Below are 87,835 nucleotides of genomic sequence, written 5' to 3' on the forward strand. Positions count from 1 at the left end.
AAAAGCGCCCCTTTATTCTCCTTTAATAAGAGAACAAAAAGACGCTGGCATCATATGCTTACGTTTAAGCGTTCCCTTATCATCCAAAGCTTACGCTTTGCAGGAATTGGCACCTTTTTAAATACAGCTTGTATTTAACGGTTGCCGGGCTTCGTCGGGCCAGTCCCTCCACCTCTCTTGATAAGAGTCTTAAATATTTAATTGGTTAATGGTGATAATAGCACGTTAAAAATATGCTGTCAATAAGTTTTCACAATATTTTGTCCATGTTATACTAATTAATCACGAGAGTATACAACAGTTTGAAAGGATGATTGATATATATGACAACTGCACCAGATTTTACGCTTCCCTATATTGATAAAGACGACCATCTTACATTAAGTGATTTGCGCGGGCGAATGGTGTTACTTACGTTTTGGGCCTCTTGGTGTCCTGATTGTAGTCAGGATATGCCGATGAAAGAGCGATTATTCAAAACCGTGGACCAAAACAAATTAGCGATGATTACCATTAATGTCACTGGTAGAGAAAGGCATCACGATGATGCCGTTCGTTACAAAAATAACTTTATCAAACAACCAACTCTTGTAGATAATGGTCGTGAAACATATCTCAACTACACTTGTTTAGGTGTACCAACGACGGTCTTAATTGATCAACAGGGTCATATCGTTAAACAATGGGGCCAGAACTTAAGCTTTCCTAGTCTAATGGAGGCAATTAGTGCCTATCTTTAAGAAAAACATGCCTGTTCATTAGAAGTATTGACTAATGTTCAGGCGTGTTTTATGATCAGATTACTTCGTTAAATCAATATCATTGATGTGTGACAAGTTTAAAGCAACATGGTCCTCAGTAACGCCCCGCAGAAAATCTTTATACGCGTCACTTGCCATAAGTGCTTTAACATCCTCCATATTATCTGGCTTAATGACAATCAACCAACCCTTATCATAAGGTGACACATTAATCAGTTCAGGTTTATCTTCTAATACATCATTAACCTCAACGATTTCTCCGTTGATTGGTGCATACAGTTCTGATACTGTTTTAACGGATTCAACATTACCGAACGTATCATTCGCTTTCACTGTTTCACCAGTTTCACTGATTTCAGCGAACACAACGTCACCTAGTTCATCTTGCGCATAATCAGTCACCCCGATACGAACTAAGTTATCTTCAATATTTAACCACACATGTTCATCTGTGTAATAATAATCTTTTGGTAAAGTCATTTATCATTCCCTCTTTCATTTAAGCGAATTTGTTGCTGCTTATGTTGCTTTATTTCCATGTTTGTTCGAATTGTTCTTCCTTAAAACCGACCGTCACATGTTGGTCATCATAAGTAAGTGGACGTTTCATTAACATCCCATCGCTTACGAGTACATCGACTTTCTCTTCATGCGTCATATCAGGTAATTTATCTTTTAAATTCAATTCACGATACTTCTGGCCACTCGTATTAAAGAATTTTTTAATATCTAGTCCGCTTCGTTCGATTAGCCCCATCATCACTGCTTTTGATGGTGTGTCTTCTACAATATGGTGCTCATCATAAGCGACACCATTAGCCTCTAACCATTGCTTTGCTTTTTTACATGTACCGCACTTTGGATAACAATAAAACGTCATTGTCAAATGAATCCCCACCCTTTCTCTTTTCTCCTTCTTTAGTATAAAGTCTCTTGCTTCGTTTTTCCACCTTTTCGCTTGTTCTAATGCACTTTCATTGACATCAAAGCATTTATTATGATTAACTTAAACCTAAACCGTAACAATTCTTATTTACATTCATGCTTGTTTCGGTTACACTTAGTAATGGTTACGTTTCGAACAATCACAAAGTGCTTTTATATAATAGATAGAGGAGCTTAAATACAATGACAGACACCATCGTTGAATTAAAAAATATACGCTATGCCTATGAAGACAAGATTGCTTTAAAAGATGTGAACCTCTCGATTCCTCGCGGGGCTTTTTTAGGTCTTGTCGGACCAAATGGTGGCGGTAAAACAACATTAATTAAATTACTACTCGGTGTGTTAACACCGCAACATGGCTCGATCGAGTTATTCGGAACACCTGCTAATAAGTTTAAAGATTGGCAGAAGATTGGCTTTGTGTCACAAAAAGCTAATGCCTTTAATCGAGGGTTTCCTGCCACGGTAAAAGAAGTCGTCGCTACGGGATTAACGGCACAAATCGGTTACTTGAAGTTCTTCACAAAAAAACATCGCGAGAAAGTAAAAGAAGCCATTGAACTTGTTGGTATGTCAGAATACATCAATCAAAACATTGGTGACTTATCAGGTGGTCAACAACAGCGCATTTTTATTGCCCGTGCTTTAGTCAGTGAACCGGAATTTCTCATTTTAGATGAACCGACTGTTGGGATTGATACGGAAAACGTTCAAAAGTTTTACGAACTTTTAGGGAAATTAAATCACGAGAAAAAAATCACCCTTCTCCTTGTCTCCCATGATATTGGCACGATGACAAGTCATGCAAATGGCGTTGCTTGTCTCAATAAAGAAATCCATTTTCATGGTGATACAGAAGCGTTTCATAATTTATCTGAACAACGGATTTCATCATTTTATGGTCATGACTTAAATATCGTGACCCACAATCATTAAGGACGGTGAGTGAGTTTGCTTAGTCAATTTTTTGAGTTTGAGTTTTTGCGCACGACACTTTATACAGGTTTAATCATCGGCTTAATTGCGCCACTCCTTGGTACGTTTGTCGTTGTGAGACGCCTTAGCTTAATTGCTGACGGTTTGAGTCATGTGACTTTAGCCGGTATTGCTTTTGGTTTGTTTATGGATAAAAAATACGGATTAGCTGTCATTACCCCTTTTACGTCCGGGACAATTTTTTCTATCTTTGGAGCTATCTTAATTGAGCGTCTAAGAACAGTCTATAAAGCTTATCAAGATTTAGCTATTCCTATTATTCTCTCTGGTGGGGTTGGTCTTAGTGTTATCTTTATTGCACTTGCTGACGGATTGAACAATGACTTATACTCTTACTTATTCGGATCTGTTTCAGCTGTGTCTAAACAAGATTTTAATACGATTCGGATTATTGCGGTTATTGTTTTAACGTTAATGGTTGTGTTTTATAAAGAATTGTTTATGTTATCATTTGATGAAGAACATGCGAAAGTATCAGGTATTCATTCAAAGAGTATTCACTTATTATTTATCTTACTGACGGCACTTGTTATTTCAGCGTCTATCCGCATTGTCGGTGTGTTGCTTGTTTCAGCGCTCATGACACTGCCTGTCGCAAGTAGTATTCGCATTGCCAAAGGATTTAAACAAACCATTTTTTATTCGATTATCTTCGGTGAAGCAAGTGTCATTCTAGGGATTGTTTCTGGTTATTATTTAGAAATCCCCCCCGGTGGGACAATCGTGATGGTCTTAATTGCTTTTCTCATCGTGACAACATTTCTCCAAAAAGTATGGTTAAAATCTCAACGAAAGAAGGCGATTGTATGAATTTAAATGAAGCCCTTAATAAGTTAAAAGAGGCTGGTTATAAATACACAAATAAACGGGCAATGATTTTAGAGTTTTTCGCAAATGAAGGGCGTTATCGTACAGCTAAAGAATTACTCTCTTATATGGAACCGCATTATGATGGGATTAGCTTTGATACAATCTACCGAAATCTCCACCTCTTTAACGAGTTAGGTATTTTAGAATCCACTGAACTAGACGGAGAAAAACATTATCAAATCCGGTGTGCTAATCACCACCACCATCATTTCATCTGTCGCAAATGCGGGGCAACAAAACGCATTCAAATCTGCCCAATGGATATGATTGATGATGACTTAAGTGGGTACATGATTGAAGGACATAAATTTGAAGTATACGGACTTTGTCCAGCTTGTCAAGCCGCATAAAATAGATAAATCCCCCAGTCACATAAACGGTGACTAGGGGATTTTTAGATGTTATTTAACAATGAGTACCGGGCAATCGGCGCGTTTAGCCACTTTATGACTGACACTTCCTAGCACCATTTCTTGCAGACTATTTAATCCGCGACTTCCAATAATGACGAGATCATGCCGTTCATCATTCGCGTACTTAACAATCGTTGGGCCTGGATCACCATGTAAGATTTTGATACTGTAATCTACTTCCGCTTCTGTTAATTTACGCTCAGAGATTTCTAATTTTTCACGTCGACTACGATCTAAATCACTCGCATTCCAGTGATAAGTTGCATCAGCTTTCGCCGCTGTTCCATCAACAACATACAAGATGGTAACTTCAGCATCTGCTTGACATTTTGCTAATTCAACCGCTTTTTCACAGGCGCGAATTGAATATTCAGATCCATCAGAAGCTAACAGGATTTTCTTAAACATGAATGACCACTCCCTTAAAGATAAAATAAACTATAGTATAATCTATCCTTTAACCGCTGTGGGTAAACCTCATTTCACCAAAAGTTTTCATCATTGTAACTATTCATACGGCTATTTTTTAATATCGCTCTGCCCTACTAGTCATTTAGGTTAATCGGAGAATGCTTTTCAACAGAGACGCGTGCTGCGTCCGTCATAAGCTGAGTATTATAAGCATTTTGATACGTAGACAAAATGTGTTCATTACTACCTGACTTAATGGATTGAATAAAGGCTTCATCCTCCTGGTAATAGGGATCTTGTGTATCTACCATGACTTTTTCGGTTTTTCCCGTTTTTATCGTTAACGACTCAGGAGTCCACTCGATCACTGCTGAATCGGTATACATCGTAAACCCTATTTCATCTAAACCCTCTGGTAAGATGCACGTATTGGTAATATTAGCGATGACTCCAGATTTAAATCGTATACTGAGTGTACCGACATCCGCTACAGTCACGTCTTCTTTTCGCTTATTCATCACGCGTTGTGCCTCATAAGCATGAACTTCTTCACTCTCACCTAAAAGGTACCTCAAAAGATCGACAATATGCGTCGCTTGTTCATTTAATTGTCCACCCGATAATGCTTGATTACGCCACCAACTCACCTCAGGCATCGACCCCATCCATCTGCCTGTCACTAGACCTACGGTATGGTCTTTTAATAGACGTTTAAGATATTGAATCGATTCTAAGTAACGGAAATGATAACCGACAGCAGTCACTAACGGTGCTTTTTCGAGTGCTTCAACAACTTTTTCTGGCGCCGCTGTTGTTACACCTAGTGGCTTTTCAACAAAGAAAGGTATGCGATGCTTTACTAAGGTAAGTTCCATCTCACCATGCGCCATCGGCGGCACACAAAGATAAACACCATCTAATTTTTCTGCGTCTAGCATCGCATGAAAATCGCTATACCCTCTCATGCCGTCATACTGTTCAGCAAATCGCTTCGCTTTTTCCTCGCTCGTACCGCAAACAGCTACAAGTCTTACCTGGTCCATCTTCATTAGAATATCAGCATGTTTTTGACTAAATCCACCTGTCCCTACCATCCCAATCTTTATTGTCATCGTACTCATCCTTTATCATTTGACTTAGTTAATTAATTTACTTTATTTTAACGTTGTTCTTAATAAGTCGCAACTTTTTCCATAAAACAACCTGAATATAAGTGTTAATACACATAACAAGCACTTCTTACTAATTAATCAAATCCATGAGAAGCAACATGTCATACAAAATGATGTAAACATGTTACAATTAATATTGATAGTAAATACCATAACTCATACATGAGAAGATAAGGGGTGCAAAGGATGAAATTAGACGTAACAGATCAAGCCATTCAATGGTTCAAAGAGGAAGTATTAGTGGAAGAAGGTAGTGCCGTTCGTTTTTATGTGAAAATTTATGGTACAAGCCCGATTCGTGAAGGCTACGCACTAGCCTTTGACGTACACAATGAAGCAATTGATGGACCTGTTGGTGAGAAATTTGAGCAGAGTGGACTCACTTTTTACGTTAAAGAAGATGACCTCTGGTTCTTTGAAGGTCATGATTTAATCGTTGATTATGATGAGAAGATGGATGAAGTCGCTTATCGCTATCCAGAAAATAAGTGACTGTATCTTGTCTCAATCGGACGCATTCAATATGATAAACAAAAGGTCACAGATGCGACTAGCCCAACTGTGACCTTTTAGTATGCTTTAAAAAATTTTTTCTAACGCTTGTTTAATACGATCTTGATCAAATGGCTTAACGATAAAATCTTTCGCACCCGCTTGAATTGCTTCAAGTACCATTTGTTGTTGTCCCATTGCTGAGCACATGACAATCGTGGCACCTGGGTCATTGGCTTTAATATTCTTAACAGCCTCTACCCCATTCATCTCAGGCATGGTAATATCCATTGTCACTAAATCCGGTTTCAACTCACTATACAAATCAATCGCCACTTGACCATTCTCTGCCTCGCCAACGACCTCATGTCCTAATGATTGAAAGATATTTTTTAGCTGCATACGCATAAACGCAGCATCATCAGTTACTAAAATACGTGCCATAATTCATACTCTCCTCTAACTCTTTTATTTCTCATCATTACGTGTTTTACTGTTCTTCTACAACTTCTTTTACTTCATTTAATTCTTGATGATTTAAAATGTATGCTAAGTCTACTAAGAGTAATAAGCGGTCATCCAGCTTTGCGACACCATTTAAAAACTTCGCATTGACACCTCTAATAGATGTAGGAGCTGGCTCTACAATTTCTTCATCGATATCAATAACATCTGAGGCTTCATCGACGATAAAGCCAACCGATACATCATCAACAAGTGCGACAAGCATTCGTGAATGATCGGTTTTGTCTGTTTTATCCATATCCATACGACGCTTTAAGTCGATGACCGGAATAACCTCGCCTCTTAGTTTCGTAATACCTTCAATAAAGTCTGATACTTGAGGTAACTTTGTCATATCAAGTAATTTTTCAATGGACACAATTTGTTGAATACTTGCGCCATATTCTTGATCATTTAATCGGAAAACGATATATTTTTCTGTGCTCATCTATCTCTTCTCCTTCAATACGTATTTAGACACACACTCATACAAGTTCAAGGATACATTAAATAAATCCCTTTATGCAACTATTAGTTCAGATTAATTGTTTAAGAGTAAATAAATAGATAAGGTCTGGTTCTCTGGATAGGTTACTTCTACTAGTAGTGCCCGTTTAAAACCTGATAACGTCGCATCCCCTTTTAAAATCGTCGGATGAGTAATGTCCGTTGTAAGTCCCTGTTCTGATAAATAGGTGGATAGACTACCTGCGATCATATTGCCTAATTCCCCCGCAAATGAATCTAGCATCTCCCCTTCAACAGGCATACCAAACATTTTCTCACCAATACTACTAAAAAAAGTATCTGTTGATTGTAAAACTAGTTCACCTTTAACGTTACCAGTGTAGCCAATCATAACACCAAATTGGACTTTAAGTGGTGGTTCCATAATTTTCGGTGCACCAACAACCGGGTCAATGGGGATAATCTTCTTAACCGATACAATCGATCCGTTATACACGTCTTTTATAATTTCATTCATACTTTTTTCTCCTGCTGTCACAATACTTCCTCCCCAAAATCTCTAATCCTATACAAACTTCTACTGTTATTTTCGGCCCAATGACCTAAAGAATGAAGTGATTCTCTTAAAAAGTTCTGGTTTTTCTTAAACCATGACTTTTGACTTATGAATTTTCATTACATCCTAATTACCAACAACCTAACAAGATTGATATAAAAAGCACAACTTGGAACAGAGGCTGCTCTCTTGTTGTGCTTTTCGTCTGTCGTTTAACATGCTTTTATCTCTATACTATAAAATCAAAGCACCAATTAATCCAAAGATAATCAGTGGAATGTTGTAGTGTATAAACGTTGGTACACATGTATCCCAAATGTGATCGTGCTTACCATCTGCGTTAAGACCCGATGTTGGCCCTAACGTTGTATCACTGACAGGCGATCCAGCATCTCCTAAGGCACCGGCTGTTCCGATTAAGACGGCAATCGCCATCGGTGACAGACCCATCTGTAAACCAAACGGCACATAAAGTACAGCTAAAATAGGAATGGTCGCAAATGATGAACCGATACCGATGGTGATCACGAGGCCCACAAGGAGTAAAATAAGTATAAGGAAGACTTTAGATAAACTAAAGAACTGTTCGGTTTGCGTGATGAGCGCATCCACCGCCCCTACTTCTTTTAAAAGGTGACTAAAGCCACCGGCAACAATCATCACAAAACCAATCGTCGCCATCATTTTGATCCCCTCCGTCATGACACCATCAAGTTCACGGTATGGAACAACACCGAAGACAAACATCGCTAGAATTCCGACAAGCGCACCAATAATAAGTTCGCCAGAAAAAATTTGAATCACAAGCGCTAATAGAATGCTAATCAAAGTGAATGTATGCTTGATGGTAAAGCGACTGCCCTGTTCCTTTGGAGAATAAAAAGCTGGTTCATAGCCTTTGACATCCAATTCACGTGGTTTTCTATACGTAATAAAGATTGACACAATAAGGCCAACAATCATCCCTAAACCAGGCACAAGCATTGCCAGTGATACGTCACCAAGCTCTATTGTCTGACCGCTAAGCTTCATATTTTCTTGAATAATCTGTTGGAAAATCAGACCGTATCCGACCGGAATCATAATATATGGCGCTTCTAATCCAAACGTCAATGCACTGGCAACTGCTCGGCGGTCAATTTTCATTCGATCAAATAAAGATAATAAGGGTGGAATAAGTAATGGAATAAAGGCAATATGAATCGGTACCACATTTTGTGATAAGGATGAGATAAAGGCAATGGATAGTAATAAAACCCCACGTTTGTTTGATAAATGACGCGTAAGGATATTAACTAAACTCATTGTAATCCCACTATAGTTAATAGCGACGGCGAATGCTCCTAATAAAATATAACTTAAAGCTGTTTTTGCTTGATCTCCGCCCATACCTTCGATAAATAAGTTCAACGTGTCTACAAATGATAAACCAGACACTAACCCCGCTATAATACCTGAGAGTATTAAGGCAAGTAATACATGAATACGGAACAAGCTAAAAACGACTAAACTTAATACAGCAATTAAAACAACCCATTCTAACATAGTTTCTTCCCCTCACTTCTTCTTTTTCTTTAATACTTTACCATAGTAAAGTATTAAAGTGTTTGATGCAAGAGAAATTTAATATTTTTCGATGAATCAAGTGAAAAATGATATGGATGTTTTAACATACGCGACTTAGATTTACGTACGTTATAAGTATTACACGGTATTTATTGTACAGGAATTGACTGACGAACCTTTTCTTCTTTTTCTTTACTTTTTAAACTAAGGTCATAATCTATGTTCGTCAGTTCCTGTTCACTATCGATAATTAGAGCTTATATGTTAAGATTTCTTCTAGATTTTCAGTACAGTTAGCAATCAAACAATTATAATTACCTATCCTAATATTTAAACCTTTCACAGATCAAAAGTGAACAGCTGAGGTACGACATCTAAAAAGTACTTTAACATTGTGTTGATGAGTTAGTTTTTAGAAAAATAGACAAATACAAACAAGCTGTTCGCCATAGCCAGAGCTATAACAAACAGCTTGTAAAAAAGTGTTCATATAAAAGATGTTTTACTTTGTTCTGTTACTCGACACTTTGTTTAATTTCTTCAATCATCTGTGTCACAGAGGTAATACCACCACTAGATAGATACCAGTAGTCTGGTGTTAAGTAAGTAATATTGTCTTCTGTTGCGGCTGTTGTACCATTCACTAAATCGTTATCTAGCGTTGTTTCAGCCGTATAGTCACCACCAGTCACGGCATTACGGTCTAGTACATAAAGAAGATCTGGATTCTTTTCTGCGATGTATTCAAAACTAATGTTTTGTCCGTGAGTCGCCGATTCGATTGTCTCATCAACCGGTGTGATACCTAATACATCGTGAATCAAACCGAAACGCGAACCTGAACCATAAGCGTTGACAGAGCCATCACTTGTTAAGATAATTAAACCTGATTTATCCTCAGGTGCCATGTCTTTCACATTTGCTGCTTCAGCTTTAATGTTTTCTACCGCTTCAGCGGCTTCTGTTTGTTTAGAGAAAATATCACCCATTAATGTGACGTTTTTTTCAAATGAGCCGAGGAAATCAGCATTATCGATACCAACATAAATCGTTGGTGCAAGTTCAGATAGATCATCGTACGCTTCTTGAGTACGACCTGAGATGATAATGAGATCAGGATTTAAATTAGCCAGTGCTTCAAAGTCTGGTTCAAACAGTGTACCAGCATTGACATAATCATCTGAAGCAAATTGTTCTAAGTATCCAGGAACATTTCCTAAAGGCAAGGCATGAACGTCAACGCCTAAGTTATTTAATGTATCAAGTGTACCAAAATCAAATACAGCAATTGTTTCTGGATTAACGGGTACCGTCGTCTCACCTAATTCATGTTCAACGGTTATTTCAGTAGGTGCGTCAGTATCCTCATTTGTTTCTTCCGTTTGTTGTTCATCGTTCTCTGAATCAGCAGTAGTCGATTCATCTGTTGAATCTTCTTGACAAGCAACAAGTACAAGACTTGCGATTAAAGCAAACATTACTAACATGAGTTTCTTCATAATAATATCTATCCCTTCTTTTTTTGTTGTTTTTAGTTGATTTTTCCTTACCACTTATTTCTGGGCCCAGCAATAAGAAGAAAATCAGAGTCAAAACCATTAAGAAAAATATAAACAAATGCGACATTGATCAATATCTTGAATCTTGATATCCATGTCATACACTTCTTTTAATACACCATTACGAATAATTTCATCTGTCGGTCCTTTTTTAATGACTTTTCCGTCACGCAAGGCAACGATATAGTCAGAATAAACCGAAGCAAAGTTCACATCGTGTAACACAATCACAATTGTTTTCCCTAATTCATCAGCCAAACGTCTCAGTACTTTCATTATTTGGACTGAATGCTTCATATCTAAGTTATTGAGTGGTTCATCAAGTAAAATATACTCAGTATCTTGGGCAATGACCATCGCAATATACGCCCGTTGTTTTTGACCACCACTGAGTTGATCTAAAAACTTGTTTTCCATCGTTTCAAGTTCCATATAGTGAATGGCACTATCAATCATCTTCTCATCGATATCAGTCAGTCGTCCTTGTGAATAAGGGAAACGACCGAAACTGACGAGTTGCCTGACGGTGAGTCTGACATTAATATCATTCGCTTGTTTTAAAATGGAGAGTTTTTTCGCGAGTGCCTTATTATTTGTCGCCGATACTTCTTCCCCGTCAATGAGAACTTCACCCTCATCTTTGGCAATCAGACGACTCACAATCGATAGTAAGGTACTCTTACCAGCACCATTGGGACCGATAAACGAGGTGATTTTCCCTTTAGGAATTGTCATAGACACATGGTCTACAACAGCCGTATCGCCATATAGTTTTGTTACATCTTTAATTTTCACCATGTTCTATTCTCCTTTAAGATAAGATATAAGAAATATACGCCACCGACTAAGTTAATGACGACACTTAGTGTTGTTGAAAAATTAAATACGCGGTCAATAATGAACTGGCCACCAACAAGCGCAATGATGCTGACAAAAACAGTGGCTAGAATCAACACGCTATGTTTATATGTCTTAAACATTTCATAGGTAACATTGACGACAAGAATCCCGAGAAACATAATCGGTCCGACTAAAGCCGTCGCAACGGCCATAAGAATAGCCACAATCACCATGAGTTGTTGTACCACACGGTTATAATCAACACCTAGATTTACCGCATGACTTTTACCGAGTGATAACACATCTAAGTATTTCGTAAACCTTAATAAATAGAGTAAGGTGACGACAATGATACCAATGGACATATATAGAAGATCGGTTTGGACGTTATTGAAACTCGCAAACATCCGGTTTTGAACAATCAAAAACTCATTGGGATCAATCAAGACTTGCATAAAGGTAGATAAACTTTGAAAGAAGGTCCCAAAAATGAGTCCAATTAATAATAGGAAATAAATATTATTCCCGCGTTTAAATAACAATTTAAATAATATAAGGGCAAACACAATCATAAGGCCAATGGAAAGAAAGAAATTAACGGTTTGATTGGTTGCTGATAGGCTCGTTGAGCCGTAAAAGAAAATAATAAAAGTTTGAATTAACTGGTATAGGGCATCTAACCCAATTAAACTTGGGGTTAAAATCCGATTATTGGTAATTGTTTGAAAAATAATGGTTGCAATCGCAATAACGGCCCCAGTAACGGCAATAGCGATAATACGGGTAAATCGACGTTCTAAAATGTATTGCCAATTACCTGTTAAGCCGACAAATAGAAATAAACTAATCGCTACGACACTACCAATGGCTAAAAGCATGAGTTTTGTTTTATGACTCATATGCTGACCTCCTCATGACGAGATAGAGGAAGATAAAACTTCCAACGACGCCAACAATGACACCAATCGCCACTTCATAAGGGAAAATAATTACCCGACCGATAATATCACTGGCGAGAAGAAAAACAGCACCTAAGAGCGCCGTGAACGGTAAGCTATTCTTTAAATGATCCCCGCGGTACATTGAGACGATATTCGGAATAATTAAACCGAGAAATGGAATCGTGCCGGCCGTTAAAATAACAACGGAAGTAATCAGAGCCACAATAATCAATCCAGTATTAACGACAAGATTATAATTAAGCCCTAAGTTTTTAGCAAAGTCTTCTCCCATTCCGGCAATCGTGAAACGATGGGCAAAAATATAACTGACAATCACAAGTGGCACACTAATATAAAGTAATTCATAACGCCCTTCTAAAATAAGCGCGAAATTCCCTTGGAGCCAGCTGGACATGTTTTGAATAAGATCATTTTGATAAGCGATAAATGTCGTGATAGACCCAACAATATTACCAAACATGAGTCCAACAAGTGGAATGAAAATCGGATCTTTAAACTTGACTTTATCTAAGATTTTCATAAAAATCAGTGTACCAGAAATCGAAAAAAGAAAGGCAACAAGCATACGCTCTAATGGCGTCGCTTGATGAAAGAACATCATGGCAACTAGTATACCTAATCGCGCAGAATCCATTGTTCCAGCCGTTGTCGGTGAAACGAACTTATTCCGACTCAGTTGTTGCATAATGAGACCAGAGACACTTAATCCGACACCTGCAAGTATAATACTTATAAGCCTTGGAATCCGGCTGACTAAAATAATTTGTTGTTGTTGACTCGTTAATTGAAAGATATCTGTAAATGATAACGGTACAACACCGATAAAGATCGATAGGATAGACAAAATGATTAATACGGGGATAAGTACTTTAAATTTCACAGTCATAAAACCCTTTTCTCTGTATTCGATAATGAGAGTCATTATCAATTAGTTGTTTTCATTTTATCATTTATTGATCAAGTGTCAATAGTTAAACTAAAAATATCTGAAAGTTTAAAAAAACGATAGGGAAGATCCTCCTCTCAGAGCATCTTCCCTATCGCATATACTTTGCCTTCATTAATAGTTATATATTATGAAGACGGATCGATTGTCTATCTATAATTCAATGAGTACATCTTTATTAAAAAAATAAAGATGACGTTTGTGTACCTTTATTAATAGTATTGCCTCTATGGCTTCCGTATATAAGTCTAATTGAACGCGATAACGTTCCGCTAACGTTTGTCTTACTTTGTTAGTCACGTTTCCGGTAATGGTATCCGTTTTATAGTCAAAGATTTCCCATCCATCAGTGGTTTTGTATAACACGTCAATCACACCTTGAATAAAGACATCTTCCTGAGTGCCTTGCCAAGATGGATCGACTTTACTGATATCAACCATATAACTAAACGGCGTTTCTCTTTCTAACACTTCTGCCTCCTTCATGCGACTCACAACGGGTTGGTCTAGAAAGCGAAGTATATCTCCCACATCAATGGCGTCAACTTGTTCGTGTGTCAAAATTTCTTTTGCTTCTAGTTCAGCTAAATACTCAACTAAACTTATTTGATCCCACTGTCGTTCAAAGTTTATATGCTGCATAACGGTGTGCATCGCCGTACCCGTCTCTGCTTTAGTAAGTGTTTTTTCTTTCTGCATAAAGAGGGGACGCTCTTTTTTAAACGGACGTAATTGTCTAACGAATTGATCACTCGCGTAAGGATCTTTTTCTGTTTGACGGCGTTTAATTTCTGTCACACTTTGTTTTGCTTGTTGAGTCGTTGCCATGTGATGAGGGTAGTGATAAGTCAATCTTTCACTAACTAAGTCATCTAACTCTTTAGTCGTTGTATCAACTGGTGTCTGTGACGTTAAGTGTTCAAAAAGATCAATGGCCTGCCTATTCTTTTGGCGTTCTTCTATTCGATAATCGCCACTATTTTTTTGACGCACAATAAATTGTGATGTGTCACCTTTTAAAGAATATTGAACAGGCGTATCCCCTCTTAATACCTCACCACTTTCATGACGCACTAAACTCATCGCAACCCAGTCTAAGTAAGACTGACTTTCTAGCCTTAAGGCAGCCGGTAACACATCTTGGTCATGGGTAATGACCTCTTGATACTTTTTCACTTTCTTACTAAAGTCACGGACGGCCCCAATCATCACAAGCTTTTCTTTTGCCCGGGTTAAGGCCACATATAAAACGCGCATTTCCTCAGCCCATTGTTCTTTTTTCATTTGTTCCCGGATCGCCCGGTACATCAATGTTGGGTACATTAACCGTTTATTAGGATCAATGTATTTACTGCTAAAACCAAAATCTTTATGCAGTAAGTATTTCGCATTTAAGTCTTGTTTATTAAATTGTTTATCCATCGCGCCTAAGATGACCATGGGAAATTCTAACCCTTTACTCTTATGAATGGTCATTAACCGAACAACGTCTTCTTTTTCACCAAGAGCACGGGCAGCTCCTAAGTCTTCCCCACGTTCTTCCATACGTTCAATCATTCGGAGGAAACGGTATAATCCACGGAAAGATGTCTCTTCATAACCCCTTGCCCGGTCATAGAGCGCCCGCAGGTTCGCTTGGCGTTGTCGTCCACCTGGCATACCACTAACAAAATCATAATAACCCGTATCACGGAAGATATACCAAATCAAAGCCGACAGGTCAAGCGTACGATTTTGTATTCGCCAATCAGTGAATTGCTCTAAAAAGCGCTGTAATTTGGCTGTTAAGTCATTGCTGTGCTCGAGCGTATAATGCTTGGTCGCCTCATAAAAGCTTACCTTTTGGTTCGTCAAGCGAATTTGAGTGAGTTCTTCTTCGTTAAGGCCAACGATTGGTGATTTTAATACACTGGCAAACGGAATATCTTGTTTTGCGTTATCGATGATTTTCAACACATTCAGCATGACTTGAATTTCAATGGCTTCTAAGTAACCTGTATCAAGTTCGGCATAAACAGGGATCCCTTGGTTTTTAAGTTCTTCCATAATAACCGGTGCATCGGTTAATGAACGCAGTAAAATAACAATATCTCGGTAATGACAAGGACGTGACTCTAGTGTATCTTTATCAAATACAAGTGTTGCTTCTTTTTTTCCATGACCAATCCATTGTTTGATTTTGTCAGCATAGGCACGCGCTTCGAGTTCCGCTTTTTGCAGGTCATCTTGATCGTCATCTGTCCCTGTTTGCGCGGCACGGTCGATAATGATGAGTTCTGCTTCTGGATCCGATTTTACTTGCAAGTCATAGTTGACATTGCCATAAATCAGTTGTGAATCATCATCATAATCCATTTCTCCAACGGTTTCATCTAATAGCTGACGAAAAATGAAGTTAGTCGCATCAAGGACTTGTTTACGACTACGGAAGTTTTTAGCTAAATCAATCCGGTGTCCAGAAGTTTCTGTTGCTTTAAATGTTTTAAACTTGTTTAAAAACAAACTTGGTTCCGCGTGGCGGAAACGATAGATCGACTGTTTCACGTCCCCTACCATAAATAAGTTACCAGGATTCTCTTTCGTAATCGCTCGTAAAATAGTCTCTTGGACCATATTCGTATCTTGGTATTCATCAATGAGCACTTCCGTGAACTTTTGTTCAAGCTGACGAGCAACGTCTGTTTTTTCTACACCCGCAGGTATTTTTTCAATTAAGATAGCTAAGGCGAAATGTTCTAAGTCGTTAAAATCAACGAGGCCTCGTTCTTTCTTTTTCTCTTGATAGCCGGATTGAAAGGCTTTAACAAGTTCCACTATTGTTTTCGCTGTTTGTGTCATTGATTGAATATCTTGTTCTTGATCGGCTAATGTTCGAGTGAAATAGTCATTCTTTAAATCAGTCAGTAATTTTTTCAAGCGATCACGGTGCTCTTTAAATTGTGCTTTTAAGTCTGGGTCACACTCAACCTTTTTCCTTGAGAGAGCTTTAAACTTCACCTCTAGTATCTCTTCCGCTAAAGCTTCCCAGCCTCTATTATTTGCTTCAATTAATTTATTGACGAAGGCTATGTCACTGTCATAAGCTTCCCCGTAATGATAAGGGCCATCTGGTAAGAGCGTAATGGCGTGACACTTCTCTGCTTCTTTTTTTGCTTGTTCAAGCGTATCCGTCACTTTATCTACGATAATTCCAAACCATGGACTGTTTGTTATACCCTCATTGAGCTCATAATTTGAAGCAATTTCATCAAGCCATTCTGTTGGCCATGGATTTTTCATCGCAAAGTCATTCAGCTTTAAAATGATAGATTCAACGTCTTGGTCGTGACGGTCACTACTGAAACGGTCGACAACATCAAAGAAGGCCACTTGCTCATCATTTTCTTCACTATACCAATACTCAAATAAATCTTCTAACACTTCTTGGCGTAATAAATCGGCTTCTAAATCATTCGCAATTCGAAAACCTGGATCTATATCTAATTTATAACTGTAACGTTTAACTAAATCTAAACAAAACGAGTGCAACGTTGAAATCGATGCTTGCTGTAAGAGCGTTGCTTGCTTTTTCAAGTGATCTGAAGTTGGATTTTCTTCAAGTGCCACGTCAAGTGCCAGTTGCACCCGAGTCCGCATTTCCTGAGCTGCGGCATTCGTGAATGTTGCGACCATCAATTCATCAATATTAACAGGCGATTCTGTATCTATGACTTTTTGAATAATGCGCTCAACTAAAACGGCTGTTTTACCAGAACCCGCCGCAGCCGCAATTAAAATATCTTGTCCCTTTGTGTAGATGGCTTCTCTTTGTTGATCTGTCCATTGTGGCATTAGCGGTTCCCCCGTTCTCTTAAACTTTGAAATAGTGTGTCTTCATCAACATCAGGTAATGTCCGGTAATGATGTTCATCCAATGATGGATCAAACTGACAGACTGATTTAAACGGACAATACGTACAAGCCGTTTGATTTTGTTTTTGGTACGGATTTAATGACACATCACCCGAAGAAATGCTCAAGCCAGCATCGGTAATTTTTTCTCTCACATATTTTTGAAGCTGATCAAAATCTTCAAGACTGCGTGTTTTTGACCGACTGCCTAGTGTGCCATCTTTTTTAATCTCAAATGGCGCAACAGGACTACTACCAGATTCAATTGCTGTATCCATTAATGGCACAATATTTAAATCATCGACGAGTAACCCTTGCATTTTATACAGTTTAAATAATTCTTGTTCTAACTTATCTGATGGAACAATATCGGGTTGACTAAGCAGCTGATCATGAACATGGAAATATAATACCCCGGCTGGTGTTGCTTTTAACCCAAGCCAGTGCTCTGAATTTTGTAAGAGAACATCTAAATAAGCAAGCATCTGTAGGGATAACCCGTAATAGACGTCGACTAAATCTAAACTCTTCTTACTTGATTTATAATCAATAATGCGTAAATAAAGCTGATCATTGACTTTCGCTTGATCGACTCGGTCGATTCTTCCTCTCAAGATAAGTTCATACCCATTCGAAAGTGTCGTTCGCACGGGTGCTAACGGACTATCAGGTAAACCAAAGCCAACTTCTAAACCGATTGGACTAAAGCGGGTACGACGTGCTTGTTCACTCAAAATAAATGTCGCTCGACCAATGACGGTTTCTAATTTTCGTTTCATGTATTGATATCGGTTCGAACTGTGCAGAATTTGATGCTGCAACACCGGTGATAATCGTTCCATCACCCGTTTGGCGTAATCACTTGCTTCCTGTTCATTTAAATCCTCAAATTGTCTTTCTTCAACCTGGACCCATTCCGTAATTTGTTTTAGCGCTTCATGGAACAGCTGTCCAATATCGGGGGCATCTAATTTATATGTTTTTCTTTCCTCAAGATTAAGACTATATTGAGCGAAGTGTTTGTAGGAACATTGATAATATTGTTCCATCCGGGAAACACTTGTTTTAATTTTCTTTTGATAAATCTGATCTACCGTTGATTGTTTCAAGTCTGTCGGAAGGTTTTTATAATATAAACTATTTTTCATCGCGTTCAGCACATCGTATTTCTCAGTTTTCACAAACCAATTAAATACACTCCACCACACGTCATCGATTGGATAAGAACGATTATATTTAGCGAGTTGAGCAGTCAGGGCTTGACGTGCTTTTGTTTCTGTCGAAACAAATCTGAGTGGGTCAATCATTTCTTGTGGGTCTTGTAAAATCATTTGTTCTGGTGTTTCAGGGAAGATTTGATACATCCGCTTAATTAAGCTTGCCGGCATCTTCGCTTTTCCTTCGGTATCACTTAACGTATAACTAAGCCATAGCTTCTCTTTAGCTGACGTGACGGCTAAATAAATATAAAACCAATCATCAATTAATTGCTGTGTTTCACTATCGGCTAATTTAAACCCATGCTCTTCGAGCATGTGTCTTTCCTCTTCTGTTAAAACAGTATCCTGATTTGGTCGTTTAGGCCACGCACCTTCATTGACACCAATTAAAAAGCTAACAGCAACATCCGGCATCCGAGAATGATCAATGGAACCAACAATCACATGGTCTAGTGTCGGTGGGACATGTTGAAACGTCAGACTATCAAGTCCTGTTTCGATGATTTCTTTCAACATATCTGTCTTCATTGTTTCATTACCAATGATGTCAACAACTTCATCAAATAAACGCATGACTTCTTGCCAGACTTGCTCTTGGTCACGTGCTTTTTTAACTTTACCTTGTTGTTCCAGTGTTTCTTGCCACTGCTCAAGCGTGACATCAACGCCGATGGTTTCAAGAAATTCATACAGCGCCACTACCTTCTCTCTAACGGGTGATTTTTGTCTCAACTTTTCATCAATTGGGTGTAGATAGCGAACGATATGGTCACGATAGCGATTAATACTTTCTTCTATCTCAATTTCTTCATCCGTTTTGACTCTCTTATCAAAGCCTCTAAACCGTTGATAATAAAAAGCTTCTTCACTTAACCAGCGTTTACGTCCTTTGATGCCATATTCTAGAATATAATTTTCTAACGTATCAATCGCATCGTCATCAAACTGAACGGTCTCATCTCCTACCGGGAAAAAGCCTGTTTTAAGCAGTCTAAAAACACTGTCGTAACGCCATTCTGTTTGTACAACATCAAACAGTGAGCGAATCAGTTCCATGAGCGGGTGATTGATCATGGGTTCTTTCTCGTCAATAAATACAGGAATCCCGTAATCATCAAAAATAGTGCGAATTAAATCGTGATATAACCCTTCATCTCTTACCATTAAAGCGATATCCCGATAGCGATAGCTGTCTTCTCGAATGAGCGCTAAGATTTCTTGGGCAACCCCTTCTATTTCCGCACGTGGATGCACGCCATAAGCAACTTTTAAATCAGACGGTCCCTGAAACGGCGGAATTGGACGTGTATCAAAAGCGCTATCTAAGTGCTTAATAAATGACGCAACCTCTTTTGTATCTCGCAGATGGGTAACTGTTACTTGTTGTCCTGCCTCTTTAGCAAGTGCCATGACTTCGTCAAAGGTCTCCTTCGTTTGCGTAAAGATATCGAATGGTTCTATTTGATCCGTTTTCGTCTCTGGTAACGTCAACGTGAGCGTGATATTCTTAGTGTGCTGCATTAATTTAGACAAAACAGCTTGTTCGAGCGGGGTAAAGCGATGAAAGCCATCAATATAAATCGTCGCATCTTTTAAATACATTGATTCCAACACTTTTTCCTCTAACAAACGCAGACGGTCTTCTCCATCAATAAAACGCTTAGCAAGAGCTTCAGTTAAATGACTATATATGTAATGAAGATCAGTTAATTTATCGTGCAACCCCCCCTGAGATTGTGCTTGGTTATGAGCTTGATATAAATCTTCAGGCGTAATTTTATACCGCTTAAATTCTGTGATTAACACTTCTAGTTGTTCGATAAAACCTTTCTTTTCAACTGACTGTTGAAACATATGCCAATCTGTTTTTCGTTCTTCGATGATTTTTCGAAGCATCATTTGAATACCCGTTGAGGTAATCATTGGTTTCGTTGCACCACCAGTCTCCTCCATCACCCTAAAAGCAAGGCGTGAGAAACTAAGGACCTGTGCTCTAATACTACCCTTAATCTCTTCTTCTAATAAGGCATATTCTTGTTGGAACGTCATCTGTTCTGGTACGATAAATATAATCGGTTTACCGTAAGGTTCCTGTTTTAACATTGTTTTAATTTCTTCTCTTACAACATCACTCTTTGACATTGTATTTGAACCTAATATAAATCGAACGGTCATATCATCACCTCATCATTTATTACGAGCGTTTGTTCTTATTTTAACACAAGTCATCCAGATATCGACATATCAACAGAAGGAAATTAACATATTTAACTATTCGTTTTTCTAATTTACTAATTAGTTTTTTAAAATTCTCTTAAAAAATGACGACTAAAAAACTTCACCACATATGTTTGGGTGAAGTTTTATTGAATCCATTTCACTGTTGGGTAATAACTTGCCATAACTCTGCCTGTCAGTTGCCCTTTATGAATAAGGCCGAAATTTCGACTATCTAAGCTACGCGAACGGTGATCCCCTAGTAAAAAGTAATGGTCTTTTGGAATCACTTGGCTATCCTGAATCAGCGTAAGTTCAAAATCAACCATCATACTAAACTCTTCTTCCGTTAAATAAGTTTCTCCTAAGGGTTTATTATTAATATACAATGTATGATTACGGTAATGAATCGTCTCCCCTGGTAACCCAATCACACGTTTAACAAAATAGGACCCATCACGTCGCTTAAAGACGACCACGTCAAAACGTTCAACAGGTTGATATTTATATCCCCATGTATCAATCATAATAAAATCTTGGTCGTGAAGCGTAGGTTCCATTGAGTGTCCATCCACAACAAAAACAGTAAAAACAAACGTCTTCAGAAAGATCAAGAGAATGAGAAGAAACATTAGTACTTTCACCATATGAAAATCTTGACTTTTATACAGCTGTTTCATGATGCCTCACCTCTCATTCATACTCATCCGGGTGAATTTCTCCCTTCTTAAATAAGAACTTCTCAATGTATTTACCTAGAATCCAAAATAACGAAATCCCTACCCCAACTAGAACTGTTTTTACTGGGTTTTCCGCGAAAGATGTCAAACTATCACCGACATAAGCAAGTGAGAAGATCATGACCATCTTTCCTAGAACAACCGCTAGAAAGAACTGAACAAAGCTCACACGTGAAATCGCAGAGACAAGATTAATAATCGCTGACGGTGAGAATGGGAAACATAACATAATAAACAGCGGTCCAAACCCGTGCCGCTCAACCCAACTTGTCACACGTTTCACCTGCCTATTCGTATAAATCCATTTTATAAGGGTCACATGTCGAAAATGGCGAATGATTAAAAAGACAAAGATTGAGCCTGCGACCCCGCCTATCCATGAATATACGAAACCTCTTAACAACCCATATGCTGCTGCATTGGCCATAACGAATACAAAGATCGGAAGAAACGGGAACAAAGCTTCTAAAAATGGTAATAAAATTCCTGGTAGCGGTCCAAATCCTTCATAAATAAACAATAAACGTTCAAGTAGTTCTTCATATTCGCTTGCTCTGAGGAGCTCTGTAACTTGATCCCATGTGATGGTATCTGGTAATGGTTGTGACAAAGTGAACTCCCCCTTTTGATTTATTGGACGATATTTCACACCCTATGGTTACTTATTCCCGAATTCCGATAAAATATAACGCTTTTCTTTTAACTGACAACATGATAAAATAAGAACAAACGTTCTTATTTTATGGAGGGATGAGTCATGGACCATTTAACGCAAAAACCAGACCATATATTATCACGCTATGTTTTTTTATCTTTTACTATTGATACGTTAGAGCTTGAACAGAAAACACTTCGTCAAACAGCTGGTATTAAATTATCAGAGACTCTTGTGGAATTTATAGATTGCATGCTAGTTAGTGCTAAAAAACAAAGACGTGCGCTAAAAGAAACAATGTATAAAGAACGATTATTTATTCAACCTTTAGGTTCAAATGATGTGTTCACATCGTTTTTATTCATATTAGATAAGAAGGAAGAACGGCGCGACTTTTTTAATCCAGCTATCAGAAAAAAGGTGGAAGCTATACTTATAGAATTAAAACGCGAAACACAAACTAACTATCATCATCTTTACCAAAAACCCACGCTTTCTTTCAACCAAATGTTTTTTTCTCATATCTCTTAAAATGAGCACAAAGCTTGGTTTAGCTCTGTGCTCATGATCTCTTGAGTAATTTTTTTGCAAGTGGAGCGACCGTAAGACTTTGAATAATGAGCGAGAACAACACAACCATGAAGCTAATCCCTACAATATTATCAATCACTGTACCAGTGTTAGCTTTCGCATGAAGCGTAAGAATTAAGAAGACAGACATAGAACCCTTAAGTCCTGACCAGGTGATAAGCAAGTTATATTGAAGATTATGTGTGTCTAATAGACTGGTCATCACATATATGACAATAAATCGAACAATAATAGTCAATATAAAAACAACACTAGCGAAGGCGACAAAAGACCCACGTAAATATTCCGTCACTTCAATCCCTATGACCAAAAATAGTATAGCTAGTAAAGATAATTCAACAATCTCCCAAAAACCATCAAGTTGACTACGGAAGTGATCTTCTTTTTCGGTTTGGCCAAATGCATATGAAATCATCATACCGCTTGAAACAACAGCCAAAACACCGGAAAACCCAAAATGTTCTGCCACAATGAATGACCCATAAGCGAGCACAATGCTAAGCATTAACTGATAGTGAGGATGATGTGAATAATGAATAATATTAACCACTATCCATCCAAAAATCACCCCGATTAGAATACCACCAGCAAATACAAAGAAAAAGTCCGCAAAAAATGAAGCAAAGCTTACACTATTTGGTTGTTGATAAAGTGTTAAGAGTGACGTAAACACAACAACAGATGTTCCATCATTTAACATCGACTCACCTTCAACCGTATGAGCTAAATCTTCGTCCCCGGTTGCTTGTTTAATAATCGAGACTACGGATACCGGATCTGTCGGTGTCAAGATCGATGCCAATAGTAACGAAGCTGTCAACGGTAGAGAAAAAAACAGTAAACCTATCCCATAAATTGCTCCGCCCAATAGTAACATCATCAGTAACAGACCAACAGTTGCTAAGCCGAGAATTAATTTTCGATTTTTAAGAAATCCTTCTATCGGAAATTGATAGGCGGAAATGAATAGCAACGGCGGAATAAATATGTTGTAAATAATAGCTTCTGTTACTTCTATATTAGAAAAGTAAGTGACTAACGATAAACCCATGCCCATAAGTACTAGAATCGCCGGCACGGGAAAGTTATCTTGTTTTTTATCGATACTGAAAACAAGATAGCCGATAAATAACAGTATAATAATGTGACTAACAGTCATATTTATTCCTCCCTCCTATCCAATTATTCCCCAATATACAAAAGAGAAAACAAAAAGCCACAAATCTTGTGATCACAAGCTTTATGGCTTTCCTGATGGATATAAAAAATTTCATAGAACACAACTTCTATTGCTGCTATCAGGTTTAATCTCATTCATACATAAGGCGTATCTTTGTATACCCCAAATACTTTAAGAATATTTTCTAATACTTGCTTTTGTTGACCTTTTTTCAGATGTTCAGATAAGATATATCGGTATTGAGCTGTTCTGAAAACTTGATTATTCATGACCCCTTTAGAGGTTGGAACATAAAGTTCAAAGCCATTTCGGAATTGCAATTTAGAGCCACCAAAATCAGCTCCGAAGATTTTTCTTATGTGTGAATGTGAAAACCAAGAACAAGATGAGCTAGATGGGGATTCATTAGGAAAGAAAAACATGTTGTGGATCGAACTAACGGCAATAGGTGCTTTACTATTAAAATCACATAATATTTTAGCGCCGTCCATTCTTGATATCATTTTTTCACCATAATTTTCACAAGCTTCATTCACAAGGTGATGTGGAGATTCTTCAATGAGGAGAGTCGAGGATTCTTTTTCGTCGTAAACGAGTGTCTGCCATTCACCGTCTACTTCAGTGGGAATTAACGCCATTGTAGTATCTGACAGTTGATACGTTGTTCTTTTCTCAAAATCCAATTAAAACACCCTTTCATAATATATTTAGTAAAAATTACTATTAATTAGAATTATACATAATACACAGTGAAAAGCAACAAAATTCTGAAAAAAACAACAATATATCCAGTACAAATGTAAGCGTTTTTTTGATATAATGAATATAAAGTAAGAAATGGAAGGTGGCGAAAGCTTTGTGGCGTCTCTTTAAAAAGAAAAGAAAAAAAACATACCCTGTTAAAGATGTATCCCTACATGAATTAAAACAAGCCATTAGACAATATATGAATGAGCTCCCAGATCACGTTCCGCTTAGTATGCTAATAAATGAGGATTTGACTATTAACTATCATGAACTGGCTCCTTACCTAAATGCCATTCCAATACAAACATATTACATGTCTAAAGAGACCTATGACATATTTGATGAAACCCAAAGGCATCTCGCTGAGGATTTGGATTACACTCAACGTGCTGTTGATCAATATATCGATTTAACCAGTGAATTGCCAGTCATCCATGGTGATCCGTATTTAAAAGTAAGCTACCACAAATTAATGAAGCGTGGTTTAATCACTTACCGGCCTCCACACGAATTTTTTATTGATCCTAAAGATCACTTAATCAATCTTAAAAAACCAAAGTAGGTAGCCTATTAGTTCTTTTGGCTACCTACTTAATTTTAATAGATTAATTCAATTAAATCTTCCTTAGAAATTTTACCTAGATAATGTGGCACATCAATTTCATCAAGTGCTTTTTCAATAGCTTCCTTTTGATAACGTGTATCGATTAATGCTTCCTCTATTACTGTAACATCGCCAACGCCGAAAAAGTCACCATAGATTTTACAACTCTTAATTTGTCCTTTAGAAACATCCATTCGAACATCAACTAACCCCGCTGGGAACTTATGTGATTTACGAATATCAAACTTAGGCGACTTTCCAAAGTTCCAATCCCAATTCTGATAACGAGCTTTAGATATTTCATGAATTTTTTCCCAATCTTCATCCGTTAACTTATACTTTGGTACATCCTTAAGATCATCAACATCAAACAAATGTTGCAATAGGTGCGTTTTAAATTCTTCCATTGTCATGTCACGATCAAGGAACTCTGCAATATTCGCCACACGGCTGCGGATCGACTTAATTCCTTTAGATTTAATTTTCTCTTCACTTACATTAAGTGCTGCGACAACATTTTCAATCTCTGAGTTAAACATAAGTGTTCCATGACTAAACATGCGACCTTTTGTCGTAAACTGAGCATTACCTGAAATTTTACGCCCACCTACGACTAAATCATTTCGTCCACTTAGTTCAGCCGGTACATCTAAATCATGTAGAGCTTTAACAACGGGCTCCGTAAACTTCTGAAAGTTATGAAAGCTTTCACCGTCATCTTTAGTAATAAAACTAAAGTTTAAATTACCTTCATCATGATAGACAGCCCCGCCACCAGATAAGCGACGTACAACTTTAATGTTATTTTCGTCGACATACTTTGTATTGATTTCTTCTATAGAGTTTTGATTTCGACCTATAATAATAGATGGCTTATTAATATAGAAGAGCAAGTATGTATCCTTCTCCCCAAAGTTATTTAATACATACTCTTCAATCGCCAAGTTGATGTACGGATCCGTGATACCTTCATTATCTATAAATTTCACATTATTTCCCCCTAAATACTATATTTCATTTTAATTCATCACCTATATTAAAAGAAATGATTGTAAATATCAACCAAGATGAAAGGTTAATCCTGACTTAGCCAGCTGAGTATTTCCCCGGAAATACTTTTCTGCTTCTGATACTAACTCGCTTCTATCACCAAAGTGTGGATGGTGCGATAAGACAAGTTGTTTAACATGCGCTTTTTCGGCAATCATTGCACATTCCTTACTGTTCATATGACCTGCTTTTGACCCGTCTTGTCCCTCATAAAAATTACAATCTGTAATTAGTAAATCTGCATCATCACTAAACGAAATCAAACCTTCTTTATAGCTAGAGTCAGCTGTAAAGACAAAGGTGCTCTCTCTATCAGATATACGCATCGCAAAGCAAGTAACCGGATGATCTGTTTCGAAGAAACTAATCGTAAAAGGTCCTAGCTCAAGTGGAACGATAGGATCATAGGTATGCCCTTTTGTAAAATTATGAGTCAGGCGGAAAAACTGGTCTTGGTCAAATGCGTGACCATAAATTGGCAATGATTTTTCTTGCTGTCTAATACCATTTTGTACAAGCATATGATATTGTAATACCCCGATATCTGCGATGTGATCATTATGATAATGCGTTAGTATAACGGCATCTAAATCATATGGATCAACATATTTAGGTAACTGACTCAGCGCCCCACTGCCACAATCAAGTAATAATTTAAAACCATCTTTTTCAATAAGGTAACTAGATGTCGCTTCATTTTCTTCTGGATAAGCTCCCCAAAAACCTACGACTGTTACTTTCATAAATCATTCCCCTTTCTTATACAATTGAATTTACTGAATCATTAATCAAATAACGACAACATCGCTGGATTTGATAATGTTCCCGCTTGATTCGTCAAAGGATTAATTGGTTCGACATAGTAACGGGTCATTTGTAAAATAGATGGCTGTCTAATCGTATAAGAGCCTTCACCAGCTGTTTTACCAATGAGTTTTTTACCATCTTCAGTGACTTCATAAACATGATAAATAATGCGTTCGTCTGAAGGTGTTGACCACGTTAGTTCTGCTCTAAATAAATTAAATCCACCTAAGCTAAAGGAAGCGTTTAAATCAGTGATTTCTGGCAATGTGATAGGCGCCGGCAAATCCTCTACCCCACTTGGACGATCAAAGGCATGCTTTATATTATCCATTTGGTTAATATCTGACAGCAGCGCTTTTGTTAGATGAACGGCCTGAGAACTGCCTTTTGTTAAATAATGCTCCTCATCACTCTGATCAAAACCTATCCAAGTAGAGATTGTAAATTCGGGTGTTAATCCAACAAACCAGGCATCTTTGGTCGCGCCTTCTACAGAGTCATGCTGCGTTGATCCTGTTTTTCCTGCTAAAGCTCCTGAGTAGTCATAGCGACTAGCCGTGCCATCCGTCACAACTCTTTCAAGCATATTTAACGTATACCACGCTGACTGTTTTTCAAACACCCGCGCCTCTTCTCCTTCTGCTGAAGTCATCTCTACACCGTTACGATCAGAGATAGACATCACGGCCGAGCTATCACGATAAATCCCTTCATTCAAATACGTATTATACGCTGTTGCCATCTGAATCGGTGTATATCCACTTGATAAACCACCTAAGGCAATAGCTAATCCATCATCTTTCGTGGATAAGTTAAGCTGATCCAAATAACTTTTTCCTGTATCAATACCTATATCGTTTAATAACGACACGGCCGTCGTATTTTTAGATTCGGCTAAAGCATCTACTAATGGTATATCCCCAACATATTCATTATTGGCATTTCTCACGATATACCCATTAAAATCTTTTTGTTCATCAGTTAACAATGTATAGGGATGATATCCATTTTCTAAAGCAGGTGTATACACGGCTAGCGGTTTAATGGTTGAACCAGGTTGATGCTTAGTGAGTGCTTGGTGGTGACTTTGACCTATCGTATAATGACGGCCACCAATAACTGCTTTTAAACCAGCCGTTTCTTTATCCACAATGACAACACTTGCCTCTACCTCATCATTTGATGCTTCGTAATAATTAGACTGATTCACATGCTCGTAAGCTTTCTTTTGCATCAATGGGTCCATGTGGACGGTGACACGATAACCACCACGCTGTAATTCATCCCGAGTAATATTATACGTTGATTCAATTTCTTGAATAACCACCTCAAGGTAATCATCAATATAAGCAGGTGCCGCTTCAGGTTGAGGCGTCACACCTAGTCCTTGACCTTGAAGTTGGAGTAACTCCTCTGTTTCTAAATAGCCGACTCGATGCATTTGGTTTAACACCACATTACGTCTTGCTACAGCATTCTCTTCACTTATATATGGCGAATAAATATTAGGACCCTTAATCATACCTGCAAGTAGTGCACCTTCTGTAACGGTTAGGTCACTCACAGATTTACTAAAGAAATATTGACTAGCTGTTTCAATTCCGTACACACCATGGGCAAAATACAGTTGGTTCAAATACAATTCTAAAATGTCGTTCTTACTGTAATTCCGCTCCAAATACATCGAAGCCATCACTTCTTTTGTTTTACGCATCCATGATTGATCATTCGTTAAGAATAAATTTTTACTCAACTGTTGCGTAATGGTACTGGCCCCTTCGACTTTATCTAGTGCAACAATATCTTTATAAACCGCCCGTAAGACGGACCTAAAATCAACACCCGCATGGGAATAAAAACGCTCATCTTCTGTCGCAATGAAAGCCGTTAATACATGGTCTGGTACATCTGATAACGGTGTTAATAAACGATTTTCAGTATATAATCTACCCGCATATGTTCCGTCTTCTGTGACAACGGTCGTCGTTGCGGGCAACACCATCTCTTTCTCATCGACAATCAATCCCCCACCATAAATGATGAAGAAAAAGCCGATGCTACTTAATAAGATCACTGACGCGATACTAAGTGTAAGATATTTAAGCCAGCGGTGCTTTGATAAAGACTGCCACCCTTTATTAAAACCGTTCCTTATATAATTTTTCATTTGAATCATGAATCGTTTAACTTCTTGACTGTTTCTCATGGTGTCGCTCCTTATCGCTTTCTTTGACGCTACTATCGATTATATTATACCAATGTCAAAGACGAAAGCAGAACGGCCTAATCATTAGGCTTGAATAATTCGAATAGAACCTGATGTTAAACGGATATCAAGCTTTAATTTATGTGTAGACTGATTATAATCATCTGTCTCATAAACCATTTCTTTATTAATGCCTTCTGTTTTTTGTTGGAACAACAAAATTTCTCCTGCCTTTACTTCTGCATACAAATTAACGGCTAATGTATCAGGTAATATAATCACGATCTCTCCTGCTAAACCATTCAAGGTAAAAGGTGTTTCACCTTCGTCAAGAATCGCATCAGTAAAATCAAATGACTGTTGCCCAAATAAATTAGACCGATGCGTCGGCTTCACATGCCACTGTCCAGTTTGCTGATTCTCCCCAATAGAATACTTCACTTGATTTGGTCTTTGTCTTTGTTGCTTAGCTTTTCGTTTCCACATTTTTTCTTTTACTTTAGCCGTCACACCAAGTAAAGATAAGCCAATAAAGATGAGAATCAGTGGCCATAAATCAAACACATCATCAAATTCAAAGTCAATGATGTTTTGTTGACCCAGTAAAACAAGCGCACCGTAAACCGCGAGGAAAACGCCGGTAAATAGACCACTAAATCCTTGCAAACCTTTGATAAATAAGTAGAGACCTACCAGCAATAAAAATCCCGCTAAAAGATACGGAAACACATCATCAAGATTGAACGTATACACATCAAGATTCTCTAATAACAATACGCCACCAAATAAAATAATCATAAGTGCCATGACTGTTTTTAATACGTTTGACATTTCCTTCACCCATTTCTTTTTATAATACCTGCTTTCTTCATTATAAATGAAACCGATACGAATGAAAAACAATACCTGAAGTGGATCATACATCATAATAATGAGTTATGTTATAATGGCAAAAACATATATGAGGATGAGTAAAATGACAATAAATAATTATGTGTCGGACACAGACTATAACGAAATGATTAACATCAGACGTTACTTACATCAACATCCAGAATTATCATTTCATGAAGCAAAAACAGCCGATTATATTTGTCACTACTATGACCAGTTAGGCATCGACTATAAACGACATATCGGAGGCCATGGGATCGTTGCGACAATTAAAGGAACAAAGCCGGGTAAAACGATTGCCTTAAGAGCTGATTTTGATGCTTTACCGATTCAAGATCAAAAAGACACCCCCTACAAATCAACTGTCCCCGGTGTGATGCATGCCTGCGGTCATGATGGTCATACTGCGACACTGCTTGTCACGGCAAAAATCTTGCATCAACAAAAACAGGGTTTATCGGGTAACGTTGTGTTGATTCATCAACCCGCTGAAGAGGTTGCACCGGGAGGTGCGGCGCCAATGATTAAAGACGGCGCACTTGAAGGGGTGGATTATGTTTTTGGGACACACCTTTGGGCAAGCTTACCGGTTGGGACAATTCACACAACAACGGGGGACTTTATGGCAGGTGCTGACCGCTTTACAATTGAGGTCAATGGCGTAGGTGGTCACGGGGCGATGCCACATGACACCAAAGATGCTGTCGTAATTGCGAGTGCCCTCGTCAGTGAATGCCAAACGATTGTCAGTCGCCGGATTGATCCGTTAGATACAGCGGTTTTAAGTATTGGTAAATTTGAAGCTGGGGACGCGTTTAATATCATTGCTGGAAAAGCGACGCTAGAAGGCACTGTCCGAACATTTTCTCCGGAAGTTCAAACACAAATCATTCAAGAAATGACAGCGATTATTGAATCATTTGAATCACGTTATGGTATTACGATTGATTTTGATTATATGAAAGGTTACCCGCCGGTTGTTAATCATGAAGCTGAAGCTAAGCGTGTCATTGATATTGCTAAAGAAATACCAGGTGTAACAGATGCTTCTTTCACTCGTCCATCGATGACAGGTGAAGACTTTAGTTATTACTTATTAGAAAAACCAGGCGCTTTTTTCTTCACGGGCGCAAGAACAGACGGTCCATTTTATCCCCATCACCATCCAAAGTTTGATTTTAATGAACAAGCGATGAGAATTGCTAGTAACACTTTCCTTGCTATTATCGCATCGTTTAATTAGCAGACAAAAAACCAACAATAATGATGACACATAAAAAAGTCAGCATTATTGTTGGTTAAGTTTTTTAAAATTTCAAATGATTGATGATCACATACTTAGCATTAGCTATCTCATTCTATCAATCACCGTTTATATTATTAGATTACCTTGATAGCCGCCAATATACATAATCTCCAGAAGTCCTATAATAAGATTTAGATTTATTCTTATACTCGGATGGATTTGCTCCGCTCCATACGCCTTCTTTTTTATGGGACATTTTATTACCCCACTCATGCCAAGTCGCATTTTGAGGTATATGATAACCTAGATTTGCTACCCATACATCACCTGGTCTTAACCTAGTATCAAACAACTCATTATCATTGACATAAAAAGAATGCTTATCATTTTGCCAATCAATTGAAGAATTGTATATATCAACAGGATCTTGGGTGTTAAAAGTTAAACTTGCCGAAACTGGCCAACCAAGACTTATACTTGTGCTACCATCAAATGATGTATTTTCAGGTTCATAATTTTTTGTAATCACTCCACCATTTTGTGCATAAAGCACATTACGAGAGTGAAATTCTTGAAATGAATCTAAATGTACTGCATCCAATCGAAAAGTTGCATAACTTTTATAGTCAGGGTTACTAGGTGTATCATCTTTATAAACTTCATAAACATGATAGGTAGAGGCACGTTTATAATTACCCGAACTCACTTCAACCCAATTATAAACTGTTACGTCCCAAGTATACACTTGTTTAAAAGATGAGGGAAGATTTACATTCATTCCAGCCGCATTAATAACAGTTGGTGAGAGAAAATTGGATGAAGTTTTTTGTTGTCTTTCTCGATTAATTTTAATGTCGTAATATCTTGCGTGCTTTTTTAATCCTTCTAAATCATATTGTTGTTTTTCTTTATTTAGCTGTTTCTCTGTGTTTATTGACAAGATGAATGAGGGGATTATTTTTTCATTCTCAAATTTATAACCCATCATATCAAGATTAGATGTTTCGTTAACGTTCTCTTTATCTCCTGAACTAAACCTGACATCTAAATCAATTTCAGCTCCTAAAGCATCACTGACTTCTTTTATATTTAGTCCATCACCATAAATATAAAAAGGTTTTTTATACTTTTTCGCTTCTTTAAATAAATGTTTAGCATTAGCTTTTATTAGATCCTTTTTAGATATCCATACTGAGTCAATATCTTCAGGAATACTATTAGTTTCTAAACTTAACTCTTGTATTGATTGATCTCCTGCTCTTATTCCCTTCGATAATGCTGTACCAACGGATGAATCACCTATGGATGAGTCTATTAAACCGATTCGAAATGATTCAGGTTTTAATGGTGGAAGTGTTAGGCTAGAAGATGCAAAAGTATAATTAACTGAGTTGGAAATAACAACCAATGTAATGATGATAATTATTATTTTACTAATCATTTCTAATTTTTTTGACATCATTTTTTCTCCTTGTTAAAAATATTTAATAGTAAACCTATTCGATCTTCTAATCTGGAAAGACTGAAGCCCCTTTAATCACCCTAAATATATCCACATATGTATATAGATGTATTTTGTCGATGGTTGTATATTTTTGTATTGACATACCAAGTTGTCACATCCACATATAATACTGCCTCACTATAATGTTATTTTCATAACTTATTTCCTCATCTAATTACAGATCTTCTTTATACAAGCGATATATTTACAATGGAAAACAACTAGCTGCACTGGACTACCACACACACTGCTTTAGGGATAGCACATTTACCTTACAAATACAAATATGAGACTCAATTTTTGCGATAGAATAAAACATAACAATAACCCTTTTCGCTATACTATCCCCTGTTTTAAATACGCCTTTTAAAAAAGCTGCTTAAGAACCCTTAACAGCACTCACTTTGCTTTTCGCATAAATCCATACAAATCCATAGGAGAAAACACTGGCGAGCACTAGAAATAATAGTCCATCAAGTACCGTTAACCGGAACATTAAAGTTGATGTAAACATAAGTACAACAATACTCAGTAACGCTGTAAGCAGTTGAAGAAAAGTCCGCATCTTCTCTTGTTTGTTGACAGGATACAACATAAGCCACAACTTCGTATCGTGATGCGAAAAAAGTGGTAGAAGTTGAATCCCAATCAGGTAGATAAATAATACCCCCACCCCAAAACTTAATATAGGTTGGTCAATTGCAGCTAAAGCAATCCCACCGATTACGACTAGACGGCTAGACAAACCTAAGTAATCCTCACTTCGGCTAAAGGTAAGTCGGTAAAGATACGTATAGGTCTCACTCTGTTTAAGCATCACACGTGAGGTTAACATCCGCGATAACAATCGACGTTTTTTCACTCGCGTACTCAATTCTCTTACATCCGTAAATAGACTGGCTAAACGATAAAAGCGCTCGAGTCGATGTTGATCATTCGTAATTAATTGATCAAGTGCCAAACTATGATTAAATCCACGATGTAACAGATAACTGAGAATTAAAAACAAACCAATCACACCGATAATAAACATCATTGTCCAGTTTTTAAAGTAACTGTACCAGACAAAGGTTTGAACAATAAACAACCCCATTTTTGTATAAAATAGAAATGTTTGATCACGTAACCGTAAACTAGCCCAACGCATAAGAAAATGCCATAATTTAAAAATAAGAAACAGAAAAATAATGAACAGATAGTTTCCTGATGTGAATCGAGCATGATATAAAGGACTAAGCGCAGCAAGAATCATAATCATCAGGTAGCTTTGAAAAAAGAAACTATAGACAAGTCCTCGATAAAAGAATCCTTTCAATGATTCAATCGCAGGCAGTAAAAAGACTAAGTCTGCTTGTTTAGTAAATGTTTGAATCGGGTTATATAAAATCACGAGTGAAAATAATATACTCATCACTAAACTAACTGGAAAAGCTTCTGGTAAGTCTAATAAAAACTGTTGGTAAATAACCGCAAAAGCAACGACTAAAAAGATAAGGGCAATCGCAATATGGCCATTTAATATATACTGTGCATACCGCATCACATGCTTTATGTGTGCAGTAAAGCGCTCTTTAAACAATTGCTGGCTATCCATTGACAACATCTTCTTTCGTCAACATGATGTAAATATCATCAAGCGTTTGATTCGGCATGTTTAATTGATTTTGTAATTCATTTAATGTCCCTTCCGCTTTAACCTCTCCGTTATGAAGAATAATAAACCGGTCACAGTAACGTTCCGCTGTGGCAAGGATATGCGTCGACATTAAAATACCAGCACCGCGCTCCTTTTCTTTGACCATCAGCTCTAGAAAAGCTTGAATAGCAAGTGGATCTAAGCCAACAAATGGTTCATCAACAATATAAAGATCCGGTTCCACTAAGAAGGCACAAAGAATCATCACTTTTTGTTTCATTCCTTTAGAAAAGTGAATCGGAAACCAATCGATTTCACGTTCCAAGCGAAAGGCTTTTAATAGAGGGGATACTCGCTCATTAAATGTTTGCTCATCCAGCCCATAAGCCATAGCCGTTAATTTCAAATGTTCCCTCAGGGTTAATTCATCATATAGTAAAGGCATTTCAGGTATATAGGTAAAGGCTTTACGATACTTTTCTTCATCTTCTTGTAGCGTGACATTTCCTAGCGCTACCTTACCTTTTCTTGGTTCCATCAAACCAATAATGTGTTTAATCGTTGTACTCTTACCCGCACCGTTTAACCCAATGAGCCCTACTAGCTCACCTTTATTTACTTTAAATGACACATCGTTCAACACATTTTTTTTGGTATAACCACCTATCAAGTGGTCAATATGTAATAAATCAGACACGCATTTTTCCTCCCTTTCATCTGCTTCCTCTTTCTTCTTTGCTTTTCCTTAATTAATCATGATACACTAAAATAAAAAAGGAGTGACAGTCTATGACACATGATCCAAACTGTATTTTTTGTAAAATTATTGACGGTGAGATCCCGTCAGCAAAAGTTTACGAAGATGAAGACGTCTTTGCCTTTCTTGATATTAGTCAAGTAACAAAAGGCCACACACTCATTGTACCAAAGACACACGTAAAAAACATTTATGAAACAAAAGAAGACGTGGCAAGCACATTATTCGCGCGTGTACCGAAAGTAGCACGTGCAATTGAGAAAGCCTTTAACCCCATCGGGATGAACGTTTTAAGTAACACGGGCGAATTTGCCGGGCAATCAGTCTTCCACTTACATATCCACTTGATTCCGCGTTATGATGAATCCGATGGATTTGATGCGAAGTGGATCACACATAATGATGATTACACAAATGACGAGCGTTCAGCCATCGCTCAGACAATTAGTGAGAATATTTAGACTTTACATTCTACTAGCATATGTTATAATGGGTAAAACTATTCGCATTTGGTCATGAGGACACAAATGGAATACGACAGTTTAGCTTAGAAGAGGAGAGATTAGGATGAAGACAAAAGATTTAGTATTACTCGCATTATTTATGGGGATTGGGGCTGTGCTTCATATTATTGCACCACCCATATTATTTGGAATGAAGCCAGACATTATGTTACCCATGATGTTCTTAGGTATTCTGATTTTCCCTAAAGCGAATTATGTCCTTGTGCTTAGTATTGCAACTGGAGTTATTTCAGCCTTAACAACGACTGTCCCAGGTGGTCAGATTTCAAATTTAGTTGAAAAACCTATTACGGCATTTGTATTCTTTGGCTTATTCATGTTAGTACCTAAACAACTAGACAAAAAAATTATCGCCCCCATATTAGCCGCACTTGGCACAATTGTAAGTGGTTCAGTTTTTCTAGCGATGGCCCTTTTCGTCATTGGTCAAATGCCCGGGTCATTTATCGCACTATTTGTAGCGGTCGTCTTACCTGCTACATTGTTTAATGTCGTTTTTACGATTATTCTGTACCCGATTGTTAAATCAATCTTACAACGGTCACAAATGTCATTTGCTTAGAGTAGTTAAACATGCACACATTAATCCCTTTAGCATTTAATGTTAAGGGGATTTATTTTAGCTTTTTTCAAAGTTTTTTGTGTTTTTTAGGTTTGACTTAGACAAATTACGAGAAGATAATAAGAAGATAAGAAAAAAGGAGTGGGATGAATGAAAGCTAAATCATTAGCGTTAGGTCTAGTGGTCGGGAGTGCTGTAGGTGCTGGTGTCACACTACTTAACGCACCGCGTTCAGGAAAAGATACACGTGAGCATTTTAAATCACAAGCAAACGAAGTAAAAGAAGCTATTGAAAAAGCGAAAGTAAACGGCAAGTTGTTATCTGACCAGATTATTGCGACATCAAAAGAAGGTGCCGAACTGATTAAAGATTTATCAAAAGACATGAAAGGCTCGATTGAGCAGTGGCAACAAACGATTAAGCCACATCAAGACAATATCGAACATTACCTTAAAGAAATTGAAGCACGCCTACAAGAACTCGAACAAGAAACACAACTCTCTTAATATTATACAACCTAACTTGACGATAGTGATTATAATAATTGCTATCGTCTTTTTAATACGCACACAAACAAGGTACGCCCACATAAAGATGTAAGCGTACCTTGTTACTAACTATGATAATATATCACTTGATTTTTATTATTCTGCAGAAGTTTCTAACCATGCATCAACTTTATCACGGTTATTTTCAATCCAGTTTGCTGCAGCATCTTCAGGATCAGTACCTTCTGACATTTCTAACATGACTGTCTCCATATCAGCTGGCTCCCAGAAGAAGTTATCAAGTACTTCATATGCTGCTGGGCTATCTGCTTCAAAACCTTCGCGTACGAATGTTTCAATCGTTTCAGCACCACCAAATGAACCTTCAGGATCTTCTAAATATTTGAGGTCATATGAAGCGAACTTCCAGTGTGGCGTCCAACCAGTGACAACAACCGCTTCTTCATTATCATATTTTTGACCTAAAACAGTTGTCATTGCACCACTTGATGACGTTGCAACTGTCCAATCAGCTAAACTATAATCTTCTAAAGATTGTTCAGCTGCTTGTACAACACCAGCACCTGGTTCAATACCAGTAATTTCGCCACCAAATTCATCTGTGTAATCTGCTAAATCAGCAATTGAATTAACATCTTCCATATAAGTTGGAACGACAAGACCGATTTTAGCGCCTTCTAAGTTTGGCCCTAATCCTACCATATTATCTTTATGTTGTTCATAAAGATCACCATGAGTTGCTGGTAACCATGCCGCTACCATACCGTCAGCATCACCATTAGCTACAGCTTCCCACATAATCGCATTATCAATACCGCGAATATTGACGTCATAACCCTTTTCTTCTAATACCTGAGCAATAACGTTTGTAGAGGCAATTTCTGAATCCCATTCTACATAGACTAATTCAATTTCCTTGTTACCTAAATTACCTTCACCTTCATTTGCTGTATCATCACCAGCACTATCCTCTTCACCACATGCAGCAAGTACAAGTGTTAAAGCTAAAACTAACATTAAACCAACATGTTTCCATGACTTTTTAAACATTCAATCGTCCTCCTTTTAATTTTTATCTATAACAACTTTCCAGTCACACTGAAAAAGTTATTAACTCTATTCAAGTGAATGAGATCCTTGCGGATGTCAACTCACTTATTCATAACTCTATACAAAACTTAAATTGTTTACTTATTTCTTCTTGTAAATACTTTGAGTGTAACGGTCCATGATAATCGCTAAAATAACGATGGAAATACCGGCTACAAAACCAGCACCAGCCTGTGCACGTTGTAGGGCTGATACTACCGGGTTACCCAAACCAGGTGCTCCAATCATTGATGCAATAACAACCATAGACAAGGCTAACATAACCGTTTGGTTAATACCAGCCATGATCGTTCCCTTTGCCATAGGAAGTTCTAATTTAAACAACTTTTGAGCACCGGTTGAACCAAATGCTTCAGCTGCCTCTTTAAGTTCTGTCGACACTTGGCGAATACCTAAGTTCGTAAAACGAACAGTTGGTGGTGTCGCAAAGATGAGTGAGGCAAAGATCCCCGGTACCATACCGATACTGAAGAAAGCAACGGCAGGAATCAAATAGACAAATGCTGGCATTGTTTGCATGAAGTCAAGAATTGGTAAGATAATAGCTTCTGCGACTTTACTTTTAGACATTAAAATACCAACAGGTACACCAACAATGACAGAGAGTAAACTAGCCATTAAGACAAGTGTGAATGTTGACATAAGCTCTGTCCATAAGCCTTGGTTTTCAATGAAGATTAAACCGACAAGAGAGAAAGCAGCTAAACCGAACTTTTTCCCTGTGATAAAGAACGCACCAACAACGACGAGCACCATAATAATAATCGGTGGAATAGCTCCAAGTAAATCAGCAATCCATTCTATAAAGTCACCGAACTCATTCTTAAGTGGATCAAAAATAAATGCAAATGTTTCTACAATCCACTCAGTTAAATCATCAACCCAATCAGCTACTGGAATTTCTGGAATAAAATCAAACATTAGACTTCACCTCTCCTTCACCTGCAAGTGCCGCAAGGAATGACCCTCTAATAATGATCCCTTTTAACTTCTCACCATCAACAACTGCGATTGGTACAGGTGTGTCATAAATAATTTCAATAATTTCTTGCATGGGCTTATCAAGTGGTACTTTTGGTACATCCGTACGTAAAATTTCATTAAGATCTTTAATTTCTTTCTTACGCGCATCAGATGCGTCGTCAGCCGTCACATAACCTTTAAGGTTACGATGACCGTCAACAACATAAATACTTGATAACCCTTCCTCACGCATACGCTCTAAGGCCACACGCGGACCATGCTTATCAATATTCACTGTTTCAGGACGGTGCATAATATGTGCTGCGGTTAAGACTTTTGAACGATCAACATCTTCTACGAAACGCTCTACATACTCATTCGCTGGGTTTGTCAGAATATCTTCTGGTGTACCAATTTGTACAATAGAACCGTCTTTCATAAGAGCAATGCGGTCACCAATACGTAACGCTTCATCTAAATCGTGTGTGATAAAGATAATCGTTTTATGCATGGAGTCTTGTAATTCTAACAATTCATCTTGCATATCTTTTCTAATTAATGGATCAAGTGCTGAGAAAGCTTCATCCATTAAGAGTATTTCTGGATCATTGGCTAATGCTCGTGCTAAACCAACACGTTGTTGCATCCCACCTGATAATTGATTAGGATATTGATCAACATAACTACCTAAACCAACCATTTCAAGTGCACTTTTCGCTTTTTCTGCCCGCTCTTCTTTTGGAATTCCTTGTACTTCTAGACCGTATTCCGCATTTTCTAAGATTGTACGGAATGGGAATAAACCAAAGTTTTGGAATACCATACTTAATTTTTCACGACGGACACGACGAAGATTCTCTTTATCCATTTGTGCTAGATCTTCTCCATCAACCATTACGCTACCTTCAGTAGGTTCAATCAAACGATTAATCAAACGGATCAATGTGGATTTACCACTTCCTGAAAGTCCCATAATAACAAATACTTCTCCTTGATTAACTTCAAATGACGCACGATTCACACCGACAGTATCACCTGTTGCTTGGAGAATTTCTTCTTTTTTCTTACCTTCATCCAGTAACTTTAAAGAGTCTTTAACATTCTTACCAAAAACTTTCGATAGACCTTTAACCTCAATAACTGGCATAACCTCACCCCTCTTTTATAATTACAAAGCTCATGAGTCAATACTCATACATTCACTTTTCAATTCCCGTTAACACAGCTTTTAAACGGATTAGATGTTTTTTGCCGTAATACAGTACTCTAATAGCTTACCTTAGAATGAGTCAATAGTTCAACCGGCAAAAACCGTAGTATTCGAATATATTTTACATACAGTTTAAACTGTACAAACAAATTAAAACTTTTACTTAGAAATACTCCATAATACTCCGTAATACTATCCAATTTATCATTTCCATTATCTTTGAAATTTATGTAAGCTTATATTAGGTTTAATTTATTCTTACAATAGAAAGGAGCTCACATATGCAGCCTGAATCTTATTTAACTGATGATGTCATTAATGAGTTTTCAAAAACACTCGAGCTTTTTGATCTCTCTCCGAGCGATTCTAGACTGTTTACGATCCTTTTTCTAAACCATCAACCGATGACACTTGATGAAATGAGCCAAACAACAGGTAAAAGCAAAACATCTGTTAATACTGGGATAAGAAATTTATCTGATTTAAATTTAGTTAATCAAGTATGGAAAAAAGGTGTAAGAAAAGATTTATATACGACAACCGATGATTTATTTCAGCGGTTTATGCATTATTATCTTGATAAATGGTTAAGTCACACATCGATGCAAAAACAAAGTTTATCTTCTATAGAGAAAAAAATTTCAGACAGACCTCAAGGTGAGTTAATTGAAACAAAAGTCAAACAGATGCTCATTTTTCACAAACATCTTGAGAAAGCTTTTATCCAGTTAAAAACAACCTGTCAAGAAATCAATGATGACGATCGTATATCTTGAAAATTAAGAAGTTGTCTAACCTTACTGTGTTAGATAGCTTCTTTTCTAGCTAAAACAAGTGATCCTTCACATGTCAAACAGCTCGCAAGAGCATTTGATAGCAGAAAGTTTAATAGTAGAAGTCTTTGGTCACGTTTACACAATCGTGAAAAAAATATGTAAAAATAGAGGAATTTACGATTCCACCTCTTTTTTAAGACAAAAATATGATATATTAACTAAGGTAAACAAAAACAAGACAGAACGTCTTATAATTTAAAGTAGGAGTGTGTTTAATGAAAAAGTTAGTTATGGTTGCCACAATTACGGCAAGTCTCATCGGACTTAGCGCTTGTTCTGGAGATGACGCTGAGGTAGTCGTTGAAACAAACGAAGGTAATATTACAAAGGATGCTTTTTACGAAGAATTAAAAGCAACTGCCGGTGAGAGCGTTCTTCAAAATATGGTACTAAAGACAATTTTAGAATCAAAATATGAGATTGATGAGTCTGCCATTGAAGATCAAATGAATATGTACCGTGAACAATATGGTGACATGTTTGAAATGTTACTTCAACAACAAGGTATTGCCTCTGAAGCTGCTTTTGAAGAACAATTACGGATGCAAATGCTTCAACAAAAAGCACTTGCTGATGGTGTAGAAGTAACAGATGAGGAAATTGAAACACAATACAACCGTATGATTAATGAAGTACAAGCTTCTCATATCTTAGTTGAAGATGAAGAATTAGCTAATGAATTATACGAACGTGCCACAAGTGGTGAAGACTTTGCTGCCTTAGCTGAAGAATATTCAACCGATTCTGGTTCTGCTGCTGAAGGCGGTTCTGTTGGTTACTTCTCACGTGGTCAAATGGTACCTGCATTTGAGGACAAAGCTTACGAATTAGAAATTGGTGATATCAGTGAACCTGTTCAATCTGAATATGGTTATCACATCATCTACGTAACGGATAAGCGTCCAGTTGAAAGTGATGTGGAAGCATTAGAAGATGTACGCGAACAATTAGAGTCAGAAATTGCGACAACAAAAGTTGATTCTACTCAAGCGCAAGAAAAAATCATGCAATTACTTAAAGATGCAGATATCGATGTAAAAATCGAAGAGTTTGAAGATACTTTTGTCTTTGAAGATCCTGCAGCTGACTTAGAAGAAGATTTAGATATTGAAGAAGATGCTGATGCTGACACCGAAGAGACAGACGATACAACGGATGAATCAGCCGAATAATTACTCTTTTTTACTACAGACACTTACAGAGATCTCTCTCTGTAAGTGTTTTTCTTTTATATTGAGTCATCGTGGTTAGGTTCTAATTATCTATCTTTCTTACAGAATTAAAATTTGACTGATGATATCAAATGTCATACTCTATGGCATACCCAAAACAATTCTGATAAGATGAACATAACGATATATAAAAGGAAGTGACTCTATGACACGTACGATTGACTATTTCTATTCAAAAATTGCTTATTCAATTGATCTTAATGACGAAGTAGGTAATATCATTCAATCTTTAACCTTCCCTGAAATAAAAGATGCTGAAGCAACCTTCATTCTTGATCATTTTGAAGCTGGCGCAAAAGTTCATGAACGCTTATTACTTAACGATTACGACGTGAGACTAACAAAAACAAATAAAGAGTATCTTACTCTCACCTTTAGTAATCAAAATGGGATGTACCGGGCAAAAATGTGGGATAATCAAGGGGCTATCAAACAAACGCTTCCATTACTAGAAAAACATCGTGTCTTTGATGTCACAGCAGTCGTTGATGAATACAATCAAAATAAATCTTTGACTATTAACCACCTTGCCCCAGTGGAGCAAGCTATCGAACCATTTACCTTGCTCCCTTTTCCTAAACTTGATTTAAAAGAGATTGCAGAAGAACTCGTTTTCTATTTAACAACGTTAAATGAGCGATACAAGACACTTGCCCTTGAAACATTACGTTATTTTTGGGATGATTTTTTACTCGCCCCTGCCGCTAAAGGGTTTCACCATAACTACATTGGCGGGCTGATTAAACATACGACGGGTTTAATGCGGTTTACTTACTATATCCAACACCACGAAAAAGGACCTGTCGAAGCCTTACTTTATCTCATTGCGGTTGTTGAAAAAGTATATAAGCACGAAGTTTATGCGGAGGCAAAAAAAGAAAAAACAGAACGAAAACGTCCTGTTTGGCAAGATACACTTGATCATTTATATAAAATGTTGAATCAATTAGTGAGTCTTGATCAAGCGTCAATAAACTTTAACACTTTATATACGTCTATTCTTTATCATGACTTAGGTAAATTATTAGAATATGATTATGCAGGAAAAAGTTATCAAGCGTTTGATTTTCTTTATCCCCACGCAGATAAAAAAGAACTAGATTCCCGCGCACAAGGCGGAATAGAAATGGATCCTATAGGTGTCTTAGTCGGTCACATTCCTTATGGTGTCATGCTACTACAACAGATGCTTGGTCAATTAAAAACACCTTTACCCTTATCACATATTCATCAAATCAATCACTGCATCTTATGTCACCACGGCCTACCTGAGTGGGGGTCTGCTGTCAGAGCGCCTCAAACAGCGGAAGGGTACTTAATCCACCTTGTCGATTACTTTGATAGTCGATATGAAAATGAAGAAATGGCCTACTACCGAGAGTAGCAAGCATTTAATTCTACTTTTTAATCACTCGTTAATATTTCATAAAAAGAAGAACAGTCACTCCGACTGTTCTTCTTTTGGAATATAATCAAATATTTCTCCTGATTCGACGACCTGAATAAAACGCATCAGCCACTTATAATAATTTTTCGCATAGCTTAGTCGCTCAATATCATGTTCAATTCTTTCAATAAATACGTCATCCGTTGTTTGTTCTTTAATTTTAAGTAACGCTTCAACTGCTTCATCAGCTTCTTCAATATTTGTCTCTGTGTAATGGCGCCAACGATTACCAAACAGTGTTGTAAAAGATTTATACCAGTTTTCCTCGGACTTGTACAAATCTTTTCTAACGCCTTTTTTAAACGCCGGTTCTACCATTTTCATCTCTGTTAACGCTCTTACACCTGTTGACATACTGGTTTTGCTCATTTCAAGTGCTTCACGCATATCATCTAATGTCATCGGTGCATCATTGAAATAAATCTTCCCATATAACCGTCCAATTGAGGGTGTAATACCATAAAGACTCATGTTTTTCGCAATCATTTGAATAAATTTATCAATGGTTTCTTCATACGCTTCATGTATTCTTTGCTCATCTTTTCCTTCCATTATACTTCTCTCCCATCACGCGCTATCAATGTACCATCTTATCATGACTTCTACTTCTTGAAAAGATACTATTCGACTTCTAAGTCAATGACTTGGTAATCGGTTAGTCGCTCTTTAGGTGCTGTCGTGAAATAAAAACTTTGACGCTGTTCTTGACTTAAATAATCAAGCAACCGTTTTTTACGTCCTTCATCAAAATGAACGAAACTATCATCAATAATAAATGGCAAATCAATGGATTGATTTAAAACCATCGCGACTCCTAACCGAATCGCAATCACTAGCTGATCTAGTGTGCCTTGTGATAATTCCATGGCAACCAACTGACCTTGTCCATGCGTCACAAATAGTTGCTTGGACACATCGTCATAATCAATCGAGTGATAGCGATTGTTGGTTACCGCCCTAAAGACCTCGCTTGCTTTATCTAAAATACCAGGCAGCATCGATGCTTGAAACAATCGCTTTGTTTTAAGCAGTTGTTCATAACTTATTTTATACATTAGCCACTCATTTGCTTGTTGATTAAACGCCTCTCGTTTCATTTGGAATTGATAGTGTAAATCCCGGTAACTTGTCGAGGACTCCATTTGTTGCTTTTCCGCTTTCAACGTGGCCAGTTGTTTCATTATCGACATGTGTGCATCATCAAGTCGTTGCTTCTTATCCTCATGTTCATCGAGGTACTCTTTCAGTAACCGTTCATTTATCAGTGGTTCAGAAAAAATAGACTTTAACGCACGAGGCGAAAAACGTAGCTCTAACTTTTGTTTCATCTCACTTTTTTGTTGTATCATTTCTTTATAGTGTATGACTTTTTCATGTTGAGCAATAAAAGCTTCAAAATCCTTCACATGATAGGCATCATATGCCTCAGCTAACGCATCAACAACTGGCATTAATGTCGCTTCTATTTGTTGAGCCTCATCTTCTAACCCTCGTAATTCTTCGGTTAATTCAGTATGACGCTCGCGGGCATGTTTATGTTCATCATATTGATGACGTACTAGCTTCAGCATGCCTTCCATTGAGGTTTGTTCGGTAATGTCACACTGATCAATTATTGATTGTTTAAACTGTTTAAGCTTTTCTTCACGCAATGTTAGTGATGTTATTAATGTAGCTTTTTCCTCTAAAAGACACTTTAACTGATAGACACTTGCCAACACTGCACTATACCTAGGTTCAACTACGTGACTAAGAAACGGATATCGGCCTTTAAATCTATCTATATTTCGAGAAACATGTGTTTTTCGTTCTTTTTGTTTCTTTATTTCTTTTTCTTTTACCTCCACATCTCTCGTAAAAATTAGCCAATCACGTGTTAACTCATCTCTTTTTCTTTTAGCCGTTTCATCCCTAGTTAAAACCTGATAATAGTGCTGTAACTGATTTTCTTCTTGTTGTGTTGGTACTTCTCTAGCTGACACCTTAGGTCGTTGCTTCACATATATCAGACTAACTAAACTAATCATATATACCATCATTAAACCGATAATAATGAATGGTTGAAAGCTATTCATCACATAAAGAGCAATGAAGGTCATAATTAAGACACCCGAGGCAAGACTAAATACCGGTAGTAACTGCTTAGGTGTAATAGCCCTGTCATGCTTACGCTTTAATGATTCGATAGCATCTTCTATATCCTGACGCTCATAATCATTTAATAGCGCCTCTTCTAATTGATGCCGTTCGTACGAAAGACTATCTCCCTCACTTAGCAGTAATTCCAGTTCCGCTTGTTTAGATGTTAGATCGTCATCTAGTTCTTTATACAGCGTTGTCATTGTGTCCAATTCAGCAACATTTTCTTTAGGTAAAGCTAACTGTTGGACCATCTCATCATCCAGTTGTAAGCCTATGTTTCTCTTTTCGTCCTGTATAGCTGTCATGACACGGTCAAGCTCTGTCTTTGTTTGTAAAAATATGTGATGCTGTTCACGCCAGTATGATTCATGATCGTTAATGGTTGATAAAAATTGATAAAATGAGGCTTCTCCCAAGCGTGTTTGACTGTCTTTTATTTTTTCCTTTTTACGTTCAATCAGTTGTTGTTGATAGGACACTTGTTGTAATAGATCACGTTTCTTTTCATGCCAGGCTATGACGTCAGCTTTATTTATTTCTCGCTTTACGTGTGGCTTACTATGCTCTAAGAGGTAACGATTTGCTACTTGGTAATTTTCAATGATGTGATACAGTTGTTGATATGTCTGATAAAAAAAGAGCTGTTGTTTAACTTCATCGATATCATCATGTAATTGGTCGATTGACTTTTCTATTTCTTTGATGTCTTGTTCAAGCACGTGATAACCTGATTCTTTTTCTTTTAGTTCTTTTAGCTGTTTCTCCATCGATTCTAATGTTTTGAGTTGTTGGTTTAACTCAGGATTCGTGCCAGCCTTTTTAAACAGGCGCTCAAGTGCTTTCTTTAATTTTTTTTCGGTCCGTTCAATCGCATCAGTCCCTGACATACTAAGAGATAACAATAAGTCACCTAATTGTTCCGGCGAATCTGTCTGTTCTTTTTGAATGGACAACACATCAAAATGAAAAATACGGTCAAAGAATTCTCGGTTGACTCGTTGAACGTATTGACTAAACACATCCATTGGGATGTCATTCTCTTGTTCATCTTTAACGAGTAATTGATGGTTTAACTTATCCGTTCGATATAAGGTAAAGACTTTATCGTCACATTGAATGGTTAATTCGCCACCAAAGAAATGATTCGGTTGATAATTAAATCGTTCTAACTCTTGTTTTGTGAGGCCCACGAGCATATACGTCAGAAAGTACCGCACGTGTGTTTTACCTGATTCATTTTGACCACTAATCACAATTAAGCTCTCACGATTTATCTCATATGTTTTATTGACTAATTTTCCGAACTGATAGATAGTAAATGTGTTAATCCTCATGTACGTTACCCCCAATCAGTTGGTAATACAGATAATGAAAAGCCTCATCCGAAGCAGAAGCTAATTCATCCTTTGTTAGTGCATCTAGGAATCGTCTAGCTCGTTGATGTTGGAACAACTCATCGACATATGACACATCGCTTGCTTCCTTAAACTGATGCGTTAACGTTTGAAAGAAAGGATCGTGCTTATGTAATGTGACAGGCGGCTGTTTAACCACAAGGTCTATGAAATAACTTTGATCATCATTTTCCTCATTTAGTAACTGAAGTACGTCATTAAAACCTTGTGCGTGATACAATGATATCAATGTATCCGTGGGATGATAAATCTCAATAGCTAACATCGACTCTGCATCCTGCTTTTCTAAACACTCCCGTAACGTATGAATAAGGTCATCAACCGTATAAATAGAGGCACCATCTATTTCGAGTGTCTCAAAACATACACTTTGAAGTGAGTGGAAGGTAAAAACTGTGCCAGTCTCTGTTAGTTCAACTAAGAAGCATCCTTTCTCACCTGTTTCTTTTTTTGAACCCCCTTGAATATTACCTGAATAAACAACGGGTGGGTTATCGCTGAGTACTTGTCGTTTATGAATATGACCAAGTGCAAAGTAGTCAAAACCAAGTGATTTTAACCAGTCTAGTTGAAATGGCGCATATGTTTCATGTTCAGTTGATGCCCCAACACTACCATGCAGCATACCTACTTGATAATCACATGTATGATCGATTGAAAAACCACGAGAAAGATCATCTGTCACATGACGTGTTTCATAGCTGAATCCTTGTAGTTGAACCGTGGTTCCTGATGAATTTCTATATGTAAATGATGAGATCTGTTGCTGATTAAATACGTGCACATGTTCTAAATAATCAAACGTCATCTCGCCTGTTTGATGATAGTCATGGTTACCAAAAGAAAGATAAACATGGATGCTGTGCTGATTTAATTTTTCTAGTGCTTGCTTAAATTTCACTTCAGCAAAAATAGTCGTACTTGCTTGATCGAATATATCTCCAACAATGACCACAAAATGAACCTTTTTTGTAATCGCTAACTCAACTAATCGGTTCAGTGCTAAAAAAGCGCTATGTTTCATTTTTTCTACTTGTTTATGTCCGAGTTTAGATAAACCAACAAACGGTCGATCCAAATGTAAATCAGCACTATGGATAAAGCGAATCGTTTCTTTCATCCTTTTCACCAACTTTCTTATTACTTCTTTTATTTTAACAGAGAACGCACGTTTCTCCCATTCATTCCTGCCATTAATTTAGTATGCATACTGTTAATTTTTCGAACACCATTGATTGACTTAACGTACACTTCGTTTATGCATATAAATCCTCCATTATTTATTTGAAGCGTTAAAAACACTATGGTTTAAATATATCGCTTTACTACTTTTATCGATCATATTTAAAACTTTAAATATTACATTATTAAATTAATCTCTCCCCCTTAAGCAATGACCACAATGGCGTCCCTCATGTTGGCATAATCGTTGACCCATATTCCAATGCTCAACTTTGCTTTCAGACGTCATTTATTATTTGGGTTGTCCCTAAATGATGAGCACATATTTCATGACATGAAAAAATAAGTGCGTTCTCTTTATTGAGTTACAGAGAACGCACTTATTTATATTTTTTACTATTTGCTCTTCTTACTTAAATGCATGACTTGTTTTAAATCTTTCAACTTAAATCCACCGCCGTACATTAATACACCACCACGGTATACTTTTGCGCCGACATAACCAAGAATGAAAATTGTTACTAGTAAAATACCAATGCTTAACATAACTTCATAAAAAGGAATGCCGAGAAGCCCTACCCGTAAAAACATCACCAGTGGACTAAAGAATGGGATATAAGACATCACCGTAACTAACGTTGATTCCGGTGATTCTAATCCAAACATCGATACCATAAAGGCAATAACGATTAAAATAATCACTGGGAACATTAACTGACCAACGTCTTCCATTCGACTAACCAGTGAGCCAAGCATTGCTGACAATGTCGCATATAATAAGTACCCGAGTAAGAAAAAGACAAGCGCATAAACATAAACGGACACATCAATATCACTAAAACCGAAAACTTCAAAGAAATCACCCTCAAAGTCACTTGCACGTGTTTGAATCACAAAGAATCCTGTCGCAATAAGTATCGAGATTTGCGTTAAACCAAGTAAAGCAATCCCAATAATCTTCGCAAACATTTGTGAAACTGGACTGGAACTTGAGATTAATATCTCCATAACTCGTGATGTTTTTTCATTCGCGATATCAGTCGCAATCATTTGACCATACGTAATAACCGCAAAGTATAACAAGAATAGCATTACATAGACAAGCCCGCGTGCGCCGCTTATTTCTTCTTCAGTTTTTGATGTCGTACCATCTGCTTTTTCAATAGCTTCTAATTGGAATGACACGGGTGAATAGATAGACTTCAAGACTTCACCATCAATACCCGATTCCTCAGTCATCACCATTACTTTTAGTTGCTGCAGAAGTTCATTTACTTCATATTCAATACTATTATTTAAGACATCTTCTAAGCGAAGTGTCGCGGTGAATGGTTGAGACTCATCATTTGATAAGGTTAATACACCATCAATTTCACCTTCTAATACCGATTCATTTAATGACGCGACACTTTCTGTAGTCACGTCATATTGCAGTGTTTGACTTTCCATATTAGATAAGTAATCGCCATAAAGATTTGTCTCATCAACAACTGCCACCGTCGTGACTGATGGTTCTTCATCAGAATTAAATAGTTCAATAATACGGTCAATATTACCAATCGCAAGAATAAATACTAAAAATAATGCCGTAGTTATTTTGAAAGATTTTGATTTAAATCGTGTCATATATGTTTGTGATAAAACGACCCAAAATTTATTCATAAGACTCACCAACTTTCTCAATAAAGATGTCATTTAAAGATGGTTCGAGTAAATCAAACCGCTTGATAAAACCATCACGCACGATGAGTTCTTTTAGAATGGCTTGTGAAACGACTTCATCATTAATCTGTAAGCGACATCCTTCTGCCGTTTCAGCATATTTTACAACACCAGGAACCTCTTTTAAGAAATTCAAATCCATATCTGCGTGAATTAAGACGTTTTTCTTGCCGAATTGGCGCTTAATATCTTTTAGTGCCCCTTGAACAACAGGCTTACCTTTAACCATAATACAGAGCGATTCACAGAGTTCTTCTACCGTCGACATTTGATGAGATGAAAAGACAATGGTTGTCCCTTTATCTTTCAGCTCAATAACTGCTTCTTTTAATAATTCTACATTGACTGGATCAAGTCCTGAGAACGGTTCATCTAAAATAAGTAATTTAGGCTGATTAATGACCGCTGAGATAAATTGAATCTTTTGTTGATTCCCTTTTGATAATTCTTCTACTTTTTTCTCTTTATAATCAGGAATTTTAAATCTATCTAACCAGTAATCTAATTCTTTAATGATTGACTTTTTTTCCATCCCTCTCAACCGTCCCAGATAAATCATTTGTTCTTTTACTTGCATCTTCGGATACAGCCCACGTTCTTCTGGTAAGTACCCAATTGAATCAGTGATACTGTAATCAATTTGACGGCCATCCCAACTGATATTACCCTTTGTTTCATCAATCAATCCTAAAATCATTCTAAAAGTGGTGGTTTTACCTGCACCATTTGCGCCAAGAAAGCCAAAAATTTGATTTTCATTGATTGTAATGGATAAATCATCCACGGCTGTAAACGTACCGAATTGTTTCGTCACATTATTAATATGTAATGCCATTGTATTTCCTCCTCTACTACCCATTTATTATAAAAAGCAACAGTACCTCTAGTGGTATTGTTGCTTTTAGTCTTGGGGTTAGTTGTCTTGTCGTAAAAAATCGCCGAGTGCTTGGATAGCTTCATCACTGTCGCCACCTGTTGCTTTTAGTTCAATAGTATCACCTTTAGCAATCGCTAAACTTAACAGACCCATAATGCTTTTCGCATTCACACGTCGTTCACCTTTCGTTAAGTAAATTTCCGATGAAAACCGATTCGCTGTTTGAACAAAGCTGGATGCTGGACTCGCTTGAAGACCAGGATTGACATTTACAATACACTTCATAACCACTCGCTCCTTTAGACAAAGAATCAATTATTTTTACAACAGTTTCATTATACGCTATTTATTGTAACTTATGTTAGTGAGTTTCGGACTGTTTTTGAATCGGATACTCTCCACGTAATTGATCAGCAAATTGATCAATCTTCTTTAAACGGTGATTGACACCTGATTTACTGATGGGTGATCCACTAACAAGTTCTCCTAATTCTTTTAACGAGACTTCTTGGTGGTCAACTCTTAGTCTTGCAATTTCTTTTAACTTATCAGGTAGGGCTTCTAGACCGACGGTTCTTTCAATAAAGCGTATATTTTCGACTTGTCTAAAGGCTGCTCCAATCGTTTTGTTTAGGTTAGCCGTCTCACAGTTCACTAAGCGGTTAACTGAATTACGCATATCCCGAATAATACGAACATCTTCAAACTTAAATAGCGCATGATGTGCACCAATATAATTTAAAAACTCGGTGATTTTTTCAGCTTCTTTAATATAGGTAATATATCCGTTACGACGTTCAAGTGTACGCGCATGTAAATCGAAGCCGTTCATCAATTTTTGCAAAGCATCATTATGTTCTTCATAACTATTGGCAATTTCTAAGTGATACGAAGATGTTTCTGGATTATTAATTGACCCTCCCGCAAGAAAGGCGCCACGTAAGTAGGCCCGTTTACAACACGTTTTCTTTAAGTACTGTTTAGAAATTGTTCGAACGAAGGTAAATGGTTCTTTTAAAATCGCTAAATCTAATAAAATATCTTTTGCGCCTTCTTCTATTCTTACAATGTAGACATTGTTTTTTTTCAATTTCATTTTTTTACGTACAAGCAATTTGATAGGATGTGGATACAATGATTTTATGAGTGTGTAAATACGTCTAGCAATCGCAGCATTTTCCGTCTGAACATCAAGGACATACGTCATTCGAGCAATAGATACGGCACCATTCATTCGAATCAAGGCGGCAAGTTCAGCTTCTTTACAACAATCATTGTTATCAATTTGCGTCAGCTCTTTTTTGATTTCTGAAGCAAAAGACATAAGACATTCACCTTTCTAATGGATCACAAATACCAATAAGGCCGCATAATATTTTTGCGACTTTATCTTTATCATGTCGCAAGACATGATCGTGATCAGTAATAATATTTCCTTCAATTATTTCTAAACCAAGCGTTTCTAATCGTTCTTTATCATAGACGACTGGCTTTGCCTGTTCTTCTAAATAACGATCTAGTATATCTTGACTAAACCCTTCACTATGAACCAAGATTGTATCTATCACACCTTCACCTACATGTTCTAGTATGACCCTGGCGTGGTCATATGCGGTAAAGCCATCAGTTTCCCCACTTTGAGTCATCACGTTACAAACATAGACAACCTCTGCATCTGTGCGTCTTAAAGCATCTGCTACTTGCGGAACGATTAAATTCGGTAACGTACTCGTGTATAAACTCCCTGGTGAAATAACGATAAGGTCTGAAGCGATAATCGCTTCCATTGCTTCCGGGAGCGGTTCAGCTGTTTCTGGTTCTAAAAAGACCCGGTGAATCGGCTTATTAGCCTTTGGAATATTTGACTCACCAACAACAATCTCACCGTCTTTCATTTCTGCGCTAAGAAATAAGTTTTGATTGGCAACAGGATAGATTTGACCTTTCACGTTAAAGACCTTTTCAATTTCTTTAATTCCTAAGTAAAAATCTCCTGTGACAGCTGTCATTGCCGCTAAGATTAAATTACCCATAGAGTGTCCTTTTAAGCCTTCTTCACCTAAATCAAATCGATGCTGGAGTAGAGCTCCCATCATCGGTTCAACTTCAGATAAAGCGGCAATAACATTTCGAATATCTCCTGGTGCTGGCATGGACATTTCTGTTCGTAACCGTCCAGATGATCCCCCATCATCTGCGACAGTTACAATGGCTGATAAATCAATCGGGTATTTCTTCAATCCACGTAAAATAACTGGCATACCTGTGCCACCACCTAGGACCGTTACTTTCTTTAGATGTTCTTCCATCTTTAATGCCCTTTCCGCTTATCAATATCACGGTGGGAAACATGCGTCGTATATTGATCTGAGAAGTATTTAGCGACATGTTCTGCTAGAGCCACTGAACGGTGTTGGCCGCCAGTACAGCCGATGGCAATGACGAGCTGAGACTTACCTTCTTTTTTATACTGGGGAAGCATAAAACTAAGCAAGTCTAACCACTTATCGACAAACTTTTGTGTTTCTGCCCATTTAAATACATAATCCCGCACGTCAGAATTTAATCCAGTTTGAGGCTGCAAGTGTTCCACATAATGTGGATTTGGTAAAAAGCGCACATCAAAAACTAAATCAGCATCAATTGGCATTCCATATTTAAACCCAAATGACATTGTATGAACAGAGAAGATTTTTTGCTCAAGCTCTCCATACTTTTGCACGATTTTTTCGCGCAATTCCTTCGGTTTCAAATTCGTTGTTTCAATAAAGTGTTGAGCACGCCCACGTAGTTCACTTAACAATTGGCGTTCCTTTTTAATCCCCTCTAACGGTAAACCCTTTGGTGAAAGCGGGTGAGAGCGTCTCGTTTCTTTGTAGCGAGACACAAGTGTTTGATCTTGGGCATCTAAAAATAATATATGCTCATCAATCCAGGTTAAGTCTGAGAGCGTATCTAAACTTTCAAATAAAGTATCAAAAAATTCGCGCCCTCGTAAATCAATCACAAGTGCAACTTTATTGATGTTATTCGACGCATCTTTCATTAATTCTAAGAACTTTGGTAATAAAGCAGGTGGCAAGTTATCGACACAGTAGTAACCTAAATCTTCAAAACTTTGAACCGCTACAGTTTTACCAGCGCCACTCATACCTGTAATAATAACAAGTGATGTTTCCTTTGGATTCGTCATCTCTTTTGCCTCCTCTAATTGTCTTGGGTTTTAAAGCTGATTAATTGATCCTTTTCATCTAGCTCAAATTGCGCATAAAGGATGCGATCTTGTTTCAGCGTATAATCATGAATAATCCGATCGCTCGGGGCTGTAGGAATTATTGATACGTCATTAAGATCAATCCATTCTAACTCACCTTCTGGACACTCTTCTACAAGCGTCCCCTCATAGCCTTTCACGACAAAAGTAAACATCATCCAGTCATCTTTTGGTGGTTTAGCCGATGGTTTATTTATGTTAGCAATACTCATAATTTTCGGGTTCGTTATTTTTAAACCTGTCTCTTCATACACTTCTCTTATCACTGCTTCTTGAACAGTTTCATGCGGTTCCATTTTTCCACCTGGCATCGCATACCAACCATAACGTGGTTTTTTTAGTAACAGAACTTTATCCTGATCTATAATTAAACAATTAGTGACACGCTGCATATTGTTCACTCACTTCCTTTTAACACTCTTTCTTCATTATAGCAAAACTTACAGTCGCAATCGATTGTTTCCACTTAAAAAATTCAATTCTCTCTTACGTTAACTTTTAACTGTAGCATATTAAATATCTTAACCCAAAAAAACGACAGGCCATCTTGGTACATTCAAGAAAAAAATCCACAAAAAAAAGACGCAGAATATAAGCAAAAGCTCATATACTGCGCCAATCATTTTCGTATATTAAAAGGGGGGTTAATTACTTAATTATAGTATACCCCACTTGTTTTGCAGTTTGATTACAGTGAGATTAAGAACAGGTAAATTATTTAATCAAATAAGCACTATAAGTGTACGATATTACTTTAGCTCACTTAAGTTATCAGCTAATATACGACTTTACAACATTTTTTTCATATCAAACAACAGCAATCCCTTACTGATCTGACTCAGGAAGTATAACATTTAAAATAATAGATGTCACTGCAGCAGGAACAACACCTGACGTAAGTACAATTTGCATGTTAAGAGGCAATTGTTGTGTTGCTTCAGGTACAAGATTTAAACCCACTCCTAAACCTAGAGAAATCGCAATAATTAACATATTTCTACTATTTAATTTTATTGTTTGCATCAGGGATATTCCCGACACTGCTACCATGGAGAACATAGCTATTGCCGCACCGCCTAAAACAGGTTCTGGCATAACCGATATAATAGCAGAAAACTTTGGTACAAAAGATAATATCAATAAGATAAATGCACCTAACTTAACAATATATCGACTGAAAACCCCCGTTAAACTAACGACACCAACATTTTGAGTATAGGATGTATTTGGAAACGAATTAAATAGTGAGGCTAAGCTACTCGACAGACCATCAGCCATAATTGCCCCAGACATCTCTTCATTCGTTGGTTCTCGTCCTTCTGCCCCTCTAGTCAGTGCTGAGACATCACCTAAAGTTTCAATAGAGGTTGCAAGATACATAAAGATCATCGAGAAAATAGCTACAGGTTCAAATTTCCACTGAAACTGATAAGGTTTAGGAAAAGAAAGCCAACTCGTCTGTGTAATCGCTGAGAAATCTACCATACCTAAAAAGTATGACATAACATACCCAACAACAATCCCCAATAATATTGATGATGATTTTAAAAATACATGTGAACTTTGATGAAAAATAATAATACTTATCAGCACGACTAAGGCAACGAACAAATTCCTTAAACTACCTGTATTTATACTACCTGCTGCTTGGGTTATACCAACAGGTATAAGCGTTATACCTATAGTTAGTACAACGATAGCATTAACTAGCGGTGGAAAAAACCGTTGTAATTTGTCTAAATATTTACCTATAAAAAACTCAACAAGACCACCGATAAAAGCAGCACCAAATACAGCACCAATCCCAAAATCTGTTGCAATAGCCAGACTTGTTGATATAAAAGCGTTACTCGTGCCCATAACGAGAGGCAAGCGAGAACCAATGCCTCTATTTCTACTAATTTGAATGAGCGTTGTCACACCTGACATTAGTAAAGCTGATTGAATTAATAACGTTGTTTGAGCAGCAGATAAATTTAATATTGATGATATTAATAATGGCAGTGTTGCATTTGCTGCAAACATAGCCAGTATATGCTGAAAAGCTAAAGGAACAGCTTTTTTCAAAGTTGGTTGATCATTTATTCCGTATATAATATCTAAATCTGATTCATTACTCATTTTAACACCACCTGATCAGTACAGTCTAAAATATAATCATATTTCAGACTATACAAATATGACCGCCACAATCATGACAACAATTAGCATGCCGATAATAAACTTAGCTTGATCTTTTATTATTGTCATTATATCTTTATTAAAACCATCCGCTAAGGCAGCAACGTTAATTTGTACTGGACTGACTTGTGTTCCTAATCCGGTTGCAATCGCTACAAATCCCATTGCCTCAGCTGGTAAACCAAGAACTGCTAGTGTCGGTAAAGTTAAAGTAAGTACACCTGCAGCGAATGCACCGGATGGTATGGCGATTAAAAATGCCAATATCATAGCAACTGGTAAGACTAAAAATTGAGGTACTTGACTAGCTAAATCAGCAATTTGTTCGAAAACACCTAATTCAGCAACAATATTAATAAAACCTAAGAAAATACCTACAGAAAATAACGTCGTTAAAATAAATCTAGAACCATCAATTAAAGCTTCACTCGTTGAATCAGAATTTAACGGTGTTAATAACACTGTTAGTATAGCTGTAAAAATGACAGTAGTGATTGGTGTAAATAATGTTATACCCAAAACACCATTTAAACTTGAACCAGCTACAACCATCAACAATAGAGCAATTGATGGAAGAGCGTATTTAATTAATGTTAAACTTTTAACATCAGCATATTGGTCTTCTTTTTCAGTTGAACCTACTAATCTCCCACGTTTATAAACCCCGTAAATAGCAAGACCTATCGCTAGCAAGTAAAACCCTATAACATATGGAAGCATAATCGATGCGTGTGCTGTGACTTCTATCCCAGCACTTTCAGCTGTTAGAGCTGTTTCAGTTGATGCTGGTGATGTTGTAAAACCTATAGCAGATATTATTGCCATAGCTGCAATCACTTCTGGTACTGCTCCTACAGCCGCTGCCATTAAAGGTGCTGTTACCATAGTATTCCCAGCACCCATACCGGCCATATATGTAGCTAAACCTTGAATTAATACAATAATACCGGCTAAAATACCGAATTTTCCTTTTAATGATCTTTTAGCTAATTCTATTAACGATTGAATACTGCCAGCTTTTGATACCATGACAGCTGCAGATGCATAAAGAATAGGTACAGTAATTCCTAGCATATTAGAAATACCACTAAGTACAATACCAGATGCTTCAGGAATTGTTATGCCGCCAATTAATAAAGCGACCACTCCTCCGGCAAGACCAGCAATTAACATGTGTTTTCTCATAAATAGAAGGACTAAAATAATAATAACTGGGATTAAATTAACTAGTAAACTCAAATTGAACACCTCTATTTCATTTTTTAGATAAATCACTGCCTAATCATTGATTGACTATAACTCCAATTTGAAATATTGTTTGCCTCAGAACTACCCACTATTAGATATGACAAAGAAGAATGATTGCTTTAAACACACACGAAAACTTGCAGGAAATAAAGTAAGAGGGTATTGTCTTATACCCTCTTATTTATTATTCTTACTGATACAAATATTACTTTTCAATAATGACAGATATAGGGCCACCACCTGCAGGTCCTTGGTGCTCTGCCCCACCAGACACATAAACCATCGGATCTCCTACTATAGAAGCAATGACACCATTTACAACAGCTCTCGCCTGTCTTGTATGATTGATATCAGAGTCCGTTAACATGGTATTACGTCTACCTCTTACTTCACCATCAGGAGAAGCTTCTGCCTTTGCTAGAACGTTAACAATTTTACTTTTTTGTTGCTCTGTTGGTAGCCCGTCTATATCAAGGCCACTATTTTTAATCGCCTCTAATACACTATTAAGGTCAATAGCATCCTTCATCACACTGTGACCAATAGCAAATTTACTAACCGACTTTTTAGAATTACCCATTAAAATAACTTCACAATTAAGTAATTCGACCCCGGCTGATGTCGAGGCAACTGATGAGTATAGCGACCAATCATTTAAAATTGACTGTTCATCTATTTGTTCTTTATCTACCTCACCAAGAGCTGTTGCTACACCTAATGCAGATGCGCCTCTTGAGTAACCCATTGATTTGTATGTATCATCAACAACAACAGATTTTCCTCTTCTTTTCGCATCACTGATTCGATCGGATGTAAGTAGTGGACATTTAATTTGAACAAAGTGAACATCCTCGTTGTTCTCTATCCCAGATTCTTCTATTAAATTTTTAACAACCCGTTCAACTTCTTCAACCATTGTTAATGTGCCAATCTCTTCTGGTAAGAAATCACGCGTGAATCCTACATTTGCCACAAGCCCTTTTTCTTCAGACTCTTCTTTGTTCTCAACCTCTTTTCGAGTGAATATCATAGCATGTGGTGTCATAACACCTTCAGTACCACCTGACATGACAAACGCCACTTTACTTGCAACAGTCTGCTCATCTACATGCATTTTTTTTGCTAAATAGTTTTTAAAGACAAAAGTAGAAAAACCTCTTGTGAAGTCATTTACGCAACCATTACCTTCTGTTTTAGCCAAAACCGCTATGACGTCTTCTGGGTTTATTGCTCCACTGGTGATTAATTTATCTAGCTCGGTCATATCATCCGGTGCAGACATTTCAATTTTGTGAACGTTTACATCAATCATATTAATTTCCTCCTTAAAATAGATACAGTTCAAATTATCACGGATGGTAACGCTTTCTTTTCGTGACGTTTCCTTTTAATTTGATATACTAAACTTAACACTCACTCTAACACTATTCATTGTGTAAAAGTGCTAAAAAGAATTTTATATTTTTAGCAAGTTTAGCTGTTTTTATTTTGATGATACAAGCCATCTAGCCTAATCAAAAACAAGGTTTTTTACTATTTTTATTTTTTATGAGGAAAAATGACGGAATCTTTCTACTGAGGAAAGTCGAATAGAATGCGCGCCTCTCTTTGAAGCGTTTTTTACATGAGTAGACAAGGTCAATGGCTGTCATCATCTTTACTTGATCGGGCTATTTCGTGCAAAAAAATAAAAAAGCTCAGCTAACGAATACTCTATTAGATGGCGACTGACACTTATTTAATGATTTAGCAGATCGCAGCATATATCCTCTCGTTATGAACCTAGTATTTTTCAACGAGCACTGCCGGTGCTTAGTTGAGCGTCATCAGTTTATCAAACCTTCATTCTATAAATTATCCTTGCTGTCTTAACATGTAAATAGCCTTTGCTACAATGTTAAATGCAGCAAAGGCTATTATGGTATCAACCTATCCGGTTGATTAACGTATATAAAGTGTTTGACTTGATTAGTAGTGTCATCTCGTTAGAACGCACTGAATGAACGTGCTCAAGTACAGATGACATTTACTATATTTGTTTTGCTAATTCCTCTTCTAATTCTTCAATATAGTGTTGAGCATTTTGTCCTGCAATACTACCGTCACCTGTCGCTGTGACGATTTGACGAAGTGTTTTCTCACGAATATCACCGACCGCAAAAATACCCGGAATGTCTGTTTCCATTTGATCATTAGTTGGAATATACCCTTCTTCATTGGTAATACCAAGTGATTCAAATGGTCCACTAAGTGGCTCAAGACCAATATAAATAAATACACCATCAGCTGTTTTTTCCGTTACTTGATCAGTATGAACGTTTTTCAATGTCCCTGAACCTACTTTACCATCTTTTCCATTGATATCCGTCACAATCGTGTCCCAAATGAAATCCACTTTTTCATTTTTAAAGGCACGTTCTTGTAAGATTTTTTGTGCGCGTAATTCATCACGGCGGTGAACAATAGTAACTTTCTTAGCGTAGCGCGTGAGGTAAACCCCTTCTTCAACAGCCGAGTCACCACCACCGATAACGATGAGTTCTTTATCTTTAAAGAATGCCCCGTCACATACTGCACAGTAAGATACACCACGTCCTGCTAATTCTTCCTCACCTGGAATACCTAATTTTTTATATTTAGCACCCGTTGCGATAATGATTGTTTTTGTTTTATACTCTTTGTCGCCCGCTTTTACTTTTTTATAACGGTGACCATCAATAATGCTTGTAATGTCACCATAAGCATATTCTGCCCCAAATTTTTTCGCATGTTCAAACATTTTGTTTGATAGATCTGGACCTAAAATACTTTCATAACCTGGATAGTTTTCAACATCTTCGGTATTGGCCATTTGTCCCCCTGGAATACCGCGTTCAATCATTAAAGTATCTAAATCGGCGCGAGAAGCATACACAGCAGCTGTCATACCAGCTGGTCCTGCACCAATAATAATTACATCATAAATACGTTCTTCAGTCATTTTCACGTCAATCCTTTCTGTTTTAAGATTTAAATCGTAATGATTATGAGTGTACCTTTATATACCCATTATGGTATATTTATTTTCTTTCGTCCACTGATCTGCTCATCCGTTCTTCTAACCAGGGCGCCGACTTACTTCGCAGCTGTTTGTGACGTTGTTTTGCTTCTTCAAATAAAGCTTCAGCCTCAACAACGTTACCACTTCGATAAAGCGCTAATGCATAGTAGGTATAGTAGTCGACATGGTGTTTAACCGTCCGTTGTTGCAAGCGACTAAAGCGATGGATTGCTTCATCATTATACCCCGCTAAGGTATAACCAATGGCTACTTTAAGTGCTTGTTCCTGTTGCATCGGATACACCCCTTCAAAACAAGCAACCATGTCTTTTACTTTATCTAATTGACCTAGATCGTGATAGAAAAACATTAAATTAAAACGAGATTGAAGTTGGTTTGGTTCAGCGATAAGAGCGGCCTCTTCTTCAGTTAAAACCGTTTCCTTTTCACCATTAAAAAAACGGGCGAAACGTGATTGAAAATGAAACAAATCATATTCTGGGAATAACTCAAGAGCTTCTTCTAAGATAGCTGTCGCTTTTAGATAATCTTTCTGTTGTAAATAATAAAAGGCGGTTTCTTGATACATCAACAAATCGTCTTCATCTTCGTCTTCAAAGAAATCCATTTCTTCTTCTAACGTTAAATCTAAGATGGTAATCAATTGCTCAGCTTCTGAATAAAATTCCCCATCAGGATCTTTTTCCATATAAAGCGTGGCATATTTTTGTGCCTCATTTAATAGACCTAAATGGGCATAGTTATTCGCAATTAAATAATAGCTATCGACATAGTCATCACCATGTGTCTTAATGACATCACTCAGAATTTGATTTGCCGCATGATACGCACCGATTTCGGTATAGATGATTGACATTTGTGACGGATAAAGCGCTTCTAATGGGTCAATATCTTTGGCTTTTTTTAAATATTTTAAGGCTAAATCAAACTTCCTTTTATAAAAAGCTTCAACGCCTTTTGTAAAGAAAAAATCTCCATCATGAATGAATGGAATAATATTTTTAGGTAAGGTTGGGTTTGACATCTCATTTTCCACAGTCATTTAATACCCCTTCTAAACAGATTGTGTTCTTTCACCGTAAGTATAGCATAGACACAGCGATTCTCACACTATTTATCATCAATCAAATTGGTGACGTTCCACCATAAATTGCTTAACTTCCCGCTCATAGTAAGACCGTTCCTCTTTTGTCCAGGCCAGACGATATTCAAGAAATCGGAGGATTTGAAAAGTAATGGCGCCGTGTATCGTATAATCAAACACACCTAAACGTAAACGCCGCTGAAGAAAGTCCGATGCTTTATATACCCCTTCACATTCGACAGTATAGAGAAGCTCCATAAACAATCGACTAGGAATAGGATAATGAATCATTAAGCGATCGACGTCGCGACTTAACTGTTCTAATTGGCTTTGTTCCACTTGATATTTATTCATCAGTTGAATCATACTAATATCTTCATTTAAACTATACACCGTCTCTTTTGCCACATCTGTTGATACAACGCGTGTTCTCGTATCGGATCGTTCGTACAAAATAGCCGACTCTGCTTTAAATTGTTTAGTCACCTCATCGCCAACTTTTTCAGCATACTGTCGATAATTTGAGACTGGACTGCCAATCGCGGTGATTACGTCCTGACTTGACTTATAAAAATTAAACGGTGTTTTTTCGGCATTAGTATCGACTTCTTTCGTTGTTCTAAACGTGAAGATATGATTTGTATCCAACGTAACCTCAGGAAACACACGCTCGATTTCTTGTTTCACTTCCAAAAAAACAGCTTTAGTTGAGAGCATCTCACCGTTCGGACGAACCGTACTCACAAGCACACCCTGCTCCCTTGGAATCAGTGAAACAGTATAAGGATACAAGCCTTGTTTAATGATGACTGGAAAATCAAGTGTGAACACCGATGAAGGTACCAGCCATTGGTATTTTCGTCTAGGTGTTAACGCAAAGGAAGGACTGGCTTTATTTTGAAGGCGTTCGTGCAAATCTAAGCTAGCTAAACCAGTCGCGTTGACAACTTTTTTAGCATAAATGACATGCGTTTCTCCTGTGATTTGATCTTCTACAAACACACCACGTAAGGCGTTGTCTGATAGATACATATCCGTCACCATCTGATAATTGATTGCGTCTGCATTTAAGGCCACACTGGCTTTAATTAAATCAATCGTTAACCGTGCTGTATCGACAAATGGGAGGGTTGTATGTGTGATTGTCCCGACAGTTTCAAATTGCTTTTTTTGCGCCATTGATAACTGAACCGACGCAACCGGTTTATCTAACGCACGTTTATTTAATAGTGGCCATAACCGCTTTTTAAGTTCTGATGTCACTGGTACGTCCTTAGCCACCAGTTCAATGGCCGGTATGAATTGAAACGCCTTTCCAATGTTTTGATTCAACTGGTGTAATTCTTGTTTTTTTTGTTTAGACAACGTTTGAAACGTATTTTTATCATAAACGAGTAAATCAAAACTTTCTGATGCTCCTGAGGCGTAATCATTTTTCTCTATTAATAACGTCTTTAATCCACGCATCTGTAAATCAAATAAGATGCTGGCACCTGTTAAACCACCACCTATGACAATCACATCATACGTTGTTTCAAGAAGCTGTCGCATGGTCTCTTCTCGATTTGTATTCGTTAACTTCACCGCAATCCCTTCTTTACTCTCCATCTATTTTTGTTTCAGTAATCATAACTGGATTACCTTTCGCAAAGGCATAAGCTGGTATATCTTTAGAAACAACGGTTCCTGCGGCAACAATGGCACCGTCGCCAATGGTCACACCAGGTAAGATTGTACAGTTCGCACCGATCATCACCTCGTCACCAATGGTGACATGACCTAATCGGTACTCTTTAATTAAATATTCATGTGTAAGAACCGTTGTATTGTATCCAATAATACTATTATTTCCTACTGTAATACGCTCAGGAAACATAAGATCGACCATCACCATTAAGGCAAAAGACGTTTGTTTCCCTACACGCATACCTAGGAACGTCCGGTAAAACCAATTTTTCACTGGCAAAATCGGCGTGTATCTTGCAAGTTGAATGACCACAAAGTTCTTCATCACTTTAAAAAATGGGACCGTTTGATAGAGTTGCCATAAACTATTGGGTCCTTCTACTTTGAACCGTTCTGTTTGTCGCATAGTTCCACCTCAAGAATGGTTAACAGATCTTTCAACTCTTCTAACATATAGTCAGGCTTAAAACGTTCTAAAAAGCCTTTTCCTTTTATTGTCCATGCCACACCTGCTGTTTTGGTCCCGGCATTTTGTCCTGCCTCAATATCATGTGAATTATCACCAACCATTAGTGCATGCATCGGTGTTTCACCAAGTGCGTCTAGCGCTTTTAATACAGGCTCTGGGTGCGGTTTAGCATGTTCAACTTCATTTAAACCGATAACGACATCAAAATAAGGCGCAAGACCTGTCATTTCTAAACCGAGCCTAGCTGTATCTGTCATTTTCGTTGTCACAATCGCTAATTTATAGCCTAACTCATGTAGACGTTTGATTGTATCTACTACCGTAGGATACGCTTTAACATAAGTTTCGTGTTCAGCAATGTTATGTTCACGATACGTGTCCATCATGGCCTCTGCTTGTGTCGCGTCTACACTTGTCAAGCTTTCAATTAATGGCGGCCCGATAAACGGTAAGATTTCTTCTTTCGTATAGTCTTTCCCTGTATGTTTTTTTAATGTGTGTGTAAATGACGCGATAATTAATTCATTTGTATCAATTAATGTTCCGTCTAAGTCAAATAATAATGTGTTAATCATAATACCCTCCGCTAAATGTTTTGTTTATTTGTTTCAAATCGTGTCCAGATAATACTTACAATACGAGTTAGAGTGACCGCTGTCAATAAGCGAATGAAAAAGAGTGGGAGTATGGGAATGCCAAGCGGAATAAATATCAAGGTATCCTCCACCACCGCATGACAACTGACAAGAAATATAAAACTCAAATACATGTCTTTTTTCTCTACGTGATCATCTTTAATCGCCTCGACCATGACACCTGCCCCAAAAGCGAGACCAATCGTGAGTCCAGCAACTAACGTCATCGCCGCGTTACTTTTAATCCCGAGTAACCGTGTAAACGGAGAAAGCCATTCTGTCAAAACATCGAGCCAACCTAAATCACGGAACAGCTGCATCGCGATCATAAGTGGTACAACAATCATCGCTAATCCCCATACACTATCAAAGGCGGTCGTGAATGCATGGATCATAACATTAACGACACCTGACACTGTTTCTTCCTGTACCTCTTCAAACGAATACTGTGCGAGTGTTTGTTCAAAAGGCACAAAATGGTGAATCGTGAGAGCTGAGATGAGCGCTAAACTTAACCGGATAAGAATCACAATGTACCAACGCACGCCAACCTTAACCGCAACGGTCGATTCGACAAACAAGTTGTGTGCAAAACTCAACATCACAGCTAAAATGAACACTTGTTTGACAGTAAATTCAAAAGAAATAATGGCCGCAATGCCGGCATATAAATTTAGTGAAAATCCTAACACAAGTGGCACGCTTGCTTCACCGGGTAGGCCGATTCCACTCATCAGTGGCTCAATCACGTCAATAAAGAAGGGCAAGACCGGTGTATATTGTAGTAAAGTAATGATCAATGTAATAGGAAAAATCACCTTACTTAATGTCCACGTCACACGCAGCCCTTTATTTAAACCTCTTGTTAAAATTGTCTTCATCGTTTCCCCCAAAGCTCTTATAATCTTTTTTTACCATTTTACCTTAAAAGAAACCTGTTGAAAAATCAACAGGTTAAAAGGTTATTTGCGCTTCTTGCCATTGTATTGAACGGTGACCCAATGCTTCTTCCGATTAAGGTACATCAGTACGAGACTGACAATAATTAACACAATCGAAATAAGTTGCGCTGTTCTTAAGTTACCAACAACATATAAACTATCCGTCCGCATGCCTTCAATAAAGAAGCGGCCGACTGAGTAACCCATCACATACGTTAAGAAAATATCCCCGCGTAACGGATTGACGCGACGCAGATATATAAGCAGCGCGAAAATGATTAAGTTCCAAACAGACTCATATAAAAATGTCGGGTGGTACAGCACACCATCAATCGTCATTTGATTTTCAATAAACGACGGTAAGTATTGTAAAAATGTATCGTAAGCCCAATCAGACACTGGGCCACCATGTGCTTCTTGATTCATGAAGTTTCCCCAACGGCCAATGGCTTGACCGATAATAATACTCGGAGCGGCAATATCCGCAAGTTTATAGAACGGGATACCACGCTTTTTACAGAAGTAATAAGCAAAAATCACTGAACCAATGAGGGCTCCGTGAATGGCGATCCCGCCTTCCCAAACCGCAAACGGTGCCCACCATTCACGGTCTGAGTAGCGATCCCATTCAAAAATAACATAATACAACCGGGCAGATACAATCGCGATTGGCAACGCCCAAACAATTAAGTCGGTGAATGTTTCATCTTTCAAACCAAGTCGAACACTTTCTTTCGTCGCAAGGACGAGTCCGAGGACAACCCCGGTGACAATAATAATCGCATACCAATAAATCGTAATCGGCCCAATATCTAAAAAGATAGGGCTTAACGCTTGATTTAAACTAAACACATGTGTTCCTCCTAACAGCTAATGACACCTAATTAAAACTCTTTATTTTGTTCTAAGTTATGTTTTTCCGATTCAATTGTTTCAGCCAGTCGTGCTGTGAATTCTTCCGCGGCGTTTAAACCTAATCGTTTCAAGCGGAAATTCATCGCCGCTACTTCTATAATAACGGCGACGTTACGACCAGGACGCACAGGAATCGTCGCTTTTGGAATTTCTACATCAATAATTTTGAGTGTTTCTTCTTCCATTCCAATCCGGTCATATTGTTTCTTCTCATCCCAATTTTCTAAATTAATCACATAATCAATTTCTTTATGTGAACGCACCGCACTTGCACCGAAGAGCGTCATCACGTTAATAATACCTAACCCTCTAATTTCCAGGAGATGTTCAATGAGTTTAGGACTTGTCCCGATTAAACGATCATAGTCTTCTTGTCTAATTTCAACAGAGTCATCTGCGACTAAGCGGTGACCGCGCTTCACAAGTTCTAGTGCCGTTTCACTCTTACCGACACCACTCTGCCCCATAATCATAACACCAACCCCGTGAATATCAACAAGGACACCATGAATGGCCGTAAACGGCGCAAAGCGGGCTTCTAAAAAGTTTGTTAACCGACTGACGACACGCGTCGTTTTATACGGTGAGCGTAACAATGGGACACCTTTTTCATTACACGCTTCGATAATTTCTTTCGGTATATCCATTCCTCTTGTAATCACAATACAAGGGGTGACTTTCGAACAGAGCTTTAATGACCGGTCTTTTCTTTCTTCAGATGTTAATTCATTAAAATAAGATAACTCCGTTTTCCCTAGAATCTGTAATCGCGCTTTCGGATAATATCTAAAATAACCAGTAAGTTCAATACCTGGTCGTGAAATATCACTCATTATAAATTCACGATCAAGTCCGTCTTTTCCAGCGACTAGTTCGAGTTTAAACTCGTCTAATAAATCTTTTGTTTGTACTTTAGCCATGGTGAATCCACCTTCTCTCTAAATGTTCACTTTCGAATACTTCTCATACGTATGCTCTATGCGTTGCCATTCTTTATTGTAGCACGAAATAGCCCGGCAAGCATTAACTATGCGCTGACTTCATCGATACTTCCACCATACCTCTCACACTGTTAGTCAGATATACTTTTTCCGACTCTTTTAAATCTCTTAAAGTTAAGACTTTTTCAGTCACTTCCCCTTTATCAAGGAGCGTTTCACGATAAATCCCGGGTAGACACCCTGAGGACACCGGTGGGGTGTATAAGACACCATTTATTTGAAGAATCACGTTCCCAATCGTAAACTCGGTTAACTCGTTGTCTTCGTTATATAATAACGTTGAAAAGTTGGTCGGCCCGCTTACTTCACACGCTTGATAATGCTTACGGTTTGTTGTTTTATAACGACTGAATAGATGATTTTTAGCGATGGGTTGTTTCGCTAAATAACAGATGACCGGTGTTGTCAATTCTTTTATTTTAAGCACATCAACGGATAAATGACCGGTCTTATCAACGAGCCATCTTACCTTATATTGTCCCGTTGGATAGTTGATTTGAAGTTGATGTTTCGCCTGTTTGATTTGTTGTAAATCAAGCGGATAACCGAACACCTCTGACGCTCGTGTTAAGCGATTCATATGTTGACTAAACCGCTGCAGGACACCGTCCTTTAAACAAAAGGACTCTAAGAGGGAAAAATCGTGCGTGTCAATATCCAATACTTTCGCCTTCGTGTGAACTTCATCGTATTCAGCGGTGTCAATAGAATCCCACGTAATCCCACCCCCAACGCCATACGTTGCTTCATGAGTGAGCTCATTAATCGTAACGGTTCGAATCGGTACATTAAAAATCGCTTCTTTATTAGGTGTAAGATAACCAATGGTGCCGCAATAAACACCGCGAGGAGATTCTTCAAGTGCATTAATATAAGACATCGTCTTAATTTTAGGGGCCCCCGTAATCGATCCACAAGGAAACAAGGCACGAAACCAGTCAATCAGCCCACTCGTTTCATCTAATGTTGCTTCAATGGTTGACGTCATTTGATGCACGGTCGGATACGTTTCAACCGATAATAACTGAGAGACATTCACAGAACCTTTCGTGGCAAGTCTACCTAAGTCATTCCTTAATAGGTCAACAATCATCATATTTTCTGCGCGTTCTTTCTCAGATGACGTTAAATGTTGTTTGTTTTGCCTATCTTCTTCTAGTGTATCGCCCCGTTTACTCGTACCTTTCATCGGCTTTGTTGTAATACGCGACTCATTGACATGAAAAAACAATTCAGGTGAGAGCGAGAGAATATGCTGATGGTTGTGTTTTAGATAGGCACTATAATTCGCCTGTTGCTTATCCTTTAATGTTAAATAATAGCCATAAGGATCACCAAAAAATCGGCTAAATAATCGAACGGTATAATTAACTTGATATGTATCGCCTTGTCTAATCGCTTCTTTTATTTGATGTATTTTTTCTTGATAGTTTATTTCGTCCTCATCGATGTGCCATGGATGAACATAGTAAGGTAACGCTTTGTCTTGTCTTTTAACAGACGGGGCGTCAAAACTTGCAAATAATAGTAGTGGTTGATCGTTTTTTTTTACATCAAAATGATCATCAAAGGCAGGTGCTGCTTCATAGGCAAGATACCCTGCCACATACAAGCCGTTGTGGTGTGCTTGTTCTACTTCTTTTAATAACGGTATGACCTCGTCAATGGCGGACGTTTGCCACATCTGTTTGGGGTTAGCAAAAACAAGCGGTTGTTCATGATGATCTGGTTGATTAAAATCAAATTGAAAATAAAGAGACATACGGTTCCCTGCTTCCTATCTAAATCTAAACTTATCTAACATACGTCTTATCATATCAAAACTTTATCCGACATGCGATTAAAGATACTTAAAAACAACTAAGAGAAAAATAAGCCAGACACCAAAGGCATCTGACTTAAAAGTTTACAAGTATTAATCATTTAAACCTTTTTGTAAGACCATATTAATAAATGAAATCACAATTGAAGCAAGTATAGCCAAACCAAAGCTTTCAATCACAAAACCACTTCCAATAATCGCTTGTGCAAGCATTAATGTGATGGCATTAATAATAAACATAAACAACCCAAGGGTAAGAATGGTAATTGGTAACGTTAGAATCACTAAAATCGGTTTAACAATCGCATTGAGCAGTGTTAAAATAACGGCGGCAATAATCGCAACCCAAAATGATTCAATATAAAACCCATCAAATAAATATCCAGCGGTAATAATCGCCAGTGCTTGTAGTATTAATGAAAGTATCCAACGCATCAGTTATACACGTCACTTTTTGGGATAATAATCGCTGCGGCGATATATAAAAAGATAGGCATACCTGCGGTGAATAATAGAATCACGACAAAAGCTAGTCTCACCCAAGTAGAATCGACGTTAAAGTACTCAGCTAAACCACCTAATACACCCGCCAACATCACGTCTCGGTTAGATCGATATAATTTTTTACTCATCTGTCATTCCTCCATTCAAAACAATTCATATTAATAATGAGTCGTTTATTTATTCCTTTTTTTAAGCCGTTTTAAACCTATCGTTTAACTATTGTTTTTTGCTTTAGCCAATAGCGGAGCTAGATATTTCCCTGTGTACGACTCCTCGTGTTCACAGATGACTTCTGGGGTGCCCGTTGCCACGATTGTCCCCCCGCGGTCGCCCCCTTCAGGGCCTAAATCAATTAAATAATCACATGTTTTAATGACATCTAAGTTGTGTTCAATAATTAAAACCGTATCGCCATTTTCAACCAAACGATTTAATACTTCTAATAACCGGGAAATATCATCGACATGTAATCCTGTCGTCGGTTCATCTAAAATATAGAGTGTTTTACCGTTAGAACGTTTGTGTAACTCACTAGCTAGTTTCACCCGTTGTGCTTCCCCACCTGACAGGGTCGTTGCTGGCTGACCTAGTCTCACATAACCAAGTCCAACGTCATAAATTGTTTGGAGCTTACGTTTAATTTTCGGAATGTTTTTAAAGAAATCAAGTGCTTCTTCAATTGTCATCTCTAACACATCCGCAATATTTTTCCCTTTATATTTTACTTCTAATGTTTCCCGGTTATACCTTCTACCATCACAGACTTCACAAGGAACATAAACATCTGGTAAGAAGTGCATTTCAATTTTAATAATCCCGTCGCCACGACAAGCTTCGCAACGTCCACCTTTGACGTTAAAGCTAAAACGGCCTTTTTTATAACCCCTTACTTTGGCTTCGTTCGTTTGAGCGAATACATCACGAATATCATCAAAGACACCCGTGTAAGTCGCCGGATTTGAACGTGGTGTTCGGCCAATCGGTGATTGATCGATATCAATCACTTTTTCTAAATGTTCGTGCCCTTCTAACTTATCATGTTTTCCCGGACGTTGTTTCGATCGGTTTAACAATTGAGCCAGTTTTTTATGCACAATCTGATTGATTAACGAACTTTTACCGGAACCAGATACCCCGGTCACACCCGTCATGACCCCAATGGGAATATCGACATCCACATGTTTTAAGTTATTTTCAGACGCCCCTTTAACGCGTAACCAACGTTCATCTGGCTTGCGTCTCTCATTTGGGACATGGATTTGTTTTTTACCCGATAGATACTGCCCGGTTAATGATTTCTTATTAGCCATCACTTGCTTGGGTGTTCCTTGGGCAACAATTTCTCCCCCGTGTTCACCCGCACCTGGTCCTATATCAATCAGGTGATCGGCTGCGAGCATCGTATCTTCATCATGCTCAACGACAATAAGGGTATTCCCTAAATCTCGCATGTTTTTTAATGTCCCAATTAATCGATCATTATCCCGTTGGTGTAAACCAATCGATGGTTCATCAAGCACATATAAGACACCAGTCAGTGCCGACCCAATTTGTGTCGCAAGACGAATACGCTGTGCTTCACCGCCTGAGAGTGTCCCTGCTTTTCTAGAGAGCGTTAAATAATCAAGTCCAACATTGATGAGAAAAGTTAAACGTTCATCCAACTCTTTTAGAATCAGCTTAGCGATTTGCTTTTCTTGTTCGGTTAACGTTAACGTCTCAAAGAAATCACGAGCTTCAGTGACAGGCAAGTTAGAAATTTCACCAATATGACGGTGGTTAATTAACACCGCTCGTGCTTCTTCATTTAACCGATACCCGTCACACGTCGGACAGTCAGACTCTGCCATATATTTTTCCATTTGCTCACGAATATAGTCAGAAGACGTTTCTTTAAAGCGTCGTTCAATGTTATTTAATACACCTTCAAATTCAATTTTCGTATCACGGCTCATGCCATAATCATTCTCGTATTTGAAGCGAATTTTCGTTTTGCCACTGCCATGTAAAATCTTATTCATATGCTTTTTCGGTAAATCTTTCACCGGTATATCCATATCAATATCATAGTGATCGCAGACGCTTTTCAGTAATTGCGGGTAATACTGCGAACTCGTCGGTTGCCAAGCCAGAATGGCCCCTTCATTTAACGTGAGGGTCTTATCTGGAATCACTAAATCAACATCGACTTCTTTTTTATGTCCTAAGCCATCACACGTTGGACAAGCACCGTAAGGAGCGTTGAATGAGAACAGTCGTGGTTCAAGTTCTGAAATGGAAAAACCACACATCGGACACGCATGACGCTCACTAAACTGTAATTCTTCCTGTCCAATGACATCAACAATTAATTGCCCATCACCGAGCTTAAGTGCTGCTTCAACTGAATCACTTAAGCGGCTCTTAATCCCCTCTTTTACGACAATACGGTCAACAACAACTTCAATGGTATGCTTTTTTGTCTTTTCTAATTGAATATCATCAGTAATCTCTACCATCTCGCCGTCAATGCGAAGACGAACGTATCCTTCTTTTTGTAAGTTTTCTAATACTTTTACATGTTCACCTTTACGACCTGAAATTACCGGTGCTAAGAGTTGTAATTTCGAGCGTTCTTCTAGTGCTAAGATTTGGTCAACAATCTCTTCAACAGATTGTGACGCAATCTCAACGCCATGAATCGGACACGTCGGGTGACCAATCCTTGCCCATAATAACCGCATGTAATCATAAATTTCTGTCACGGTTGCGACCGTGGAACGCGGGTTGTTACTCGTCGTTTTCTGATCAATTGAAATGGCTGGAGACAGACCTTCAATCGTATCGACATCCGGTTTGTCCATCTGACCTAAAAACTGTCTCGCATAAGCTGATAGCGATTCAACATAACGGCGTTGCCCTTCGGCATAAATCGTATCAAAGGCAAGTGAAGACTTCCCTGAACCTGATAAACCCGTTAAGACGACGAGTTTATCTTTTGGAATATCAATATCGATATTTTTCAAGTTGTGCACGCGGGCACCCTTAATTGATATGTGTTTTTTCACCAATACACTCATCCTTCCGCTTTCAGTTCAAAGACTAAATCACGCAATTCTGCGGCTTTTTCAAAGTTTAAGTCTTTGGCTGCTTGCTTCATTTCTACTTCCATTTGTTCGATAAAGATGGCCCGTTCTTTCTTTGTCATCTCATCAATATTTGTTTTCGGTAACGTCTCTTCATCCATCGCTTCAACCGTTGCGCGGATGACATCACGTACTTCTTTATTAATAGTTTTCGGTACAATACCATGTGTTTCATTGTAAGCCATCTGTTTTTCACGACGACGTTCCGTTTCATCAATGGCTCGGCGCATGGAGTCTGTCACACGATCGGCATACATAATTACTTGACCATGTTCATTACGCGCCGCTCGGCCCATTGTTTGGATAAGGGCCCGATCTGAACGTAAGAAACCTTCTTTGTCAGCATCTAAAATTGCGACAAGCGACACTTCAGGGATATCGATTCCTTCCCGTAATAAGTTGATGCCAATTAAGACGTCATATTTACCGACCCGCAAATCACGAATAATTTCAATCCGCTCTAGCGTTTTAATTTCCGAGTGTAAGTAAGCGACCTTCATCCCAATCTCTTTCAAATAATCCGTTAAATCCTCAGACATTTTTTTCGTTAACGTTGTAATCAATACCCGTTCATTTTGTTTCGCACGGAGATTAATCTCATGGATCAAGTCATCAATCTGACCTTCAATCGGTCTGATATCGACGGATGGATCAAGCAGACCTGTAGGTCTAATAATTTGTTCCACCATTTCTGGTGTATGTTCTAATTCATATGGACCAGGTGTTGCCGAGACGAAAATGAGTTGATTTGCCTTTTCTTCAAACTCTGTAAATGTCAAAGGACGGTTATCAAGAGCTGACGGCAGTCTAAAACCATGATCAACAAGGACTTGTTTACGCGCTTTATCACCATTAAACATTCCCCGGATCTGAGGCAAGGTGACATGTGACTCATCGATGACAATCAAAAAGTCATCTGGGAAGTAATCGATGAGCGTATACGGCGTTGATCCGGCTTCACGCAACGTTAAGTGGCGTGAATAATTTTCAATCCCAGAACAAAAGCCCATCTCCGCCATCATCTCTAAATCATAGCGGGTTCTCTGTTCAATGCGTTGAGCTTCGATTAGTTTATCGTGTTCTTTAAAGTACTTTACTTGTTCTTTCATTTCGGCTTCGATATTTTTCATCGCAATTTTCAATTTATCTTCACCAGTCACAAAGTGAGAAGCCGGGAAAATAGCGATATGTTCACGATCGCCTAAAATCTCACCTGTTAAAGCATCGACTTCCCTAATCCGGTCAATGTCGTCACCGAAAAATTCAATTCTGACACAATGTTCTTCTCTAGACGCTGGAATAATCTCTACCGAGTCGCCTCTCACTCTAAACGTGCCGCGCTGGAAATCAATATCATTACGCGCATATTGGATATCCACCAGTTCTCGCAATAATTGGTCACGGTCTTTATCCATACCGACACGCAGACTCAGGACTTGCGAGCGATATTCTTCTGGTGAACCTAAGCCATAAATACATGACACACTCGCAACGATTAACACATCCTCTCGTTCAAATAAGGATGACGTTGCTGAGTGGCGTAATTTATCTATTTCATCATTAATCGATGCATCTTTTTCGATAAAAGTATCTGTTGATGGGACGTACGCCTCTGGTTGATAGTAATCATAGTAGCTGACAAAATACTCTACTGCATTATTCGGGAAAAATTCTTTGAATTCACTATATAGTTGACCCGCAAGTGTTTTATTATGCGCAATAACGAGTGTTGGTTTTTTTACTTCTGTGACAACATTCGAGACCGTAAAAGTCTTACCAGTCCCTGTTGCCCCGAGTAACGTTTGCATGCGTTTATTTTCATTGACGCCTTTAACAAGTGCATCAATCGCCTTCGGTTGATCACCTGCGGGCTGATATTGTGAGATAAGCTCAAAAGATTGAGACATCTTCTTTCCTCCGTTCTTTTCACTTATATAGTTTACCTTCCGACGCTTTGTGTAAACCTATTATACACAAATATTAGTCGAAAAGCGAACAAACATTCTTTAATATCATCAACTCTGTCATGGTTTGTGGTGCTTTTCTTATTGAAGCATGATTTAGACCAGAAACCAAACCAAAAGGCTTAGGAGTGTTGCTCCTAAGCCTTTAACTTACCCTTGATTGTATTGATTGACTTCAAATAAATCGATTAATTCAATGTCTTTGTGTTTATCGGTAAACCAGCGCAAGGCAAAGTCATTTTTAAATAAGACTAAAAATGCTCCTTCCCGGTCTTTTACGAGTAAATTCCGGTCATCAAACAGTGACGTATCGACTTGGTTATCTGTTAACCAGCGCGGAATACGTTCGCCAATTGATTCGAACATGACATCGACATTGTACTCATATTTCATTCGATGTTCAAATACTTGATACTGCAACTCACCTACAGCTCCAATAATATAATTTTCCATCGGATAGGTCTTAAAGAGCTGGATAGCCCCTTCTTGAACGAGCTGTTCTAAACCTTTTTTAAACTGCTTTGATTTCATGACGTTCTTCGCGGTTACACGCTTAAATAATTCTGGTGGGAATTGTGGTAATTCATCATATTCAAATGTTTGTTTTCCTTCAAGAAGTGTGTCCCCAATCCGGTAAACGCCTGGATCATAAATGCCAATGATATCACCTGGATAAGCTTCGTCAACGGTATCTCGACTTGAGGCGACGAATTGTTGAGTCTGATTTAATTTGAATGATTTCCCCGTTCGTGGTAAGGTGACTGACATACCGCGCTCAAACTTCCCTGAACAAACACGTAAGAATGCTACTCGGTCACGGTGAGCGGGATTCATATTGGCTTGAATTTTAAAGATAAAGCCTGAGAACTGTTCTTGTTCTGGTTCAATTAAACCTTCTGTCGTTTTACGGGCTTGCGGTGTTGGAGCTAAATCAATAAAGGTATCAAAAAACGTCTCAACACCAAATGGAGCTAACGCACTACCAAAGAAGACCGGCGTTTGGTCACCTTTTAATACTTTATCTAAATTAAACTGATCCCCCGCTTCATCTAACAGCAACATTTCTTCCTCTGTTTCTTTAAATGTTGGATCTTCGGTGATGTCTTTGTAATCACCACTGTGTAATGCATCAAACGGAATGAAACTTTCACGTTCATTCCCGTTAAACTTAACAAATTGATCGTTATAACGGTCTAAAATACCGAGGAATCGTTTCCCCATACCGACCGGCCAGTTCATCGGATAGGTTTCGATTTCTAATACTTCCTCAATTTGGTCTAATAAATCAAAGGGTTCACGTCCTTCACGGTCTAATTTATTGATAAATGTAAAAATAGGAATTCCGCGCATTTTACAAACTTTAAATAATTTAATCGTTTGTGCTTCGATTCCTTTTGTCGCATCAATAATCATGACTACGCTATCCACCGCCGTTAATGTCCGGTACGTATCTTCACTGAAGTCTTCGTGCCCTGGGGTATCAAGGATATTAACTTTATAGTCTTTATAAGGAAAATTCATTACACTAGAGGTGACTGAAATCCCACGTTGCTTTTCGATTTCCATCCAGTCACTTGTCGCAAATTTTCCTGATTTTTTTCCTTTTACGGTCCCAGCTTCTCTAATTAAATTACCAAACATGAGTAGTTTTTCAGTCATGGTCGTTTTACCCGCATCTGGGTGGGAAATAATCGCAAACGTTTTACGCATATCTTTTTCTTCTTTAATACTCATTTCATTTCCTTCTCTCTTAACAGTCTATTCGTTTTTAAAGGGGGTAATATACACACCTAAGAAAATTTATAGCTGAGAAAAATTTTATCATCATTTCATCTTTACCGTCATTACTCTTCATTAAGTCTATTGCCTTTACATGTTTTTACCCCTCACACGTTCGATTTCTTGTCACTCTGTTAATGAAAGTAGCACAAAACACGAAAAAAAGTCAATGACTATTGTCGTAAGTTCTGCTCTTTACGCTTAATCTTTGTTATAATAATAAGATAGCATTTTTTAAAAGGGGTTTTTCTATGCCACGGATGATTTTTGAACCAAAAGAAATTATGACATTAACAGGCCAACGGTTCTACCGTCGTGGTCTGGATTACTATAAAAAAGGACGTGTGAATCATTTAAGTTACAATCAAGCGATTAACATGTGGAAAGCTGATGTCAGAGGCAGCGAAACCTTCCATGTCAATATCTTCGTCTATGATGACGATGATTTAGAAACGCGTTGTACGTGTCCTGCGTTTCATACGCACGGGACGTGTAAGCACATTGCTGCGGTGTTACTGGCCATCAGTAAGCATCAACAACCGCATTTAGAAGCAAACGTACCCGAGGCTAAAAAAAGTGATCCTTTCTCCTTACGGTTATTGGATGCTTTTAAAGAACCGGTTATTCCTAAAGAAAAACACACGTTACGCGTTCACTATCTCTTAAATGAAGTGAGTCCATCTTTTACTGATGATAAGCGGTTTGTCATTGGGTTGTATGTCGGTGATGCCAAACCATTTATTGTGAAGGATTTGCGCGATTTTATCGAAGCGGTATATTACAAACAATCCTATCAAATTACCGATAAATTTTCATATTCACCAAAACAACATCAATTTCAAGAAACAGACCAAAGAATTTTACATTTACTAAAATATGCCCTTACGAACGAGCGCGCCTATAAAGACTTATACGCTGAACAACAACAGCGTTTGATGATTGTTCCGCCTTATTTATTTGAAGAATTATTCACGTTATTAATGACACAACCATTAACCTTTAAATCAGATACACAAAAAGAGTACAGCGAATTATCACTCTTACCGCTAGACCATCGCATTGAGTTCACCATTGATACTGAGACAGAGAGCCAGGTGATTTCCTTTGATGATTTTTTAAGTTATCGCTATTCACCTTATTATCAAGTCTTTATCAAGCAATCCAGTATTTACACGTTATCCGACCAACAAAAGACTATTGTAGATAAAATTATGAAAGAAATGCCCAGACACTTATCACAACAACTCAGTCTTTCACCAAGCGATTTCCAAAGCTTTTTAACGTTTGTATTGCCAATGCTTGAAGCCATCGGCACGGTTACTATGACGGATAATGTCAAATCAAAATTATATGAAGCACCGCTTCTTGTCCATATTTATTTAGAGTTCATCGGTGAATCACTCGGTGTGACTGTCGACTATCAATATGGTGATTTCCGCTTTTCTTTTAATCAGTCATTAAAAGACACTGATCAAATTATTGTGCGTGATATTAAGGGAGAAGAGATAGTGATTGAACAATTACGACAGTTCGGCTTCCAATATATCAATCAGCGTTTTCAACTCTTTCATGTGGATAAAATCTATGACTTTCTTTTAGACGTTGTGCCTGAGTTAAAAGAAAAATATCACGTCTATTTATCAGATCAACTAAAAGCCATGGTCAATGATGAAGCGATTCAATTTGACCCCTCGATTCGATTTGATGACCGTTTAAACGTCTTATCCATTGATTTTGATATCAATGGAATAAATGAGCAAGACGTTCATGAATTAATGAAAGCATTGATTGAAAAAAAACGCTATTTTCGTCCGAAACAAGGACCACTTGTTGATTTAGAGAGTGAGGCGTTCGAACAATTTAAAGCTTTTGCTGCTTCGTTAAAATTGAAAAAAAGTGATGTTAAAAAGGATGGCCTTCATTTAAGTCCAGTACACGCGACTGTCGTTGATGATTATTTCCGTGATACGACCGCTTATGAAGCAACCTTTGACACTTTAATTATGGATTTACAAGTGGCTCAGAACACAACGTATCCTTTACCTCATATCGAAGCCAAGCTGCGGGACTATCAACATGTCGGTTACCAGTGGTTTAAAACGTTGAGTGCGTATCATTTAGGCGGTATCTTAGCTGATGAAATGGGGTTAGGTAAAACATTACAAACGATCACCTATATATTGAGTGACTATGAAGAAAAACACGAAACAAAAAGTTTAATCGTTGCCCCTTCTTCACTCATCTATAACTGGAAGAAAGAATTCGAACGCTTTGCTCCAACTTTAACGGTTCAAGTGGTCAGTGGGAATCAACAAGAACGAAAGAAACAAATTGAACAACCAAGTGATGTATGGATTACTTCTTATCCATTACTACGTCAGGATAGTGATTTATATCAAACGATGACGTTCACTCACTTTATTTTAGACGAAGCACAAGCGATTAAAAACCACTTAACCCAAACAGCAAAAGCTGCCAGAGCCATCACGGCGACGCACAGATTCGCCCTTAGCGGAACGCCCATTGAAAATCGGTTAGAAGAGTTATGGTCTATTTTCCAAACGCTCTCTCCTGGTTTCTTAGGGACAAAGAAATATTTTCTATCCCTAGACACAGCCGCAATCAAACAGATGGTCCGACCATTTATTTTACGTCGTTTAAAAACCGATGTCCTTACTGACTTACCAGAAAAGTTCGAATACGAGAAATACACCGATTTAACACGTGATCAAAAACAAGTGTACCTATCTTATGTCAATAAAATAAAAGATACATTAAATAAGACGCCCTTTAATGAAAATAAACTTGATATTTTATCTGGCTTAACCCGATTAAGACAAATTTGTTGTCATCCTAGTCTATTTTTAGAAAATTATACGGGTGACTCAGGGAAGCTTGATTTATTGAAAATATTATTAACACAGCTAAAAGAAGAAAATCGCCGCGTCCTATTATTTTCACAGTTTCCAAGTATGTTGAAAATAATCGCTAATGAACTTGAAGACCTTGGAATAACTCACTTTTATCTTGATGGACAAACCCCGTCAATGGAACGGTTAGAAAAAGTCGATCAGTTCAATGACGGGGCAAAAGATCTGTTTCTTATTTCTTTAAAAGCGGGTGGGACTGGACTTAACCTCACCGGCGCGGATACGGTCATCTTATTTGACTTATGGTGGAATCCTGCCGTTGAACAGCAAGCAGCCGGACGGGCACACCGGATTGGACAAACAAAGAAAGTAGAAGTGATCCGCTTAATCACTGAGGGAACGATTGAAGAAAAAATCTTTAACCTCCAGCAAAAAAAGCGGGCATTAGTCAATGAAGTGATTGAACCAGGGGAAACATTACTTTCCTCGTTATCAAAAGACGATATCCTCTCACTGTTATCTGTTGAATCTGAGTTATAAATTTTCTTTGATGTCTATAATCATCCACCAACCTTCAGCTCACACAAAAAACAGCCGCTAGTGGCTGTTTTTTGTGTGACAGTATATGCGTGAACCTCTCCCTCAAATTCAAAGATTATAGGAGGGGTTAGTAACAGTTTGTGTTCAAACTTATCAACCTTCGACAAATACTAAACCGAGTTGGTGATGATCTCCTTCATAATAGGCACGTTGTGTAAAGCGAATCTCACCATCAAGGTTATAAATTTCTATCTTACAAAAAGCTAAATTAGATTGAAGAGCTTCATAAAACTCATCACCGTTAGACACTCGATGACCATTCACTTTAGTAATGACTTCTCCAATTTCAATGCCCATGTCACTCGCAGGTGAGAAAGGATGGACGCCTAGTACTTTTAATCCTTGTGCAGAGGGACTATATAAAGACGTATGATTGGCTTCATGTTGCCTTGTCATAAAAAGCAAAATTTCCCGGCCAATCAGGCCAACAATGATACTTAAAAGAATAAATGGCGCATAAAGAAATCCCAATAAACTAAATCCGATAACGATTAAGCCTAATAGCGTTAAACGTTTAAGTAACCACTGACTAAACACCTTTGGTCGTTGCGTACGAATGACATGCTCAAGTCCTAATAGTAATGGAAAGAAAATTAAACCGTAACTTTCTCCTTGATAATCAAAGACCGGCCAATACTGGAAGAAGATATCAAGGTCACCAATTGGCCAAATAAACAGTAAGGGAAGCAGCGCCAGTTTTTTAATCCGGTGTTGCCCCACTTGCTTTCCACGCGATCCAATAAAACGCTCCGGGAACGTTTGATCATCACGCGTACGCGTTAAAAGAAAGGCTTCCGCTAGAATAAATATGCCCATTAAAATCGTGAAAATAATCCAATGATCAAGGGTTAACGTCACTTTGAGTAAATCAGGTAAGTAACTTTCATAATAGGGATAAAACAATAAAGTTAAACTACTTGCGCCAAAGATATAAACACTATTAAGCCAGCTAAATTTGCCAGTGAACGAAAAGAGCAGTGAAAAGATGATGAGTAAACCGATCATCAATGGCGGTAAAAAGATACCTAAGCCAATAAAAAGCAAGGAAAGTAAGACGCTCAAAATTAATCCAATGCGCTTTAAGCCGTACCACTCATCTAGCGTTGGAAATACTTTATAACCAAATGTTAACCGTTCCTTTTCCACTCTTTTAGTTGAGGATATGTATATTAGAATAAAAAACCAATAAAATAATGGGTTAATAAAAAACCAGCCAATCCCCTTTAATACTTCAATGATGATAACTTCCACGTGGCTCACTCACTCCTTTTACAGTTAAAAATATCTATACGGCATGCTATTCAACAACAGACCATTTATAAATTCTCCACTTCTACTATATCATATTTTAAAGCACGGATATGATTCCCAATTAAAATATTACTAACAAATGAGCCCCTATCGATGAGACAGGGGCTCTTAATTAAGCTTTATTCATTTGTTTGTGCTTGTTGTCTTGTGATATCAATCGCTTCTTCTTTTTGTCGATCGTCCTTTCCATCACGAATGCGCTGTATAATTTCACCTTGAAGCCGCTCAGCTGTTTCTTGATTGAGGTCTCCTGTCACTGATAACCCTTGATCATCTTGAAAAGCTTTTAACGTGGAAGCAGTCTCGCTAGAGAAATAACCGTCCGTCCGGTCAATATCATAGCCCAGACCTTTTAGCATTTCTTGCATAAATCTTACGTTAGTCGAGACGGCGTCCACTTTTACAGTCTCATCAAGAACGATAGGTGATGAGTAATAATAATCGGGTTGCTTAACTGCCACTGTCGGCTCTACACCAACTTCATGAATCGACGTCCCTTCGGCAGATAACCATTTTAAAATTGTTAGCTTAAGTGAACTGCCATCGCCCATATCCAATGTCGTTTGAACCGTGCCTTTACCAAAGCTCGTCTGACCGACAATATTCGCATGAATGGCTTCTTTTAATGACACCGCCAAAATTTCAGAAGCAGAAGCACTCCCTTCATCAATTAACACTGTCACGGGATAGGGTTTTTCTGCCTCAGTATTTGAAAAGAAGCGTTCTCTTTCCCCGTTACCATCTTCTACTTGCATATACGGTCGATCACTTGGGATAAATTCCCGCAAGATTTCTTGAACAACATCTAATAAACCACCTGGATTCCCGCGGACATCAATGATTAATCCATCAATACCCTTCGATTCAAACGTCGTTAATTCTTCTTTAAATCGTGTAGCGGTTGTCTCTGAAAAGTTCGTTATTTCAATATAACCAAGCTGTTCGTCATTCTGTTCAATCACGTCACTATAGACCGTTTCTAAAGGAATTGTATCTCGAGTAATAGTGAACGGAATGAGTTGATCAGAGTTTTGACGTCTCACTTCAATCTTAACTTCTGTTCCTTTTTCTCCACGTATTTTTGAGACCGCTTCAAGTAAATCCAAACCTTCTGTCGACTCACCTTCAATAGTCACAACTTGATCGTTTGGACGTAAACCTGCCTTTTCAGCGGGAGAATCCTTTAAAGGTGACACAATCGTCACAACGCCATTGATCATGCTGACTTCTGCCCCAATGCCTTCAAAAGAGGCTTCGATTTGTTCATTGAAAGCTTCCATCGTTTCAACATCTAAGTACTCACTGTAAGGATCACCCAAACTCTCAAGCATACCGCTAATGGCACCTTCTATGAGTTGTTGTTCGGTAATATCTTCAATATAATTCGACTGAATTTGATTAAAAGCTTGTACAACTTTCGGTAGCTGAACGGAATCTGATAACTCATTTAACATCTCTTCATAACGTTCTTCTGTGATTCCTGACGGTGTTGTCTTACTTTCATCGACCAATACCCATTCAGTTACCGCATAGCTTATGCCACCACCTAAAACTAAAGCAGCAATTAATAACATCATAAGAACACTTTTTTTCATACGCAACCCTGACCACTCCACATCTTTAACATTTGTTTAACTAAGCGTTTACTTTACTAAGTCTAACATATTTTTTGCTAGTACGATATTAAAAGGGCACCACGCCTGTCGCGTGATGCCTCAAATCATAATCCATCAATATTTGATGAGGTTATTTTAACTTAATACAAGTAATTGGCTGGGTTAACGGCATTCGCATGCGCCCAACCCCCTAGATGAACTTCAAAGTGTAAGTGTTGACCGGTTCCGATACCCGTATTCCCCATAAGCGCAATCTGTTGGCCTCTTGAGACTGATTGTCCAGGGCTTACACGCGTTGTACCTGAACGCAAGTGAGCATATAGCGTGGATACTTGTTCTTTATCACCATCACCATCTATGTCGATATAGTGCGTTAATAGAATCGCATCACCATATCCATTCATGCGTCCGTCATATTCGGTATACGTATCCACAACCACACCATCAGCTGCGGCATAAATTTGTTGTGTACCTGGTGCGGCAATATCCATTCCTCGGTGTGGTTTTACGACACCGGTAACCGGGTGCACACGGTTTGGATTAAAGGGTGATGTCACACGGCGAGTAGAAGCTGGCCAAAAGAGTGTCCCACCGCCAGATGATCCTGAATCAGGTGAACCCGCACTTGCTGAATTACCATCCTCTTGACTTAACTGTTCTTCTTTTTTAGCTTGTTCTTCAGCATTTTTAATAGCTTGTTGAATGGCTGCTGCTTCCTTACGTTTAATTTCTTGTTGGTCAGCTAATGTGACTTTATATTCTTCTAACTCAGCATGTTCCTCTTCTAACTGTACCATTAAGTCAGATTGATTGGCACGCTGAATGTTTAATTGTTCTTGGATTTGTGCAAGTTCTTGTCTTTGAGAAACAAGTGTCGCTTTTTTCGACTCTAACTCTTCTTTAGCCGCTGTTAATTCTGTTCGTTTTGTTTCTAAGTCGGCCTTTTTCGTTTCAACTTCTACCCGTTTTGTTTCTAAATCTAATTTATCTTGTTTTTGTATTTCCATAATATTTTTATCTGAATCTAAAATCTTCGATACTGCTGTTAATCGGGAGATAAAATCACTAAAACTTTGCGCACTAAAGACGAGCTCTAGGTATGTTGCATTTCCACCGGTGCGTTGCATCGAACGAAGACGCGAACTAATTAATTCCTGTCGCTCATCAATACGCTTCATTAAATCTTCAATTTCTTCGTTTAATTGAACGATTTCTGCTTCTGTTTCAGTAATATCATTTTCAGTTGTTGTTATGTTCGTTTGAATCGTTGAAATCTCATTTTCAGTGACAGTGATTTCATTTTCTTTGGTCTCTAGTTGATCGGCTGTGACGGCTAAATCTTCATCTAATTCCGCAATTTTCGCTTTTACTTGTTGTTGACGCGCTTCATTTTCTTTTATCTTTTCTTCAGCGTCACTCGCATTGCTATTTATGTTTTGACGTTCTTCTTCTAACGCCTCAAGTTCCTGCTTTAATTCATTAATCGATTGAGCTACCACAGGCTGTGAGAGAGGAACAACCATATTCACCATCAAAACAGAAATAAATATGTATGCCAATATCTTTTTCATTTTGCCAACTCCTTCTTTCTAATTTTTATAGAATGATGGCGCTATAACAGCGCCATCTGCATTTCTCGTTACACTTTTAAGAATTTCCGTACACTCATCACACTACCCCATATACCGATGACGACACCAATGAGGATGATGACACCCGATACTTGCCAAACAAATGGTGAGAAAGGGAGAAGCGTGATAAAATCAAATTGTTGAACGACGCTCATGTTTTGATCTAAATAGTAATAGCCACCAATCAAAAGACTGATCGGTATAACACTACCTAATACTCCGAGTAGCATACCTTCTACGAAGAATGGCCAACGAATAAACCATTTCGTCGCACCAACAAGCTGCATGATTTCAATTTCTTTACGTCTTGCAAAGATGGTAATCTTAATCGTATTAGAAATAAGGAAAATCGCGGTAAAGAGCAAGGCTACAATTAATACTAGACCAATGTTTCTTGCATAGGCATTAAAGTCAAAGAGGTTTTGCACAAAATCCTCACCATAATTGACATCTTCAACATGGTCAAAGCTTTCAATTTCTTGTGCCATTGCGACGGTTTGGGTTGGATCGTCAAGTTTTATAATATAAGCATCGTTTAACGGATTCTCTTGGTCTTGTAGACCGAAGATATCTCCCTCATCCCCTAAACCTGACATTAATCGTTCAAGTTCTTCTTCTCGAGTTGAAAACGTGACGCTCTTTACATTATCGAGCCGTTCAAGTTCGTCTCCAACAGAGGCTGTTTCTGCCTCATTCGCCGTTAAATCGACAAGCACTTTAATTTCTACATCTTCTTCGAGATTTTCTGCAATATGGTTAATATTTAACAATAAGACTAAAAAAGCACCAACTAAAATTAGCGTTGTCGTAACGGCCCCAACTGAAGCTAACGTCATCCAACTGTTACGCCAAGTATTTTTAAGTCCTTCTCTAATATGTCGTTTAAAAGTTCTAGCTCTCATAGCCGTAATCACCTCGATGCTGGTCACGCACAATCATACCGCCTTCAATAGCGATAACACGTCGTTTAATTGTATTCACAATTTCTTTACTGTGGGTTGCCATAATAATGGTCGTTCCTGCTGCATTAATTTCTTCTAATATTTTCATAATTTCCCACGATGTATCTGGATCTAAGTTACCCGTAGGCTCATCAGCAATGAGTAATTTCGGATAATTGGCAATAGCTCTTGCGATCGCGACCCGTTGTTGTTCGCCACCAGAGAGTTCATCCGGAATAAACCTTGCCTTATTTTTAAGTCCCACTTGGTCAAGAACTTCCATCACACGTTTACGAATATTTTTTGGTGTTTCTTCTACAACTTCTAACGCAAAAGCAACATTTTCATAAACAGTCATGGTCGGTAAGAGTTTGAAATCTTGAAAGACGACGCCAATATCCCGTCGTAAGTAAGGGATTTCTTTACGCTTCATATTGACAACATCATGTCCGGCGACTTGCACATCACCCGATGTTGCTTTCTCATCTCCGAAGATGATTTTAATGAATGTTGATTTCCCGGCACCACTTTGCCCAACTAAATAAACAAATTCGCCGAGGTCGATATCTATCGTTATGCCATTTAAGGCTTGTACACCATTTGGATATGTTTTTCGAATGTCTTTCATTTTTATCATAATTATCCAATCACCTTTACTATGTTTGATTAAGCAAACAATTCACCTGTTTTTGTGACATATTTGCTCATGCTTTACTATTATAACATTTCATCCGCCATTTTTTTACCTTTATAATGTTACAGTTTGATTTCATTTCCTTCAATAAATTTCCGAATCCTAGAAGTAAGGGGGGGAAGAGACTATTTTAGTTAAAACACCTAATATAATAAGTGTTTTAGTTTCTTTTATTAAAAAAACCTCTTTTAACCTAATAACGGTTGAAAGAGGTTTTGATATTATTTGATTAATGCTTCGTGAAGCCTTCACCAATCACTTCACTAGCATTCATGACGACAATGAAAGCTTTAGGATCAATCAATTTAATAATTTGTGACGTACGACTAAATTCATTTTGATTCACCACACACATAATCATGCGGCGTTCTTCTTTTGTATAACCGCCTTCTGCTTGCCAGACAGTGACACCTCGGTCAACTTGATTAAGTAAAGCTTCTCTCACTGGTTCCACATGATCAGTAATAATCATTAAGTTCTTCGAACTATTCAGTCCAACTTGGACTAAATCAATCGTTCGACTCGTAACAAAAAGTCCGATTAATGCGTATAACCCTTGTTCAACCGAAAAGACAAATGTAGCTGTTAAAACGATTACCCCATCAAAAAGAGCTATACAAATACCAAAAGGAAGGGGCACATATTTATGTAAGATCTGTGCCGCTAAATCAATACCACCAGTCGATCCTTTCCCGCGAAAGACAATGCCGATTCCGACACCACAAGCCATGCCACCAAAAATCGCGCCGAGTAATGGATCCGGTGTCGCTGCTGGCCAGGCGCTACTCACACCAACAAAAAACGGAACAGCGACCGTACCAACAAATGTTTTCATCCCAAAGTTTTTACCTAAAATAAAAATCCCTAAGACAAACAGCGGGATATTAATCGCCCACTGGACAATTTCTGGACTATAGCCAAAGACACTATTCAAAATCGTACTAATACCGGCAACGCCACCAGAGGCGACTTGATTCGGTAGTAAAAATAAATTAAAGCCAATCGCAATCATAAAAGAACCGAGTAAGACTAAACTATACTCAAATGTCAATACTAAAGGTCTTGGCATCGGTTCACGTCTATATCTTTGTATCATTACATCCACCCCTTAGCAATTTATCACAACCTAAAGGAGTATATCAGATAATCTCATAGGAAACAACTGGCTTTTTCCCGTTAACACACCATCTCATTATTAGAGTAAAGGATTAAAATCATACTAAAAAAGGAGACATCCAGCATTTAACGAGGCCACTGAAAAAGTCCAAAAAAGATCGGATACCTCATTTAATCATAGGCATCCGGTCTTTTTTTCGATAAAATAGAAGTATCAATAATAGGT

General features: G+C 37.9%; 76 protein-coding genes and 1 riboswitch. Of the genes, 15 read left to right on the forward strand and 61 right to left on the reverse strand.

Annotated features, from left to right (window positions below):
- Positions 1–73 precede the first annotated feature (73 nt).
- Positions 74–187, reverse strand: a riboswitch (SAM riboswitch).
- Between the two features lie 136 nt (positions 188–323).
- A complete protein-coding gene (locus BM390_RS05620; protein WP_062321890.1) occupies positions 324–740 on the forward strand; it encodes a TlpA family protein disulfide reductase in 417 nt (138 codons plus the stop codon).
- A 60-nt stretch (positions 741–800) separates the two neighbouring features.
- Here BM390_RS05620 and gcvH read toward each other — a convergent pair whose 3' ends face one another.
- Positions 801–1,241: a glycine cleavage system protein GcvH gene (gcvH, locus tag BM390_RS05625; RefSeq protein WP_062321888.1), complete on the reverse strand. Its 441-nt coding sequence runs from the start codon at positions 1,239–1,241 to the stop codon at positions 801–803.
- Between the two features lie 49 nt (positions 1,242–1,290).
- Positions 1,291–1,647, reverse strand: coding sequence for an arsenate reductase family protein (locus tag BM390_RS05630; RefSeq protein ID WP_062321951.1), 357 nt, complete (start codon positions 1,645–1,647; stop codon positions 1,291–1,293).
- A gap of 242 nt (positions 1,648–1,889) precedes the next feature.
- On the opposite strand from BM390_RS05630, the gene BM390_RS05635 reads away from it, so the two are divergent.
- Genes BM390_RS05635 through BM390_RS05645 form a run of 3 tightly spaced genes read left to right on the forward strand, consistent with a single transcriptional unit; the run spans position 1,890 to position 3,925 of the window.
- Positions 1,890–2,645 (forward strand): metal ABC transporter ATP-binding protein, encoded by a 756-nt coding sequence (locus tag BM390_RS05635; protein ID WP_062321886.1) that lies wholly within the window; start codon positions 1,890–1,892, stop codon positions 2,643–2,645.
- Positions 2,646–2,660: 15 nt separating this feature from the next.
- A complete protein-coding gene (locus BM390_RS05640; RefSeq protein ID WP_062321884.1) occupies positions 2,661–3,515 on the forward strand; it encodes a metal ABC transporter permease in 855 nt (284 codons plus the stop codon).
- Positions 3,512–3,925 carry a Fur family transcriptional regulator gene (locus BM390_RS05645; protein ID WP_089853279.1) on the forward strand — a complete coding sequence of 138 codons (414 nt, stop codon included), beginning with the start codon at positions 3,512–3,514 and terminating at the stop codon, positions 3,923–3,925. The genes BM390_RS05640 and BM390_RS05645 overlap by 4 nt, the downstream gene beginning before the upstream one ends.
- Before the next feature lie 51 nt (positions 3,926–3,976).
- On the opposite strand, the gene BM390_RS05650 is transcribed toward BM390_RS05645, so the two are convergent.
- Both BM390_RS05650 and BM390_RS05655 read right to left on the reverse strand, forming a co-directional pair.
- Entirely contained in the window at positions 3,977–4,396 is a 420-nt protein-coding gene (locus tag BM390_RS05650) for a universal stress protein (RefSeq protein ID WP_062321882.1), read from the reverse strand.
- A 137-nt stretch (positions 4,397–4,533) separates the two neighbouring features.
- On the reverse strand, positions 4,534–5,511 hold the full coding sequence (locus BM390_RS05655; protein ID WP_062321880.1) for a Gfo/Idh/MocA family protein: 978 nt from the start codon (positions 5,509–5,511) through the stop codon (positions 4,534–4,536).
- Positions 5,512–5,757: 246 nt separating this feature from the next.
- On the opposite strand from BM390_RS05655, the gene BM390_RS05660 reads away from it, so the two are divergent.
- A complete protein-coding gene (locus BM390_RS05660; protein WP_062321878.1) occupies positions 5,758–6,063 on the forward strand; it encodes a HesB/YadR/YfhF family protein in 306 nt (101 codons plus the stop codon).
- Positions 6,064–6,150: 87 nt separating this feature from the next.
- Here the strand turns inward: BM390_RS05660 and BM390_RS05665 are convergent, their stop codons facing one another.
- The 12 genes from BM390_RS05665 to BM390_RS05720 all read right to left on the reverse strand — a co-directional run bounded on the left by BM390_RS05665 (position 6,151) and on the right by BM390_RS05720 (position 22,142).
- Entirely contained in the window at positions 6,151–6,507 is a 357-nt protein-coding gene (locus tag BM390_RS05665) for a response regulator (RefSeq protein ID WP_062321876.1), read from the reverse strand.
- 46 nt (positions 6,508–6,553) lie between these two features.
- Entirely contained in the window at positions 6,554–7,015 is a 462-nt protein-coding gene (locus BM390_RS05670; RefSeq protein WP_062321874.1) for a chemotaxis protein CheW, read from the reverse strand.
- 93 nt (positions 7,016–7,108) lie between these two features.
- Complete coding sequence (locus BM390_RS05675; protein ID WP_089853281.1) at positions 7,109–7,573, reverse strand: chemotaxis protein CheX; 465 nt, start codon at positions 7,571–7,573, stop codon at positions 7,109–7,111.
- Between the two features lie 252 nt (positions 7,574–7,825).
- Positions 7,826–9,136: a Na+/H+ antiporter family protein gene (locus BM390_RS05680; protein WP_062321872.1), complete on the reverse strand. Its 1,311-nt coding sequence runs from the start codon at positions 9,134–9,136 to the stop codon at positions 7,826–7,828.
- 536 nt (positions 9,137–9,672) lie between these two features.
- Positions 9,673–10,656 carry a siderophore ABC transporter substrate-binding protein gene (locus BM390_RS05685; RefSeq protein ID WP_062321870.1) on the reverse strand — a complete coding sequence of 328 codons (984 nt, stop codon included), beginning with the start codon at positions 10,654–10,656 and terminating at the stop codon, positions 9,673–9,675.
- A gap of 99 nt (positions 10,657–10,755) precedes the next feature.
- The gene (locus tag BM390_RS05690; RefSeq protein WP_062321867.1) at positions 10,756–11,514 is read right to left on the reverse strand and encodes an iron ABC transporter ATP-binding protein; all 759 of its coding nucleotides are present in this window, start codon (positions 11,512–11,514) and stop codon (positions 10,756–10,758) included.
- Positions 11,508–12,455: an iron chelate uptake ABC transporter family permease subunit gene (locus BM390_RS05695; protein WP_062321865.1), complete on the reverse strand. Its 948-nt coding sequence runs from the start codon at positions 12,453–12,455 to the stop codon at positions 11,508–11,510. Before BM390_RS05695 ends, BM390_RS05690 begins: the two co-directional genes overlap by 7 nt.
- On the reverse strand, positions 12,445–13,398 hold the full coding sequence (locus tag BM390_RS05700) for an ABC transporter permease (protein WP_089853353.1): 954 nt from the start codon (positions 13,396–13,398) through the stop codon (positions 12,445–12,447). The genes BM390_RS05695 and BM390_RS05700 overlap by 11 nt, the downstream gene beginning before the upstream one ends.
- Positions 13,399–13,617: 219 nt before the next feature.
- On the reverse strand, positions 13,618–17,295 hold the full coding sequence (gene addA / locus BM390_RS05705) for a helicase-exonuclease AddAB subunit AddA (RefSeq protein ID WP_089853285.1): 3,678 nt from the start codon (positions 17,293–17,295) through the stop codon (positions 13,618–13,620).
- Positions 17,295–20,750, reverse strand: a complete 3,456-nt coding sequence (gene addB, locus BM390_RS05710) for a helicase-exonuclease AddAB subunit AddB (protein WP_062321863.1) — start codon at positions 20,748–20,750, stop codon at positions 17,295–17,297. The genes addA and addB overlap by 1 nt, the downstream gene beginning before the upstream one ends.
- 188 nt (positions 20,751–20,938) lie before the next feature.
- The gene (gene lepB, locus BM390_RS05715; protein ID WP_062321861.1) at positions 20,939–21,472 is read right to left on the reverse strand and encodes a signal peptidase I; all 534 of its coding nucleotides are present in this window, start codon (positions 21,470–21,472) and stop codon (positions 20,939–20,941) included.
- Between the two features lie 13 nt (positions 21,473–21,485).
- Positions 21,486–22,142 (reverse strand): TVP38/TMEM64 family protein, encoded by a 657-nt coding sequence (locus BM390_RS05720; protein WP_082394503.1) that lies wholly within the window; start codon positions 22,140–22,142, stop codon positions 21,486–21,488.
- Between the two features lie 147 nt (positions 22,143–22,289).
- Between BM390_RS05720 and BM390_RS05725 the strand changes: the two genes are divergently transcribed.
- Entirely contained in the window at positions 22,290–22,718 is a 429-nt protein-coding gene (locus BM390_RS05725; RefSeq protein ID WP_089853288.1) for a YhjD family protein, read from the forward strand.
- A gap of 31 nt (positions 22,719–22,749) precedes the next feature.
- Here the strand turns inward: BM390_RS05725 and BM390_RS05730 are convergent, their stop codons facing one another.
- On the reverse strand, positions 22,750–23,937 hold the full coding sequence (locus tag BM390_RS05730; RefSeq protein WP_089853291.1) for a cation:proton antiporter: 1,188 nt from the start codon (positions 23,935–23,937) through the stop codon (positions 22,750–22,752).
- Between the two features lie 155 nt (positions 23,938–24,092).
- Positions 24,093–24,641: a competence protein ComK gene (locus BM390_RS05735; RefSeq protein WP_062321857.1), complete on the reverse strand. Its 549-nt coding sequence runs from the start codon at positions 24,639–24,641 to the stop codon at positions 24,093–24,095.
- Positions 24,642–24,814: 173 nt separating this feature from the next.
- Between BM390_RS05735 and BM390_RS05740 the strand changes: the two genes are divergently transcribed.
- A complete protein-coding gene (locus BM390_RS05740; protein ID WP_062321855.1) occupies positions 24,815–25,267 on the forward strand; it encodes a DUF3939 domain-containing protein in 453 nt (150 codons plus the stop codon).
- A gap of 35 nt (positions 25,268–25,302) precedes the next feature.
- On the opposite strand, the gene lplA is transcribed toward BM390_RS05740, so the two are convergent.
- The 4 genes from lplA to liaF all read right to left on the reverse strand — a co-directional run bounded on the left by lplA (position 25,303) and on the right by liaF (position 30,203).
- Positions 25,303–26,298, reverse strand: coding sequence for a lipoate--protein ligase (gene lplA / locus BM390_RS05745; protein WP_062321853.1), 996 nt, complete (start codon positions 26,296–26,298; stop codon positions 25,303–25,305).
- Between the two features lie 69 nt (positions 26,299–26,367).
- On the reverse strand, positions 26,368–27,102 hold the full coding sequence (locus BM390_RS05750; RefSeq protein WP_062321851.1) for an MBL fold metallo-hydrolase: 735 nt from the start codon (positions 27,100–27,102) through the stop codon (positions 26,368–26,370).
- A gap of 41 nt (positions 27,103–27,143) precedes the next feature.
- Positions 27,144–29,372 (reverse strand): transglycosylase domain-containing protein, encoded by a 2,229-nt coding sequence (locus tag BM390_RS05755; protein ID WP_089853295.1) that lies wholly within the window; start codon positions 29,370–29,372, stop codon positions 27,144–27,146.
- A gap of 84 nt (positions 29,373–29,456) precedes the next feature.
- A complete protein-coding gene (liaF, locus tag BM390_RS05760) occupies positions 29,457–30,203 on the reverse strand; it encodes a cell wall-active antibiotics response protein LiaF (RefSeq protein WP_062321845.1) in 747 nt (248 codons plus the stop codon).
- Between the two features lie 145 nt (positions 30,204–30,348).
- Here liaF and BM390_RS05765 point away from each other — a divergent pair, with 145 nt between their 5' ends.
- Positions 30,349–31,509, forward strand: coding sequence for a M20 metallopeptidase family protein (locus tag BM390_RS05765; RefSeq protein ID WP_281289033.1), 1,161 nt, complete (start codon positions 30,349–30,351; stop codon positions 31,507–31,509).
- A gap of 142 nt (positions 31,510–31,651) precedes the next feature.
- On the opposite strand, the gene BM390_RS05770 is transcribed toward BM390_RS05765, so the two are convergent.
- The 3 genes from BM390_RS05770 to BM390_RS05780 all read right to left on the reverse strand — a co-directional run bounded on the left by BM390_RS05770 (position 31,652) and on the right by BM390_RS05780 (position 35,349).
- Positions 31,652–32,971 (reverse strand): hypothetical protein, encoded by a 1,320-nt coding sequence (locus BM390_RS05770; protein WP_062322312.1) that lies wholly within the window; start codon positions 32,969–32,971, stop codon positions 31,652–31,654.
- Positions 32,972–33,395: 424 nt separating this feature from the next.
- The gene (locus BM390_RS05775) at positions 33,396–34,610 is read right to left on the reverse strand and encodes an ABC transporter permease (RefSeq protein WP_177220638.1); all 1,215 of its coding nucleotides are present in this window, start codon (positions 34,608–34,610) and stop codon (positions 33,396–33,398) included.
- Positions 34,603–35,349 (reverse strand): ABC transporter ATP-binding protein, encoded by a 747-nt coding sequence (locus BM390_RS05780; RefSeq protein WP_089853304.1) that lies wholly within the window; start codon positions 35,347–35,349, stop codon positions 34,603–34,605. The genes BM390_RS05775 and BM390_RS05780 overlap by 8 nt, the downstream gene beginning before the upstream one ends.
- 92 nt (positions 35,350–35,441) lie before the next feature.
- Between BM390_RS05780 and BM390_RS05785 the strand changes: the two genes are divergently transcribed.
- The 3 genes from BM390_RS05785 to BM390_RS05795 all read left to right on the forward strand — a co-directional run bounded on the left by BM390_RS05785 (position 35,442) and on the right by BM390_RS05795 (position 37,002).
- Entirely contained in the window at positions 35,442–35,870 is a 429-nt protein-coding gene (locus BM390_RS05785; protein WP_062322316.1) for an HIT family protein, read from the forward strand.
- A 106-nt stretch (positions 35,871–35,976) separates the two neighbouring features.
- Positions 35,977–36,495: a tryptophan transporter gene (locus BM390_RS05790; protein ID WP_089853308.1), complete on the forward strand. Its 519-nt coding sequence runs from the start codon at positions 35,977–35,979 to the stop codon at positions 36,493–36,495.
- A gap of 150 nt (positions 36,496–36,645) precedes the next feature.
- Entirely contained in the window at positions 36,646–37,002 is a 357-nt protein-coding gene (locus tag BM390_RS05795; RefSeq protein ID WP_089853311.1) for a YtxH domain-containing protein, read from the forward strand.
- A gap of 138 nt (positions 37,003–37,140) precedes the next feature.
- Here BM390_RS05795 and BM390_RS05800 read toward each other — a convergent pair whose 3' ends face one another.
- From BM390_RS05800 to BM390_RS05810, 3 genes are all read right to left on the reverse strand, one after another.
- Entirely contained in the window at positions 37,141–38,055 is a 915-nt protein-coding gene (locus BM390_RS05800) for a glycine betaine ABC transporter substrate-binding protein (protein ID WP_062322318.1), read from the reverse strand.
- A gap of 141 nt (positions 38,056–38,196) precedes the next feature.
- Positions 38,197–39,036 carry an ABC transporter permease gene (locus tag BM390_RS05805; RefSeq protein WP_089853315.1) on the reverse strand — a complete coding sequence of 280 codons (840 nt, stop codon included), beginning with the start codon at positions 39,034–39,036 and terminating at the stop codon, positions 38,197–38,199.
- On the reverse strand, positions 39,029–40,225 hold the full coding sequence (locus BM390_RS05810) for a quaternary amine ABC transporter ATP-binding protein (protein ID WP_062322320.1): 1,197 nt from the start codon (positions 40,223–40,225) through the stop codon (positions 39,029–39,031). The genes BM390_RS05805 and BM390_RS05810 overlap by 8 nt, the downstream gene beginning before the upstream one ends.
- 344 nt (positions 40,226–40,569) lie before the next feature.
- Between BM390_RS05810 and BM390_RS05815 the strand changes: the two genes are divergently transcribed.
- The 3 genes from BM390_RS05815 to BM390_RS05825 all read left to right on the forward strand — a co-directional run bounded on the left by BM390_RS05815 (position 40,570) and on the right by BM390_RS05825 (position 43,740).
- Positions 40,570–41,064 (forward strand): GbsR/MarR family transcriptional regulator, encoded by a 495-nt coding sequence (locus BM390_RS05815; RefSeq protein ID WP_062322322.1) that lies wholly within the window; start codon positions 40,570–40,572, stop codon positions 41,062–41,064.
- 275 nt (positions 41,065–41,339) lie between these two features.
- Complete coding sequence (locus tag BM390_RS05820) at positions 41,340–42,296, forward strand: peptidylprolyl isomerase (protein ID WP_062322325.1); 957 nt, start codon at positions 41,340–41,342, stop codon at positions 42,294–42,296.
- A 205-nt stretch (positions 42,297–42,501) separates the two neighbouring features.
- Positions 42,502–43,740 carry a hypothetical protein gene (locus tag BM390_RS05825; protein ID WP_062322327.1) on the forward strand — a complete coding sequence of 413 codons (1,239 nt, stop codon included), beginning with the start codon at positions 42,502–42,504 and terminating at the stop codon, positions 43,738–43,740.
- Between the two features lie 57 nt (positions 43,741–43,797).
- Here the strand turns inward: BM390_RS05825 and BM390_RS05830 are convergent, their stop codons facing one another.
- The 27 genes from BM390_RS05830 to BM390_RS05960 form a co-directional block, all read right to left on the reverse strand.
- Positions 43,798–44,355, reverse strand: a complete 558-nt coding sequence (locus BM390_RS05830; protein WP_062322329.1) for a GbsR/MarR family transcriptional regulator — start codon at positions 44,353–44,355, stop codon at positions 43,798–43,800.
- Positions 44,356–44,423: 68 nt separating this feature from the next.
- Positions 44,424–47,279, reverse strand: a complete 2,856-nt coding sequence (locus tag BM390_RS05835) for an AAA family ATPase (RefSeq protein WP_089853320.1) — start codon at positions 47,277–47,279, stop codon at positions 44,424–44,426.
- Complete coding sequence (locus BM390_RS05840) at positions 47,269–48,480, reverse strand: metallophosphoesterase family protein (RefSeq protein WP_062322335.1); 1,212 nt, start codon at positions 48,478–48,480, stop codon at positions 47,269–47,271. The genes BM390_RS05835 and BM390_RS05840 overlap by 11 nt, the downstream gene beginning before the upstream one ends.
- Positions 48,481–48,938: 458 nt before the next feature.
- Positions 48,939–50,204, reverse strand: coding sequence for an ABC transporter permease (locus BM390_RS05845; protein ID WP_062322337.1), 1,266 nt, complete (start codon positions 50,202–50,204; stop codon positions 48,939–48,941).
- Complete coding sequence (locus BM390_RS05850) at positions 50,197–51,099, reverse strand: ABC transporter ATP-binding protein (protein ID WP_089853324.1); 903 nt, start codon at positions 51,097–51,099, stop codon at positions 50,197–50,199. The genes BM390_RS05845 and BM390_RS05850 overlap by 8 nt, the downstream gene beginning before the upstream one ends.
- 78 nt (positions 51,100–51,177) lie before the next feature.
- Positions 51,178–51,432: an HPr family phosphocarrier protein gene (locus tag BM390_RS05855; RefSeq protein WP_177220639.1), complete on the reverse strand. Its 255-nt coding sequence runs from the start codon at positions 51,430–51,432 to the stop codon at positions 51,178–51,180.
- A 70-nt stretch (positions 51,433–51,502) separates the two neighbouring features.
- A complete protein-coding gene (whiA, locus tag BM390_RS05860; protein WP_062322341.1) occupies positions 51,503–52,465 on the reverse strand; it encodes a DNA-binding protein WhiA in 963 nt (320 codons plus the stop codon).
- Between the two features lie 7 nt (positions 52,466–52,472).
- Complete coding sequence (mgfK, locus tag BM390_RS05865) at positions 52,473–53,450, reverse strand: gluconeogenesis morphogenetic factor MgfK (RefSeq protein ID WP_062322344.1); 978 nt, start codon at positions 53,448–53,450, stop codon at positions 52,473–52,475.
- 2 nt (positions 53,451–53,452) lie between these two features.
- Positions 53,453–54,334: an RNase adapter RapZ gene (gene rapZ, locus BM390_RS05870; protein ID WP_062322346.1), complete on the reverse strand. Its 882-nt coding sequence runs from the start codon at positions 54,332–54,334 to the stop codon at positions 53,453–53,455.
- 14 nt (positions 54,335–54,348) lie between these two features.
- Positions 54,349–54,807: an NUDIX hydrolase gene (locus tag BM390_RS05875; RefSeq protein ID WP_062322348.1), complete on the reverse strand. Its 459-nt coding sequence runs from the start codon at positions 54,805–54,807 to the stop codon at positions 54,349–54,351.
- A 433-nt stretch (positions 54,808–55,240) separates the two neighbouring features.
- Positions 55,241–56,536, reverse strand: a complete 1,296-nt coding sequence (locus BM390_RS05880; RefSeq protein WP_062322351.1) for a uracil-xanthine permease family protein — start codon at positions 56,534–56,536, stop codon at positions 55,241–55,243.
- Positions 56,537–56,584: 48 nt separating this feature from the next.
- Positions 56,585–57,835, reverse strand: a complete 1,251-nt coding sequence (locus BM390_RS05885; RefSeq protein ID WP_062322353.1) for a hypothetical protein — start codon at positions 57,833–57,835, stop codon at positions 56,585–56,587.
- Between the two features lie 214 nt (positions 57,836–58,049).
- The gene (gene atzD, locus BM390_RS05890; protein ID WP_062322355.1) at positions 58,050–59,156 is read right to left on the reverse strand and encodes a cyanuric acid amidohydrolase; all 1,107 of its coding nucleotides are present in this window, start codon (positions 59,154–59,156) and stop codon (positions 58,050–58,052) included.
- Positions 59,157–59,873: 717 nt separating this feature from the next.
- Positions 59,874–60,824, reverse strand: a complete 951-nt coding sequence (gene trxB, locus BM390_RS05895) for a thioredoxin-disulfide reductase (protein ID WP_062322357.1) — start codon at positions 60,822–60,824, stop codon at positions 59,874–59,876.
- 79 nt (positions 60,825–60,903) lie between these two features.
- Entirely contained in the window at positions 60,904–61,947 is a 1,044-nt protein-coding gene (locus BM390_RS05900) for a tetratricopeptide repeat protein (RefSeq protein WP_062322358.1), read from the reverse strand.
- 78 nt (positions 61,948–62,025) lie between these two features.
- Positions 62,026–63,573 carry an FAD-dependent oxidoreductase gene (locus BM390_RS05905; protein ID WP_177220640.1) on the reverse strand — a complete coding sequence of 516 codons (1,548 nt, stop codon included), beginning with the start codon at positions 63,571–63,573 and terminating at the stop codon, positions 62,026–62,028.
- Positions 63,574–63,586: 13 nt separating this feature from the next.
- On the reverse strand, positions 63,587–64,081 hold the full coding sequence (locus BM390_RS05910; protein ID WP_089853328.1) for an acyltransferase: 495 nt from the start codon (positions 64,079–64,081) through the stop codon (positions 63,587–63,589).
- Positions 64,054–64,722 carry a pyrophosphatase PpaX gene (ppaX, locus tag BM390_RS05915; protein WP_062322362.1) on the reverse strand — a complete coding sequence of 223 codons (669 nt, stop codon included), beginning with the start codon at positions 64,720–64,722 and terminating at the stop codon, positions 64,054–64,056. The genes BM390_RS05910 and ppaX overlap by 28 nt, the downstream gene beginning before the upstream one ends.
- Positions 64,723–64,730: 8 nt before the next feature.
- Complete coding sequence (locus tag BM390_RS05920; RefSeq protein ID WP_062322364.1) at positions 64,731–65,660, reverse strand: nucleoside recognition domain-containing protein; 930 nt, start codon at positions 65,658–65,660, stop codon at positions 64,731–64,733.
- Between the two features lie 81 nt (positions 65,661–65,741).
- Entirely contained in the window at positions 65,742–66,572 is an 831-nt protein-coding gene (gene lgt / locus BM390_RS05925) for a prolipoprotein diacylglyceryl transferase (RefSeq protein WP_089853331.1), read from the reverse strand.
- Between the two features lie 32 nt (positions 66,573–66,604).
- On the reverse strand, positions 66,605–67,555 hold the full coding sequence (gene hprK, locus BM390_RS05930; protein WP_062322367.1) for an HPr(Ser) kinase/phosphatase: 951 nt from the start codon (positions 67,553–67,555) through the stop codon (positions 66,605–66,607).
- A 103-nt stretch (positions 67,556–67,658) separates the two neighbouring features.
- Positions 67,659–69,398, reverse strand: a complete 1,740-nt coding sequence (gene pabB, locus BM390_RS05935; protein WP_089853333.1) for an aminodeoxychorismate synthase component I — start codon at positions 69,396–69,398, stop codon at positions 67,659–67,661.
- A 153-nt stretch (positions 69,399–69,551) separates the two neighbouring features.
- On the reverse strand, positions 69,552–69,893 hold the full coding sequence (locus tag BM390_RS05940) for a phage holin family protein (RefSeq protein ID WP_062322373.1): 342 nt from the start codon (positions 69,891–69,893) through the stop codon (positions 69,552–69,554).
- Complete coding sequence (locus tag BM390_RS05945) at positions 69,893–70,090, reverse strand: PspC domain-containing protein (protein ID WP_062322374.1); 198 nt, start codon at positions 70,088–70,090, stop codon at positions 69,893–69,895. The genes BM390_RS05940 and BM390_RS05945 overlap by 1 nt, the downstream gene beginning before the upstream one ends.
- 84 nt (positions 70,091–70,174) lie before the next feature.
- On the reverse strand, positions 70,175–73,021 hold the full coding sequence (gene uvrA / locus BM390_RS05950) for an excinuclease ABC subunit UvrA (protein WP_089853336.1): 2,847 nt from the start codon (positions 73,019–73,021) through the stop codon (positions 70,175–70,177).
- Positions 73,018–74,994 carry an excinuclease ABC subunit UvrB gene (uvrB, locus tag BM390_RS05955; RefSeq protein ID WP_062322377.1) on the reverse strand — a complete coding sequence of 659 codons (1,977 nt, stop codon included), beginning with the start codon at positions 74,992–74,994 and terminating at the stop codon, positions 73,018–73,020. Before uvrB ends, uvrA begins: the two co-directional genes overlap by 4 nt.
- Positions 74,995–75,201: 207 nt before the next feature.
- Positions 75,202–76,785, reverse strand: a complete 1,584-nt coding sequence (locus tag BM390_RS05960) for a peptide chain release factor 3 (protein WP_062322379.1) — start codon at positions 76,783–76,785, stop codon at positions 75,202–75,204.
- Between the two features lie 296 nt (positions 76,786–77,081).
- Between BM390_RS05960 and BM390_RS05965 the strand changes: the two genes are divergently transcribed.
- The gene (locus BM390_RS05965; RefSeq protein ID WP_089853339.1) at positions 77,082–80,240 is read left to right on the forward strand and encodes a DEAD/DEAH box helicase; all 3,159 of its coding nucleotides are present in this window, start codon (positions 77,082–77,084) and stop codon (positions 80,238–80,240) included.
- A gap of 153 nt (positions 80,241–80,393) precedes the next feature.
- On the opposite strand, the gene BM390_RS05970 is transcribed toward BM390_RS05965, so the two are convergent.
- The 6 genes from BM390_RS05970 to BM390_RS05995 all read right to left on the reverse strand — a co-directional run bounded on the left by BM390_RS05970 (position 80,394) and on the right by BM390_RS05995 (position 87,589).
- Complete coding sequence (locus BM390_RS05970; protein WP_089853341.1) at positions 80,394–81,551, reverse strand: PDZ domain-containing protein; 1,158 nt, start codon at positions 81,549–81,551, stop codon at positions 80,394–80,396.
- 179 nt (positions 81,552–81,730) lie between these two features.
- A complete protein-coding gene (locus BM390_RS05975) occupies positions 81,731–83,206 on the reverse strand; it encodes a S41 family peptidase (RefSeq protein ID WP_246806747.1) in 1,476 nt (491 codons plus the stop codon).
- Positions 83,207–83,367: 161 nt separating this feature from the next.
- Entirely contained in the window at positions 83,368–84,798 is a 1,431-nt protein-coding gene (locus BM390_RS05980; RefSeq protein ID WP_062322387.1) for a murein hydrolase activator EnvC family protein, read from the reverse strand.
- A 68-nt stretch (positions 84,799–84,866) separates the two neighbouring features.
- On the reverse strand, positions 84,867–85,760 hold the full coding sequence (ftsX, locus tag BM390_RS05985) for a permease-like cell division protein FtsX (RefSeq protein ID WP_062322389.1): 894 nt from the start codon (positions 85,758–85,760) through the stop codon (positions 84,867–84,869).
- Positions 85,750–86,436, reverse strand: coding sequence for a cell division ATP-binding protein FtsE (gene ftsE, locus BM390_RS05990; RefSeq protein ID WP_062322391.1), 687 nt, complete (start codon positions 86,434–86,436; stop codon positions 85,750–85,752). The genes ftsX and ftsE overlap by 11 nt, the downstream gene beginning before the upstream one ends.
- Before the next feature lie 286 nt (positions 86,437–86,722).
- On the reverse strand, positions 86,723–87,589 hold the full coding sequence (locus tag BM390_RS05995; protein WP_089853347.1) for a YitT family protein: 867 nt from the start codon (positions 87,587–87,589) through the stop codon (positions 86,723–86,725).
- Positions 87,590–87,835 lie beyond the last annotated feature (246 nt).

This window comes from Halolactibacillus miurensis, from assembly GCF_900116255.1.
In the GTDB taxonomy this organism is placed as follows: Bacteria; Bacillota; Bacilli; order Bacillales; family Amphibacillaceae; genus Halolactibacillus; species Halolactibacillus miurensis.

What these genes read in the sequence shown, in the direction of transcription:
- BM390_RS05875 (WP_062322348.1), bottom strand. Translation starts at nt 54,807, where the DNA reads ATGCAGCGTGTCACTAATTGTTTAATTATAGATCAGGATAAAGTTCTG.
- BM390_RS05755 (WP_089853295.1), bottom strand. Translation starts at nt 29,372, where the DNA reads ATGAGAAACAGTCAAGAAGTTAAACGATTCATGATTCAAATGAAAAAT.
- ftsX (WP_062322389.1), bottom strand. Translation starts at nt 85,760, where the DNA reads ATGAGAGCTAGAACTTTTAAACGACATATTAGAGAAGGACTTAAAAAT.
- BM390_RS05850 (WP_089853324.1), bottom strand. Translation starts at nt 51,099, where the DNA reads ATGGCATTACATATTAATAATGTGACGAAACAATTCGGTACGTTTACA.
- BM390_RS05980 (WP_062322387.1), bottom strand. Translation starts at nt 84,798, where the DNA reads ATGAAAAAGATATTGGCATACATATTTATTTCTGTTTTGATGGTGAAT.
- uvrA (WP_089853336.1), bottom strand. Translation starts at nt 73,021, where the DNA reads ATGAGTGTATTGGTGAAAAAACACATATCAATTAAGGGTGCCCGCGTG.
- BM390_RS05685 (WP_062321870.1), bottom strand. Translation starts at nt 10,656, where the DNA reads ATGAAGAAACTCATGTTAGTAATGTTTGCTTTAATCGCAAGTCTTGTA.
- BM390_RS05910 (WP_089853328.1), bottom strand. Translation starts at nt 64,081, where the DNA reads ATGCGACAAACAGAACGGTTCAAAGTAGAAGGACCCAATAGTTTATGG.
- atzD (WP_062322355.1), bottom strand. Translation starts at nt 59,156, where the DNA reads ATGATTGATGTAAACGTTCACAAAATTGAAATGTCTGCACCGGATGAT.
- BM390_RS05730 (WP_089853291.1), bottom strand. Translation starts at nt 23,937, where the DNA reads ATGACTGTTAGTCACATTATTATACTGTTATTTATCGGCTATCTTGTT.
- gcvH (WP_062321888.1), bottom strand. Translation starts at nt 1,241, where the DNA reads ATGACTTTACCAAAAGATTATTATTACACAGATGAACATGTGTGGTTA.
- BM390_RS05900 (WP_062322358.1), bottom strand. Translation starts at nt 61,947, where the DNA reads ATGACTGTGGAAAATGAGATGTCAAACCCAACCTTACCTAAAAATATT.
- BM390_RS05960 (WP_062322379.1), bottom strand. Translation starts at nt 76,785, where the DNA reads ATGAGTATTAAAGAAGAAAAAGATATGCGTAAAACGTTTGCGATTATT.
- BM390_RS05660 (WP_062321878.1), top strand. Translation starts at nt 5,758, where the DNA reads ATGAAATTAGACGTAACAGATCAAGCCATTCAATGGTTCAAAGAGGAA.
- BM390_RS05680 (WP_062321872.1), bottom strand. Translation starts at nt 9,136, where the DNA reads ATGTTAGAATGGGTTGTTTTAATTGCTGTATTAAGTTTAGTCGTTTTT.
- addA (WP_089853285.1), bottom strand. Translation starts at nt 17,295, where the DNA reads ATGCCACAATGGACAGATCAACAAAGAGAAGCCATCTACACAAAGGGA.
- trxB (WP_062322357.1), bottom strand. Translation starts at nt 60,824, where the DNA reads ATGACTGAAGAACGTATTTATGATGTAATTATTATTGGTGCAGGACCA.
- BM390_RS05800 (WP_062322318.1), bottom strand. Translation starts at nt 38,055, where the DNA reads ATGTTTAAAAAGTCATGGAAACATGTTGGTTTAATGTTAGTTTTAGCT.
- lepB (WP_062321861.1), bottom strand. Translation starts at nt 21,472, where the DNA reads ATGAAACAGCTGTATAAAAGTCAAGATTTTCATATGGTGAAAGTACTA.
- hprK (WP_062322367.1), bottom strand. Translation starts at nt 67,555, where the DNA reads ATGGCTAAAGTACAAACAAAAGATTTATTAGACGAGTTTAAACTCGAA.
- BM390_RS05645 (WP_089853279.1), top strand. Translation starts at nt 3,512, where the DNA reads ATGAATTTAAATGAAGCCCTTAATAAGTTAAAAGAGGCTGGTTATAAA.
- BM390_RS05810 (WP_062322320.1), bottom strand. Translation starts at nt 40,225, where the DNA reads ATGCCAGTTATTGAGGTTAAAGGTCTATCGAAAGTTTTTGGTAAGAAT.
- BM390_RS05790 (WP_089853308.1), top strand. Translation starts at nt 35,977, where the DNA reads ATGAAGACAAAAGATTTAGTATTACTCGCATTATTTATGGGGATTGGG.
- BM390_RS05965 (WP_089853339.1), top strand. Translation starts at nt 77,082, where the DNA reads ATGCCACGGATGATTTTTGAACCAAAAGAAATTATGACATTAACAGGC.
- BM390_RS05795 (WP_089853311.1), top strand. Translation starts at nt 36,646, where the DNA reads ATGAAAGCTAAATCATTAGCGTTAGGTCTAGTGGTCGGGAGTGCTGTA.
- pabB (WP_089853333.1), bottom strand. Translation starts at nt 69,398, where the DNA reads ATGTCTCTTTATTTTCAATTTGATTTTAATCAACCAGATCATCATGAA.
- BM390_RS05765 (WP_281289033.1), top strand. Translation starts at nt 30,349, where the DNA reads ATGACAATAAATAATTATGTGTCGGACACAGACTATAACGAAATGATT.
- BM390_RS05920 (WP_062322364.1), bottom strand. Translation starts at nt 65,660, where the DNA reads ATGAAGACAATTTTAACAAGAGGTTTAAATAAAGGGCTGCGTGTGACG.
- BM390_RS05750 (WP_062321851.1), bottom strand. Translation starts at nt 27,102, where the DNA reads ATGAAAGTAACAGTCGTAGGTTTTTGGGGAGCTTATCCAGAAGAAAAT.
- BM390_RS05690 (WP_062321867.1), bottom strand. Translation starts at nt 11,514, where the DNA reads ATGGTGAAAATTAAAGATGTAACAAAACTATATGGCGATACGGCTGTT.
- BM390_RS05830 (WP_062322329.1), bottom strand. Translation starts at nt 44,355, where the DNA reads ATGGAAGGAAAAGATGAGCAAAGAATACATGAAGCGTATGAAGAAACC.
- mgfK (WP_062322344.1), bottom strand. Translation starts at nt 53,450, where the DNA reads ATGGAAGAACATCTAAAGAAAGTAACGGTCCTAGGTGGTGGCACAGGT.
- liaF (WP_062321845.1), bottom strand. Translation starts at nt 30,203, where the DNA reads ATGTCAAACGTATTAAAAACAGTCATGGCACTTATGATTATTTTATTT.
- BM390_RS05785 (WP_062322316.1), top strand. Translation starts at nt 35,442, where the DNA reads ATGACACATGATCCAAACTGTATTTTTTGTAAAATTATTGACGGTGAG.
- uvrB (WP_062322377.1), bottom strand. Translation starts at nt 74,994, where the DNA reads ATGTCTCAATCTTTTGAGCTTATCTCACAATATCAGCCCGCAGGTGAT.
- BM390_RS05665 (WP_062321876.1), bottom strand. Translation starts at nt 6,507, where the DNA reads ATGGCACGTATTTTAGTAACTGATGATGCTGCGTTTATGCGTATGCAG.
- BM390_RS05695 (WP_062321865.1), bottom strand. Translation starts at nt 12,455, where the DNA reads ATGAGTCATAAAACAAAACTCATGCTTTTAGCCATTGGTAGTGTCGTA.
- BM390_RS05825 (WP_062322327.1), top strand. Translation starts at nt 42,502, where the DNA reads ATGACACGTACGATTGACTATTTCTATTCAAAAATTGCTTATTCAATT.
- BM390_RS05835 (WP_089853320.1), bottom strand. Translation starts at nt 47,279, where the DNA reads ATGAGGATTAACACATTTACTATCTATCAGTTCGGAAAATTAGTCAAT.
- BM390_RS05815 (WP_062322322.1), top strand. Translation starts at nt 40,570, where the DNA reads ATGCAGCCTGAATCTTATTTAACTGATGATGTCATTAATGAGTTTTCA.
- BM390_RS05620 (WP_062321890.1), top strand. Translation starts at nt 324, where the DNA reads ATGACAACTGCACCAGATTTTACGCTTCCCTATATTGATAAAGACGAC.
- BM390_RS05670 (WP_062321874.1), bottom strand. Translation starts at nt 7,015, where the DNA reads ATGAGCACAGAAAAATATATCGTTTTCCGATTAAATGATCAAGAATAT.
- BM390_RS05940 (WP_062322373.1), bottom strand. Translation starts at nt 69,893, where the DNA reads ATGCGTTGGATACTTTCATTAATACTACAAGCACTGGCGATTATTACC.
- BM390_RS05655 (WP_062321880.1), bottom strand. Translation starts at nt 5,511, where the DNA reads ATGACAATAAAGATTGGGATGGTAGGGACAGGTGGATTTAGTCAAAAA.
- BM390_RS05845 (WP_062322337.1), bottom strand. Translation starts at nt 50,204, where the DNA reads ATGAATAAATTTTGGGTCGTTTTATCACAAACATATATGACACGATTT.
- BM390_RS05805 (WP_089853315.1), bottom strand. Translation starts at nt 39,036, where the DNA reads ATGTTTGATTTTATTCCAGAAATTCCAGTAGCTGATTGGGTTGATGAT.
- BM390_RS05820 (WP_062322325.1), top strand. Translation starts at nt 41,340, where the DNA reads ATGAAAAAGTTAGTTATGGTTGCCACAATTACGGCAAGTCTCATCGGA.
- BM390_RS05880 (WP_062322351.1), bottom strand. Translation starts at nt 56,536, where the DNA reads ATGAGTAATGAATCAGATTTAGATATTATATACGGAATAAATGATCAA.
- BM390_RS05725 (WP_089853288.1), top strand. Translation starts at nt 22,290, where the DNA reads ATGGACCATTTAACGCAAAAACCAGACCATATATTATCACGCTATGTT.
- BM390_RS05975 (WP_246806747.1), bottom strand. Translation starts at nt 83,206, where the DNA reads ATGAAAAAAAGTGTTCTTATGATGTTATTAATTGCTGCTTTAGTTTTA.
- addB (WP_062321863.1), bottom strand. Translation starts at nt 20,750, where the DNA reads ATGACCGTTCGATTTATATTAGGTTCAAATACAATGTCAAAGAGTGAT.
- ftsE (WP_062322391.1), bottom strand. Translation starts at nt 86,436, where the DNA reads ATGATAAAAATGAAAGACATTCGAAAAACATATCCAAATGGTGTACAA.
- rapZ (WP_062322346.1), bottom strand. Translation starts at nt 54,334, where the DNA reads ATGACGAATCCAAAGGAAACATCACTTGTTATTATTACAGGTATGAGT.
- BM390_RS05770 (WP_062322312.1), bottom strand. Translation starts at nt 32,971, where the DNA reads ATGTCAAAAAAATTAGAAATGATTAGTAAAATAATAATTATCATCATT.
- BM390_RS05635 (WP_062321886.1), top strand. Translation starts at nt 1,890, where the DNA reads ATGACAGACACCATCGTTGAATTAAAAAATATACGCTATGCCTATGAA.
- BM390_RS05945 (WP_062322374.1), bottom strand. Translation starts at nt 70,090, where the DNA reads ATGAGTAAAAAATTATATCGATCTAACCGAGACGTGATGTTGGCGGGT.
- BM390_RS05775 (WP_177220638.1), bottom strand. Translation starts at nt 34,610, where the DNA reads ATGGATAGCCAGCAATTGTTTAAAGAGCGCTTTACTGCACACATAAAG.
- BM390_RS05995 (WP_089853347.1), bottom strand. Translation starts at nt 87,589, where the DNA reads ATGATACAAAGATATAGACGTGAACCGATGCCAAGACCTTTAGTATTG.
- BM390_RS05840 (WP_062322335.1), bottom strand. Translation starts at nt 48,480, where the DNA reads ATGAAAGAAACGATTCGCTTTATCCATAGTGCTGATTTACATTTGGAT.
- whiA (WP_062322341.1), bottom strand. Translation starts at nt 52,465, where the DNA reads ATGTCTTTTGCTTCAGAAATCAAAAAAGAGCTGACGCAAATTGATAAC.
- BM390_RS05650 (WP_062321882.1), bottom strand. Translation starts at nt 4,396, where the DNA reads ATGTTTAAGAAAATCCTGTTAGCTTCTGATGGATCTGAATATTCAATT.